This is a genomic window from Caulobacter sp. SRI_014 (assembly GCF_057586315.1).
In genome coordinates this window covers 159,389-265,240 of sequence record NZ_JBYCZQ010000001.1, presented here as the reverse complement: position 1 = coordinate 265,240, position 105,852 = coordinate 159,389, and the positions used below count along the sequence as shown (strand labels likewise).

The 105,852-nt window shown below is 67.4% G+C and carries 131 protein-coding genes and 2 pseudogenes (2 of these 133 only partly in view); 69 read left to right on the top strand and 64 right to left on the bottom strand.

All coding sequences use genetic code 11. The annotated features are described in order from the left end of the window. Positions 1-442, top strand: partial view of a DJ-1/PfpI family protein gene (locus tag AC2YG9_RS01545; protein ID WP_487296161.1) — the 3' portion only. Its footprint begins 242 nt before the window's first position; the window shows 442 of its 684 coding nt (coding positions 243-684); its start codon lies beyond the left edge, outside the window; the stop codon is at positions 440-442. Here the strand turns inward: AC2YG9_RS01545 and AC2YG9_RS01540 are convergent, their stop codons facing one another. The 9 genes from AC2YG9_RS01540 to AC2YG9_RS01500 form a co-directional block, all read right to left on the bottom strand. Continuing rightward, the gene (locus AC2YG9_RS01540) at positions 443-655 is read right to left on the bottom strand and encodes a hypothetical protein (RefSeq protein WP_487296160.1); all 213 of its coding nucleotides are present in this window, start codon (positions 653-655) and stop codon (positions 443-445) included. 71 nt (positions 656-726) lie between these two features. Further along, positions 727-1,515: a 4,5-DOPA-extradiol-dioxygenase gene (gene ygiD, locus AC2YG9_RS01535; protein WP_487296159.1), complete on the bottom strand. Its 789-nt coding sequence runs from the start codon at positions 1,513-1,515 to the stop codon at positions 727-729. Positions 1,516-1,592: 77 nt separating this feature from the next. Then, positions 1,593-2,861, bottom strand: coding sequence for a hypothetical protein (locus AC2YG9_RS01530; protein WP_487296158.1), 1,269 nt, complete (start codon positions 2,859-2,861; stop codon positions 1,593-1,595). A gap of 70 nt (positions 2,862-2,931) precedes the next feature. Beyond that, positions 2,932-3,774: a carboxylating nicotinate-nucleotide diphosphorylase gene (nadC, locus tag AC2YG9_RS01525; protein WP_487296157.1), complete on the bottom strand. Its 843-nt coding sequence runs from the start codon at positions 3,772-3,774 to the stop codon at positions 2,932-2,934. Continuing rightward, positions 3,771-5,306: an L-aspartate oxidase gene (locus tag AC2YG9_RS01520; RefSeq protein ID WP_487296156.1), complete on the bottom strand. Its 1,536-nt coding sequence runs from the start codon at positions 5,304-5,306 to the stop codon at positions 3,771-3,773. The genes nadC and AC2YG9_RS01520 overlap by 4 nt, the downstream gene beginning before the upstream one ends. Next, complete coding sequence (locus tag AC2YG9_RS01515; RefSeq protein WP_487296155.1) at positions 5,306-5,506, bottom strand: hypothetical protein; 201 nt, start codon at positions 5,504-5,506, stop codon at positions 5,306-5,308. The genes AC2YG9_RS01520 and AC2YG9_RS01515 overlap by 1 nt, the downstream gene beginning before the upstream one ends. Positions 5,507-5,525: 19 nt before the next feature. Then, positions 5,526-6,605, bottom strand: coding sequence for a quinolinate synthase NadA (nadA, locus tag AC2YG9_RS01510; RefSeq protein WP_487296154.1), 1,080 nt, complete (start codon positions 6,603-6,605; stop codon positions 5,526-5,528). Between the two features lie 246 nt (positions 6,606-6,851). Further along, positions 6,852-7,112, bottom strand: coding sequence for a hypothetical protein (locus AC2YG9_RS01505; protein ID WP_487296153.1), 261 nt, complete (start codon positions 7,110-7,112; stop codon positions 6,852-6,854). Positions 7,113-7,394: 282 nt separating this feature from the next. Further along, positions 7,395-9,767 (bottom strand): hybrid sensor histidine kinase/response regulator, encoded by a 2,373-nt coding sequence (locus tag AC2YG9_RS01500; protein ID WP_487296152.1) that lies wholly within the window; start codon positions 9,765-9,767, stop codon positions 7,395-7,397. 215 nt (positions 9,768-9,982) lie between these two features. Between AC2YG9_RS01500 and AC2YG9_RS01495 the strand changes: the two genes are divergently transcribed. Then, positions 9,983-11,191: a cell wall hydrolase gene (locus tag AC2YG9_RS01495; protein ID WP_487296151.1), complete on the top strand. Its 1,209-nt coding sequence runs from the start codon at positions 9,983-9,985 to the stop codon at positions 11,189-11,191. A gap of 37 nt (positions 11,192-11,228) precedes the next feature. On the opposite strand, the gene AC2YG9_RS01490 is transcribed toward AC2YG9_RS01495, so the two are convergent. From AC2YG9_RS01490 to trxB, 3 genes are read right to left on the bottom strand one after another with little or no spacing between them, the layout of a single operon-like run. Continuing rightward, positions 11,229-11,714 carry a GNAT family N-acetyltransferase gene (locus tag AC2YG9_RS01490; protein ID WP_487296905.1) on the bottom strand — a complete coding sequence of 162 codons (486 nt, stop codon included), beginning with the start codon at positions 11,712-11,714 and terminating at the stop codon, positions 11,229-11,231. Continuing rightward, on the bottom strand, positions 11,711-12,337 hold the full coding sequence (locus AC2YG9_RS01485; protein ID WP_487296150.1) for a hypothetical protein: 627 nt from the start codon (positions 12,335-12,337) through the stop codon (positions 11,711-11,713). Before AC2YG9_RS01485 ends, AC2YG9_RS01490 begins: the two co-directional genes overlap by 4 nt. Further along, a complete protein-coding gene (gene trxB, locus AC2YG9_RS01480; protein WP_487296149.1) occupies positions 12,334-13,335 on the bottom strand; it encodes a thioredoxin-disulfide reductase in 1,002 nt (333 codons plus the stop codon). Before trxB ends, AC2YG9_RS01485 begins: the two co-directional genes overlap by 4 nt. Before the next feature lie 58 nt (positions 13,336-13,393). On the opposite strand from trxB, the gene AC2YG9_RS01475 reads away from it, so the two are divergent. Both AC2YG9_RS01475 and AC2YG9_RS01470 read left to right on the top strand, forming a co-directional pair. Next, a complete protein-coding gene (locus tag AC2YG9_RS01475) occupies positions 13,394-13,687 on the top strand; it encodes a glycine zipper domain-containing protein (RefSeq protein WP_487296148.1) in 294 nt (97 codons plus the stop codon). Positions 13,688-13,942: 255 nt separating this feature from the next. Beyond that, on the top strand, positions 13,943-14,296 hold the full coding sequence (locus AC2YG9_RS01470) for a hypothetical protein (protein ID WP_487296147.1): 354 nt from the start codon (positions 13,943-13,945) through the stop codon (positions 14,294-14,296). Here AC2YG9_RS01470 and AC2YG9_RS01465 read toward each other — a convergent pair. Beyond that, positions 14,293-14,715, bottom strand: coding sequence for a hypothetical protein (locus AC2YG9_RS01465; protein ID WP_487296146.1), 423 nt, complete (start codon positions 14,713-14,715; stop codon positions 14,293-14,295). The two genes, AC2YG9_RS01470 and AC2YG9_RS01465, sit on opposite strands and share 4 nt — an antisense overlap. A 118-nt stretch (positions 14,716-14,833) precedes the next feature. On the opposite strand from AC2YG9_RS01465, the gene pseI reads away from it, so the two are divergent. From pseI to AC2YG9_RS01450, 3 genes are read left to right on the top strand one after another with little or no spacing between them, the layout of a single operon-like run. After that, complete coding sequence (gene pseI / locus AC2YG9_RS01460; protein WP_487296145.1) at positions 14,834-15,889, top strand: pseudaminic acid synthase; 1,056 nt, start codon at positions 14,834-14,836, stop codon at positions 15,887-15,889. A 5-nt stretch (positions 15,890-15,894) separates the two neighbouring features. Next, positions 15,895-16,527, top strand: coding sequence for a DNA alkylation repair protein (locus AC2YG9_RS01455; RefSeq protein ID WP_487296904.1), 633 nt, complete (start codon positions 15,895-15,897; stop codon positions 16,525-16,527). Positions 16,528-16,559: 32 nt separating this feature from the next. Continuing rightward, complete coding sequence (locus AC2YG9_RS01450; protein ID WP_487296144.1) at positions 16,560-18,614, top strand: hybrid sensor histidine kinase/response regulator; 2,055 nt, start codon at positions 16,560-16,562, stop codon at positions 18,612-18,614. On the opposite strand, the gene pseG is transcribed toward AC2YG9_RS01450, so the two are convergent. From pseG to AC2YG9_RS01415, 7 genes are all read right to left on the bottom strand, one after another. Then, positions 18,611-19,633 carry a UDP-2,4-diacetamido-2,4,6-trideoxy-beta-L-altropyranose hydrolase gene (pseG, locus tag AC2YG9_RS01445; RefSeq protein WP_487296143.1) on the bottom strand — a complete coding sequence of 341 codons (1,023 nt, stop codon included), beginning with the start codon at positions 19,631-19,633 and terminating at the stop codon, positions 18,611-18,613. The genes AC2YG9_RS01450 and pseG overlap by 4 nt on opposite strands. Then, the gene (locus AC2YG9_RS01440; protein ID WP_487296142.1) at positions 19,630-20,346 is read right to left on the bottom strand and encodes a cytidylyltransferase domain-containing protein; all 717 of its coding nucleotides are present in this window, start codon (positions 20,344-20,346) and stop codon (positions 19,630-19,632) included. The genes pseG and AC2YG9_RS01440 overlap by 4 nt, the downstream gene beginning before the upstream one ends. An 11-nt stretch (positions 20,347-20,357) precedes the next feature. Beyond that, positions 20,358-21,116, bottom strand: a complete 759-nt coding sequence (locus AC2YG9_RS01435; RefSeq protein WP_487296141.1) for a hypothetical protein — start codon at positions 21,114-21,116, stop codon at positions 20,358-20,360. A 56-nt stretch (positions 21,117-21,172) separates the two neighbouring features. Next, positions 21,173-22,177: a mitochondrial fission ELM1 family protein gene (locus AC2YG9_RS01430; RefSeq protein WP_487296140.1), complete on the bottom strand. Its 1,005-nt coding sequence runs from the start codon at positions 22,175-22,177 to the stop codon at positions 21,173-21,175. A 129-nt stretch (positions 22,178-22,306) separates the two neighbouring features. Next, on the bottom strand, positions 22,307-22,780 hold the full coding sequence (greA, locus tag AC2YG9_RS01425) for a transcription elongation factor GreA (protein ID WP_487296139.1): 474 nt from the start codon (positions 22,778-22,780) through the stop codon (positions 22,307-22,309). A 168-nt stretch (positions 22,781-22,948) separates the two neighbouring features. After that, positions 22,949-24,796, bottom strand: a complete 1,848-nt coding sequence (locus AC2YG9_RS01420; RefSeq protein ID WP_487296138.1) for an acyltransferase family protein — start codon at positions 24,794-24,796, stop codon at positions 22,949-22,951. Positions 24,797-24,852: 56 nt separating this feature from the next. After that, complete coding sequence (locus AC2YG9_RS01415) at positions 24,853-25,440, bottom strand: hypothetical protein (RefSeq protein WP_487296137.1); 588 nt, start codon at positions 25,438-25,440, stop codon at positions 24,853-24,855. Positions 25,441-25,539: 99 nt separating this feature from the next. Between AC2YG9_RS01415 and AC2YG9_RS01410 the strand changes: the two genes are divergently transcribed. Then, positions 25,540-26,376, top strand: a complete 837-nt coding sequence (locus AC2YG9_RS01410) for an EamA family transporter (protein WP_487296136.1) — start codon at positions 25,540-25,542, stop codon at positions 26,374-26,376. Positions 26,377-26,407: 31 nt separating this feature from the next. After that, positions 26,408-26,926: an N-acetyltransferase family protein gene (locus AC2YG9_RS01405; protein ID WP_487296135.1), complete on the top strand. Its 519-nt coding sequence runs from the start codon at positions 26,408-26,410 to the stop codon at positions 26,924-26,926. Here the strand turns inward: AC2YG9_RS01405 and AC2YG9_RS01400 are convergent. The 6 genes from AC2YG9_RS01400 to carB form a co-directional block, all read right to left on the bottom strand. Further along, positions 26,923-27,588, bottom strand: a complete 666-nt coding sequence (locus AC2YG9_RS01400; RefSeq protein WP_487296134.1) for a glutathione S-transferase — start codon at positions 27,586-27,588, stop codon at positions 26,923-26,925. The genes AC2YG9_RS01405 and AC2YG9_RS01400 overlap by 4 nt on opposite strands. Before the next feature lie 59 nt (positions 27,589-27,647). Further along, the gene (locus AC2YG9_RS01395; RefSeq protein ID WP_487296133.1) at positions 27,648-27,998 is read right to left on the bottom strand and encodes a nuclear transport factor 2 family protein; all 351 of its coding nucleotides are present in this window, start codon (positions 27,996-27,998) and stop codon (positions 27,648-27,650) included. Positions 27,999-28,011: 13 nt separating this feature from the next. Then, positions 28,012-28,995 carry a hypothetical protein gene (locus AC2YG9_RS01390; protein WP_487296132.1) on the bottom strand — a complete coding sequence of 328 codons (984 nt, stop codon included), beginning with the start codon at positions 28,993-28,995 and terminating at the stop codon, positions 28,012-28,014. Between the two features lie 65 nt (positions 28,996-29,060). Further along, the gene (locus AC2YG9_RS01385) at positions 29,061-30,803 is read right to left on the bottom strand and encodes a methyl-accepting chemotaxis protein (RefSeq protein ID WP_487296131.1); all 1,743 of its coding nucleotides are present in this window, start codon (positions 30,801-30,803) and stop codon (positions 29,061-29,063) included. Next, on the bottom strand, positions 30,800-31,156 hold the full coding sequence (locus AC2YG9_RS01380) for a hypothetical protein (protein WP_487296130.1): 357 nt from the start codon (positions 31,154-31,156) through the stop codon (positions 30,800-30,802). The genes AC2YG9_RS01385 and AC2YG9_RS01380 overlap by 4 nt, the downstream gene beginning before the upstream one ends. An 89-nt stretch (positions 31,157-31,245) precedes the next feature. Beyond that, positions 31,246-34,536, bottom strand: coding sequence for a carbamoyl-phosphate synthase large subunit (carB, locus tag AC2YG9_RS01375; RefSeq protein WP_487296129.1), 3,291 nt, complete (start codon positions 34,534-34,536; stop codon positions 31,246-31,248). A 163-nt stretch (positions 34,537-34,699) separates the two neighbouring features. On the opposite strand from carB, the gene AC2YG9_RS01370 reads away from it, so the two are divergent. Both AC2YG9_RS01370 and AC2YG9_RS01365 read left to right on the top strand, forming a co-directional pair. Next, complete coding sequence (locus AC2YG9_RS01370; RefSeq protein WP_487296128.1) at positions 34,700-35,113, top strand: cupin domain-containing protein; 414 nt, start codon at positions 34,700-34,702, stop codon at positions 35,111-35,113. Further along, positions 35,110-35,583, top strand: a complete 474-nt coding sequence (locus tag AC2YG9_RS01365) for a hypothetical protein (RefSeq protein WP_487296127.1) — start codon at positions 35,110-35,112, stop codon at positions 35,581-35,583. Before AC2YG9_RS01370 ends, AC2YG9_RS01365 begins: the two co-directional genes overlap by 4 nt. Before the next feature lie 49 nt (positions 35,584-35,632). Here AC2YG9_RS01365 and AC2YG9_RS01360 read toward each other — a convergent pair whose 3' ends face one another. Continuing rightward, positions 35,633-36,460, bottom strand: a complete 828-nt coding sequence (locus AC2YG9_RS01360) for a DUF2306 domain-containing protein (protein WP_487296126.1) — start codon at positions 36,458-36,460, stop codon at positions 35,633-35,635. A gap of 72 nt (positions 36,461-36,532) precedes the next feature. On the opposite strand from AC2YG9_RS01360, the gene AC2YG9_RS01355 reads away from it, so the two are divergent. After that, on the top strand, positions 36,533-37,546 hold the full coding sequence (locus AC2YG9_RS01355; RefSeq protein WP_487296125.1) for an AraC family transcriptional regulator: 1,014 nt from the start codon (positions 36,533-36,535) through the stop codon (positions 37,544-37,546). Here the strand turns inward: AC2YG9_RS01355 and AC2YG9_RS01350 are convergent. Further along, positions 37,533-38,714, bottom strand: coding sequence for an acetyltransferase domain-containing protein (locus tag AC2YG9_RS01350; protein ID WP_487296124.1), 1,182 nt, complete (start codon positions 38,712-38,714; stop codon positions 37,533-37,535). The two genes, AC2YG9_RS01355 and AC2YG9_RS01350, sit on opposite strands and share 14 nt — an antisense overlap. A 161-nt stretch (positions 38,715-38,875) precedes the next feature. Here AC2YG9_RS01350 and AC2YG9_RS01345 point away from each other — a divergent pair, with 161 nt between their 5' ends. Both AC2YG9_RS01345 and AC2YG9_RS01340 read left to right on the top strand, forming a co-directional pair. Beyond that, a complete protein-coding gene (locus AC2YG9_RS01345) occupies positions 38,876-39,799 on the top strand; it encodes a hypothetical protein (RefSeq protein WP_487296123.1) in 924 nt (307 codons plus the stop codon). Positions 39,800-39,804: 5 nt separating this feature from the next. Beyond that, on the top strand, positions 39,805-42,438 hold the full coding sequence (locus tag AC2YG9_RS01340; protein WP_487296122.1) for an SH3 domain-containing protein: 2,634 nt from the start codon (positions 39,805-39,807) through the stop codon (positions 42,436-42,438). Between the two features lie 3 nt (positions 42,439-42,441). Here the strand turns inward: AC2YG9_RS01340 and carA are convergent, their stop codons facing one another. Beyond that, entirely contained in the window at positions 42,442-43,605 is a 1,164-nt protein-coding gene (gene carA / locus AC2YG9_RS01335; RefSeq protein ID WP_487296121.1) for a glutamine-hydrolyzing carbamoyl-phosphate synthase small subunit, read from the bottom strand. A 97-nt stretch (positions 43,606-43,702) separates the two neighbouring features. Here carA and AC2YG9_RS01330 point away from each other — a divergent pair, with 97 nt between their 5' ends. Continuing rightward, positions 43,703-43,945 carry a DUF1272 domain-containing protein gene (locus AC2YG9_RS01330; protein ID WP_487296120.1) on the top strand — a complete coding sequence of 81 codons (243 nt, stop codon included), beginning with the start codon at positions 43,703-43,705 and terminating at the stop codon, positions 43,943-43,945. Next, complete coding sequence (locus tag AC2YG9_RS01325; RefSeq protein ID WP_487296119.1) at positions 43,936-44,268, top strand: hypothetical protein; 333 nt, start codon at positions 43,936-43,938, stop codon at positions 44,266-44,268. Before AC2YG9_RS01330 ends, AC2YG9_RS01325 begins: the two co-directional genes overlap by 10 nt. Positions 44,269-44,474: 206 nt before the next feature. On the opposite strand, the gene AC2YG9_RS01320 is transcribed toward AC2YG9_RS01325, so the two are convergent. The 21 genes and pseudogenes from AC2YG9_RS01320 to AC2YG9_RS01220 form a co-directional block, all read right to left on the bottom strand. Continuing rightward, entirely contained in the window at positions 44,475-45,476 is a 1,002-nt protein-coding gene (locus AC2YG9_RS01320) for a tyrosine-type recombinase/integrase (protein ID WP_487296118.1), read from the bottom strand. 14 nt (positions 45,477-45,490) lie between these two features. After that, positions 45,491-45,643, bottom strand: a pseudogene (locus AC2YG9_RS01315) (helix-turn-helix transcriptional regulator); the annotation flags it as partial. A gap of 82 nt (positions 45,644-45,725) precedes the next feature. After that, complete coding sequence (locus tag AC2YG9_RS01310; protein ID WP_487296117.1) at positions 45,726-45,905, bottom strand: hypothetical protein; 180 nt, start codon at positions 45,903-45,905, stop codon at positions 45,726-45,728. After that, positions 45,902-46,306, bottom strand: coding sequence for a hypothetical protein (locus AC2YG9_RS01305; RefSeq protein ID WP_487296116.1), 405 nt, complete (start codon positions 46,304-46,306; stop codon positions 45,902-45,904). The genes AC2YG9_RS01310 and AC2YG9_RS01305 overlap by 4 nt, the downstream gene beginning before the upstream one ends. After that, positions 46,303-46,854 carry a hypothetical protein gene (locus AC2YG9_RS01300; protein ID WP_487296115.1) on the bottom strand — a complete coding sequence of 184 codons (552 nt, stop codon included), beginning with the start codon at positions 46,852-46,854 and terminating at the stop codon, positions 46,303-46,305. Before AC2YG9_RS01300 ends, AC2YG9_RS01305 begins: the two co-directional genes overlap by 4 nt. Positions 46,855-46,999: 145 nt before the next feature. Next, the gene (locus AC2YG9_RS01295) at positions 47,000-47,380 is read right to left on the bottom strand and encodes a hypothetical protein (protein ID WP_487296114.1); all 381 of its coding nucleotides are present in this window, start codon (positions 47,378-47,380) and stop codon (positions 47,000-47,002) included. Positions 47,381-47,430: 50 nt separating this feature from the next. Continuing rightward, the gene (locus AC2YG9_RS01290; protein ID WP_487296113.1) at positions 47,431-48,099 is read right to left on the bottom strand and encodes a hypothetical protein; all 669 of its coding nucleotides are present in this window, start codon (positions 48,097-48,099) and stop codon (positions 47,431-47,433) included. Continuing rightward, the gene (locus tag AC2YG9_RS01285; RefSeq protein WP_487296112.1) at positions 48,092-48,313 is read right to left on the bottom strand and encodes a hypothetical protein; all 222 of its coding nucleotides are present in this window, start codon (positions 48,311-48,313) and stop codon (positions 48,092-48,094) included. The genes AC2YG9_RS01290 and AC2YG9_RS01285 overlap by 8 nt, the downstream gene beginning before the upstream one ends. Further along, on the bottom strand, positions 48,310-49,047 hold the full coding sequence (locus AC2YG9_RS01280) for a Lar family restriction alleviation protein (protein WP_487296111.1): 738 nt from the start codon (positions 49,045-49,047) through the stop codon (positions 48,310-48,312). The genes AC2YG9_RS01285 and AC2YG9_RS01280 overlap by 4 nt, the downstream gene beginning before the upstream one ends. After that, positions 49,044-49,370, bottom strand: a complete 327-nt coding sequence (locus tag AC2YG9_RS01275) for a hypothetical protein (RefSeq protein WP_487296110.1) — start codon at positions 49,368-49,370, stop codon at positions 49,044-49,046. The genes AC2YG9_RS01280 and AC2YG9_RS01275 overlap by 4 nt, the downstream gene beginning before the upstream one ends. After that, positions 49,370-50,110 (bottom strand): hypothetical protein, encoded by a 741-nt coding sequence (locus AC2YG9_RS01270; RefSeq protein ID WP_487296109.1) that lies wholly within the window; start codon positions 50,108-50,110, stop codon positions 49,370-49,372. The genes AC2YG9_RS01275 and AC2YG9_RS01270 overlap by 1 nt, the downstream gene beginning before the upstream one ends. Beyond that, positions 50,110-50,805 (bottom strand): Rad52/Rad22 family DNA repair protein, encoded by a 696-nt coding sequence (locus tag AC2YG9_RS01265; RefSeq protein ID WP_487296108.1) that lies wholly within the window; start codon positions 50,803-50,805, stop codon positions 50,110-50,112. Before AC2YG9_RS01265 ends, AC2YG9_RS01270 begins: the two co-directional genes overlap by 1 nt. After that, positions 50,802-51,071: a hypothetical protein gene (locus AC2YG9_RS01260; RefSeq protein ID WP_487296107.1), complete on the bottom strand. Its 270-nt coding sequence runs from the start codon at positions 51,069-51,071 to the stop codon at positions 50,802-50,804. Before AC2YG9_RS01260 ends, AC2YG9_RS01265 begins: the two co-directional genes overlap by 4 nt. Continuing rightward, positions 51,071-51,253, bottom strand: coding sequence for a hypothetical protein (locus AC2YG9_RS01255; RefSeq protein WP_487296106.1), 183 nt, complete (start codon positions 51,251-51,253; stop codon positions 51,071-51,073). Before AC2YG9_RS01255 ends, AC2YG9_RS01260 begins: the two co-directional genes overlap by 1 nt. Beyond that, positions 51,250-51,474 (bottom strand): hypothetical protein, encoded by a 225-nt coding sequence (locus AC2YG9_RS01250; protein WP_487296105.1) that lies wholly within the window; start codon positions 51,472-51,474, stop codon positions 51,250-51,252. Before AC2YG9_RS01250 ends, AC2YG9_RS01255 begins: the two co-directional genes overlap by 4 nt. Continuing rightward, entirely contained in the window at positions 51,471-51,800 is a 330-nt protein-coding gene (locus AC2YG9_RS01245; RefSeq protein WP_487296104.1) for a hypothetical protein, read from the bottom strand. The genes AC2YG9_RS01250 and AC2YG9_RS01245 overlap by 4 nt, the downstream gene beginning before the upstream one ends. Beyond that, entirely contained in the window at positions 51,781-52,248 is a 468-nt protein-coding gene (locus tag AC2YG9_RS01240; RefSeq protein ID WP_487296103.1) for a hypothetical protein, read from the bottom strand. Before AC2YG9_RS01240 ends, AC2YG9_RS01245 begins: the two co-directional genes overlap by 20 nt. After that, complete coding sequence (locus AC2YG9_RS01235) at positions 52,245-52,568, bottom strand: hypothetical protein (protein WP_487296102.1); 324 nt, start codon at positions 52,566-52,568, stop codon at positions 52,245-52,247. The genes AC2YG9_RS01240 and AC2YG9_RS01235 overlap by 4 nt, the downstream gene beginning before the upstream one ends. Next, the gene (locus tag AC2YG9_RS01230) at positions 52,565-52,888 is read right to left on the bottom strand and encodes a hypothetical protein (protein WP_487296101.1); all 324 of its coding nucleotides are present in this window, start codon (positions 52,886-52,888) and stop codon (positions 52,565-52,567) included. Before AC2YG9_RS01230 ends, AC2YG9_RS01235 begins: the two co-directional genes overlap by 4 nt. A gap of 190 nt (positions 52,889-53,078) precedes the next feature. Beyond that, positions 53,079-53,444, bottom strand: coding sequence for a hypothetical protein (locus AC2YG9_RS01225; RefSeq protein ID WP_487296100.1), 366 nt, complete (start codon positions 53,442-53,444; stop codon positions 53,079-53,081). A gap of 77 nt (positions 53,445-53,521) precedes the next feature. Further along, positions 53,522-54,148: an XRE family transcriptional regulator gene (locus tag AC2YG9_RS01220; RefSeq protein ID WP_487296099.1), complete on the bottom strand. Its 627-nt coding sequence runs from the start codon at positions 54,146-54,148 to the stop codon at positions 53,522-53,524. 21 nt (positions 54,149-54,169) lie between these two features. On the opposite strand from AC2YG9_RS01220, the gene AC2YG9_RS01215 reads away from it, so the two are divergent. The 40 genes and pseudogenes from AC2YG9_RS01215 to AC2YG9_RS01020 all read left to right on the top strand — a co-directional run bounded on the left by AC2YG9_RS01215 (position 54,170) and on the right by AC2YG9_RS01020 (position 83,295). Next, complete coding sequence (locus tag AC2YG9_RS01215) at positions 54,170-54,430, top strand: helix-turn-helix transcriptional regulator (RefSeq protein ID WP_487296098.1); 261 nt, start codon at positions 54,170-54,172, stop codon at positions 54,428-54,430. 287 nt (positions 54,431-54,717) lie between these two features. Next, positions 54,718-55,194, top strand: coding sequence for a hypothetical protein (locus tag AC2YG9_RS01210; protein WP_487296097.1), 477 nt, complete (start codon positions 54,718-54,720; stop codon positions 55,192-55,194). Beyond that, positions 55,191-55,700, top strand: a complete 510-nt coding sequence (locus AC2YG9_RS01205; RefSeq protein ID WP_487296096.1) for a GcrA family cell cycle regulator — start codon at positions 55,191-55,193, stop codon at positions 55,698-55,700. The genes AC2YG9_RS01210 and AC2YG9_RS01205 overlap by 4 nt, the downstream gene beginning before the upstream one ends. Further along, positions 55,697-55,948 (top strand): hypothetical protein, encoded by a 252-nt coding sequence (locus AC2YG9_RS01200; RefSeq protein WP_487296095.1) that lies wholly within the window; start codon positions 55,697-55,699, stop codon positions 55,946-55,948. The genes AC2YG9_RS01205 and AC2YG9_RS01200 overlap by 4 nt, the downstream gene beginning before the upstream one ends. After that, a complete protein-coding gene (locus AC2YG9_RS01195; RefSeq protein ID WP_487296094.1) occupies positions 55,945-56,310 on the top strand; it encodes a VRR-NUC domain-containing protein in 366 nt (121 codons plus the stop codon). The genes AC2YG9_RS01200 and AC2YG9_RS01195 overlap by 4 nt, the downstream gene beginning before the upstream one ends. Next, positions 56,310-56,687, top strand: coding sequence for a hypothetical protein (locus AC2YG9_RS01190; RefSeq protein ID WP_487296093.1), 378 nt, complete (start codon positions 56,310-56,312; stop codon positions 56,685-56,687). Before AC2YG9_RS01195 ends, AC2YG9_RS01190 begins: the two co-directional genes overlap by 1 nt. A 250-nt stretch (positions 56,688-56,937) precedes the next feature. Then, positions 56,938-57,162 carry a hypothetical protein gene (locus AC2YG9_RS01185; protein ID WP_487296092.1) on the top strand — a complete coding sequence of 75 codons (225 nt, stop codon included), beginning with the start codon at positions 56,938-56,940 and terminating at the stop codon, positions 57,160-57,162. Then, the gene (locus AC2YG9_RS01180) at positions 57,159-57,818 is read left to right on the top strand and encodes a YdaU family protein (RefSeq protein WP_487296091.1); all 660 of its coding nucleotides are present in this window, start codon (positions 57,159-57,161) and stop codon (positions 57,816-57,818) included. Before AC2YG9_RS01185 ends, AC2YG9_RS01180 begins: the two co-directional genes overlap by 4 nt. Further along, positions 57,815-58,363 carry an HNH endonuclease gene (locus AC2YG9_RS01175; protein ID WP_487296090.1) on the top strand — a complete coding sequence of 183 codons (549 nt, stop codon included), beginning with the start codon at positions 57,815-57,817 and terminating at the stop codon, positions 58,361-58,363. Before AC2YG9_RS01180 ends, AC2YG9_RS01175 begins: the two co-directional genes overlap by 4 nt. Beyond that, the gene (locus AC2YG9_RS01170; RefSeq protein ID WP_487296089.1) at positions 58,360-58,656 is read left to right on the top strand and encodes a hypothetical protein; all 297 of its coding nucleotides are present in this window, start codon (positions 58,360-58,362) and stop codon (positions 58,654-58,656) included. Before AC2YG9_RS01175 ends, AC2YG9_RS01170 begins: the two co-directional genes overlap by 4 nt. Continuing rightward, positions 58,656-58,904 (top strand): hypothetical protein, encoded by a 249-nt coding sequence (locus tag AC2YG9_RS01165; RefSeq protein WP_487296088.1) that lies wholly within the window; start codon positions 58,656-58,658, stop codon positions 58,902-58,904. The genes AC2YG9_RS01170 and AC2YG9_RS01165 overlap by 1 nt, the downstream gene beginning before the upstream one ends. After that, a complete protein-coding gene (locus AC2YG9_RS01160; RefSeq protein WP_487296087.1) occupies positions 58,901-59,053 on the top strand; it encodes a hypothetical protein in 153 nt (50 codons plus the stop codon). Before AC2YG9_RS01165 ends, AC2YG9_RS01160 begins: the two co-directional genes overlap by 4 nt. Then, positions 59,050-59,388 (top strand): DUF5681 domain-containing protein, encoded by a 339-nt coding sequence (locus tag AC2YG9_RS01155; RefSeq protein WP_487296086.1) that lies wholly within the window; start codon positions 59,050-59,052, stop codon positions 59,386-59,388. Before AC2YG9_RS01160 ends, AC2YG9_RS01155 begins: the two co-directional genes overlap by 4 nt. A 16-nt stretch (positions 59,389-59,404) precedes the next feature. Next, positions 59,405-60,916, top strand: coding sequence for a terminase large subunit domain-containing protein (locus tag AC2YG9_RS01150; protein ID WP_487296085.1), 1,512 nt, complete (start codon positions 59,405-59,407; stop codon positions 60,914-60,916). Positions 60,917-61,006: 90 nt separating this feature from the next. Next, positions 61,007-61,489 carry an HNH endonuclease signature motif containing protein gene (locus AC2YG9_RS01145; RefSeq protein WP_487296084.1) on the top strand — a complete coding sequence of 161 codons (483 nt, stop codon included), beginning with the start codon at positions 61,007-61,009 and terminating at the stop codon, positions 61,487-61,489. Between the two features lie 39 nt (positions 61,490-61,528). Beyond that, a complete protein-coding gene (locus AC2YG9_RS01140) occupies positions 61,529-61,717 on the top strand; it encodes a hypothetical protein (RefSeq protein ID WP_487296083.1) in 189 nt (62 codons plus the stop codon). Between the two features lie 3 nt (positions 61,718-61,720). After that, positions 61,721-62,122, top strand: a complete 402-nt coding sequence (locus tag AC2YG9_RS01135; RefSeq protein WP_487296082.1) for a hypothetical protein — start codon at positions 61,721-61,723, stop codon at positions 62,120-62,122. Further along, entirely contained in the window at positions 62,119-63,777 is a 1,659-nt protein-coding gene (locus AC2YG9_RS01130; RefSeq protein ID WP_487296081.1) for a portal protein, read from the top strand. Before AC2YG9_RS01135 ends, AC2YG9_RS01130 begins: the two co-directional genes overlap by 4 nt. Further along, positions 63,774-64,049, top strand: a complete 276-nt coding sequence (locus tag AC2YG9_RS01125) for a Bbp19 family protein (RefSeq protein ID WP_487296080.1) — start codon at positions 63,774-63,776, stop codon at positions 64,047-64,049. Before AC2YG9_RS01130 ends, AC2YG9_RS01125 begins: the two co-directional genes overlap by 4 nt. Further along, complete coding sequence (locus AC2YG9_RS01120; RefSeq protein ID WP_487296079.1) at positions 64,042-64,980, top strand: hypothetical protein; 939 nt, start codon at positions 64,042-64,044, stop codon at positions 64,978-64,980. Before AC2YG9_RS01125 ends, AC2YG9_RS01120 begins: the two co-directional genes overlap by 8 nt. Before the next feature lie 111 nt (positions 64,981-65,091). Then, positions 65,092-65,979: a phage capsid protein gene (locus AC2YG9_RS01115; protein ID WP_487296078.1), complete on the top strand. Its 888-nt coding sequence runs from the start codon at positions 65,092-65,094 to the stop codon at positions 65,977-65,979. Positions 65,980-66,003: 24 nt separating this feature from the next. Then, entirely contained in the window at positions 66,004-66,510 is a 507-nt protein-coding gene (locus AC2YG9_RS01110; RefSeq protein ID WP_487296077.1) for a hypothetical protein, read from the top strand. Between the two features lie 69 nt (positions 66,511-66,579). Continuing rightward, complete coding sequence (locus AC2YG9_RS01105) at positions 66,580-66,780, top strand: hypothetical protein (protein ID WP_487296076.1); 201 nt, start codon at positions 66,580-66,582, stop codon at positions 66,778-66,780. Between the two features lies 1 nt (position 66,781). After that, a complete protein-coding gene (locus tag AC2YG9_RS01100) occupies positions 66,782-67,033 on the top strand; it encodes a spike base protein, RCAP_Rcc01079 family (protein ID WP_487296075.1) in 252 nt (83 codons plus the stop codon). Next, positions 67,033-67,221: pseudogene (locus AC2YG9_RS01095) on the top strand (hypothetical protein); the annotation flags it as partial. The gene AC2YG9_RS01100 and the pseudogene AC2YG9_RS01095, both read left to right, overlap by 1 nt. A 27-nt stretch (positions 67,222-67,248) precedes the next feature. Further along, the gene (locus tag AC2YG9_RS01090; protein WP_487296923.1) at positions 67,249-67,374 is read left to right on the top strand and encodes a hypothetical protein; all 126 of its coding nucleotides are present in this window, start codon (positions 67,249-67,251) and stop codon (positions 67,372-67,374) included. Positions 67,375-67,383: 9 nt separating this feature from the next. Beyond that, positions 67,384-67,590: a hypothetical protein gene (locus AC2YG9_RS01085; RefSeq protein ID WP_487296074.1), complete on the top strand. Its 207-nt coding sequence runs from the start codon at positions 67,384-67,386 to the stop codon at positions 67,588-67,590. A 3-nt stretch (positions 67,591-67,593) separates the two neighbouring features. After that, positions 67,594-68,196, top strand: a complete 603-nt coding sequence (locus AC2YG9_RS01080) for a phage connector family protein (RefSeq protein ID WP_487296073.1) — start codon at positions 67,594-67,596, stop codon at positions 68,194-68,196. Then, the gene (locus tag AC2YG9_RS01075) at positions 68,193-70,439 is read left to right on the top strand and encodes a phage tail protein (RefSeq protein ID WP_487296072.1); all 2,247 of its coding nucleotides are present in this window, start codon (positions 68,193-68,195) and stop codon (positions 70,437-70,439) included. Before AC2YG9_RS01080 ends, AC2YG9_RS01075 begins: the two co-directional genes overlap by 4 nt. Continuing rightward, on the top strand, positions 70,432-70,857 hold the full coding sequence (locus AC2YG9_RS01070; protein ID WP_487296071.1) for a hypothetical protein: 426 nt from the start codon (positions 70,432-70,434) through the stop codon (positions 70,855-70,857). Before AC2YG9_RS01075 ends, AC2YG9_RS01070 begins: the two co-directional genes overlap by 8 nt. Positions 70,858-70,877: 20 nt before the next feature. After that, the gene (locus AC2YG9_RS01065; protein ID WP_487296070.1) at positions 70,878-71,309 is read left to right on the top strand and encodes a hypothetical protein; all 432 of its coding nucleotides are present in this window, start codon (positions 70,878-70,880) and stop codon (positions 71,307-71,309) included. Between the two features lie 4 nt (positions 71,310-71,313). Beyond that, positions 71,314-73,992 (top strand): phage tail tip lysozyme, encoded by a 2,679-nt coding sequence (locus tag AC2YG9_RS01060; protein WP_487296903.1) that lies wholly within the window; start codon positions 71,314-71,316, stop codon positions 73,990-73,992. Beyond that, on the top strand, positions 73,992-77,021 hold the full coding sequence (locus AC2YG9_RS01055; protein ID WP_487296069.1) for a hypothetical protein: 3,030 nt from the start codon (positions 73,992-73,994) through the stop codon (positions 77,019-77,021). The genes AC2YG9_RS01060 and AC2YG9_RS01055 overlap by 1 nt, the downstream gene beginning before the upstream one ends. Before the next feature lie 214 nt (positions 77,022-77,235). Next, on the top strand, positions 77,236-77,565 hold the full coding sequence (locus AC2YG9_RS01050) for a hypothetical protein (protein ID WP_487296068.1): 330 nt from the start codon (positions 77,236-77,238) through the stop codon (positions 77,563-77,565). Between the two features lie 224 nt (positions 77,566-77,789). Further along, complete coding sequence (locus tag AC2YG9_RS01045; RefSeq protein ID WP_487296067.1) at positions 77,790-81,299, top strand: hypothetical protein; 3,510 nt, start codon at positions 77,790-77,792, stop codon at positions 81,297-81,299. Beyond that, a complete protein-coding gene (locus AC2YG9_RS01040; protein WP_487296066.1) occupies positions 81,296-81,610 on the top strand; it encodes a hypothetical protein in 315 nt (104 codons plus the stop codon). The genes AC2YG9_RS01045 and AC2YG9_RS01040 overlap by 4 nt, the downstream gene beginning before the upstream one ends. Positions 81,611-81,749: 139 nt before the next feature. Further along, positions 81,750-82,007, top strand: coding sequence for a hypothetical protein (locus AC2YG9_RS01035; protein WP_487296065.1), 258 nt, complete (start codon positions 81,750-81,752; stop codon positions 82,005-82,007). Next, on the top strand, positions 82,004-82,384 hold the full coding sequence (locus AC2YG9_RS01030; RefSeq protein ID WP_487296064.1) for a tlde1 domain-containing protein: 381 nt from the start codon (positions 82,004-82,006) through the stop codon (positions 82,382-82,384). Before AC2YG9_RS01035 ends, AC2YG9_RS01030 begins: the two co-directional genes overlap by 4 nt. After that, complete coding sequence (locus tag AC2YG9_RS01025) at positions 82,384-82,794, top strand: hypothetical protein (RefSeq protein WP_487296063.1); 411 nt, start codon at positions 82,384-82,386, stop codon at positions 82,792-82,794. Before AC2YG9_RS01030 ends, AC2YG9_RS01025 begins: the two co-directional genes overlap by 1 nt. A gap of 237 nt (positions 82,795-83,031) precedes the next feature. After that, positions 83,032-83,295: a hypothetical protein gene (locus AC2YG9_RS01020; RefSeq protein ID WP_487296062.1), complete on the top strand. Its 264-nt coding sequence runs from the start codon at positions 83,032-83,034 to the stop codon at positions 83,293-83,295. On the opposite strand, the gene AC2YG9_RS01015 is transcribed toward AC2YG9_RS01020, so the two are convergent. The 5 genes from AC2YG9_RS01015 to AC2YG9_RS00995 form a co-directional block, all read right to left on the bottom strand. Next, on the bottom strand, positions 83,292-83,558 hold the full coding sequence (locus AC2YG9_RS01015) for a hypothetical protein (RefSeq protein ID WP_487296061.1): 267 nt from the start codon (positions 83,556-83,558) through the stop codon (positions 83,292-83,294). The two genes, AC2YG9_RS01020 and AC2YG9_RS01015, sit on opposite strands and share 4 nt — an antisense overlap. Before the next feature lie 525 nt (positions 83,559-84,083). Further along, the gene (locus AC2YG9_RS01010) at positions 84,084-84,326 is read right to left on the bottom strand and encodes a hypothetical protein (protein ID WP_487296060.1); all 243 of its coding nucleotides are present in this window, start codon (positions 84,324-84,326) and stop codon (positions 84,084-84,086) included. A 366-nt stretch (positions 84,327-84,692) separates the two neighbouring features. Further along, a complete protein-coding gene (locus tag AC2YG9_RS01005) occupies positions 84,693-84,914 on the bottom strand; it encodes a hypothetical protein (RefSeq protein WP_487296059.1) in 222 nt (73 codons plus the stop codon). A gap of 57 nt (positions 84,915-84,971) precedes the next feature. Then, complete coding sequence (locus AC2YG9_RS01000; protein ID WP_487296058.1) at positions 84,972-85,271, bottom strand: hypothetical protein; 300 nt, start codon at positions 85,269-85,271, stop codon at positions 84,972-84,974. Between the two features lie 188 nt (positions 85,272-85,459). Further along, a complete protein-coding gene (locus AC2YG9_RS00995; RefSeq protein ID WP_487296057.1) occupies positions 85,460-85,615 on the bottom strand; it encodes a hypothetical protein in 156 nt (51 codons plus the stop codon). Positions 85,616-85,745: 130 nt separating this feature from the next. Between AC2YG9_RS00995 and AC2YG9_RS00990 the strand changes: the two genes are divergently transcribed. Then, positions 85,746-86,444: an HAD family hydrolase gene (locus AC2YG9_RS00990; protein WP_487296056.1), complete on the top strand. Its 699-nt coding sequence runs from the start codon at positions 85,746-85,748 to the stop codon at positions 86,442-86,444. A 35-nt stretch (positions 86,445-86,479) separates the two neighbouring features. Then, complete coding sequence (locus tag AC2YG9_RS00985) at positions 86,480-88,219, top strand: N-acyl-D-amino-acid deacylase family protein (protein WP_487296055.1); 1,740 nt, start codon at positions 86,480-86,482, stop codon at positions 88,217-88,219. Positions 88,220-88,247: 28 nt separating this feature from the next. Here the strand turns inward: AC2YG9_RS00985 and AC2YG9_RS00980 are convergent, their stop codons facing one another. Then, the gene (locus AC2YG9_RS00980) at positions 88,248-89,477 is read right to left on the bottom strand and encodes an amino acid permease (RefSeq protein WP_487296054.1); all 1,230 of its coding nucleotides are present in this window, start codon (positions 89,475-89,477) and stop codon (positions 88,248-88,250) included. A gap of 434 nt (positions 89,478-89,911) precedes the next feature. Between AC2YG9_RS00980 and AC2YG9_RS00975 the strand changes: the two genes are divergently transcribed. Genes AC2YG9_RS00975 through AC2YG9_RS00965 form a run of 3 tightly spaced genes read left to right on the top strand, consistent with a single transcriptional unit; the run spans position 89,912 to position 91,710 of the window. Further along, a complete protein-coding gene (locus tag AC2YG9_RS00975) occupies positions 89,912-90,295 on the top strand; it encodes a hypothetical protein (RefSeq protein WP_487296053.1) in 384 nt (127 codons plus the stop codon). 3 nt (positions 90,296-90,298) lie between these two features. Continuing rightward, positions 90,299-90,853 (top strand): carboxymuconolactone decarboxylase family protein, encoded by a 555-nt coding sequence (locus AC2YG9_RS00970; protein WP_487296052.1) that lies wholly within the window; start codon positions 90,299-90,301, stop codon positions 90,851-90,853. Beyond that, the gene (locus AC2YG9_RS00965; RefSeq protein WP_487296051.1) at positions 90,850-91,710 is read left to right on the top strand and encodes a sigma-70 family RNA polymerase sigma factor; all 861 of its coding nucleotides are present in this window, start codon (positions 90,850-90,852) and stop codon (positions 91,708-91,710) included. The genes AC2YG9_RS00970 and AC2YG9_RS00965 overlap by 4 nt, the downstream gene beginning before the upstream one ends. Here AC2YG9_RS00965 and AC2YG9_RS00960 read toward each other — a convergent pair. Next, positions 91,670-92,809, bottom strand: coding sequence for a hypothetical protein (locus AC2YG9_RS00960; RefSeq protein ID WP_487296050.1), 1,140 nt, complete (start codon positions 92,807-92,809; stop codon positions 91,670-91,672). The genes AC2YG9_RS00965 and AC2YG9_RS00960 overlap by 41 nt on opposite strands. Positions 92,810-92,952: 143 nt before the next feature. On the opposite strand from AC2YG9_RS00960, the gene AC2YG9_RS00955 reads away from it, so the two are divergent. Both AC2YG9_RS00955 and AC2YG9_RS00950 read left to right on the top strand, forming a co-directional pair. Continuing rightward, positions 92,953-93,990: a bifunctional nicotinamide-nucleotide adenylyltransferase/Nudix hydroxylase gene (locus tag AC2YG9_RS00955; protein ID WP_487296049.1), complete on the top strand. Its 1,038-nt coding sequence runs from the start codon at positions 92,953-92,955 to the stop codon at positions 93,988-93,990. Positions 93,991-94,052: 62 nt separating this feature from the next. Beyond that, positions 94,053-95,441: a nicotinate phosphoribosyltransferase gene (locus AC2YG9_RS00950; protein WP_487296048.1), complete on the top strand. Its 1,389-nt coding sequence runs from the start codon at positions 94,053-94,055 to the stop codon at positions 95,439-95,441. Between the two features lie 27 nt (positions 95,442-95,468). Here AC2YG9_RS00950 and AC2YG9_RS00945 read toward each other — a convergent pair whose 3' ends face one another. Continuing rightward, positions 95,469-95,684, bottom strand: coding sequence for an alkylphosphonate utilization protein (locus tag AC2YG9_RS00945; protein ID WP_487296047.1), 216 nt, complete (start codon positions 95,682-95,684; stop codon positions 95,469-95,471). Positions 95,685-95,716: 32 nt separating this feature from the next. Next, the gene (locus tag AC2YG9_RS00940; protein WP_487296046.1) at positions 95,717-96,397 is read right to left on the bottom strand and encodes a hypothetical protein; all 681 of its coding nucleotides are present in this window, start codon (positions 96,395-96,397) and stop codon (positions 95,717-95,719) included. Positions 96,398-96,569: 172 nt separating this feature from the next. Between AC2YG9_RS00940 and dnaG the strand changes: the two genes are divergently transcribed. Continuing rightward, on the top strand, positions 96,570-98,474 hold the full coding sequence (gene dnaG / locus AC2YG9_RS00935) for a DNA primase (protein WP_487296045.1): 1,905 nt from the start codon (positions 96,570-96,572) through the stop codon (positions 98,472-98,474). Here the strand turns inward: dnaG and AC2YG9_RS00930 are convergent. After that, positions 98,467-98,625, bottom strand: a complete 159-nt coding sequence (locus tag AC2YG9_RS00930; RefSeq protein ID WP_487296044.1) for a hypothetical protein — start codon at positions 98,623-98,625, stop codon at positions 98,467-98,469. The two genes, dnaG and AC2YG9_RS00930, sit on opposite strands and share 8 nt — an antisense overlap. A 174-nt stretch (positions 98,626-98,799) precedes the next feature. After that, positions 98,800-99,891, bottom strand: coding sequence for a Zn-dependent alcohol dehydrogenase (locus tag AC2YG9_RS00925; protein ID WP_487296043.1), 1,092 nt, complete (start codon positions 99,889-99,891; stop codon positions 98,800-98,802). 133 nt (positions 99,892-100,024) lie between these two features. Between AC2YG9_RS00925 and AC2YG9_RS00920 the strand changes: the two genes are divergently transcribed. The 4 genes from AC2YG9_RS00920 (at position 100,025) to AC2YG9_RS00905 (ending at position 103,955) form a co-directional block, all read left to right on the top strand. Beyond that, positions 100,025-101,632 carry a carboxylesterase/lipase family protein gene (locus tag AC2YG9_RS00920; protein WP_487296042.1) on the top strand — a complete coding sequence of 536 codons (1,608 nt, stop codon included), beginning with the start codon at positions 100,025-100,027 and terminating at the stop codon, positions 101,630-101,632. Positions 101,633-101,745: 113 nt separating this feature from the next. Continuing rightward, positions 101,746-102,468: a hypothetical protein gene (locus tag AC2YG9_RS00915; protein WP_487296041.1), complete on the top strand. Its 723-nt coding sequence runs from the start codon at positions 101,746-101,748 to the stop codon at positions 102,466-102,468. Positions 102,469-102,511: 43 nt separating this feature from the next. Continuing rightward, the gene (locus AC2YG9_RS00910; RefSeq protein WP_487296040.1) at positions 102,512-103,132 is read left to right on the top strand and encodes a TIGR02466 family protein; all 621 of its coding nucleotides are present in this window, start codon (positions 102,512-102,514) and stop codon (positions 103,130-103,132) included. Positions 103,133-103,238: 106 nt separating this feature from the next. After that, a complete protein-coding gene (locus AC2YG9_RS00905) occupies positions 103,239-103,955 on the top strand; it encodes a hypothetical protein (protein ID WP_487296039.1) in 717 nt (238 codons plus the stop codon). A 33-nt stretch (positions 103,956-103,988) separates the two neighbouring features. On the opposite strand, the gene AC2YG9_RS00900 is transcribed toward AC2YG9_RS00905, so the two are convergent. Both AC2YG9_RS00900 and AC2YG9_RS00895 read right to left on the bottom strand, forming a co-directional pair. Then, the gene (locus AC2YG9_RS00900; protein WP_487296038.1) at positions 103,989-104,339 is read right to left on the bottom strand and encodes a hypothetical protein; all 351 of its coding nucleotides are present in this window, start codon (positions 104,337-104,339) and stop codon (positions 103,989-103,991) included. A 60-nt stretch (positions 104,340-104,399) separates the two neighbouring features. Then, positions 104,400-104,717, bottom strand: a complete 318-nt coding sequence (locus AC2YG9_RS00895; RefSeq protein WP_487296037.1) for an Mpo1-like protein — start codon at positions 104,715-104,717, stop codon at positions 104,400-104,402. A gap of 144 nt (positions 104,718-104,861) precedes the next feature. Between AC2YG9_RS00895 and AC2YG9_RS00890 the strand changes: the two genes are divergently transcribed. After that, entirely contained in the window at positions 104,862-105,068 is a 207-nt protein-coding gene (locus AC2YG9_RS00890) for a hypothetical protein (protein WP_487296036.1), read from the top strand. A 158-nt stretch (positions 105,069-105,226) separates the two neighbouring features. Here AC2YG9_RS00890 and rpoD read toward each other — a convergent pair whose 3' ends face one another. Then, a protein-coding gene (gene rpoD / locus AC2YG9_RS00885; protein WP_487296035.1) for an RNA polymerase sigma factor RpoD crosses the window boundary here: on the bottom strand, positions 105,227-105,852 show its 3' portion. Its footprint extends 1,327 nt past the window's final position; the window shows 626 of its 1,953 coding nt (coding positions 1,328-1,953); the start codon falls outside the window, past its right edge — the gene reads right to left on this strand; the stop codon is at positions 105,227-105,229.

The window sequence follows — 105,852 nt, the reverse complement described above, 5'->3', positions numbered from 1 at the left end:
GGACGAAGCGTTCCTGGACGAGATCCGTCGGCTGGCCGGGCTGTCGCGCTATGTCACCAGTGTCTGCACGGGCTCGCTGATCCTGGCGGCGGCGGGGCTGCTGGCCGGCAAGCGGGCGGCCTGTCACTGGGCCTGGCGCGATCAGCTGAGCCTGTTCGGAGCCATCCCCGATCCGGCCCGGGTGGTGCGGGACGGCAATGTCTTCACCGGCGGCGGGGTGACGGCGGGCATCGATTTTGCCCTGACCCTGGCGGCCGAGGTGGCCGGCGACGACTTCGCCCAGGCCCTGCAGCTGGGGCTGGAATACGCCCCGGCCCCGCCGTTCAACGCAGGCCGGCCGGAAACCGCGCCGCCGGAAATCCTGGCGCGGGTGACGGCCATGTACGGCGCGGCCATGCCCGAACGGCTGGCGGCCGCCGAGAAGGCGGCGGCCGCCGTTTGATCAACGGTCCTGCGTCCGGGCGTGCACGGTCTCGACGTTCTGGTGCAGATTGCCGTAGCGGCCCTGCTCCTTGAGGTTGGCGTCGGCATCGCCCTCCTGGGCCGACTGCAGGCCGGTCTCGGCGTCGCGGCGGCCCTGGGTGTCGCCGGCGAGGTCGGGGCGCTGGCCCCGGAAGCTGCGCTGTTCCTTGGGGATGGGCGGGGCTTTGGACATGGGGCGCTCCTGTGTTGTGGCCCCCGACGCAACGATAACGGCCCCGGACGGTCCTTGTTGCAGGACGGCGTTCAGCCAGACGCCAGCGTCGGGGCGCCGTAGGCCACCGAGGTCATCGAGATGGCGGCGAAGACATCGTCGTTGAAGAAGCCGACCGGCTCATCCGCGTGGCTGGCGCCCAGCACATAGAGCAAGGGCAGGTAGTGTTCGGCGCTGTTGATGGCGAGGTCGGCGTCGGCGCCGAGGCTTTGCCAGTCGATCAGCGGGTCGTGGTTGCGCTCGATGATCAGGCGCTTGGCGGTCTCGTTGAAGCGCGGCGACCAGTCGGGGGTCGTCCCGCTGCGGAAGTTCACGGCCCGCAGGTTGTGGACGATGTCGCCGCTGCCGACGATCATCGCGCCTTCGTCGCGCAGGGACGCCAGGCGTTGGCCGGCCTCGTAGTGCCAGCGGTCCGGTTTGCTGCGGTCGATGGACAGGGCGACGATGGGGATGTCGGCCTCGGGGTACATCGGGGCCAGCACGCTCCAGACGCCATGGTCGAAGCCGCGCTCGGTATCGAGGGCGACCGGGTCGGGGCCGAGCAACTCGACCACCCGCCGGGCCAGGGCGAGGTCGCCGGGAGCGTTGTAGCGGACGTCAAACAGGGCCTGGGGGAAGCCGAAGAAGTCGTGGATAGTTTCGGGCCGTTCGCCGGCGGTGACGGCGACGCCGTGCGTTTCCCAGTGGGCCGAGATGATCAGGATGGCCTTGGGGCGCGGCAGGGCCTGGCCGGCGTGGGCCCAGCCCTGGGTCCAGGCGTTGTTCTCGATGGCGTTCATCGGCGAGCCGTGGCCCAGGAACAGGGCGGGCATGCGGGTCATGGGGTCGTTCCGTAACAAGATGAGATACAGATAGGAGATCGTCAGGACGTTGCAACCCCGCCCGTCGGCTCCGCCGCCTAGAGCCCCTTCGAGGCCACCGAGTCCCGGACCAACAGGATGGCGTCGTAGCCGTGGACCACGCGCGCCAGCCGCGGATCGGCCTTGGCCGTCACCGAGCCCGACATGAAGCGGCGCAGGGGGCGCAGGTCGACCAGGGTCGAGCCGGTCGGCAGGGCCAGTTCGGCCAGAGGTTCGAGGCCCATCTCCTCGATGGTCGAGACCGGGACGTCCTCATAGGTCCAGGTCGCCGGGTTGAACGCCGCCTGGCGGCCGCCGGCCAGGGGCACGACCAGCAGGTGGAAGCTGCTGTCACCCTCGAGGGTGGCGGCCTCGGCCAGCAGGTTTCCGATGTCGTAGACCTCGGTCATGCTGCGGCCACGGACCATGTGTCCGGCGCCGAACTTGAACAGGATGCGTGGCTTGGGGGCGGCGGCGCGCCACTGGCGGGCGAAGCTGGCCTTCATGAAGTCGGCGCGGATGGCGTTGGACTGGAAGTAGCGCTCCTCGAGGTAGGCGCGGTTGGTGCGCAAGGTCTGGAGCAGGGTTTCCAGGATGTCGGCGCTGGCCCTGTCGGGTTTGGGCCAGGCGGCGATCAGGGCCTCGACCAGGGCCGGGTCACCGGCGAAGGTGAACACCTTGCTGATGTCTTTGGTGGCGGCGTAGGCGGCCCAGCCGGCCTGTGAGGCGGCTTCGACGGCGGCCAGGGCGGCCTCGGCCGAGGCGGGGGCCTTGGGCTTGAGGCGGGCGATCAGCCGGCGGTCCATGGTCACCTCGTAGTCGAGGCCCCAGATCAGCTGCTTCTTGCCGGGCAGGGCGGCGCGGACGGCGGCCAGCATGCGGGCCTCCTCGGCCATGGTGTAGAAGGCGGGTCCCGGCGGGTGGTCGCGGTAGTAGGCCTTGAGACCCTCAAGGCCGCCACGGGCGGCCTGGTCGATGTCCTCGGCGATGGGTGGGGAGATTTCGAGGACCAGCCGGTCGGGTTTCAGGGCCATGGCCAGTTCGCGGACCAGAACCGGGACCTGGGCCAGGCCGTGCTCCTCGCCGAAGGCGAAGAACCGGGCCTTGGCGCCCTCGGCCTTGAGCCAGTCCCAGCCGGCCCCGCTGACGCCGCCATTCAGGTCGATGGCGACCGGCAGGCGGCTGTCCCTGAAGCCGCTCTTGAGGCGGTCGAGCCAGGTCGGCTTGGGCGCTGGCGGCGGGGCCTCCTGGGCGATGGCGGGTGCGGCGGCGGCGGCGATCGCGCTCCCGGCCAGGGTGGCGAACAGGCTGCGTCGGTCAAGTTTCATGATGGCCCCTCTTTGTGAGGCAGAGGCCGGCCGGCCAGCCTATGGATGCGGATGACGCAAACTTAATGCGTCAGGCGTCGAGGCCTATGTCCAGCACCGGCGCGGAGTGGGTCAAGGCGCCGACGCTGATGACGTTGACCCCGGTTGCGGCGATGGCGGCGACCGTGTCGAGGTTGACGCCGCCCGAGGCCTCGAGGACCAGGGCGCCGGCGTTGCGGGCGACGGCTTCGCGAAGGTCGGCGAGGGCGAAGTTGTCGAGCATGATGACGTCCGGACCGGCGGCCAGGGCCTCGTCGAACTGGGTCAGGCTGTCGACCTCGCACTCGACCTTGACCAGGTGGCCGGCGAAGGCGCGGGCGCGCTCGATGGCGGGCTTGACCCCGCCGCAGGCGGCGACGTGGTTGTCCTTGATCAGGATGGCGTCGTCGAGGCCGAAGCGGTGATTGACCCCGCCGCCGCAGCGAACGGCGTACTTCTCCAGGGCGCGCAGGCCAGGGGTGGTCTTGCGGGTGTCGGTGATGCTCGCCCCCGTACCCAAGACCGCGTCGACATAGGCGCGGGTCAGGGTGGCGATGCCGCTGAGGCGGCCCAGCAGGTTGAGGGCGGTGCGTTCGGCCGAGAGCAGGGCGCGGGCGTTGGCCTCCACGCGGGCGAGGACCGTGCCGGCCGGGACCTGGTCGCCGTCGTTGACGAGCGTTTCAAAGGTGGCGGTCGGGTCGAGGGCCAGGATGGCCAGGCGGGCGCAGGCGAGGCCGGCGATGGTCCCGGACTTGCGGGCGCCGAAGCTGGCGGTGAGGCGTGCGTCGGCGTCGATGCAGGCCAGCGCGGTGATGTCGCCGGCCCGGCCCAGGTCCTCGTCGAGGCTGGCGCGGACGACGGGCTCGATCAGCAGGTCGGGCAGGGGAGCGATCATTCAGCGGCGACCTTGCGGGCTTCGAGGCTGGCCAGGGTGACAAAGGTGCGCATGGCCGGGCGCTGGCAGGGGAAGTCGCGGCGGAAGTGGCCGCCCCGGCTTTCGCGCCGCTCGAGGGCGCAGGTGGCGACCAGCCGGGCGGCCGCGAGGATCGGGCCCTCGCCGTAGAGGTCGCGCAGGGTCTCGATGCGGCCGAGCAGCCGGGTCAGGCCCTCGCCGTCGCGCACGACGCCGGCGTCGTGGCTCATGGTCTGGCGCAGGCCCATGAGGGCGCCGTCCGGCAGGTCGGGCCAGGGGGCTGCGGGCAGGGGATCGGTCGCCGGATCGGTGGCCTGCCGCAGGACGGCGCCGGCCCTCGTGCCGAAGACGGCGGCTTCGAGCAGCGAGTTGCTGGCCAGGCGGTTGGCGCCGTGGACGCCGGTGCTGGCGCACTCGCCGGCGGCCAGGAGGCCGGGCAGGCTGGTGCGGCCGTCGAGGTCCGTGGCCACGCCGCCCATGTGGTAGTGGCAGGCCGGGGCGACGGGCAGGGGCTGGACGCGGGGGTCGAGGCCGGCGGCCTGGGCGGCGGCGAAGACGGCCGGGAACTCGTGCGGGAAGGCGTCGCCCACCGCCGCCGTGGCGTCGAGAAACGCGCCGTGGCCGGCGACCAGTTCCGACTGGATGGCGCGGGCCACCACGTCGCGCGGGGCCAGTTCGGCGGCCGGGTGGTAGCTCTTCATGAAGGCGCGGCCGTCTGCGTTGCGCAGGATGGCGCCCTCGCCGCGCAGGGCTTCGGTGGCCAGCGGGGCGGGGTCGGCGCCGACGTCGAGGGCCGTGGGGTGGAACTGGACGAACTCGGGATCGGCGATGACGGCGCCGGCCAGGGCGGCGAGGCCCAGGCCCTCGCCGCGCACTTCGCGGGGCGTGGTGGTGACGGCGTAGAGGCCGCCGAGACCGCCGGTGGCCAGCAGGGTGGCGGCGGCGACGATCTCGGTGAGGGCGCCGTCGTCGTCTTGTACGAGCGCGCCGCGCACGCGGCCGGCGGCGTCCTGCAGCAGGCTGCGGGCGCGAAGACCGGTGCGGACCTCGATGTGCGGGGCGGCCAGGACGGCTGCGATCACCGCGTTGTGGATGGCCCGGCCGGCGCCGTCGCCGCCGACCTTGGCGACGCGGGCGCGGCCGTGGGCGGCCTCCAGGCCTTGCTCGAAGTCGCCGTCGGCGTCGCGGTCGAAGGGAGCGCCGAGGGCGGCCAGCGCGCGGACGGCGTCCGGGCCTTCCTCGGTCAGCACCTCGACGGCGTCGGGATCGCAGAGGCCGGCGCCGGCGGCGATGGTGTCCTGGGCGTGCAGGGCGGGGCTGTCGTCATCGCCGAGGGCCGCGGCCATGCCGCCCTGGGCCCAGGCGCTCGAGCAGCCTTCGCCGAGCGGGGTCGGGCTGAGCAGCAGCACCTTGCGCGGGGCGGCGGCGAGGGCGGCGGTGAGGCCGGCCAGGCCGGCGCCGAGGATCAGGACGCCGTCGAACTGTTCACGCCCATTTTGCTTTTGGGGGGTCATCACCGGAGCTCCTGGGCCGCCCTCAGGGGGTCGGCTTCGAACATGGCGTCGTAGGCGTCGTGGAGGCTGGCGCCGTGGCGGATCAGTTCCTCGACGACCTCGCGGGCGCCGAGGGGCATCAGGCTCGACCAGTCCTTGGGAACGTCCGGCCGGGTGGCCTTGACGCGGTAGACGGGTCCGAACTGGGTGATCTTGATCATGGCGAGCCCTCCTGGTGGCTCAGATCATCTCGACATCGACGTGGTGGCCCCGAGCCTTGACGAGGTCGTAACGCGCGGGAATGGCGGGCGGCGGCAGGTCGATCATCCGCTGCACCGCCAGGCGGGCGCGGTCGGCGATGGCCGGGTCGACGGTGACCTCGAACTGTTCCTTCTGCAGGGCGTCGAGGATGTTGCGAAGGCTGATCCGCTTCATGTGCGGGCACATGTTGCAGGGGCCGATGAACTTCACCCCGGGCACGTCGCCGGCGACGTTGGCGGCCATGCTGCATTCGGTGATCAGCACCACCTGCTTGGGCCGGCGCTTCTCGACATAGTCGCTCATGGCGGCGGTCGAGCCGGCGAAGTCGGCGGCGTTCAGCACGTCGGCGGGGCATTCGGGGTGGGCGAGGATCTCGGCGCCGGGGTAGGCGACGCGCATCTCGGCGATGTCGTCGACGGTGAAGCGCTGGTGCACCTCGCAGCTGCCGGCCCAGGCGATGATCTTGATGTCGGTCTGGGCGGCGACGTTGCGGGCCAGGTATTCGTCGGGGATCAGGATGACCTTGTCGACGCCCCATTCGCGGGCCGCCCATTCGACCACCTGCACGGCGTTGGCGCTGGTGCAGCAGATGTCGGTCTCGGCCTTCACGTCGGCCGTGGTGTTGACGTAGGTGACGACGGGCAGGCCGGGGTAGCGCTGCTTGATCAGCCGCACATCGGCGCCGGTGATCGAGCTCGCCAGGCTGCAGCCGGCGCGCAGGTCGGGGATCAGCACGGTCTTGTCGGGGCAGAGCACCTTGCTGGTCTCGGCCATGAAGTGGACGCCGGCCTGGACGATGATCTTCGCGTCCGAGCGGGCCGCCTCGCGGGCCAGGCCCAGGCTGTCGCCGACATAGTCGCCGACCCCGTGGAAGATCTCGGGCGTCATGTAGTTGTGGGCCAGGATGACCGCGTTCTTCTCGCGCTTCAGCTTGTTGATCTGCGCGATCAGCGGGGCGTGGACGCGCCATTCCAGGGCTGTGACCTGGTCCTTGACCTTGTCCCACGCGGGGGCGGTCAGGGCTTCCACCTCGGGGGTGAACTCGACGTCGTAGGCCATCCGCGCACTCCTTTTGCTCAACATGAGCATTACTGGCGCCTGTAAAAAGCCGGGCTGTAGCAGCGCCGGCCATTCCGCTCCGTCACCTTTTGCTAAAAGTGAGCATAAGTGACGGATCACATATAGGCCGCTGTTATCCGGGGCACAAGGGGAATCGTCAGGGGACGGGCGACTCCGTGTGCGAGGAGCTCGGCACGACCCTGGTCAGCAGGGGCAGGACGGGCGGATATGCGAGGCGGAGTGACGCTAGTCGCGCCGGCGCTCTTCGCGTTCGCGGCGCTTCTCGGCCTCGCGGGCCTTCTTCTCGGCCTTGCGGCGGGCCTTGTCCTCGCGGTCGAGGCGGGCGAGGCGCTGTTTCTTGCTTTCGCCGGGGATGACGGCGCTGGCCACGGCGCCGGTGGTCTTGACCGCGGCCCCGGCGACGCCGCCGACCACGGAGCCGACGACGCAGCCGGAGAGGAGGACGGCGCAGGCCATGAAGACCAGGGGCAGGGCGAGGCGAGTCATCGAGGTCTCCGGGGTGGGCCGCTATCGAAGCGGCCAACGATTATACCGCGTTGCCGGGCGGCAAGCGTGCGATGGCCGCCAAGCTGCTGATCCTGTGTGACTTTTGTGTTGACGCTGTGGCGGCGATTGTAGGCGCCAGCGTAGCTGGGCCGTAGGCGCCGGCGCGGGAGATGTAGGCGGCTTTGTGCGGGCCGGCGCCTACACTGGACCGGACGCCGGATGGGCGCCGCGCGGACTGTCTGAATTTTACCCGGAGAATATTATGGCCGGTGCGCTGCGCGCTCAGGCCTCCGTCTCCGTCACCGTTTGGGCCGGCCGGGCGTGGGTCGCCAGGGTGTGGGCCAGGACGTCGAGGGTGTAGGGCTTGCGCAGCAGGGGCCAGGGGGCCTCCTCGGCGTCGTCGAGGGCCTCGCCGGTGTAGCCGCTGGTCAGCAGGATGGGCAGGCCGGGCTTGAGGGCGCTGGCTTCGCGGGCCAGGTCGACGCCGTTGCGGGGGCCCGGCATGACCACGTCGGTCAGCATCAGGTCGAGGTCGGGTGTGGCCTTCAGGGCGGCCAGGGCCGTCTCGACGGTGTCGGCAAAGGTGATGCGGTGACCGAGCTCGCGCAGCATGGCCTGGGCGAGGTCGGCCACCTCCGGATCGTCCTCGACCAGCAGGATGTGGAGCGGCCGGGCCTCCGCCGGAAGCCTGGCCGGCTCAGCCCTGGTCTCGGCGTCGTCGGTCAGGGGCAGGAAGATGGAAACGGTCGTGCCGGCCCCGACCTGGCTTTCAATCTCGGCCCCGCCGCCGCTCTGGCTGGCGAAACCATAGACCTGGCTGAGGCCAAGGCCGGTGCCCTTGCCGACCGGCTTGGTGCTGAAGAAGGGCTCGAACACCCGGGCCACGGTGGCGGGGTCCATGCCGACGCCCTGGTCGCGGACGCTGATGCAGAGGCAGGGGCCGGGCACGGTCTCGCCGATACAGTATTCGGCGATGCGGCTGGCCAGGGTGATGACGCCGCCGCCGTCCATGGCGTCACGGGCGTTGACCAGCAGGTTCATCAGCGCCGCGTCGAGCTGGGCCGGATCGATCAGCACCTTGGCGGCGGGCGCGTTCAGGTCGAGGTCGAGCATGTAGCGCTCGCCGAGCGCGCGGCTGTAGAGCTGGGCGCTGTCCTTGATGGCCGCGTCAATGACCAGCACCTCGGTGCGCAGCGGCTGGCGGCGGGAGAAGGCCAGCAATTGACGGGTCAGGCGCTCGCCGCGCTGAGCCGCATCGAGGGCGGCCTTGGCCAGGCGTTCGGTGCGGACCTCGTCGCCCGGATGGCGCTGGACGATGTCGAGGGCGCCGATGATCACCGTCAGCAGGTTGTTGAAGTCGTGGGCGACGCCGCCGGTCAGCTGGCCCAGCGCCTCCAGCTTCTGGGACTGGATGAGGGCGGCCTGGGCCAGGTCGCGCTGGCTCATGGCTTCCTCGACCCGTTCGGTGAGCAGGTCGTTCAGCCGCTGCAGGTCGGCCTCGACCTGCTTGGCCTCGGTGACGTCGAAGGCGATGCCGGCGAACCCGGCGAAATCGCCGGTGGGCGAGAGGCGGGGCTGGGAGAAGCTGCGCAGCCAGCGCCATTCGTTGTCGGCGCGGCGATAGCGGGCCTCGAGCTCGAAGGGTTTGCGGCTGGCCTCGCCGGCCATCTGCTCGCGCAGCACCCGGTTGAGGTCTTCGGGGTGCAGCCGGGTGCGCCAGTCGAGGCGAAGGGCGGCGTCGTAGCCTTCGCCGACGAAGTCGACATAGGCGACGTTGACGAACTCGCGCGCCCCGCCGGGCATCGAGACCCAGAGCAGGGCCGGGGCGCTGTCGGCCAGGGCGCGGAAGCGGGCTTCGCTTTCGGCGATCTGCTGGGCGGCGCGGTGGCGTTCGGTGACATCGAGGTTGTAGCCGACGACCCGTTTGGCCTTGCCCGAGGGATCGCGGTGGATCTGGCCCCTGGAGTGGATCCAGCGCTCCTGGCCGTCGTCGCCGATCGAGCGGTAGTCGACCTGATAGACCTGGGCGTTCCTGAAGGCGGCCTGGTTGGCGGCGGTCAGCCGATCACGGTCGTCGGGGTGCACGGCGGCCAGCAGGTCCTTGTAGCCGAGCGGGCCGGCGCGGGGGGCGATGCCGAGGTTGTGGTAGACGCCGCTGGACCAGGTCCCGGCGTTGGTTTCCAGGTCCCAGTCCCAGAGGCCGAGACCGCCGGCCGCCTCGGCCAGTTTCAGCCGGCCTTCGGCCTCGGCGCGGGCTTGCGTCTCGGCGCGCATGCGCACCAGGGCGGCGCGGGCGGCGGCGCTGACCAGGATGGTCACCGCGCCCGACAGGCCGAACAGGATCAGCGTACCGTCGCTCACCCGGGTGGCCCCGAACGGCGCCCAGAAGCCCATGATCAGGGCCAGGACCAGCGCCCCCCAGCCCCAGCGCTGGCCGGCGTAGAGGGTGGCGATGATGAAGACCGGGAAATAGGAGGACGAGGTGTTGAAGGCGTTGTGGGGACCGACCAGCACCAGCCGCAGCCCGAAGGCGACCAGGAACGCAAGCGCGGTGACGGCCGTTGCGCTCGGGATCGAGGGCGGCCTCTGCGGGATGACCCGCCACAGGATCGGCTCGGCGTCAGGGCCGAACAGGTTGAGGGCGAACCGGCCCATGCAGCTCCGTCCGCCCTCGCAAAACGCCCGACACGCCGCGACGGCTTGTCACAATGATGGACGACCATAACTATGGGGCGCAAGAGAGGTTCCTGATGGCCGTTCCGTTCGACCCTTGCGCACAGCGCCGGACCCCTGGTCCGCGCCGCCTTCGACGGGGCTGCTGACTCCCCTTGAGATTCGCCAACCCCCAAACCTTGAGGCCTCTGGTCCTGGTGGCTCTTTCCGTCGTGGCGATGGTCGCGGCGGCCTGCGCCAGCGACTATCGGGTGCGCGAGGGGACGGGGCGTGAGCGCGGCCTGTCGGCCCTGACGCGCGGCTATGGCGAGGTCGCCTTCCGCCGGCTGACCGCCGACATGGATCCGGCCATGATGGCGCTCGCCAAGCGGCACGACGGGGTGGCCAGCAAGGACCACTGGGGCCGGGTGCCCGGCTGGGAGAGCTACAACCTGGCCCGGCTGCCGGTGCTGGGCGTCGGGACCATGACCGAGGACGAGGCGCGGCTGATCAACGCCATGCAGCTGGCGGGCGCCGAGCCGCCACCGCCGGCCAAGCCCTTCATCCTCAAGGCTTCGGCGGAAGACCGCGCCGCGGCCATCAAATGCCTGACCCAGGCCATCTACTATGAGGCCGCCGTCGAGCCGCTGGAGGGCCAGCGGGCCGTGGCCCAGACGGTGCTCAACCGGGTGCGCCACCCGGGCTATCCCAAGAGTGTCTGTGGCGTGGTCTATCAGGGCGCCCTGCGGGTCACCGGCTGCCAGTTCAGCTTTACCTGCGACGGCTCCCTGGCCCGCGTGCCCAACCCGGCGATCTGGAGCCGGGCCGAGCGGTTGGCCATCGATGCCCTCGGCGGATACGTCGAGAAGTCGGTGGGCACCGCCACCCACTACCACGCCGACTACGTGGCGCCGTACTGGGCGCCGACCCTCTACAAGATCGTCCAGATCGGGCGGCATATCTTCTACCGCTGGACCGGTCCCTGGGGTCTGCCGCCGGCCTTCAACGGCAAGTACGCGGGTGGTGAGGCCCATCTGACGGCCGCCATCCTGCAGGGCCTCGACAGCCGCATCCAGGGGGAGGGCCTGACCCCGGACAGCATTGCCGGGGCGGTGACCTTGATCAGCACCGGCACCAAGACAGTGACCCTGACGGTGGATGGCGTCGACCAGACCTACACCATGGCGGCGCCCGCGGCGCCGGGCCAGGAGACGTTGCATACGCCCGGCGTCCTGACGCCGACGCGCCGGCCGCCGACGCCGGAGGAGATCGCCGACATCAACGCCAAGCTGAAGGCGCTGGAAGACGACCCCAACGACCCCGACGCGCCGATCAGCACGGCCCCGAGGCCGACGCCGCCGCCGAAGTCGGACCCGGGCGACTCGCAGCCGGGCGACCTGCCGATCGGGCGGCGGAAGCAGGAGTAATTCATCCTCCCCCGTTAACGGGGGAGGATGAGGAAGGTCAGAGACCGAAGGCTTTGGCGTAGGTGATGGTCACCGGTTCGGCCAGCGCGCCCGGAACCAGCTCCAGGGCCATGAAGCTCGGCCCCTTGAACGGTGAGGCCACCGTCTTCGCCAGCTCGGCGCTGTAGCCGACGCGGGGGTAGTAGGCCGGGTGGCCGAGTACGATCACCGCCTCGATCCCGGCCGTCGCCAGCCGCCGGTGGCCCTCTTCCATCAAGGCCGTGCCGAGGCCGTCCTTCTGGCGTCCCGGCTGGACCGACAGCGGGGCCAGGGCCGCCAGGCGTCGGCCGTTGTCGGTGGCCAGCGGGCTGAACAGGATGTGGCCGACGAGTATGCCATCCTCGACTGCCACCATCTCCAGCAGGGCGTCACCGTCGGCGCGCAGGGCGTTCACCAGGTTGGCCTCGTCCGGCTGCCGGAAGGCGGCGGCGACCACCGCGTGGATTGCGGCGTGATCGGTGGGCTCGGCCGGGCGGAGGGTCAGGAGCGCGATTGGCCATCTCCGGGCGCACCGCAGTCGACGGAGTCGGAGGCGGCCAATCCCATCATGCCAAAGAGCCAGGCGGTATTTGACAGAGACACCCAGGTTGATCGGGTGTCGGTGCAGGCGACTCTGCCTTCTTCCAGAGCCTTCCGCCCCTCGGCGAGAATCCGCTGGGCTTCGGGTAGGGCGGTGCAAAGGACGTTGGGGGTGGGTTTGCCGCCCGAAAGGAAATCTCCGAGCATTTTGGTTGTCCGCGTCATCGGCTCCAGGCAGTCGAGCCCGTCGGCCGGGGCCTTGGGAAGGGCCGGCAGTCGGCTGGTCGGGTCGATGGCCGCGCACCGCTCGGCCTCAGCCTTGGCGAAAGCCGGGTCGGCCCGCATGTCGACCGCCAGCAGCGCTGCCCGTGTCATTCCGTCCTTTTCGTGGAAGTTCAGGGCCTGCCAGATTTCCACCCGCTCGTAGCGGTCGGGATCGAAGTTGCCGGAGCCGTCCATGGCTATCATCTCGGCCACCACACAGGTCGAGGCGAGGATTTCAGTCTGGGTCGCGCCGGGCGTCGGGGCCAGCAGGGCGACGGCCAGCAAGGGCGAGAGCAGCGCCGCGATCCCCCCGGTCCGCATCACCAGGCGCCGATCTTCTGGGCGTCGGTGTGGCTGATCGGCGCGTGAGCCGTCTCATGGTCCTGTTCGGCCAGGAAGCGCACGGCCTCCAGGGCGGCCATGCAGCCCATGCCGGCGGCGGTGACGGCCTGGCGGTAGATGTCGTCGGTGACGTCGCCGGCCGCGTAGACGCCGGGGATGGCGGTCGAGGCCGTGCCCGGCTGGACCTTCAGGTAGCTGCCCGAATGCATCTCCAGCTGGCCGGCGAACAGTTCGGACGAGGGGGCGTGGCCGATGGCGATGAAGACGCCGTCGCAGGCGAGGTTGCGGGTCTCCCCGGTCTTCACCGATTTCAGCCGCACGCCGGTGACGCCCATGGGGTCCGTTTCGCCGGTGACCTCGTCGATGACATGGTCCCAGATCACCTCGATCTTCGGGTGGGCGAACAGGCGTTCCTGCAGGATCTTCTCGGCCCGCAGCTCATCCTTGCGGTGGACCAGGGTGACCTTGGAGGCGAAGTTGGTCAGGAACAGCGCCTCCTCGACGGCGGTGTTGCCGCCGCCGACCACCACCACTTCCTTGCCCCGATAGAAGAAGCCGTCGCAGGTGGCGCAGGCGCTGACCCCGAAGCCCTGGAATTTCGCCTCGCTGTCGATGCCGAGCCACTTGGCCTGGGCGCCGGTGGCGATGATCAGGGTCTCGGCCAGCCATTCCTCGCCGCTGTCGCACTTGATGTGGAAGGGGCGCTTGGAGAGGTCGGCGGACAGGACGATGTCGCTGACGAACTCGGTGCCGACATGCTCGGCCTGGGCCTTCATCTGGTCCATCAGCCAGGGGCCCTGGATGACATCGGCGAAGCCCGGATAGTTCTCGACGTCCGTCGTGATGGTCAGCTGGCCGCCTGGCTGGATGCCGGCGATCAGCACGGGCTTGAGCAGCGCGCGGGCGGCGTAGATGGCGGCGGTGTAGCCGGCGGGGCCTGAACCGATGATCAGGCAGCGGGTGGTGCGGGGCGTAGACATGGCGGCAGATATAGGGTCGATTCCGTATCAGCGCGATGGGGTCAGGAGCGGGACCGGGATGAGCGACAAGGACAACAAGGTCAGCAAGTCCGCGGCCTACCTGCCGATCGGCATGGGGCTGGGCCTTGCGCTCGGCGTGGCGCTGGGCGTGGCGACCGACAACCTGGCGCTGGGGCTGGGTCTCGGCGTGGCGCTGGGGGCAGGTTTGGGCGGGGCGATGACCATCAGCCAGAACGCCAAGGACAAAAGGAACGGCTCGGCCGACGGTGGCGGTTCGGCGACCTACGATGACGACGATAGCAGCGGCGGCGATGGCGGCGGCGATGGCGGCGGCGGCGGCGGCGGCGACTAGCGCCTCGCGTCCCTGACCGGACCCAGGCCGTCATCGAACCGTCGCATCAGGGTCATATACACTGCCGGTGATGACGCTGCGCGTGATCTTCCGGCACTTCGATCCGGGCCAGGCCCCGGACAGGCGGAAGCGTAGCATTGCCGGCGCATCGGATTGTCGGCGGCAATGGCCGCCCGGTCCATCTCCTCAACCTTTGTACGACTGGCGGCGGGCAAGCCGCGTTCGCGTCCGATGGGCGGGCGCAAGGGAGACTTCATGCATTCTGAAAACACCAAGACCGGCCTTGGGGCCGGCGACCTGCTGGCGGGCGCGCCTGTCGGCCTGGTGGCCGGCATCCTCGTCGGTGTGCAGACGAGCCTGACCATCGGTCTCATCACCGGCGGCCTCATCGGCGGCCTGATCACCCTCTTTCACCTCAGCCATGGCAAGACCCGGCGGCCCCGCAAGGATGACGGCGGGGGCGATGGCGGCGGCGCTTCCGGCGGCGACTCCGGCGACTGGGCCCACACGGCCAGCCAGCGCTGCTTCGACAGCAATCACAAGAGCGACAGCGGCGACTGGAGCGGCGGTGACGGCGACGGTGGCGGGGGTGACGGCGGCGGCGACTAGCCCTTCACCTGGTAGGGCTGGAACTGGCAGCCGACCGGCTCGTGGAGGGCGTAGAGGACGTCGATGTCAGTGACGCCCTTCTCGCTGTAGAAGGGCACGCCCTCGAACATCCCGTAGGGTTTGGGGTCCAGGTCAGCGGCGCCGATCACACGCGGCAGGCCATACTTTTCGAACGTCTTGCCCTTGAGCTTCACCGGCAGGTTGTTGATCGAGTAGGGCTTGTTGCTCCCCTTGATCAGCGTCCTGGCGTCGAAGGGCGTGTAGGCGTCGGGGGTCACCCGCCAGGTGTTGTCGTTGTTGTAGCTCTCCAGGATGACCGACTGGCTGAGCACGCCCTTGGCCGGATCGTGGGCGCAAAGCTCCGAGCGGAAGGTATCGGCGGGCTGGGTGGCGAGCAGGGCGAAGAGCAGAAGCGACATGGGGCGGGTCCTGGAATGAGGTCTGCGGCATCATGACCGCCGCGAGAGCCGGCCGCCTGCCCCATTCGGGGGGCGGCCTACTGGACTTGTTAAGCGGTGCATCCGAGACTCCGGCGCCATGAGCAAGGCTCCCACCATCGAGATCGCGGGTCGGCCCATCGGGCCGGATCATCCGCCGTTCGTCATCTGCGAGCTGTCGGGCAACCACAACGGCAGCCTGGACCGGGCCCTGACCATGATCGACGCCGCCGCCGACACCGGCGCCGACGCCATCAAGATCCAGACCTACACCGCCGACACCATCACCCTCGACGTCGACCGGCCGGAGTTCAAGATCAAGGGTGGGCTGTGGGACGGCCGGTCGCTGCATGAGCTCTATCGCGAGGCCCAGACGCCCTACGAATGGCATGGCGCCCTGTTCGAGCGGGCCAGGAAGCGGGGCGTCATCCTGTTCTCCAGCCCGTTCGACGAGACGGCGGTGGACCTGCTTTCGGGCCTCGATGCGCCCGCCTACAAGATCGCCAGTTTCGAGGCTGTCGACCTGCCGCTGATCCGTTATGCGGCGGCGAAGGGAAAGCCGCTGATCATCTCCACCGGCATGGCCAATGCCGCCGAGATGGCGGCGGCGCGGGATGCGGCGCTGGAGGCCGGGGCGGCGGGGGTGGTGCTGCTGCATTGCGTGTCCAGCTATCCGGCCACCTTCGCCGACGCCAATGTGCGGACGGTGGCGGACATGGCGCAAAAGTTCGACTGCCCCATCGGCCTGTCCGATCACACGCCGGGTTCGGCGGCCAGCGTGGCGGCCGTGGCCATGGGGGCCTGCGTCATCGAAAAGCACTTCACCCTGGCCCGCGCCGACGGCGGGCCGGACGCCGCCTTCAGCCTGGAGCCGGCCGAGTTCGCCGCCCTGGTGCGCGACTGCAAGGACGGCTGGGCGGCGCTGGGGCGGGCCCATTACGACGTGCTGGGCTCGGAGAAGGCCAACATCCAGTTCCGCCGCTCGCTCTATGTCACCGCCGATGTGGCGGCGGGCGAGGTGCTGAGCCGCGCCAACATCCGCTCGGTCCGGCCCGGCGCCGGCCTGCCGCCGGCCGAGCTGGACAGCGTGCTGGGCCGGCCCGCGAGCCGGGCGCTGAAGCGCGGGGAGCCGCTCAGCCGGGACATGGTCGGGTGAAGCTGATGGTCGACGGCCTGCTGGCCGATATCGCCCGGCTGGGCCCGGCGGCGACGCCGAGCCTTCGCGAACTGCGCCGGGGCTGGTCGGCGATGCTCAAGGGCTCGTCGGCGGCGGAGGTGATCGCCCTGGCCAATGTGTTCCACGACCGCCTGCCGCAGGAGACCCGCTGGCTGGCGCATGAACTGATCCGCTTCCACCGGGAGGCCTTCGCGGCCTTCGGGACCGTCCAGGCCGAGCGCCTGTCCGGCGGCCTGTCGAGCTGGTACGCGGTCGATGCCTTCGGGACCATTCTGTCGGGGCCGGCCTGGGCGGCGGGCCGGATCGAGGATGGGCTGATCGACGCCTGGTCCCGGTCGGAGGATCGCTGGCTGCGTCGCCTGGCGTTGGTGTCCACGGTCAAGGCGGGCGGGACGACGCGGACCCTGGCCCTGTGCGAACGGTTGGTCGCCGACCGCGACGACATCGTGGTCAAGGCCATGTCCTGGGCCCTGCGCGCGCTCAGCAGGTCAGACCGGGCGGCCGTTGAGGCCTTTCTGAGGGACCACGCGGTCGCCGCCCGGGTGCGCAGGGAGGTCACCGCCAAGCTGTCCACCGGCCTAAAGTCGGGCGTCCGACGCAGGGCGCCGGTTCTTTAACGGATCGCCGTTACCCTGGGGTCATGGTCGGTATGGCAAAGCGGGGGGCGAAGGCCCCGTCTGGGGATCAGCGCGCCAGCGCGAACCGCCTCGGAATCCTGCCTCTGGCCATCATCACCGCCGTGGTCATCCTGCTCTGCGCCGCCTTCGTCTTCCGCCAGGGGGCGACGACCATCACCGAGGTCATCGAGGCCCGGGAGCAAAAGGTCCTGAGCCAGGGTATCGCCCGTCGGGTGGCGCAGCTGAACGCGGACGTCGCCTACGTCAGCGTCTGGAACGACGCCTATGAGCATGGCGCGCTGCGTTACGACCGGGCCTGGATCCATGAGAACCTCGGCGAGTATTTCGCTGAGCATATGCGCCATAGCCTGACCCTCATGATCGGAACTGACGGCCAGGTGGTCTACGCCTCCGAGGCGGGCAAGATCGTGCCGGCCGCGCAACTGGAGGCCTTCACCCGCGCGGCCGAGCCGCTGTTCGATCAGGTCTGGGGGCAGACCGGTCGCCAGGGGGCGGCGCTGGACATGGACCGTTATCGCCACGCCGAGGGGGTGGTTTCAGTCGGCGACAAGACCTGGCTGGTCGCCGCCGGCTCGGTGGCCCCGCAGAAGGACTGGCGCGGCAAGCTGCTGACCGGCCGCGAGCCGGTGGTGGTCTCGGCCATCCTGATGGACGCCGCCTATCTGCAGAGGCTGCAGGAAGACTTTGACCTTCAGGGCCTGCGGCTGCTGCGGGCGGGCGAGACGGCGCAGACCGGCATCCTCTTGAAGGACATCAACGGCGAGCCGGCGGCGGCGCTGGGGTGGACGCCGCTGGCGCCGCGCCAGGCGGTGCTGGGCAAGGCCGGCGGGGCTTTCACGGCGGTCGGGCTGATGCTGGCCCTGCTGATCACCCTTCTGATGCTGCGCATCCGCGCCGTGGCCGAGGACCTCAAGACCTCGGCCCGGGCCGCCCGCGCCGCGGACCACGCCAAGAGCGTCTTCCTGGCCAACATGAGCCACGAAATCCGCACGCCGCTGAACGCCGTGCTCGGCATGGCCCAGGTGATGGACGGCGACGCGCTGGAACCGCGCCAGCGCGAGCGGCTGGGCATGATCCGCGACGCCGGCCACACCCTGTTGGGCGTGCTCAACGACGTGCTTGACCTCTCCCGCATCGAGGCCGGCCAGCTGGCCATCACCGAGGCGCCGTTCGAGCTGGATGCCCTGGCCAAGGGGGTGCTCGGCGGTTTCGACGGCCAGGCGGCGACCAAGGGTCTGGCGCTGGAGCTCGAGCTCGAGGCCCACGGCTGGTGGAAGGGCGACGCCCAGCGCATTCGCCAGATCGTCAGCAACCTGATCTCCAACGCTGTCAAGTTCACCGAAGCGGGCGGGGTTCGGCTGATCATCGGGGCGACGGACGAGGGCCTGAGGTTCACCGTCGAGGACAGCGGGCCGGGCATCGCGCCGGACACGCTCGCCGGCCTCTTCGCCCGCTTCGCCCAGGCCGACGCCTCGATCACCCGGCGCCACGGCGGCACCGGCCTGGGGCTGTCGATCAGCCGCGAGCTGGCTGAGTTGATGGGAGGGCGGCTGACCGCGACCAGCCAGTTGGGCGAGGGCAGCCGCTTTGTCCTCGACGTGCCTCTGACCCGGGTGGCGGCCGAGGCGCCGGTCGTCGAGACCGCCCAGGCGCCGCTGGAGGGCGCCGTGCGCATCCTGGCGGCCGAGGACAACGCCGCCAACCGCCGGGTGCTGGCCGCCCTGCTGGAGCCGCTCGGCGCGCACCTGACCCTGGTCGAGGACGGCCGCCAGCTGGTCGAGGCCTGGCAGATGGGCGAGGCCGATGTCATCCTGGCCGACATCCAGATGCCGGTGATGAGCGGGCTGGAGGCGGCGCGGGCGATCCGCGCCGCGGAGGCCCGGGGTGGTCTGCCGCGCACGCCGATCATCGCCCTGACCGCCAATGTCATGGGCGACCAGGTCGCCCAGTATCTGGCGGCCGGCATGGACGGCCATGTCGCCAAGCCGATCCAGATGGCCCAGCTGTTCGCGGCCCTGCAGGCGGCCCTCGAGCCGGCTGACCAGACGGAGGTCCTGGCCAGCTAGGCCCGCAACAGCCCGATCACCGCCTCGGCCACGCGGGCCGCGCCTTCGCCGTCGCAGACATCGGCCGCCGCCAAGGCCATGCCGGTGCGCAGGCGGCCGTCGGCCAGCAGGCGGGTCAGGTCCTCTTCGAAGGCGCCCTCGAAGCCGGGCGCGTCGGCCTCCAGGGCCATCACGGCGCCGACGTTCTCCAGGGCCCGCGCCGCCGGCCTCTGGTTGTCGGCCAGGATCAGCAACAGGGTCGGCAGGGCCAGCACGCAGCGCTCCCAGCTGCTCGAGCCCCCGCCGCCGACGGCGAGGTCGGCGGCCGCGGTCAGGGCGGCCATGTCGCGGCTGTCGATGTGCAGGGTGAGCTGGGGGTAGACCAGGGCCAGGGCCTGGACCTTGGACAGGCTGGGGGCGGCGGCGCCCATGACCACGTCGACGCCGAGCTCGCCGGTCATCGGGGCCAGCATTTCCAGCACACGGCCGGTGATGCCGTTCAGATCGCCCAGGCCCAGCGAGACCAGCAGGCGACGGGGCGGCTCGGCGGCCAATCGGCGGGCCAGGGCGGCAGGGCGCCGGGCGGCGAACTCAGGCCGCACCGGGGCGTTGGCGGGGCCGAGCAGCAGCCTGGCATGGCCGGGCAGCAGGCCGACGTAGTCCTCCGCCTCCCGGGAGGGTCCGCTGTCGAGCACCAGGTCGGCCCCCAGCGGCCGGTCGGCCAGGTCGTCTATGACCAGCACGGGCCGAGCCCCGGCGGCGGCGCGGTGGTCGTCGGCGTCGAGGCCGTAGTGGTCGAAGACGACAAGGTCGGCGCGCGCCGCGCGGACGGCGGCGACGATGCGGGCGGGCTCCGTGGAGGCCGCCCAGACGCGATGGATGTCGGGGGCGAAGGCCTCCAGCACGGCGGTCACCGCCGGCGGGCAGAGGAAGCTGACCGCCACCCCCCTGGCCTCCAGCGCCCGCGCCAGGGTCAGGGACCGCATGACATGGCCGCCGCCGACCGCGCCTCCGGCGTTGCAGACGAAGAGGACGCTCATGCCCGCCGGTCGCCGCCGTAGGTCATCAGGTCCGGCCGCGAGCGCACGAAGGCGCGGACGGCGTCGGAGGTGAAGGCGCGGTCCTTCGGGTAGAGGGCGTCATAGACGGCGGCCGTGAAGGCGTAGTCATCGGGCCGGTCGACCGTCCAGCGCACCTCGCCCTCATCGACCGGCTGGCTGTGATAGGCGATGCGGAATTCATCAGGCCGGTTGTAGATGCCCCAGGTGACGTGCTCGCGCTCCTCCGGCGCGGCGGCCAGCTCGCCGGCCCGGCGCAGGGCGGCGGCGGTCATCACCTCGACGTCGAGGCCCTTGGGAAAGGTGCGGTGGGGCGGGGTGTTGCTGGCGTAGTCGGCGCCGCTTTCCTGGAAGACGGCGATGGTCTCGTCGATGACGTCCGGATCGGCGAACGGGCAGTCGGCGGTCAGCCGCACCACGGTCTCGGCCGGGTAGGCCGCCAGCGCGCCCAGGAACCGCGCCAGGACGTCGTCCAGCGGCCCGCGATGGCAATCGATGCCTTCACGCCGGGCGCATTTTTCGATGACGTCGTCGGTCGGGTTGGCGCTGGTCGCCACCACGATGCGGTCGATCCGGCGTGACCGCGACAGCCGCTCGATCTGCCGCACCATCATCGGCGCCCCGGCCAGCGGCATCAGCACCTTGCCCGGCAGGCGGGAGGAACTCATGCGGGCCTGGAGGATGGCGAGGATCATCGCGGCAAAGGCTACTCGGTCATCAGAATCTTGGCGGCGATCGCGGGCGGCTGCTTCAGGACGGCGCCGAACCAGAGCAGGTTATAGCGGCAGCGTTCATCGTCGGTGAAGCGCTCGACCTCGGCCGGCTCCAGCGCCGTAATCCAGTCTTCGTCGCCCTTGGCGGCGCGGTAAATCTTCAGCACGGGCTGGAGCTCGGCCAGCACGGCGGGCGACCGCTGGACCGGCGTGCGGCGGCCGGCGCGGGCCGCCTCGAGGCTGGCGTTGATGAACTGGGTCACCGCGTCCTTGCTCCGGGGATCGGCCTTGAGGGGGCCGTAGAGATCGTCGGAGGTCTCACCCTCCATGATCCGCCGGCAGGCCGTGGTGTCGTAGGTGGACAGGATCCTGGCCAGGGCGACCTGCGACTGGGACCAGGCCACCAGGTCCTTGTCGGGGGCGTTTTCGATGCCGGTATAGAGCTTGGCGTTCACCCCGGTGATGAAGGTGACGATCCGGGGCCTGAGGCTTTCGATATTGGCGCCGCTCAGGACCGCCGTGATGATCTCGGTTTCGAAGGGCAGGTAGTCTTCAGGAAAGTCCTCGACCAGATAGCGCATCATGCCGCCGCTGCCCTTGATGAAGCCCTGACGGAACTCCTGGCGCATCTGGTCGGTGATCACCGGCGCCTTGGCGGCGGCCTGACCCGCCGGCTGGGCAAGGGCCGCAGGTGCGGCCCCGGCGAGAACGGCGGCGACCAGCAGGCCGGCCAGGATACGGACGATAGACATGAGACACTCCCCCGAAACGCTAATCTGGCGACCATAGCCGCAGACGCGGGCAAGCGTCACCCGTTCAGGCGGGCATCCACGCGGCTGAGGATTTCCCCGGCCAGCCGGTCGGTCTCGCGCAACGGCTCATAGGTCCAGCCATGGAAGGCGCCGCCCCAGGGGCGGGCCGCGCCCTTGGCCTCGAGTTCCTCGTGCAGCAGGCGGAACTTCAGGCTCTGGCCGTCCATCTTGACGATGAACACCGGCTTGCCGGTGCTGGCCGCCTCGGTGGCCATGTTGGCGCTGTCCTCGGTGACGAGGATGTAGTCGGCGGCTTCCAGGAAGGCGAAATAGGGGTTCGGGCCCTCGCCGTCCCAGATGATCCCGGGCCGATCGCCCAGGCGCGCGGCCAGCAGGTCGCGCGCCTTCTGCGGCGTGCGCCGGGAGAAGGTCATCAGCAGGCTGCCCCCCTCCTGCTCCAGCGGCAAAACGAGACTGTTGGCGATGGCGGCGGCGCGTTCCTGCGAAAGATCGAAGGCCTTCGACTTGCCGCCGACCAGCACGGCGACGCGCGGATGGGGCAGGGGGTCGATCTGATCGGCGAAGGCGGCGTAGTCGGCCTTCAGGCGCTCGGGGCTCAGCCGGTGCGGCGAGCCGGTGATCGAGACGACGTTGTCGCCCTTGACCCGGTCATGGTTGGGCGGGGCGACCAGGTCGAAGAAATGCAGCGGGGTGCGCGGGTCCTGGATCTGGACGACGAAGGTCTTGCCCGAGGTCCAGCGGCGCATGCGGATCGACAGGGGCAGGGTGGCGCGGCCGGCGGCGATCATGATGTCCGGCCAGGGCGGGGCGAAGTCGTTGCCGCGCAGCCAGCGCCGGGGCATCAGGTTCAGCCACCAGGGCAGGCGGCCGGTCTGGCCGGTCCAGGAAATGCGTTTGACGACAACCTGGGCCTTGCGCTGGCGGGCCACGGCGTCGGCCAGACCCACGGCCTGGGCCTCGATGCCGGCGCGGCCGTCCGACACCGCCCAGATCGTGATGGGCGGCGGCTCGGCCTTCTTCGCACGCGGCGCTTTGCTCATGGCGGGACCTTCAAGACCTGATCGGGTCTTTAGGCAAGCAGAAGGGCGGCCTTGCGACCGCCCATTCTTCTTTTTCTTGAGTTTGGGTGGCGGACGCCACCCGGCCAACTTCCGTGCAGACCAGCGGCTTTAGAGCCACTCGACCTTGAGGATTTCGTAGGCCTTGACGCCGCCGGGGGTGTTGACCTCGACCACGTCGCCCATTTCCTTGCCGATCATCGCGCGGGCGATGGGCGAGGCGATGGAGATGCGGCCACCCTTCACGTCGGCTTCGTGTTCGCCGACGATCTGGTAGCGGGCCTCTTCCTCGGTGTCCTCGTCGACCACGCTGACCGTGGCGCCGAACTTCACCTGCGCCCCCGACAGCTTGGACACGTCGATGACCTGGGCGCGGGCGATCTTGTCCTCGATCTCGGCGATGCGGCCTTCGATCCAGCCCTGACGCTCCTTGGCGGCATGGTATTCGGCGTTTTCGCTGAGGTCGCCGTGCGCACGGGCTTCGGCGATCGCGGCGATTACGGCCGGTCGCTCCAGCGTCTTCAAACGCTTCAGTTCCTCGTCGAGGGCGCTATAGCCCCCGGCGGTCATCGGTACCTTTTCCATATGGGAAAGTTCGCTCGGTTCGCCCTGGGAGGAATGTAGAAACTGGTAAAAAGCCGGCCGCGGGCGGAGGCGTCCGGGGGCGTCGAAACTAGTCGCGCGGGGTTTGAAAAGCAAGGGGAATGCTGCGGCGCCGCATTTGCCGCCCGATGTTCGGTGTTTTGGGTTCGCCTAACGGCGGCTTTCCTGGAGCGCCAGACGCTGTCCGACGATGACCGAGCCAGGCTTGGACAGATGTCCTGAATCCCACTGCATCGGCTTGCCGTCCGCCGTGCGGGTCTCGCAGATGTCACCCGGGCAGATAGCCTGCCAGATCGACAGGTAGGGAACCCCGGCGGCCCTGGCCTTGTCGGCCATGATGCCTTCGACGGCGTCGCGATAGTGCTTGCGGCGGCGGACCGCCAGATCGGGCTGGCCCAGGTGTTCGCCCAGGGCAAGCAGCCGGGGAAGGCTCTGTTCGTACTGCGGGCCCGGGCCGATCAGAACGACCGCAATCCCGTGGGCCTTGAACCAGGCAAGCGTGTCGGCGACCGCCTGGGCGTCGGCCTCGAACCACAGGCCAGCCAGGTAGACGCGGTCGGGCGGCTGTCTTTCCAGGCGTTCGTAGAGGGCGCGCGAAAGGCGGCGGCACTGGGCGGTGGCGTCATGGGCCGGCTCGCGGGTCATGCGGCAGCTGGAGACGGTGCCCTGCAGCAGCTCGGCCTCGGGGTGGGCCTGTTGCAGGCCGTACCAGAGGTGGCTGGCGTGGCTGTCGCCGATCAGCAGGTAGTTGGGCTTGCCGGGGACCGGGTCGATACAGCCGGCCGGCCAGGCGGTCAGGGCGCCGTCGGGCATCGGCAGGCAGGCCTCCAGCCGGCGCGGCGTGCGCTCGGCGCTCTTGGCGATGGCGTGGACCTCGGGGCTGAAGCGGCCCGGCAGGCCCTTGGTCGCCAGGATGACCAGGCTGGGCGCGGCGACGACCAGGGTGGCGAGCAGGGCGACAAGGTAGAACTTCCCGGTCGACAGCCCGTCGCGGCGGTCGCGGATCGGCGTCTCGATCAGCTTCCAGCTCAGGGTCGCCAGCACCACGGCGATGGCCAGCACGACGTAAGGCGCGACCGGCCCGGCCTGCTCGCCAAACAGCATCCGCTGGAAGGAGATCAGCGGCCAGTGCCACAGGTAGAGGCTGTAGGAGATGAAGCCGTAGAACCGCATCGGCGGGATCGACAGCAGGGCGCCCGTCGGCGTGTCCTCGCCGGCCGCCAGCAGCATCAGGGTCCCGAGGCAGGGGGCGAGCGCGGCGATGCCGGGCATGGCGGTGTGCGGCTGGTAGGTGGCGATGGCCCACAGGATCAGGCCCAGGCCCACCAGGCCGAAGACGGAGCGGATGCGCCGGCCGCTCGGCGTCGGGATCGCGCCCTTGGCTAACAGCACGCCCAGCAGCAGCTCCCAGGCCCGGGTCAGCGGCAGGTAGAAGGCGTCGGACGGATGGTCGGCCATCCAGTAGAGGCCAAGCGCGAACGAGGCGATGGCGATGGCGCCCAGCACCGGCTTGATGGCCCGGGGCGCCCAGCGCCACAGACCCATCATCAGCAGCGGGAAGACGATGTAGAACTGCTCCTCGACCCCCAGCGACCAGGCGTGCAGCAGCGGGTGCATGTCCGGCGGGGCGGAGAAGTAGTCGATCGTCTGCCAGAACCAGATGTTGGCCGCGAAGCCGAGTGTCGACAGGCTGGAGCCGGCATATTTCACCAGCTCGTCCGGGAACATGTGGAAACAGGCCATCGCGGTCGTCCCGGCGATCATCGCCAGCACGGCCGGCAGCAGGCGCCGCGTGCGCCGCTCCCAGAAGTCGATCAGCGAGAACTTGCCGGCCGCCTGGCGCCGCGTGACCACCCCGGCGATGACGAAGCCGGAAATGACAAAGAAGACGTCGACGCCGACAAAGCCGCCTTGCGCCATGGGCAGGCCCAGGTGTCCGGCGAACACCGCCAGAACGGCCAGGCCCCGCAGGCCGTCGATGTCGGTACGATATTGCAAGGCTGATCCCGAGAAGGGCGCGGTTTCAGCATTGTCGGGGCTTCAGAGCAACCCCTTCAGGTTTGCGGCGCGTCCGTCGCGATGTCTTCGGCCGGCGCGGTCATCTCCTCGACGAACTCATCGACCGAGTTGGCGGCGAACAGCCGGCGCAGGAAGGCGATGACCTGCAGTAGCGACGACAGGAAGCCGATGAAGGAGGCGACCAGCTGGAAGGCCTGCCAGGCCAGCTCGAAGGCGGCGCCGGAACTGACGGCCTGGGCCATCGGATAGAGCAGCTGGCTGATGGTAATGCGGAACTGGGCGTAGGCGCTGGAGTACTCGATGGAGCGGTCGGCGACCCAGGCGGCGGCGACGGTGGCCGCCACCGGCGACCACAGCAGGGGCAGGAACAGCAGGGCGGCCAGCAGCAGGATGGCCACCCGCGTGCCGATGGTCTGGCGGGCGAAGAGGTCGCGCAGCACCACGCCGACCAGGGCCAGGGTCAGAACGCCCAGGCCGACGGGGATCAGGATGTCGGCCAGATCGACGACGTCGGCTCCGAACAGGAAGAAGCCGGCCAGCACGATCAACAGCACCAGCAGGAAGCCGCCCATCCAGGCCAGGCCGTACCAGCCGAGCCGGCGCTTGATCAGGTCGAGATTCATGGCGGGCCCCCAAGCCGGCGATTGGTTAACAACCATGCCAATCGGCCGGGGCGGCGTCCACCTTGCTTGACGGCAGGGAACGGGGTCAGGGTCCCTGCCATGACCGCGCTTCCCCTCGCCGCCCTGATGATGCTGGCCAGCGGAGCGATCCATGCGGTGGTCAACGCCAACCTCAAGTCCGGCCAGGACAAGATGTCGAGCCGGGCGCTGATCGACGGCTTCTCCGGCTTCCTGATCCTGCCGGCCGCCTTCTTCGTGCCCCTGCCGCATGGGGCCTGGGGATGGCTGGCCGGCAGCTGGATCACCCACCTCGTCTACCTGGTCTGCCTGATCAAGGCCTTCGAGCGGGCCGACATGACGGTCGCCTATCCGATTCTGCGGGGTGTGGCGCCGTTGCTGGCGGCGATCGTGGCGGTGGCGCTGTTCGACGAGCCGGTCGGCTGGCTGACGGCGGGCGGCATCGGGCTGGTTTCCGCCGGGGTGCTGACCGTGGGCCTGGGCAAGCAGGTCGACCGCCGGGCCCTCGGCTGGGCGCTGGCGACGGGGGCGACTATCGCCCTCTACACGGTCATCGACGCGCAAGGCGTGCGGGCGGCGCCGAGCGCGCCCAGCTACATCGTCTGGGTGTTTCTCTCGCTCGGCTTCGGCATCGCCGCCATCTTCGCCCTCTGGCGCGGGCCGGCCTTCATCGTCTCGGCGCGGGCCGAGTGGAAGGCGGGGCTGACGGCCGGGGCCCTGTCGATCCTCACCTACGGCCTGGCGCTCTGGGCCCTGCGGCTGGGGGATACGCCCCGGCTGGCGGCCCTGCGCGAGACCTCGATCCTGTTCGCCGTGCTGATCGCCGTGGTCTTCCTGAAAGAGCGGCTGACGCGGGGCCGGATGGTCGGGGTGGCGGCCATCGCGCTGGGGGCGGGGTTGCTGATCGCCGGGGGCTAGACAAGGTCCGTTCGGCGCGGTCCAAGGCGGCATGGAGATCAGCATCCGCCCCGCCGTCGCCGGCGACGAAAAACGCCTGTCGATGGTGGCCCGCGCCACCTTCCTGGAGACCTACGCCGGCATCGTCGCGGGCGGCGACATGCTGCTGTTCGGCGAAGGCACGCATGATCCAGGCAGCTATGCGGCGCTGCTGGCCGACCCCGGGGTGGACCTGTTCCTGGCGACCATGGAGCCGGGCGCGGCGCCCATCGGCTATGCCATGGTCTGCAAGCCCGACCTGCCGGTGGCGCTGGGCGAGGGCGACCTGGAGCTGAAGCGCATCTACAGCCTGCATCGGTTCCACGGCACGGGGCTCGGGCTTCGGCTGATGGACGCCGCCAAGGCCGCGGCGCGGGCCCGGGGCGCCAGGCGGTTGCTGCTCGGCGCCTATGGCGAGAACCACCGCGCCATCGCCTTCTATTCGAAGCATGGATTCAGCCAGGTCGGCACCCGGGTCTTCCACGTCGGCGAGAACTATTACGACGACGTGGTGCTGGCGGCTGATCTCTAGTCCGCGAAGGCGTACGGGCCGCCCTTCTCGAGCGCCACGCGATAGGCCGGGCGGGCGTGGATGGTCTCCAGGAACTTGGCGATCCGGGGCCGGCCGACCCTGACGTCGCCGCGCTGGGCGCCGGCTTCCAGGGGGAAGCTCATCATGATGTCGGCGGCGCTGAACTCCTGGCCGGCGAACCAGGGAACCTGGGCCAGCACGCTTTCCCAGTAGTCGAAGTGGGTCTTCAGCTGAGGGTCGACGAAGCTTTTCAGAGCCTGGTTGGCGATGCCCTTGACCAGCGGCTTCATCAAACCGGGGGCGCGGTCCGGCAGGCTGCCGAAGATCAGCTTGAGCAGCAAGGGCGACATGGCCGAGCCCTCGGCGTAGTGCAGCCAGTAGGTCCAGGCCAAGCGCTCGGGCGTGCCCGCCGCGGGGCGCAGTTTGCCGCCGGCCTTTTCGCACAGGTACTCGATGATCGCCCCGGTCTCGGCCAGCACATAGTCGCCGTCGACGACCACCGGCGACTTGCCGAGCGGATGAACCGCCTTCAGCGACGGCGGGGCCAGCATGGTCTTGGCGTCCCGCTGGTGGTGGACGATCTCGTAGGGCAGGGCGAGCTCTTCCAGCAGCCACAGCACGCGCTGGGAGCGGGAGTTGTTGAGGTGGTGGACGATCAGCATGGCGGCTTTTCCTGTGTCTTCGCCAAGCTAAGGCGCGGGGCGGGCAAGTCCAGCCGGGTTCAGCCGGTCATCTGCGCCGGATCGTAGTAGAACCGTTCCTCGACGATGCGGTCGCCCTCCCAGCGCTGCCAGGCGATCTCGTCCAGCATCCTGCCGCCGCCGATGTCGAAGACCCAGCGGATGGCCGCGTAATCGCCGCCGATCGTGAAGATGGACCCCTTGGCGGTGGCGATGGGACCGCGGGCCAGGGCGGCCTCTTCCTTGGCCACCAGGGCGGCGCGGCCGACGGTGATGCGGCCGAGGTTCTCCTGGCCGGTGGCGTGCTCGGCGTAGAAGTCCTCGATGGCTTTCACATAATCGCCGGCCTCGACCAGGGCGATGAAGGCGGCGAGGCGGGCGGGGCTGGGCATGGGCGGTTCCGGGTCAGGGCCTGGGGGCGGCGGGTTCGCGGATGGTGCGGTTGTCTTCACTCATCCAGAGGCTCCAGGACTTGCGATCCGGCCAGCCTCGTTTGATCTCCGTGCAGACATAGGGATGCCGGGGGTTCAGCGCCGCATCCCACCCGGTGATCGGCCAGCGGCCGGTGCAGTCGGCCTCCCTGCAGAGGCAGGCATAGTAGTCCCAGGAGGGATACTTTTCCTCCGGGTAGTTCTCGCCGAAGACGCGCAGCGGAATCGCCCGGGCCGGGTCGCGCACCGACTGCCACTCCGGGTCGGTGAACAGCTTCTCCTGCGGCCCCGGATGGGTGTTGCCCAGCTTGGCGATGGCCAGGAAGCGAGCGAGGTCGCCGCCTTGCAGCGCCGCGACCCAGCGACCCGCCAGGGCTCGCACCTCGGCGGCCTCCGGATTGTCATCGCGCAGGTCGAGCAGGGCGGCGAAGCGGGCGCGTTCGGCTTCCGAGCCCATGCGTTCGAGGGTGAAGGGCTTGCCCTTGCGCGCGTCCTTGACGATCAGGACCCGCCCGGTGGTTTCGTCACAGTAGCGGCCGCGCGGGCCCGCCCAAGGGTAGTAGCTGCCGGTGCAGTGGGCGACGACACCGGTCAGCTCGACCCATGTCGCCTTCGGCGACGTGGCCTTGAGAAGTTCGGGATGATCGTCGGCGATCAGGCCCCAGACCTCACCGAGCGGCGAGTTGGTTCCGCCGGACCGGTGGTAGTCGTCCAGGCTGGCGAAGAGCAGGCCGTCGACGAGCAGACCGCGCACCCGCACGCACTCCGGCTGGATGAAGGAGGGCAGGTCGCGGAAGGCTGCAAGGGTGGTCTTGCGCGCCGACTGGGGCCGGCAGTTGGCCACGCCCTTGGTCATGGTCGTGACCGCGAGATAGCTGATCGCGCCGGACGGCGGGCCGCCGCCGAGGCTGAACAGGCCGACCAGCGACAGCAGCAGGACCAACAGACGCACGGACACTGGCGATACACTCCCCCGAAGGGCGCGAGAGTGTCCTGCCCGCCCGGCGCCGTCCAGTCAGGCGATCAGAACTCTTCCCACCCGTCGGAGCTGACGGTCGGCTGGCCACCGCCGGCGAAGGCCTGGATGCGGGCGCGCGCCTGCCTGAGGGTCTGGTTCGGCGCGGCGCGGTGGCCGGCGCCGGCCAGGGAGGGCGGCGCGGCAGGCCGGGCAGCGGGGCGGGGCGCGGCCATGGCGCTTCCCCCGCCGCCAAGGCCGAAGCGGCGGACGGCGGCGGTCATGGCCCCGGACTCCTCGCGCAGGCTGTGGGCGGCGGCGGTGCTCTGCTCGACCATCGCGGCGTTCTGCTGGGTCAGCTGGTCCATCTCGTTGACGGCGCTGTTGACCTCGGAGAGGCCGGTGGCCTGTTCCTGGGCAGAGGAGGCCATCTCGCTGACCAACCCGGCGATGCGGCCGACCTGTTCGGCGATGCCGTGCAAGGCCGCTTCGGTGGCCCCGACCAGCCGCACCCCTTCGCCGACATGGCCGGTGGACGCGCTGATCAGGACCTTGATCTCCTTGGCGGCGTCGGCGGAGCGCTGGGCGAGGGCCCGCACTTCGGAGGCGACGACGGCGAAGCCGCGACCCGCCTCGCCGGCCCGGGCCGCTTCGACGCCGGCGTTGAGGGCCAGCAGGTTGGTCTGGAAGGCGATCTCGTCGATGACACCGATGATCTGGCCGATCTGGCGCGAGCTTTCCTCGATGGCGCTCATGGCGGCGGTAGCCTGCTGCACCACCTCGGCCGAGCTCTCGGCCGAGCCACGGGCGGTGGCGACCAGACCGGCGGCCTCGCGCGAGCCCTCGGCGCTGCGGCGGACCGAGGCGGTCAGCTGGTCCATGGCGGCGGCGGTTTGCTCCAGGCCGGCGGCCTGGTTCTCGGTGCGGCGCGACAGATCATCGGAGGCGTGGGCGATCTGGTCGGCATTGGCGTTGAGGGCTTCGGCGGCGCGCAGGACGGTGGTCAGGGTCTCGCCGAGCGCCTCGACGGCGCCGTTGAAGTGGCCGCGCAACTGCTCGTACTCGGGCGGGAAGGCTGCCTGGATGCGGACCGACAGGTCGCGGGCGGCCAGACGTTCGAGGGCCTCGCCGAGGGCGGTGACCACAGCCTGCTGGCTGGCCTGGGCGGCGGCCCGCTCTTCGGCCCCCTGGGTCTCGATCCGGGCGCGGGCGGCCTGGGCTGCGGCGGCTTCCTGGCCGGCGGTTTCGGCGGCGGCGAGGGCTTGGCGGGCCTCGACGGCGCGCAGTTCAAGGCCGGCGAACAGGGCGTCGAGGTTGCGGGTGGAGACCAGCAGGACGCCGGCCTCGGCGACCAGAATCACGGCATGGACGATGACCCGGCTGAGGCTGCCCTCACCCGGGAAGACAGCGGCGGGCAGGGCGAAATTGAGCAGCAGGTGGTGGATGGCGACCGTAGCCGTACCGACGGCGATGGTCCGCCAGTCGCAGAAGCCGGCCAGCACGGCCAGGGCGGCGAAGTAGGCCATGTGCATGTCGGCCTGCCAGGCATGGCCCTGGAAGGCGGCGACCAGCAGCGAGACCTGGGCCATCAGCAGAACCCCCAGGGTGGCCCGCGCCGGCGGGGCCTCGGCCAGGCCGCGCCAGGCGGCGGTGGCGGCGGCGGCGGCGGCCAGGCTGGCCAGGCCCAGGGTCACCCAATCCGCGCCGAGCACGACCCGCGACAGCAGGATGACCGGCATCAGCAGCCACATCAGGCCGACAACGACGACGGCGGTCTGGCGGCGCTGGCCCTGGATGTCGAGGAAGGTCATGCGGGGTCTCTGGGTTGGGGGGCGAGGCAGAGCGACGCCAGACGGGAATCGATGAGCAGCAGCGCCCCGGAGGCGCGCAGGCGGCGGTGAAGGCCGGGCTGGTCAGAGGCGACCACCAGGATGTTGCCGGCCCCGACGGCCTGCAGCCGGCCTTCACCGGCGGCCGAGGCCGCGGCGCGGGCGGGCGTCCACCAGGGCGGATAGACGGCGGCCATGGCGTCGGCGCGCGAGGGGGCGGCGGCCAGGACGACGACCGCGACCGTGCTCAGGGCCATCACCGCGAAGGGCAGGGCCCAGCTGGCGCGGCCCCGAGGGGCGCAGCCGGCGTCGGAGGCGGGCGCGGAAACAGTCATGCTTCCGCGTTCACATGGGAGGGTTACCAAAGTCCGAACGACGTTCTTTTAGCGCCCAAACTTCGTCAAATGCCCTGAATTTTCAGACCCTACGCGTAGCTTTGCAGGGGGCGAACCTCGAGTTGTTCGGTCCCCGCCGTGGCGATGGCCTGGGCCGCCGCGGCCGCTCCGGCGGCCGTGGTGTAGTAGGGGATTTTCATCATCAGGGCCGTGCGGCGGATTTCAAAGCTGTCGGCCAGGGACTGCTTGCCCTCGGTCGTGTTGATGACCAGCTGGACCTCGCCGTTCTTCATGGCGTCGACGATGTGGGGGCGGCCCTCCAGCACCTTGCGGACGAACTCGACCTCCACGCCCTGCTCCTTGAGCCAGGCGCAGGTGCCGCTGGTCGCCAGCACTCGGAAGCCGGCGGCCAGCAGGGTCTTCACCGGCTCAAGGATCAGGCCCTTGTCGGCGTCGCGCACCGAGACGAAAGCGCAGCCCGAGCGCGGTAGCTCGACGCCGCCGCCCAGCTGGCTCTTGGAGAAGGCGCGGGCGAAGGCTGGGGCGAGGTCGGTCTCGCCCTCGCGCTTCCAGTCGAGGCCCATGACCTCGCCGGTCGAGCGCATCTCGGGACCGAGGATGGTGTCGACGCCCGGGAAGCGGGCGAAGGGGAAGACCGCTTCCTTGACGGCGATGTGGTCGGGCTCGCCCTGCACGAGGCCGAAGGAGGCCAGCGGCACGCCGGCCATCAGCTTGGCGGCGATGGCGGCAACCGGGAAGCCGACGGCCTTGGCGACGAACGGCACGGTGCGGCTGGCGCGGGGGTTCACTTCGAGGACGTAGATGCGCGGATTGTCGCCCAGCGGCTCCTCGATGGCGAACTGCACGTTCATCAGGCCGCGCACGTTGAGGGCCAGGGCCATCTCGGTGGTCTGGCGCTTGAGCTCCTCGATGGTCTCGGGACGCAGGGAGAAGGGAGGCAGGGAACAGGCGCTGTCGCCCGAGTGCACGCCGGCCTCCTCGATATGCTCCATGACACCGGCGACGAAGACGTCCTTGCCGTCGCAGAGGGCGTCGACGTCCACCTCGGTGGCGCGGCTCAGGTACTGGTCGATGAGGACGGGAGAGTCTCCGCTGACCTGCACGGCGGTGGCGATGTAGCGCTCCAGCTGGGCGTGGTCGTGGACGATCTCCATGCCCCGGCCGCCCAGCACGTAGGACGGACGGATGACCACCGGGAAGCCGACCTCGTCGGCGGCGGCGATGGCCTGTTCGGCGCTGCGGGCCAGGGAGTTGCGCGGCTGGGCGATGTTCAGGCGGTGGAGCAGTTGCTGGAAGCGCTCGCGGTCTTCGGCGAGATCGATGGCGTCGGGGCTGGTGCCGAGGATCGGCACGCCGGCCTGTTCCAGCGGATGGGCCAGCTTCAGCGGGGTCTGGCCGCCGAACTGGACGATGACGCCGAGTAGCGTGCCCTTGCTCTGCTCGACGGCGATGAGTTCCAGCACGTCCTCGGCCGTCAGGGGCTCGAAGTAGAGGCGGTCGGAGGTGTCGTAGTCGGTCGAGACAGTCTCGGGGTTGCAGTTGACCATGATCGACTCGACGCCGATCTCGGCCAGCGCGAAGGCCGCGTGGCAGCAGCAGTAGTCGAATTCAATGCCCTGGCCGATGCGGTTGGGACCGCCGCCGAGGATGATGGCCTTCTTCTTGTCCGAAGGGTCGGATTCGCAATCGGGCGCCTGGCCGAGCGCGCCGGTCTCGTAGGTCGAGTACATGTAGGGCGTGGTGGCGGCGAACTCGCCGGCGCAGGTGTCGATGCGCTTGAACACGGGGCGGACGTTGAGGGCATGGCGGCGGGCGCGCACCTCCATCTCGGTCAGGTCGGTCAGCTTGGCCAGGCGGGCGTCGGAGAAGCCCTTGGCCTTCAGCCGGCGCAGGCCCTGCGCGGCGGGCAGCCCGGCGGCGCGGACCAGGCCCTCTTCGCGGACCAGGTCCTGGATCTGGCGCAGGAACCAGGGCTCGTAGGAACAGGCCTGGTTCACTTCCTCGACGGTCAGGCCGTGACGGAAGGCCTGGGCGATGACCAGCAGGCGTTCGGGGGTCGGGTTGCCCAACGCCCGCAGCACGGCGGCGTGGGCGTTGTCCGGATCATCGGCGCCGGGGATGGCGATCTCGTCGAGGCCGGTGAGGCCGGTCTCCAGGCCGCGCAGGGCCTTCTGCAGGCTCTCGGCGAAGGTGCGGCCGATGGCCATGACCTCGCCGACCGACTTCATGCTGGTGGTCAGGTAGGGCTCGCTGCCCGGGTATTTCTCGAAGGCGAAGCGCGGGATCTTGGTGACGACGTAGTCGATGCTGGGTTCGAAGCTGGCCGGCATGGCGCCGCCGGTGATGTCGTTGTCCAGTTCGTCGAGGGTGTAGCCGACCGCCAACTTTGCCGCGATTTTCGCGATCGGGAAGCCGGTGGCCTTTGACGCCAGGGCCGAGGACCGCGACACGCGCGGGTTCATCTCGATGACGACCATGCGGCCGTCGGCCGGGTTCACGGCGAACTGCACGTTCGAGCCGCCGGTCTCGACCCCGATCTCGCGCAGCACGGCGATGCTGGCCGCCCGCATGCGCTGGTATTCCTTGTCGGTCAGGGTCAGCGCCGGGGCGACGGTGATGGAATCGCCGGTATGGACGCCCATCGGGTCGATGTTCTCGATGGAGCAGACGATGATGCAGTTGTCCGCCTTGTCGCGGACGACCTCCATCTCATACTCCTTCCAGCCCAGCACGCTCTCCTCGATGAGGACCTCGGTGGTGGGGGAGAGGTCGAGGCCACGTTCAACGATCTCGCGGAATTCCTCGACGTTGTAGGCGATGCCGCCGCCGGTGCCGGCCAGGGTGAAGCTCGGCCGGATGATGGCCGGCAGGCCGACGAAGTCGAGGCCTTCGAGGGCCTCGTCCATGGTGTGGGCTGCCCGCGACTTGGGGCTTTCGAGGCCCAGCTTGTCCATGGCGTCACGGAATTTCTGGCGGTCTTCGGCCTTGTCGATGACCTCGGCCTTGGCGCCGATCATCTCGACCCCGAACTTTTCCAGCACCCCCATGGATTCGAGGGCCAGGGCGGTGTTCAGCGCCGTCTGGCCGCCCATGGTCGGCAACAGGGCGTCGGGCCGCTCCTTCTCGATGATCTTGGCGACCATCTGCGGCGTGATGGGTTCGATGTAGGTTGCGTCCGCCACGTCCGGATCGGTCATGATGGTGGCGGGGTTGGAGTTGACCAGGATGATGCGGAAGCCCTCGGCGCGAAGGGCCTTGCAGGCCTGGACGCCGGAGTAGTCGAACTCGCAGGCCTGGCCGATGACGATGGGGCCGGCGCCGATGATCAGGATGGACTTGATGTCGGTGCGTTTGGGCATTCGTCGTTCCGGTGCGCGAACAGGGGCGGTCGCGCAGCAGCGCGCCCGTCCCCCTGTGTATTCTCATTCAGGCTAAGGCGCCCGTTTAGAGGGGGGAGGGGGGTAGGGCAAGCGTTGATCGGGCCCCTTTGTTCGCTCACTCTGCCTGAAGGGAGACAAGACCATGAAATCCGCCGCCTTCATCGCCATCCTGACGCTCGCGGCGGCCTTGCCCGCGGTCGCCCAGGCCCCTGAAGCCCACGTCCTGGGTACGTATGAGGCGACCAACTCCGGTCAACCGATTCTCGCCCCTGAGGGTCCCCTGACCCTGACCATCAGCCGCGTCACCATCGCCGCCGGGACCAGCCTGCCGATCCACAAGCATCCCTACCAGCGCTACGCCTATGTCGAGTCCGGGTCGATCACCGTGCGCAACCTCGACACCGGGACCTCGGCCGAGTTCAAGCCCGGCGCCACCATCGTCGAGGCCCGCGACCAGTGGCACACCGGCACGGCGATGGGGACCCAGCCGGTGGTCCTGCTGGTCATCGACCAGACGCCACCCGGAAAGGCGAACACGGAGCGGAAAGCGCCTTGAGCAGCACCCGGCGGACCCTTCTCGCCGCCCTGGGCGCCCTGCCGCTGGCCGGCTGTACGCGCGGATGCGGTGTTCGCCTTTCGGGAACACCTGACGCGCTGGACATTACCTTCGTGGACCCATCGCCGCTCGCCTTCGGGCGGTTGCTCGAGTTTCCGGGAAGCCTGAACGTCTACGATCTGGCGAACGGCAAAAGCCTGTGGACGATCAACGTGCGTCATGTCGGAGAGGCTGCGTCGTCGGGGCAGCGTCTGCGCTATGGCCAGGCGCCGGTTGGGGCTTGGGAAAAGGCGCCGCCGACGGCTCTGGAACGTGGTGTCGGATATGCCGTGCAGGTCAGCGGGGATGGACGGTACGGCGGGGTCTGCTTCGCCTTTCTCAAGGAAGGCTTGGTGCAGATCGAGGGGACGGGCGATGCGCCGGTCGCCGCCCTGCTCGAACGAGTCAAGCGAGACCATTCGAAATTCTGACCTCTAGCCGGTTCTGACAGATGCGGGCGGGGACCATGCCAGCTGCCAGCTACATCGTCCCGCCGTTGGCGATACGGATCGAGACGAAGGAGAAGATCACCGCGCCGATGGCCATCAGCAGGGTGAAGGCGCCCAGCACCCAGGCCGCCGTCAGCTTGAAAGCGCCGCTGTTGCTGTCTCTGGCCCGCAGGTAGAGTTCCAGCACCGCCAGCGGCAGCAGGTAACAGCCGAAGGTCCAGACCAGAAAGGCCGTGCCGTTGACGCCCTTCAGACCGATGCCGCGGCTGAACATCATCCAGACCACGAAGCCGACCCGCGTGAACCACTGGGCGTTGGAGACGAGGTACAGCCGCAGGGCCCAACGCCGATGGCTGACGAAGTCCCGGGCGCGCGCGGTTTTGTAGGCAAGGCCCGCGAAGGTCAGGATCAGCACCGCGTTGCCGGTGATCGCCCAGCTGCTCACCTTCGCCGGCTCCGGAGAGCGCAACCAGATCAGCCCCAGGCCGGTCAGGCTCAACGACACCGCCGTGATCAGGAAGACCCGCCCGTTCCAGCGGTGGAACCTCGGCCAGCGCGCCCGGACCTGCGGCATCACCTGCAGGCCGCCGCCAAAGGCGATGATCCCGGCCAGCAGGGCGTGGGCCCCGAAGGTCAGGTTGCCGATCAGGTCGCCCGGGCGGTAGGCGTTGTCGAGCATCCTGTTGCGGGTCCAGGCCTCGAAATCGCCACTGAGCGTGGTCGGCCCGTAGAAGCCGGCGATGTAGGTCAGGAAGGCCCACTGGCCGATCAGGGCGACGACCAGCCAGACGGCGGCGGTCCTGACGAGCAGCTGGTCGGGCGTGGCACGCGGACGCGGAACAGGTACTGAGATGGTCAAGGCTATGGTCCCCTACTCGCCTTGAGGCTATCCATCGGGCCGGACTTGGACATGACGCCGGGCATCAAAACCATGACCGCAGAGTTCACCGTCGGCGCCGGCTTCGCGCGCGGCCTGCTCGACTTCGCGGTCCGCAAGGGGGGCGACCGGGGCGCCCTGCTGGCCGCCGCCGGGATCGCGGCGGCGGCGCTGGAGGATGTGACCAGCCGCGTGCCGTTCAACGCCTATGTCGCCCTGATGCGCGCCGCCAAGGCCGCGACCGGCGATCCGGCCCTGGCCCTGCACTACGGCGAGCAGGTCGACATCTCGAAGGTTTCCATCGTCGGGCTGATCAGCCAGGCGGCTCCGGACATGATCGGCGGCTTCACCATGCTGAACCGCTTCGTGCGGCTGATCGTCGAGACGCGCAACGGCGGCAACGGCGAGCGTTTCCAACTGGTCCGCGACCGCAAGGGCGTCTGGGTGATCGACCGCCGGCTCAATCCCGATGTCTTCCCGGAGCTGACCGAGTCGGCCTTGGCCCAACTGGTCTGCGGCCCGCGCCGCCACGGCCAGCCGGACACCCTGAAGGAGGTCCACTTCACCTTCCCGACCCCGGCCTATGCCGGCGAGTTCGAGCGCATCTTCGCCGTGCCGGTGGTGTTCGGCAGCGACCGCAACGGCTTCCTGGTCGATGACCGCATGTTGGGCCAGCCTGTCGGCCTGCTGCCGGACTACGCCGGCGACCTGCTGACGGAACGGGCGCAGGCCCAGCTGGCCGACCTCGACGGGTCCAAGTCGGCGCGGGGCCGAGTCGAGGCGGTGCTCACGCCCATGGTGCGCGGCGGCCAGCCGAGCATGGACGGCGTCGCCGCCGCCCTGAAGATCAGCCGCCAGCGGCTTTACCGCCAGCTCCGGGCCGAGGGGACGAGGTTCGACCAGGTGCTGGATGGCCTGCGCCACCGGCTGGCGTTGGAATACCTGGGCGAGCAGAACGCCTCGGTCAACGAGACGGCCTACCTGCTGGGCTTCTCCGACCCGGCGGCGTTTTCACGGGCCTTCAAGCGCTGGACCGGCGCCAGTCCCAGATCGGTCAGAGGTAGCTGAGCCACCAGTCGCGGCGCCGCCGCTTGAGGTCGCCCCACCATCGGCAGACCGGATAGAGCAGCACCAGCACGATGGCCCAGACCAGATAGACCACCCACAGGGGATGGCCCCAGCCGCTGTCGATCAGCGGTCCCGGGTTGGCCATGAAGCCCAGGAAGACATTGAGCGGATAGCCGGTCGCCAGGCCGACGCCGACCATCAGGGCGTGCCCCAGGAAGATGTGCAGGATGTAGAAGGCCAGGGGTGCGCGGCCGTAGACCAGCAGCACTTCGGCGAACCAGCCTCTGGCCTTTTCCAGGTGGGGCAGCAGCATCAGCGCCGGGCCGAGCGTGATCAGCAGGTAGGACAGCGACGGCGGATATTTGGCGACGTTGAACAGCGAGAAACCGTCGCGCAGCACGCCCGGCTGGTCTCTCCAGGGGCGCGGATCGCCGTAGAGGTTGAAGGTCCGCAGCAGCAGGAAGGCGACGATCATGCCCAGGCCAAGCCGGGTCAGCAGGCGGGCCCGGGCGGCCGGCTCCATCTGGAACACGGGCCCAAGGCCATAGCCCAAGGCCATGACCCCGATCCATGGGATCAGCGGGTAGGAGATGAAGACAAAGCCGTTCCACCCCGGCTGGTGCAGGATCATCCACCAGGGGCCGAGGTCGCCGAGCTGCTGGGCGGTGATGCCGTCGAGCAGGTTGTGCAACACGATGATGCCTGTGCCGAAGGCCAGCACCGCCCGGCTCGGCAGCCAGACGAGGCCGGCCAGCACGATCATCGAAATGCCGATGGCCCAGATGACGATCAGGGCGAAGCCTGGAATGTTGAAGTTCCAGCCGAAGTTGATCAGCGTCAGCTCGAGCAGGATCAACCACAGCCCGCGCGAGGCCAGGAACCAGGACAGCGATCTGGTGTCCTTGCCGTTGTAGCCCTGCAGAAAGGCGCTGATCCCGGCCAGCAGGATGAAGGTCGGGGCGCAGAAATGCGTCACCCAGCGGGTAAGATAGAGGGCCAGATCGGTCCTGGCCGGATCCAGCGGATCCATGATCCAGGCCTTGTCGTGGAAGTAGTCCCGCACATGGTCCAGCGCCATCAGCACGATGACGAGGCCGCGCAGCATGTCGATCGAGGCCAGGCGCTGCTTGGCCGGCGGCGTGTCGGCGGTGGTCGCTGCTTCGGTCATGATCGGCCCTCTCCCCGGCGGGGATTTTGGCCATGCGTCGTTCAGCGCAGCAAGCACCGTCGGGCGGGCAAGCTATGGAAGCAAAGGGTGCAACACCCTTTCTAATTGCATAACGTCGATATCGGAGTAACCTTTCCCCGACCGACATGGGGGATTGGGTCATGCCCAGACGAGTATCGGACAGATCGGTTTTCCGGACGCTGAACAAGCATCCGGCCTTCGCCATTCTTCTGCTCATCGTGCTGATCGCGGCGATCGCCACGCTCAACGGTTTCGTTGAGGTCAAGGGCGGCCACTGGATCAACCAGCCTCCCGTGGTCTGGGCCTGCACGGCGATCCTGCTGACCATGGCGATCATGGTCATGGGGGGATCGGTCAATGGCCGGCTGGCAGGGGTTCTGATCGACAATCGCAACCGTGTCAGCCTGTCGAAGTTTCAGGCGGCGCTGTGGACCATCGTCGTTGTCTCGGCGCTGGTCACCGGGGCGGCGGTCAACATCAGTGACTGGGCCAACATTCCGGAGGCCCTGGCGAAACTGGTCCTGAAGCCGGATCCGATGCCGACGGGACCGCTGGACATCCACATTCCACCCGAGCTCCTGTTCGCCATGGGGATATCGGCGGCGTCGTTTGTCGCCACCCCCTCGCTGCTCAGCCTCAAGACCGACGGCGCGGCGACGGCCGGCCAACTCGACAGGACCCAGCAGAAGCTCGGGCTTTCGGGTGATCAGGTGCAGGCGAACGGCCGTGTCCTGTCGTTGTCGTCGCCGGACCTGGCGTCCTGGTCCGACATGTTCCTCGGCGACGAGGTCTCGAACGGCGGCTCGGCGGACCTCGGCAAGGTACAGCAGTTCGCCATCACCTTGCTGCTGATCGGCGTCTACAGCGCGGCGCTCTGGGCCGCTTTCGCCAAGGCCGGCTCGGGCCCAGGCTTCCCGTCCATGCCGGAGCTTTCGCAGGGCTTCGTGATCCTGATGGGGATCAGCCACGCCTCCTATCTCGCCTACAAGGTCGCGCCGCACGGCAAGGCGACGCCGGACGGCGCCGGCGACGCCGCCGATCCTCGCCTGAACTCGGTGGGCTGACGGCCATGAGCGATCTCCGCTATCAGGTGACGGCCAATCGTCTGAATCTGCGCTCGGGTCCGGCGCTCGAAGCCGGCGTGGTCTCGGTGCTGGCCAAGGGGCAGCTGGTCGAGCCCCTGGACTCGCTGGGCGACAGCTGGTGGAAGGTGAAGGTTCTGCCGGGCGGGCCCGAAGGGCATGTGGCGCGACGCTATCTGGCCCCGCTGAGCGCTTCGACCATCCCCGTCCCGGCGGCGGCCAATGCCGTGCTGTGGAGCCGGACGGTCGCGGCTGCCGGCGTGGTGACCTACAAGCTGGGCGGCAAGCACAGCAGTCAGGGCTCCATCGACTGTTCCGGCTGGGTGGCCGAGATCACCGCGGCCGCCTTCGCGACGGTCAACGCCAACGCCGCGCCCGAGGTCATTTTCGACAAGGCTGATACCGGCGCGCTCAACACCCATTCCGACGGCATCGTCAGCGGCATCGAGGCCCGGACAGGGCAGGTGCTGCACGGGGCAGCCATCACGGCCGAAACCCTGCGCGAGGGCATGCTTATCGGCCTCAATTTCGGGGAGCACAGCTGGGAGCAGAATACGCCGCCCCGGGTCTACGGCATCGATCACATCGTCCAGGTCGTGCGTAGTCCGGCCGATGGGCAGCTGTGGATCACCCAGAGCTCGTCCAGCGGCGGCGGGGTCAACCGGCAACTGCTGAGCGCCTGGCTGCAGAGCGTCCAGAAGGTGCGCGACGACAACAAGATGCACGCGGTCGACCCCTTCCTCATGGCCGACCGGCAGAGCGATTTCGCCCGTAGCGCCGCCGAGAGCGCCCTGTTGTCGGCCAGCCTGCCCGCCGCCCCGCCGCCGGCGCCCGGCGCACCGCATATTTCCGAGGCGGCGTTCGAGCTGATCAAGGAATTCGAGATCTCGAGCCAGGCCGAATACAACAAGCGCCTGATCCATCCGATCTGGCCCGAGGGCGCTTCCGGCGTGACCATCGGGATCGGCCACGATCTGGGCCACACGACGCCCGAGGCGCTGGACCGTAACTGGCCGATGTTGTCGGCGGAGGTTCGGACCCGTCTCAAGGCCGTCATCGGCCTGACCGGAACGGCGGCCCGGAACGCCCTGCCCGGCGTCAAGGACATCGTCGTCCCCTGGTCGGCCGCCGAACAGGTCTACCGCGCGATCGATGTGCCGGATTCCGAGAAAAAGACCACGGCGGCCGTCCCCAACTGCAACCTGTTGCCTGCCGACTGCTTCGGCGTGCTGGTGTCCCTGACCTTCAATCGCGGCGCCAGCTACAACGCCGCCAAGACCGCGAAGGACACCAAGGACCGCTACCGTGAGATGCGCGCCATCCGGGCGGCGATGGCGGAGCAGCGCTTCGCGGACATTCCCGATCAGATCCGCGCCATGAAGCGGCTGTGGATGGGGACGGTGAACGAGAAGGGCCTGTCCCGCCGGCGCGAGGCCGAGGCGGTCCTGTTCGCCAAGGGCCTGAAGGCGGCGGCTCCGCCGCCGAAACTGCTGGCCCCGGTGGGCGTGCCGCCCGAAGTCGTTTCCGAGGCGACCGAGGACGAGGCCTTTGGCGTCACCGATCCGGATGCGGTCGCCGCCGCCGCCCGGGCGCCCACCCCCGACGAGGCGGCAGAGGCCGCCCGCGTCGCCCGGTCTCGGGTCGTCTGGGCCAGCGACGACCTGACGATCGACTATGCGCACCTGGAAGCGCGCCGCGCTCCCGGCGGGGCCTTCTCCCTGACCGCCGAAGACCTGGAGCAGCTCTGCGCCGTCAACGACTTCCCGATCCAGGGTGTGAAGACCCCGATCCTGTTCGGTCTGCGGGGCTGCGGAATTCTCGACGCCTCGGACGACTGGGAAGCCGACGTGGTGCTCGTGGACCGGCGGCCCGATCACCACTCGGCCCGCTGCGTGTTGGGGGTCTGGGACCGGGCGGCGGGCAAGATCGCCGTGTTCCCCGGTTCGACGGTGCCGAACGCCAAGGCGGTGGCCGAATGGCGCCGCGACCGCAAGCAGGGCAACATGTTGCCGACCGGCATGTACCGCTACATTTCCGGCGTGCACAACAAACGGCCGGGGTGCTTCCTTCTGCGCAAGACCCCGACCGCGCCGCGCACGGTGGTCGTCCGCCGATCGTCCGACGACCTGCGCTACGACCGGGGCGACACTGTCGATGTCTGCGCGCCCGGCGACAACATTCATCCGACCTTCTACAGGACCACCGAAGGCTTCAGCTCGCTGGGCTGTCAGACCGTGGTGGGAAACGCGACCGAGGGCGGCGTGCATACCGGGCCCTGGGCGAAGTTTCGCGCCCTTGCCGGGAATGCCAACAACGGCGCGGAATACCGCTATGTCCTGCTCACCGGGGCCGAGGCGGCGATCGCCTCTGGACTGCGCCGCGACGGCAAGGCGCCTGGCACGGAAGACTGGATCAATCTGCGCCGGCTGCGCTTCGGCTCGAAGAGCGACGCGGTCGGCCGGCTGCAGGCTCAGCTGGGGATTCCGGGTCCCGACAACGATTTCGGGCCGGCGACCGCCGAACGCCTGTGCAGCGAACAGCAGAAGCGGCTCGAAGGACGCAGCGACGGCATCTACTCCCCTGACCTGGACGAAACCTGGTCCTGGCAAGTGATCGGCTGAGGCCTACTTCGCCTTGTCCATCAGGCCGGCGAAGCGCTCGAACAGATAGAGGCTGTCCATCGGGCCCGGCGAGGCTTCCGGGTGGTGCTGAACGCTGAACACCGGCTTGTCGGTCAGGGCCAGACCGGCGTTGGTGCCGTCGAACAGGGAGACGTGGGTCTCGGTGACGGCGGCCGGCAGGCTGTCGCGGTCGACGGTGAAGCCGTGGTTCATCGAGACGATCTCGACCTTGCCGGTGGTCAGGTCCTTGACCGGGTGATTGGCGCCGTGGTGGCCCTGTTCCATCTTCACCGTCTGGGCGCCCAGAGCCCGGGCCAGCATCTGGTGGCCCAGGCAGATGCCGAACACCGGCGTGCCGCTCTCGACCAGTTCCTTGATCACCGGCACGGCGTACTCGCCGGTCGCGGCCGGATCGCCCGGACCGTTGGACAGCAGGACGCCGTCCGGCTTGCGTGCCAGGATGTCCGCAGCGCTGGTGTCGGCCGGCACGACGGTGGCGCGGGCCCCGATGGAGGCCAGGCTGCGCAGGATGTTGCGCTTGACCCCGTAGTCGATGACCACGACCTCATACTTCGGCGCGTCCAGCTTTCCGTAGCCCTCGCCCCATTCCCAGCTGGTCTCGTCCCAGGTGAAGGTCTGGCGGGTGGTGGCGTCCTTGGCCAGGTCCAGGCCGACCAGGCCCGACCAGGCGGCGGCCTTGGCCTGCAGGGCGGGGATGTCGAACTCGCCGGTCGGGCTGTGGGCGATGACCGCGTGCGGCATGCCCTTTTCGCGGATCAGCTTGGTCAGGCTGCGGGTATCGACGCCGGCCAGGCCGATGACGCCGCGCCGGCTCATCCAGTCATTCAGCGTGGCATTGGCGCGCCAGTTGGCCGGCTCGGTCGGGGCGTCGCGGAAGATGGCCCCGCGGGCGGCGGTCTCGGAGCCGCCGCTCATCTGTTCCAGGTCTTCGCTGTTGGTCCCGGTGTTGCCCATGTGCGGGAAGGTGAAGGCGACGATCTGGGCCATGTAGGAGGGGTCGGTGAGGATCTCCTGGTAGCCGGTCATGGCGGTGTTGAAGCAGACCTCGCCGACCGCATCGCCCGTGGCGCCGACCCCGATCCCCTGCAGGACCGTGCCGTCGGCGAGAACCAGAACGCCGGTGACGCCGGGAAGAAGGTCGGTCATGGCGTGGGCTCCGGAATTCAGATGTGGGGGCGGCTGGACAAACGGGCGCGTTGGTAGTGAGTCGAACCCCTCGGGTCAAACGCTATCGGAGGGCGGTATGCTCCAACTTCGGCCAAACTGCGAATGCTGTGATCGTGATCTGGCCCCCGACGCGGCCGGCGCGATGATCTGCACCTTTGAATGCACCTTCTGCGAAACCTGCGCGGATCAGAGATTCGGCGGGGTCTGTCCCAACTGCGGGGGTGGTCTGGTCGCGCGGCCGGCCAGGCCGACGGCGCTGCTGGCCAAGGCGCCGGGGTCGACCGAGCGGGTGCTCAAGGGACATCCTGCGTGCGCCTGAGGATTGCTCTGGCCATGGCAGGGCTTCTGGCAGCGACGGGTTGCGCCGGGATCACCGAAACCCAGGGCAAGCTGGAGACCGGCGAACGATGGGACGTCCGTATAGGCATGCCGGCGGCCGAGTCCCGGGGCGCGCTGGAGCGGCATGGCTTCACCTACCTCGAGACCACGGGCGAAGGCCGCTGCCTGGGGCCGGCGCTCAAGCCGGGCGAGAAGGCGGATGTCTACGAGATGCAGAAGTGGCGGCGCGGGACGGCTTGCGTGATCTATCGCGACAACGCAGTCGTCCGGCTGGAATGGTTCGCCAGCATGTTTCTGCCCTGAAGCCGGTTGGCGGCGCACAACCGGATCGCTAAACCCCGACCCATGCGCATCACCACGGTCGGCCTCGATGCCGATGACACCCTCTGGCACAAGAACGGTGTCTTTGCTATAGCTATTTGTATTCGCTGATCTTTCTTATCGTTGAAGACCGCAAAAGAGCGCGCAAATACCGTGAACACCGCAGGAACACGGCGCAACTTGACGCGCTAGACCGCCTTGCGCCTGATCCCCCGCGAAACCTGCCTCAGCGCCTCGGGTGAATGCTTGGCGTATCGGGCCGTCGTCGCCTGCACCGTCTGGCCCAGCAAGCCCCCGATCAGGAACATGCTGACCCCGTTCTGCGCCGCCCATGTGGCCGCCGTATGCCGCAGGACGTGGGGCGAAACATCCTTAATCCCCGACAACTCGGCTTGGCTGATGAAGGCCTTGGCTATCCGGGTGATCTGCTTTCCCGCCCAGCAGATGACGTACTCGGAGCGGCGGTGCTTGTACTCGTGCTTGAGCATCCGCACCACGATGGGGTCGATGGGCGCGAGGGCGCGGCGCTTATTCGTCTGCCGGCGACCGGGGACGTTGAGGTCCACCGTTCCCCTGACCAGATCAACCCGGTCCCAGGTCAATTCGAGAAGGGCTGTGGTTCGCGCTCCGGTGGCTATGGCGAGGCGGGTGAAGACCAGCACATGCCGCTGCCGCTTCCCTCGCAGAGCCCTGTACAGCCGGGCCACCTCATCGCGGGTCAGGTAGCGTTCTCTGGGGGCGTTGGGGGGCAGGGTGAGGGCCGGCGGGGCCGTGGGGATGCGTTCGTACTTGGCGGCCCTTCTGAGGGCTGCTGAAAGGACGGAGAGGTCACGGCGGATGCTCTCATGCCCGGCGCCCTCGGATCGCCTGTGATCGACGAAGGCCTGCTGATGGGAGAGGCGAACCGCCGTCGCCTGAGTGGATCCGAAGAAGGCCTTGAGGGCTCTTATCCCGAGGTCGATGTTGTCGGGCCGGGCGACGTGCTGGCCATGGGTGTTCCAGTACCAGTCAAGGATCTCGGGGAGCGTCGGGTCAAAGGTCGGGCGCTCCGCATGTTCTAGGCGGAATGCTGCAAGGAACGCCTCAGCCTCGCGGCGATGCTCCGTGCCCGTTGAGACGCGGCGCGATCTGCCTCCGTCGCGGAACTGGACGTACCAGCGCGGGGAGTTTCTGATCTGGACGAGATGCACCGGCGCTTCTTGTAGGCTTCAAGTTCCGAGCGCTCAAACCGGACCAGCCTGATCCCCGCTCGAAAGGCGGTAATCAAGCCAGCGGCGCGGAGGCGGTCAAGGGTGTCCGTGGAAATATCCAGATACTCAGCCGCCGCCGCACGCGAAAGGGTCGGGCGCTCACTCATCACCGCTCCTTTCCAGCGTGTCAGGCGAAAGGCCGATCCGCTCGGCCAGCTCTGCCGGGGTCAGGTGACGGGTGGTCATTGATCAGCACTCCGCATCGAAGTCGGCCCATTCCTGGGCTTCGTCGGGCTGGCCGTCGTCGAAGTCGCCGGAGTACATATCCTCGGCGCAGTCATCGCAGACCAGCACGCCGAAGGTCTCAAAGGCCTCGACGTTGGGCGTGAAGTCGAACTCGCCGCATCGACAGTGCGGGACGCTGCTCATCGCTTCTCCTCCCCACCAGGAAGGGGAAGGGGCGGGGAGGCGGCGAGCATGGTTTGATAGATCGACTTGGCGAGTAGCGCGTGTCGGTCCAGACTGTTCGTCGTGCCCTCGTAAGGCGGCGCTTCGGCGACCATGCCGGCCCTGATCATCTCTTGCGTCGGCTCCTCAGGAACCGCTCTCCACCCCCCTGTAAGTCTGTTCTGATCTGAAAGGGCTCGGCGGTTCCACTGGATGCGAGCCGACGCCTCGCCGGGGGTTTCCTCGTCGTCGTCTTCTTGACAGGCGTTAGGGCCTCTCGCGCAGCAGTCGTTGCAGACGACGTAGGCCGACGAGAAATCGGAAGGCTCAACAAACTGATCAGTGCCGCCGCAAAAAGGGCAAGCCGCCATAAGATCGCTCATGCCTGTTTCTCCACGTTAGAGGGGTTTTTTGGCATCCCGGGCTCGGCATCCGAGGTCTGCGGCGACGCGCTCAAGGGCGCGACCCGAGAGGTCGGCGTGTTCGCAAGGGCGCGGAGAGTGGCGATCAGTAATGCGAGGGCGGGGGTGGCGGCGTTCGCCTTGTAAGTGGCGGTCCCAGCGACAAAGGTGACGATGCCGATGCATTGCACCCCGCCGTTCGCGCGAACCACGGTAACGCTGGTGATCACGTTGTCCGGCAGCTTCTCAGCTATCAGGACGAGAACCTCGTCGGTGGAGGCGGTGAGCTTGGGCGCAGCGTCTATGGTGCCGAGCGAGCGCCGCTCCCTCCACAGGCCGTCTCCGAGGGCGACAGGGTGCTTCACCAGCCCCTTGTCGTCGCACCACATGATGCGTCGGGACGACACGCCATGATGACCGTTGTGCTCGATATAGCCACCGTGGACAGCGACCCAGACCAGCGCGTCAGTCTCCCGATCCGCGCCCGTCAGTTTCTCCACCCGTTCAGCAAGTTCGATGAGGTTGCTCATGACTTCACCTGCCCGAAGGTGGCCGGGGCAACGGCACCCGGTCCACTCTGAGGCGGCTGCTTCCCCTCCGGGAGAGCCCCATATCCCTTCCCCTCAGGAGCGGTAATGTGGGCCAACCTCTCGCTCAGGCTCATTCCAGGGGCGCTCATGACTGGGTATCCGAAAGGGCTTGGCGGGCGCGGTCCCGGCTCCACATGTGGCCCATTGCTGAGCAGCCGGTGAAGGTCTGGCCTTCGACGTCGCCGTGGGTGGCGATTTCCTTCAGCGCAGCTTCAAGGGAGGCCCGCTTTGCCGTCAGATCGGAGATCATGAACGCGTCTGCATCAGCTCCGGCGAGCAAGGTCGAAACCTCCCCTTCAAGGGAGGAGATGCGATCAAGGAGGGTGGGGATCGTCTCGGCGGCCTTCTTGACGGCGGCGCGGTCTGAGTAGGCCAGCACCCTGTTGCCATCGGCTTCGTAGAGGATCAGGGCGCCATCACCGCCGATCCGATGCAGTTCTTCGATCAGCTTCTCGGTGTCTGTCACGGCGTGTTCCTCTACCTTGTTGGAAGATTTTGGGGGGTAGCCCGGGCTCGTCATCGGGCGTCTGTGGTGGACGCGGTGCCGTTGCCCGCGCCATCACCGGCGGTCGGCGTGTTCGTAGGGGCTCCAGCGATGGCTTCAACGATCACACGACAGCCACGGATTGCGTTCGCCATGCTCTCCCGCCGGCGCGCGTCTTCCGGCTCGCCGTCGAAAAGCATCCGAATGTGCTTCTCTTCCAGTTCGACAAGGGCAGCGATTGCTAAGTCTAGCTGCGCTTTAGGGACGGGTGGCAAACCGGGCTCGGCGTCTGGCTCCACCGTCTTGAGGAAGGCCACGGCCCACGCGAGCGGCGCTGTTGCGGCATAGACCGGCTCGGGAATGTCCGACCATCCGTTGATGATCGGGGTTGCCATTGAGGCCCGATACATCCCGCTCGGGTACGGCCCGCCGATGCTCCACTGGCGGCCCGGAAGCTTCCAGCCGCACAGCCACGCCATCGCGTCGAGTTCGGCGGTCAGGCGCGGGACCTTGTGCCAGTAGCTACCGCCCACGCCTTTGTACTCGCTGCGATAGTTCCACTGGTCGCCGACACGCAGGCAGTCATGCCCCAGCGCCTCCATGATCCGCACGTCGTAGGCCTCGCAGCCGCCATAGGCTGACAGGAGGGTCTTCAGGAGAGGGTCTGGGTGAATTTTGTCGATGGGCGCTGGGCTATTCATGGCCGCACTCCCGGCACCGATCCGGCGCTTCGTAGTCCTCATCGATGTTCCATGGCGCGGCGATGTGGTGGCCGCAGTTGGGGCACCACAGGCCATGTTCGTTGGCGTCCCACGGCGTGCCGTCGCACTTCTCGTAGATCAGGCTTTCAAAGATTATGTTCTCGTCGCCATCGCGACTGCTCAGGTCTTCGTATCCGAACGGTTCGGCCATCATCTTTTCTCCTGCGAAGACTGGTCGTCAGTGTCGGTGCGGGCCACGGCACCGCATCCGCTCTGAGGCGGTTGATCCGTGGTCTGGGATGCACTAAGCCCTTGTTTTCCAACAACTACGGGAGGGGCAGAGACGGACAGGGCGGCGTCAGTGATGCACGGGTGAAAAGCGACGATCCCGAACGCCTCGTCATCCTCTAGCTTGCTGTCCATGAGCTGCCGGGCCAGCCATCGCCGCATCTCGCCGGGCTTGTGCTGGCCATCATTGGCGACCGCCTCGAACACCGCTTCACCACCCTGTACGTTGAGGGTGGCTAGGGCGGCGCGGACCCCGTTGATCAGTTCGGTCAGATAGACGTTCGCCTCGGTGCAGTCGGCTTGAACAGCAGACCATGCGAACTGATTGACGAGCTTGTCCGCCGCTTCCCGCAGAGCCTCTTCCCCTCCCCCATTAAGGGGTACGCGGGTGTTCCATTTCTCGATCAGCTCGTCGTGCACTTCGCTCGACATGTCTGCGCCGTCGCAATCGAGGCAGGCGATAGACAGGTATTCAACCTGGTTGTGAGACCACAGGCTCTCGGTCATGAAGCGGGAAACGCGGGGCTCCGATCCGCAAAACGGACAGGGCCTCAGAGCTATGGTCTCCGCTCTTTGGTTGGGAAGGGGTTTGGGGTTATCCCGGACTTCGTCACTGGTCGCCGATGCGGCGTCTGGTTGCTTCGCAACGTCGCTGGTCATCGAACACGCTCCTGCGCTCTGACGTTGGCGTTCTGCGTGCGCCAGACTTCCATCTTGGCGTTCGCGGCGGCGTAGCGTTGGCGCCAGACGTAATCGAGTTCGGCGGCCTCTTTCACGGCGATCAGGTGCCGGCGGTAGTCGGGATTGGCGCGGGCTTCCGTGTCCTTCGCGGTCGCGGAACTGGCCTCGCTTTCGCTCATCAGCTTGGCGAGAACGACCTTGGACAGATCGTCCAGGTACTCGTGCTGAGCCCGTGCCGCCGCCCCGGTTTCGTCGCCGATGACCTCAAGGACGTGGTGCATGTCGTCGTCGGTGACAAGCATCAGAACGCCCTCCGATCTTCGATCACATCGAACCCCGGAATAGTGCGCTTCCCGGCCTGCACATCGGCGCGGGCCAGCGCCATGAGGGCGGCCTCCATGCCTTCGCGGTTCGTGGTCCAATAGTGGCGCGCTGCAACCACGCCATCGGTTAGGGTGGGGCTCCAGTAGGAACGGAGACCCGTTCCCGTGGAAGCGGCCTTGTCGGCCTTCGCAGCCACCTTGTGGGCTTGTTCGGCGGTACGCAGGGCAGCGTCAGCCACCTCGCGCGCAGCCAGGTCGTCAGCAGCCGCAGCGCGGGCGGCAACAGCAGCGGCTTGCGCGGCCTCGTCAGCGACCCGGCGAGCCTCGGCGGCGGCTTCCTGCTTGATCCGCTCCTGCTCCTGTCGCCACGGCGCGAGGGCCGCCTTGCAGGCTTCGGAGGCCAGCACGGTCTTGCCGCGAACGGCCTTGGTGTCGGCGATGAGCGGGGCGAACTTGGCTTGCACCGCCGCCTTCCCCTCATCGAAGGGCTTGTTCATCTCCTTCCGAACTTCGTCGGCGGCCTTCTCGGCCTCGCGGATCATGTCCAGCAGCTTGCCGACCTCATCGGCCTGGGCCTGCGTGGTGATGGGCTCGCCGTCCAGCCAGTTCTTGGCTTCGAGGTACAGGTCTTCGATGTGGACCTTGATCGCCTCGAAGGGGTCGGCGGGCGGGTTGTTGGCGCCTTCGAAGATGCGCGGGTTGGGGGCGTCGTCGGCCATCAGGCAAACACCTCTTCGGCGGGGGTCTGTTGGGCAGGAGCGGCGCGAACGGCGCGCTGGCGGGTGGCGTAGTGCTTGCGGACGATGTTCTTGTCGTCTTCGCTCATCGCATCGAGCGCCGCGCCGTTGTTTTCCGTCCACTTGCTGAGGTCGGCGGGCGTCATGCAGAGATCGATGCTGGCCTTGGCCGCGAGGACCGCGCCAGAGACAACCCCGGCAGGGCGGGGCGCACTGGCTCGGACGTTGGGCAGGGTGGCCCGCAGCTTCGGCAGTTCGGACTTCTTGATCTTGAAGGACTTGGCCCCGGCGGGTTCGATTTCCACCCAGGTATTGCCGAGCCCGTAGAGATAGCGGCCAATGCCCCAGCGAACGGCGCTGCGCTTGAAGGCGTCACTGAGGGCGCCCTTCTCGGCTTCGTAGTCGGTGTCGCCAGCACCGTCCGCCTTCCACACCCACTCGTCACCGCACTTGATGCCGAGGTCACAGACCGTCTTGCCGTTGGCGTGGCTGTAGCGGTTCTGCCAGCCACCCGGGCCGCAGATCAGATCCAGTCGGTCCATGACGTCTCGCGCGTCGATGAAGGCCAGCGCCATGCCCTTGGACTTGTCGCCAGTGGTGGAGCCCACCCGCCACGACACGGCGTCAGCGGGAAAGGGTTCGGCGAGGCGGGCGAAAAGTTCTGCGGTGTCAGTCACTTGGATTGCTCCAGTTCGGCGATGACCCTGTCTGCGTAGTCCACGACCATCAGGGCTTCGGGGGTGTTGAACAGCGCGTGGAAATCACGGCTGCGACGGATGAGGGGGAGGCTTTCGACCGTCGCCGGCTCTCGGTTGTAGAGGGGCGTTCCGTCCACGAGGCGGAAGATGGGGAGCCTGCAAAATGGCAGCGCCGAGCGCTCCTCGGCGTCGCCGCAGAGACCGACAGGGCGTGGTCCCGGGCGGACCATTGATCCATCGGCCATCACCACCACCCCATGAGACGGAGGAAGGTGAAGACCGGAAGACCAACAACCAGGCCGACGACAAACCCGGCGACTGCGACATGAGCCACAGCTTCACCGAATGACAGTTGCTTCGGATGATGAGCAGCAGCCGGGCTGTCGTTCTCAAACCGGAAGGCGGTAAGGTCTAGGGACTTGGTCATTGGGCACCCCGCAGGGCACGACGAATGTCCTCAACGTCTTCGGCTGCCACGGTCTCGCTATTCGCGATGACGTCCAGCAAGCCCTTGACGCTTTCGGCTTCGAAGATGCGGCGCCCGTCGTCCAGAACGTGAACCACGACGGGCAGGCCCATGATGGTCAGCGTTTCGCAGGCGATGCTCTGTGGCAGTTCACCCTCTGGTATCTGGTCTGAGGGGGTCATTGGGACACGCGCTCCAGCTCGTTGAGAAGCACCGTCGAAGGCTCTTCGAGGTCCCAGACGACCCACACGAACTTGTCGTGGAGGCCCTTGATCGTGCCGGTGTCGGGCTCGGTGACGTTGGTCATCTGAACCCGATCCCCAACCTCCAAGGGGCGGGGTGCGGGGACGACGGTAGCGGCGGACATTTCGCCCTTGTCGAACCGCGTAGTTCCGCAGGTTCCACCGTCGATGCGAACGTCACAGCCTCCGTCGAGCGTCTTGCTTTCAAGCACGCCTCGGAACGTGAACAGGTAGGTCTCGCCGGACTTAAGCGCCTCGGTCGTCATGTGTTTCTTCCTTAGCTTGAGGGGGGAGGGGCTCGGGCCAGTCGAGTTCGACTTCTTCCCGGCTGCTTTCGAGGTGTGCGGTTCTCGACCCGTGCAGCCAGTTGACGAGCGCGCGAGAGGAGATCACCCGCAGGTTCGTCCTGCCGAAAACCTTGCCGTCAGGGTCGCGCCACTGGCGGGTGTAGAAGGCGCGCTCAGGGTAGGTCGGGCCGGGCTTGTGCAGGCTGACAACGGTCAAAATCATTGCGCCGTTACCGTGCCAGTTGTAGGTTTGGCCGTACTCCCAGGCCTCGCTTTCCCAGCCCGGCGCCCAAGTCTGGACCGCTGGCTGGTCGATGTACTTGCTGATCCATGCGCCGGGGTTTTCGAGTACGGGCGGCGGCTGATAGGTCTCCCGCTTGAAGGGGTACCAAACCTCGTAGGTCTGGCCCTCGATCAGGCCACTCACGACGCCACCTCCAAGCTGGTGATAACGGCGTTGAGGTGAGCGACAGCCCCGGTGACGGTGGCGCGGTAGGTTTCCCGGCGGCGCTTGGCGAAGGCCAAAACGGGCTCGCCAGTGGGTGCCCCACAGCGGTACGCGGCTGACCTCAGAGCATCGTACAGGGCCATGTGCTGCGGCCCGGTGGTGCTCCACGCCTCGTAGGCATCCAGAGCCTCACACAGCCGGTCGTAGTCAGCGATTGAACCCGTCCCTGCTACTTGCTCTGAGAGGGCGGTAAGCTGGCGCTCGGCTGCTTCCAGGTGGAGTTGCGTGATCGGGCTCATGGGGCCACCTTCCCGGCGCCGTAGCACTTCGGGCATTGGCTGCGGCTGACGTGAGACGAACCGACTGCGACAGCCTCGACACCGGTCCCGCCGCAGGGCCGGCAGACGACCTTGTCCCGTTCGCGCTGAAGTTCAGCCTTCAGATCGGCGACCGGATCGCGCCCGCCGCCGCTCGGCTCGGCAAAGCACATGCCGACCGTTTCGGCTGCGCCCGCCACATGCTGGGCAAGCAGGTCAGCTTGTGCGTCGGTCATCGCCAGCCCGCACTCGTCGGCGGCTTCGATGATGCACTCGCGGAAATAGGCTTCGCGGTCGGTCATTACCCTTCTCCCCCTGAAAGAGGTTGGATGGTGGGGCGAGCAGGGCGGGGCGTCGGGTTCTTGACCCAAGAGCCTTTCGCCACGTCGCACAGGCGGTCCCACGAGGGGCGCTTGCCGCCGTCGTGGTAGAGGGGGCTGCGACGGCAATCCTCGTCGTAAGCCTCGCGCGGGGTGTATGTGCGGGCGCTCATCAGAACGGGTCCGTCGCGCCAGCGATCTCGAAGGCCCGACCCTGAATGATCAGTTGGCCCTCACGGTCTCCACCCATCATCCAGAGGGCAAAGTCGTTGCCCTTGCGGTCGAAATAGTAGGCCGTCGAACCGGGAGCGGTGGGGGTCCAGAACACCTTCCCGTAGTCGGCGCGCTCGCTGCCGTCGCGGTTGAACCGACCGCCGCAGTGGAACCACGCCGGGTCAGCCTGGGTCACTGGACGCAGACCGGTCTTAACCTGCTCAGTGGCAGCGACCAAGAGGAGCGCCGCATCGGCGTTCGGGGCGTAGTCCCGGGATGAACTAATTCCTACCGATCCGGTCTGGGTAGTGGTGTCGAAGGGCATGGCGTCCTCTCTGCGTTGAGAGGACGTTCGCACAATGCGAACCGTGTTGCAACAGGAAAGTTCGCGGTGTGCGAACCTTAAAGGTCGAGGATGTTCATCCTGACCCTACCGATGACGGTCCACTCCTCCTCGTCGCGCGGGAAGAATGTTTCCTGATCGGGGTCGGTACTTTCTGGAACCAGCCGCAGGGGGTTTGTCTCGAAGCGCTTGTAAGTGGTGCGCCCCCGGCGCGCGAAGATGTACCGCCGGCCCTTGATCGGCTCGCGGTCGGCGCGGTTCACCAAGATGGTGGAGCCGTTGGGAGAGATGCGGTTCATGCTCTCGCCATCAACTTTAGTGGCGAAGTAGTCGCCCGCTTCTAGGCCTGCAATCTCGATTGTCTGGGTATCCTGCGGAAGCTGGGTATCAGGGTCGCTAAGGGCGCCAGCGGCCACCATCGAGATCAAGGGCACAGAGCGGAACTGCTCGGCCAGGCTGGGTTGCCCGGGATCCACGCCGAGCAATTCCGCCGGGCTGACCCTCAAGATGCGCGCAAAGCCCGCGATGTGGTCCCAGTTGAACCGGCGGGAGCCGCTTTCCAGCTCGCTCACGTAGCCCTTCGATGTGCCATAGGCCTCAGCCAGCGCTTGCTGTGACAGCTTCCGCGCCTTCCGCCATTCGCGCAGGAACCACTTGTCGCTCGGGTCGGTCGTCTCTTTCCCCATGTTCGCACTATGCGAAGCGGCTTGGCCGAAGTCGTCACGCAGGAAGCGAACCTTCCTCTTGAATTATGGTTCGCACTGTGCGAACCATATGGAATGAGCAAGCGCGCCAAGCCGATTTTGACCGCCAAAGCGCTCCGTGAACTCGGGGTGAGCAAGGGCTACGCCAGCGACCTGATCAATGGGAAGCGGAAGCCCTCGCTCGAGCTGGCTGTGAAAATCGAAGCGACGTTCGGAGTTCCGGCCGCCCGTTGGGTGGAGCCGCAGAGCGACAAGGCCGCCTGAGCCATGACCGGGGGCCATCATCAGACACCGCAGACCGCCACCCCCCCGGCGGAATGCGATGAGGGCCCGGCGCTTCCCCTCGGCGCCGGGCCCGTCCCCCATTCAGTGCAGCGTTGGCGGTTTCGCCCGCTCTCTGAAACTCCGCGCCAGTCGGCGCAATTTCTCTTCGGTCTCAGGATCGCCGCGCCAAGCCTCCAAGCGTTTCGCGGCGTCCAGGTAGTCGGTCGGTCCCGGCCCTTTCATCAGCTGTCCCCTGTGTTGCGAGGCACACAATGGGGATAGCTCTGGTGACTGTACCGACCGAATTTGTCTCAAGATCATCCGAGCGGATGACGACGAAGCGGGCCTGGGCCTTCTACGTCCGCCGTCGTTGGCCGGCGAACGGCGTGAAGTCGGCGATGGCCGAGTGGGGTCTGACCGAAGGCGAGGCCAAGGGGCTGGTCTACGGTCAGGCCAGCCAGACCACCATAGACAAGATCATCGACCACAAGCGCGGCGGCATGGGGTTGGCGCTGCACATTCTCGAAATCCGGCTGCGCACGCGGTTGAGCGATTTCATCACCCAAGAACGCGAGAGGCTGGCCGATGAGCGCCGCCGACAAGACCAAGCCGATGCCGCCCTGGCTGCGATGGATCGCGATTGGGCTGCTGCTCTGCATCTGGGCTCCCGCGCGCCTGTGGGCCGCGCTGGCGAGCCTCCTTCGTTTGCCCGGCCTGAAACTGGCCGAATGGGCGACCGCTCGGATGCGGGACCTCTCGAATGATGGCCGCCCGCATCCCTGACGAGCCGACGACACCCCCGCCCGCAAAGACGCTGGGCGGTGTCGTCGTGCCGTTGGTGCTGATCACCGATGATTGGCCGGATGCGAAGATCGTTCAACTGCGCCTGCTGTTCGAAGCGGGCCTGACCCATCAGCTCATTGCCGAGACGATGCAGATCGGCAAGGGCGCTGTATCTGCGAAGATCGGTCGCCTCGGCTGGACGCGGATCGAAAACCGCGCGCCGCAGCCCAAGCGCCCTAAGCCGCCCCTCATTGACGCCCGCAAAGCTATGCGTCTGGAGGCCCTTGGGGCTGAGGACTGCCGCTGGCCCCTAACGGAAGACGCACAAGGTGTGCAGCTGTTCTGCGGCGCTCGGCAGGCACCGGACACGTCCTACTGCGCCGACCACGACGCTCACGCGCACCGCAAACCTTGGGGCTGGGAAGTCAGAACGTTGCGCGACCTCCCCGAGCCCCCGCCTTACGCCTTCGAAGGGGAAGACGAATGACCCTCGACCAACTCGACAAGTTCGCCGCTTACGGCCTGTTCGCCTTCGCCCTGGCCATGGCGATCTGGGCCCTGATCATGGACGGCGTTCACCGTTCGGAGGCTCGCCAGCTTCGCAACAGGCAGGAAGTCGCCGCTCGCCGCTTCCGTGACGCTCGCCGCCGGGGAGACACCCGGGGCCAACATGAGGCCGCCAACGACGCCCGCGAAATCCAGACCGCTCGCCTGCGCCGGGAGGTGGGTCGGTGATCCGAGCCGAGGAAATTCTGCACCGGCAGGTCGCCGACTATCTCAACACCATCCCCGGCCTGCTGTGGTGGCATGTGCCCAATGGCGGCTGGCGGTCCAAGGCCGAGGCCGGGCTCATGAAGGCGCTTGGGGTTCGCCCCGGCGTGCCCGACATTTGCCTGATCGCCCCGCAAGGCAAGGCCGCCTTTCTTGAGCTGAAGGCCCCCGGCGGCAAGGTCACGTCCAGCCAACGCGAGTTCATGGAAGCCGCGCTCGAGAAGGGCGCCCTGGTCGGCGTCTGCTACTCGCTCGCCGACGTTGCCGCGCACCTGAACACCTGGCTGACCCCGTTCGGCTACCGCATCCCGAGGATTGCCGCCTGATGGCCCGCGATCCCCTCCGCAGGGCCATGACGCCCGCCCGCAAGCGCCGCATCTGGGAACGCGACATCGGCCTGTGCTGGCTCTGTGGCGAGCCCTGCGACATCGAAGGCCCTGACGTTCGCTATGATCACCGGAACCCCCTGTGGATCACCCGAGACGACAGCGACGAGGGCATAAGCCCGGCTCACACGGCCTGCGACAAGCCCAAGACTGCGATCGATCAGAAGACCATCGCCAAGGTGAAGCGCATCATCCGCAAGGCCGACCCGGAGACCCGGAAGCCTGCCCGGATGAAGTCTAGGGGCTTCCAGAAGGACGGCCCGAAGGCCCGCATTCAATCACGACCCTTCCCCAAGCGACCGGAGGCCCGGCCATGAACCTGCGAATGCCTTCAGATCTAGTCGCCGCCCGCTGTGTTGCTCGTGCGTGGCCGGCGGTTGAGGAGTGCTTGCTCGCCCCCATTCCCCGGGTGCGGGTGGAGTTCTACCCGGACAATCATCGTTGCCCGTGGTCTGTCGAAGACCGCGAGCATGCCAGGGACATGGCGAGGGCGGGGGTTCCCGATCACGTCGCCGCTGACTGCCTTGGCCGCACCGTGCGCGGTCTGCTGGAGGCTCGTAAGCGCTGATGGCCGCAACCTATACCCAGCCAATCGCCAAAGAGGCCTACCTCATGGCCGTTGACGAGCTTGTCTCTCGCCTTGGCAAAAAGGCGGCTGCCCACTTCATGCGACAGGCAGTGACGGCGGTGGAGGGCCGGCCCACGCCCGTTACGCAGGCCCGTACTCGTGACCTGACCACCCGTCAGCGGTCAGACGTGTTTGCGGTGGCCTTAGAGGCCGCGCAGTCGTGACGTCCGCCCCCTACATTCGCCTGTACGTCGCTGACTACCTGGCCGACACCACGCACCTCAACCGGAGCGAACACGGCGCCTATCTGCTGCTGCTCATGGCCATGTGGCGGGCCGGTGGAAAGCTGCCGGCAACGGACGCTAAACTGGCCAAGATCGCCAAGTGCAGCCCGAAGGAATGGGAGGGGATGCGCGAAACCATCCTGGCCTTCTTCACCCGTCGCGGGGGCACGCTGACCCAGAAGCGCATGACACGGGAACTGGCGATTTACACGGACAAGATTGTTAGGGCCTCAAAGGGCGGAAAAGCGAGTGCGGTCCAAAAGGCCAAGGAAAACAGTCCTAAAACCGGAAATCAGCTTCAAGCTAAATCCAACCAATCAAAACCAGAACCAGATAGTAGAACAGAGCCCCTACAGGGCTCTAGTTCTACATCTGACGCGAGCGAGCCCGCGCGCCATGAAGGCGCGGTCTCGACGCGTCCGAAGCCGGAACTTCGCCTTGTCGAAAAGCCAAAGACGGCTGCTGAGCGCCGAGCCGAAATCGCGGCTATCCTCGCCAAGCCGAAACCTGACGTTCCTTTGCCAGCGCCGGCTGAGACCCAAGCGCAGATGGTTGAGCGTCTTCGTAAGTCCATCGTGCCGGGAGGGGCCGCATGACCTGCACTGTCTACATCGAAGATGTCGAGTTCTCGGCCAACAACGGCATTTTCGCTTTCGGTATCGACCTGACTGCGCTGCTTGCTTTCAGCCGCTGGAAGGAAATCGCTCACGTCATCGCTGCCGATACGGGCCGCGACCCTGACGAGTTGATCAGTTGGCTCGAAGACGCCATGGATTTCTGGAAGCATCCCTTGCTGACCGACGCTTGCTGTGGCGGCGTGGGGCCGCTAGCGAACGCCGGCCGCATCCACATCGACACGTTCCTCTCTGTCATCTACGCCGAAGAGCAGCGACGAAAGGACCGTGAGGCCAAGCGCGGACTGACAAAAGTCCGGCGCGGTGAGTTCAACGCAGCGCGTCCACACCTCGCCTTGGCGCTCCTGAACGCAGGCCATTCGTATCGTTGCGCCGAAAGCGGCTGTCCGGTGACGACCGACCTGACGATCGACCACATCGTTCCCCTAAGCCGGGGTGGAACGGACGACCTGGAGAACCTGCGCTTCCTCTGTCGCCCGCACAATTCGGCAAAGGGGGACCGGTGACCCGCGAAGAACGCCTCACCGCCATCAAGGCCAGCGCCAGTGATCTAGCCGGCTTCCTCGACAGCATGACCCGTCAGCTTCTCGCCCTGGCCAACGCCGCGACGCCAGAGGCCGAAGTCCTGGACCGTCTGGAGCGCGCATTCCGCGCAGAGCCCATGATCCTTCCCCGCCTCGCCGCCCTTGCCGAGCTTGCCCCGAAGACTGCCAGAGCAGGCAGGGACTACGGCGCCATGGTCAGGGAGGTTGCTGCCTCAACCGGGTATAATACCCAGCCGCTTCGCGAGCCCGCCTAATGCCCCTGTCCCAAGCCGAACTAGAAGCCCTCGACCCGAGCGACCCCGCTGACGCCGCGATCCTTCAGGATGAAGCGCTCGCCTATCTCGCCTCCACGGAAAGCCTGACCACGGACGTGACCGAACTCCAGGCTGAAGTCGAAACCGTTGAGCAGGAAGTGCAGGACACCAGCCGCCGCTTCTTCGCTGCTACGGCCTATCCGAAGCGCGAGAGCCGGGGGCTGAAGCTGGCGAGGTTCGCGCGATGAAACGCTGGCTGTACGACCTGACCGACGAGATGGCGTGGCAGTTCTGCGAGCTGGGCTTGTGGAACCGCTGGGGATGGGCAAGCGACTTTGGCGACTGGCTGTATCGCGTGGCCGAATGTCTCGCCCCTGCTGAGGAGTGGCCGCAATGACCGCTCAAGTCGTCAACCTGAGATCAGGCGGGGGCAGGTTCGCGCCCGGCCAGTCCGGCAACCCCGGCGGAAGGCCCGCTGAGGAGCGCGAAGTTCTGCGGCTGGCCCGCGCCAAGGGCATCGAGGCTATAGAACGCCTCGCCTACTGGATGGCCTCTGACAACCCCAAGGCAAGCATCTCCGCCGCGAATGCCCTGCTTGATCGGGCGTTCGGCAAACCCAACCAGCCGACGAGCAACGACGACAGCGCGCCCCCCATCGACGCCGACGAGGTGAGCGGGCTTCCGAAGGCCGTTCGCGACAAGCTGCGCGAGGCACTGGGCGCGGGTGACTGACCTCGTTGATCGCATCATGGCGCACCCCGACGCAGCGTGGCGGGCCCTGGACCTCGCCGACGCCCGCGACAGCCTGGCTGACTTCTGCGGCATGGTGGAGATACCCGGGGTCGAGATCGACGAGGTTGAGGGCCGCTTCCTCCCCATCCCTGACGCTCACCTGGGCGACCACCACCGCTATCTCATCGAACGCCTCGAGGCCGTAGAGCGTGGCGAGGTCCGCCGGCTCATGATCTTCATGCCGCCCGGCGCGGCCAAGTCCACCTACAGCGTCCACCTGTTCACGCCTTGGTATCTGGGCCGCAAGCCCAACCGCTCGGTCATCGTCGCCACCTACGCCGGGAGCCTTGCCGAGAAGCATGGTCGCAAGGCCCGGGCTGTCATGCGCCAGCCGGTGTACGCCGAGATATTCAACAGCGGTCTAGATCCCCAACGCAAGGCCGTCGCCGAGTGGGGCACGACCAACGGCGGCGAGTGGATGGGTGTCGGCATCCTCGGCGGCGTCACCGGCAACCGCGCCGACCTCATCATCATCGATGACCCCGTGAAGGGCCGTCAGGAGGCAGACAGCGAGGTCACGCGCGCCACCACCCGCCAAGCCTACGACGACGACGTGCTGACCCGCCAGAAGTCCGGTGCGGCCATCATCATCATTCAGACCCGCTGGCACGAAGCCGACCTGTCCGGCTCGCTCCTGCCTGAAGGCTATGACGGCGAGAGCGGCCCGATCCTCTGCCGTGACGGTGAGGTCTGGGAGGTCGTGAACATCCCGGCCCAAGCCGAGCGCGACGATGACCCGCTTGGCCGGCGCAAGGGTGACTATCTCTGGCCTGAGTACTGGCCTGTCGAGCATTGGAACCAGTTCAAGGTCAACCCGCGCACATGGTCGGCGCTGTATCAGCAGCGGCCCCGGCCCGACGAGGGGACCTACTTCCAGCGCGCCAGCTTCAACCGCTTCACTGACGCTCAGCTTCCCAAGAGCCTGCGGTACTACGGAACGAGCGACTATGCCGTGACCGACAAGGGCGGGGACTTCACCCGCATGACCGTCTGGGGTGTGGACAGCAACCTCAACGTCTACCGCATCGCATCCTGGGGCGGACAGACCTCCTCGGATATCTGGATCGAAAGCCAGTGCGACCTCATCGCCGAGTTTCGATCCAAGGGCGGCATCCGCAAGTTCATCGGGGAAAGCGGGGTGATCCAGCGCGCCGTTGAGCCTGCCCTGCGTGCGAAGATGCGAGAGCGCCGTCTGTCCTGTCAGCTCGAATGGCTGGCATCCTCCTCCGACAAGGTGAGCCGCGCCCGCTCTGCTCAAGCCCTCGTGCAGGCTGGCCGGGTGTTCGTCCGCGATGACAGCGACGGCGACTGCTTCATTGACGAGTGCGTGGGCTTCCCTGCTGGGCGCCATGACGACGACGTGGACAACCTGTCGCTCATGGGCCGGATCATGGACACGATCACCCGCCCCGCCGCCAACCCGAACCGCGCTGAATATGCCGATGGCATGGCGGGAATTGACGACTAGCCAAGCCGGCATCTGCGGTAAAATACCCCGCTTGCACAGGTAAAGAACGGTATAATGGGGCTTCGCTTCGCGAGAAACGGGAGCCCTGAAGTGGACGTTGAGACATTCTGGAAGACGATTGACCAATCCGGCGGGCCGGATGCCTGTTGGCCGTGGCAGGCTTACTGTGAACCAAAGGGGTATGGCCGCCTGCGTTTCAAGGGTAAGACAGAGCGGGCGTCTCGCATTGCTTACATTCTCACCACCGGAGAGCGCCCGGTCTGCGTCTGCCATAGGTGTGACAACCCGGTCTGCTGCAACCCTGCCCACCTGTTCGGCGGGACCCACGCCGACAACGCCGCCGACAAGATCGCGAAGGGCCGCCAACGCACCGGCTGCGGCCCTGATGGTCGATACAGCAAGCAGAAGTTGACGGCTGAGCAGGCGGCGCTCATCGCTTCCATCTATCGAGCGGGCGGCGTCACGCTGCGCGAACTGGCCGAAGAGTACGGCGTGACCTCGATGAACATCAGCTACATCGTGCGGGGGAAGACGTGGCGACAAGCCAACGATCAACCCGCCTTGGCAGCGTGAAAAGTGGGATAATACCCCGTCGCTTCGCGAGGAAATCCAGTGGAACCGAAGACCCAACGGGCCGCCCCCGCGCCGCCTCCTCCGACCATCAACACCGCCCGCATCAGCGCTGAGCAGAACGACACTCGCCGCAAGGCTCAGGGTCGGGCCAGCACGTTCCTCTCGACGGGAGAGGGCCGCATGGGCGGCTCCGTCGCGATGAAAAATCTCATGGGCCAGGGAGGCTAGACCATGGCCCGCAAGTCGCCGTCCGCCGCCGACAAGGCCAAGGTTCTGGATGCGCTGCCCAAGAACCCGATGAACCCGCCAGTGATCTCGCTCGAAGACCTCGGCATCAACCCCCCCGACCTAGACGGGGACGGCAAGCCCGGTGGCTCGCTGTCTCAACTTGCGTGGGACTGTGCTGAAACCGCGTGGGCTTCCGTGTTTCGCTGGGCCAAGATCAAGCAGGTGCCCGACCACTTGCCTTGGGCGGACCTGAGTGACGACTACCGCCTCATGCTCGCCATCGACGCCGAGCGTTGCATGAACCTGCCCGACCTCACGCCGACGTTCCCACCCGAGGACGACCGCTGGGAAAGCACGGTCCGAGGTAAAATCTTCGCCGCCGTGGTGCGGAGCATCGCCCTGTGACCGACAGCCGCGCGGAAGACGCCCTCCGCATCCAATCCACCATGGAAGCCCAGCGTTCCAACCTCGACAGCCATTGTCAGGAGGTGGCTGATCGCGTCCTCACGCGTCAGCGCGACTTCACCACCAAGGGCCGCATCGGCGGCGAGAAGTTGAACGAGAAGGTGTTCGACAGCACCGCCCCGCTTGCCCTCGACAAGTTCGCTGCGGCTATCGAGGGGATGCTCACCCCCCGCACCCAGCAATGGCACGAGCTGCGCCTTCAGGGTCAGCAGAACACCGACGACGCCGCCAAGCAGTGGCTCAGCCAGGTCAACGATACCCTCTTCGCCGCCCGATACGCCCCGTCCGCCAACTTCGCCAGTCAGGCCCATGAGACCTACATCGGCCTCGGGGCCTTCGGAAACGGCGCCATGTTCGTTGACGAAGGCCCGAACGGTGTCGGCCTGCGCTATCGATCGATCCCCTTTGCTGAGGTGTTCTGGGCCGAGAACTTCCAGGGCATGGTGGACACCGTTCACCGCAAGTTCGAACTGACCGCGCGCCAGATGGCCCAGCAGTTCACCGAGGATGAGCTTCCCGAGAGCATCAAGCGCTGCCTCAAGGACGAGCCCCTTCGCAAGTTCGAGCTGATCCACTGCGTTCGCCCCCGCGAAGACGCCTCCTGGGACCGCATGGACTACCGGGGCATGGCGTATGCCTCCTACTACGTCTCCTTCGAAGGCCGGAAACTGCTCAAGGAGAGCGGCTATCGCACGATGCGGTACGCCACCGCCCGCTATGTCACCGCGCCCCGCGAGACCTACGGACGCGGCCCGGCGATGACGGTGCTGGCGACCATCAAGACCGCCAACGAGATGCAGAAGACCATGCTGCGGACGGGACAGCTCAACGCTGAGCCCCCGATGCTGGTCACCGATGACGGCGGCATCAACCCCAAGCTCCAACCCCGGGCGATCATCCGGGGCGGTATCGATCAGGACGGACGCGCCACGGTCCAGCCGCTTGTGGTCGGCGCGAACATGCCCCTGACCTTCGAGATGCTGAGCCAGGAGCGCGCCACGATCAATGAGGCGTTCCTCGTCACGCTGTTCCAGATCCTCGTCGAGACGCCGCAGATGACGGCCACCGAGGCCATGCTGCGCGCTCAGGAGAAGGGCCAGCTTCTCGCCCCCACCATGGGCCGGCTTCAGTCGGAACTGCTCGGCCCGATCATTCAGGCCGAACTCGATATCCTCTCTCAGCAGGGTTGGCTCGACGATCTGCCCGAAGAGGCCTTCGGTGATGACGGGATCAAGATCGAGTACACCTCGCCCCTCGCTCGCGCCCAGATGGCTGACGAGGGCATCGGCATCCTGCGCACTATCGAGAGCGCCGGGCCGATCATGGAGATTGACCCTGACGCGCGGTCGGTCTTCTCGGGCAAGGGCGCCGACATCATCCGCCGCCTGGGCGAGATCAACGGCATGACGCCGACGCTGATGAACACCAAGGATGAGGTCGCCGCCATCAGCGAGCAGATGCAGCAGCGGGCGCAGGGGGCTGACGTTCTGGCTGCGGCTGAGAGTGCCAGCGGTTCGGCGGCCAACTTCGCCAAGGCGCAATCGCTCATTGCCGGATCGCCCGGTCAGGTGGCCCCGGAGATCGTGCCCGCGTGATCCTCACCCCCCAAGCCCGCCGCAAGAAGGCGTATCAAGGCCTGTTCGGCGACGGGTCTCACGGCGAGGGCAAGGCTGTCCTGGCCGACCTCAAGCGCTTCGCCCAACACCCCGACGCCCCGATCATCCGCGACCTCAACGGCGCTGTGGACCCCATCGCTTCCGCCCGCCTCGTTGGCAGGCAGGAGATGTTCAACCGCATCCTCGCCTTCATCCACCTTGACGACCGCACCCTGTTCAACCTGAGAGAAGAGACCGACCCCGATGAGTGACGCTGCACAAGCCGCAGGCGCGGACGCTGCCGAACAGACCGCCGCCGAAACCACGGGCACGACCGTTGCCCAACTGCTCGGCGAAGGCCAGGCGGGAGCCGCGCAGGCCGAAGTTGACGCCGCCAACCTCAAGGCCTTCCTGCGCGGTGAGGAACCCGGCGACGCCGCTGCCGGTGAGCCTAACCCCTTCCTCGACAGCATCACCGATCCCGACATCAGGGCGTACATGGAGCGCAAGGGCGTCAAGGATGCGGAAGGGCTCGCCAAGTCCTACGCCAACCTCGAGCGCCTGATGAGCGGCGACAAGGCGGGGCGTGTGGTCCTGCCGGTCGATGAGAACGACACCGAGGGCTTCGAGCGCGTCGCCAAGGCGCTGGGCCGCCCTGACACCCCCGAGGGCTACGGCCTGACCCAACTGGCTGGCGCTGATGCGGAGTTCGCCGGCAACGCCGCCAAGTGGCTGCACGAGGCCGGGGTTCCGGCTGGTCGCGCCGCCAAGCTGGCCGAAAGCTGGAACGCCTACGTGTCCGAGCGCGCCACCGCCGAAGCCCAGGCCGCTGAGCAACGCGACAACGCCGAGCTGGCCGGTCTCCGCACCGAGTGGGGCGCCGACTTCGACAAGAACCGCGAGATCGCCCGGCGCGGCATGAAGGTGATGGGTCTGGAGCAGGCCGACCTGGACGCCGTCACCGCCAGCCTTGGCCTCGGCAAGACGATGCGGCTGCTCAACGGCATCGGCAAGGGCCTCGGCGAGGACACCTTCGTTGAGGGCGATGGCAAGTCGGGCTTCGGCGTCTCGGTTGAGCAAGCCGCTGCCCGCATGGAAGCGCTCAAGCGTGACCGTGAATGGCAGGCCCGGTGGATGAGCGGCGGCACGACTGAGAAAGAAGAGTGGTCGCGCCTCGCCAGCATCGTCGCGAAGGCAGCCTAGAAAACTGTTGCGCGGCGCTGTGGCGGGTTAGAATACCTCGTCGCTTCGCCGACAGCGGACCCGCCTCGCGGACAAGCCGATTGGATTTAAAACCCCAACCGGAGATCCGCGATGACGGACCTGAGCGGTCACTATCGGATTGAGTTCGCGAAGACCGCGAGCCTTCTGCTGCAACAACGCGGCTCCAAGCTGCGCAACCACGTCATGATCGGCTCCCACAAGGGTGAGGGCGCCAGCCCGGTCGATCAGTACGGCGTGACCGAGGCCCGCGAACGCACGGGCCGCGCGGTCCCGAAGGAAGCGGCCAACACGCCGACCGACCGGCGCTGGGTGTACCCCCGCTTCTTCGACTGGTCGGACATCATCGACAACATCGACCTGCTCCAGACCATCAGCGACCCGCAGAACCCGCTGGTCATGGCCGGCACTGCCTCGCTGGGCCGCAAGATGGATGACGCCATCATCGCCGCCTTCTGGGCCGACGCGAAGACCGGCAAGCAGGGCGGCACGACCACCACGTTCCTTTCGACCAATCAGGTCGGCAACGACGTCGGCGGCACCAACACCGGCCTCAACGTCAAGAAGCTGCGCGAAGCCAAGCGCCTGCTGATGTCGCATGAGGTCGATCTGGAAACCGATCCGATCATCTGCGTGGTCAACTCCACCCAGCACGACAACCTGCTGGGCGAAGTGCAGATCACCAGCGCCGACTACAACGGCCAGGACAAGCCGGTCCTCAAGGACGGCAAGGTCATGCGCTTCCTCGGCATCGACTTCGTGCACAGCGAGCGCCTGACCATCACCTCGGGCAGCGACCGCCGGGTTCCGATCTACGCCAAGTCGGGCATGCACCTCGGCATCTGGTCGGATGTGACGTCCGACATCGGCCCGCGCCGCGATCTGGAGGGCAACCCCCAGGAAATCACCGCCTCCCTGACCTGCGGCGCCACGCGCACCGAGGAAAAGAAGGTCGTCGAAGTCCTCTGCTACGAGGGCTGATCGCCCTAGATCTGGAGCACTACAATGGCTGTTGCCAACACCAAATCCACGGCGATCACCAACCGTGACGCCACGCCCCGAGTTGCCTGCGCCGCGCATCTGGTGCGAGGCCCTTTGTTCGAAGCGGTCGGGACCGTCGAAACCCTGGCCGCCGACGACGATGGCTCGGTCTACCGCATGGCCCGTGTCCGCAGCTCGGATCGCATCTCCGCGATCCTGCTCGCCAACGACGCGATCACCAGCGGCACCGACTACGACGTGGGGATCTACCAGACCGCCGAGAACGGCGGCGCGGTGGTGACCAAGGACGTCTTCGCCGATGGCCTGGACCTGTCCAGCGCCGCGGCCTTCCGTGACGTGCTGTACCACGACCAGGCGACCGACATCGCTGAGGTCGAGCAAACGGTCTGGCAGCGCCTCGGCCTGACCAGCGATCCCCAGCGCGAGTACGACGTCTGCCTGACCGGCAACACGGTCGGCTCCGCCGCTGTGACCATCGCCATGCGCGTCCAGTACACCGGCGGCTACTAGTTCCTCCCTGAGTAACCCCTGGCCCCGCTGTAATGGCGGGGCCGCCCTTTCCCAGTCTGGAGCCACATCATGGCCGACAAGTTTCTCGGGGTGGCAATCGGCGGCAAGCTTCCCTCCGACGTGGTCGTGGGCGACAGCACGGGCAGCCAGACGGTTGAGCTGAGGGTCACCCTCGGCACGTCCAACCCGGCCCTGACCCGCCAGGACCTTCTGAACGCCGTGGAGGCGATCAAGGGCTACATCGTCAAGACCACCTTCCCGGTGACCTGAGATGACGATCACCAAGGGCGCCCAGAACAGCGATCTGCCGGCGAGCCGCTTCTTCGCCATCACGCCGCACGACAGCAACGACCTGGCTGTGACCACCCGCGCCCTGATCGTCTCGGTTGGCGGCACGCTGAAGGTCAACGACGAAGCTGGTGTCACCCACGCCCTGACCGTTCCGGCGGGCGTCATCCCCATCCGCGTCTCCCGTGTGTTCGATACCGACACCGAAGCCACGGGCATCACGGGGCTGGTCTGATGATCGGCGTGGGGCTGAGCCTCACCACAGCGAACACGCCAGCGGCGGAGGACGCTCCTGAGCCCCTGTCGGTTGTGGCGGCCCCGTCTACGCTGACATGGGGAGCCGGGTCGTCATACGACTTTGAAACGGGCGAATGCACGGCGACGGCGACGGGCGGGACCGGTCCCTACACGTACACCTGGAACGCCGTCTCTGGAAGCATCGGTGAAGCAATGGAAGTCGATGGAGCCCGCGTCGTCATCTTTGGTGGAGACACCAACGACCCCGCCGTCATGCAGTGCGAAGTCACCGACGCCACCATGGCGACCGCGCTAAGCAACACCGTCAGCATCAGTTAGGAGCCTGCCATGCTCGTTAGCGTCGTTCGAATGGACACCACGGGTGAGGGCCCCATCGAGGTGGGGGTCGCAACCCTGCTGGATACCGAGACGCAAGCCGAAGAGGTCGGCGCGCAATTCGCCCTGACGCTCAACGCCGGGGAGCGCGACTGGAACGAGGTCTGGCTGCTCGATGAAGACGGTAACCCCATCGCCAAAGCAGTCTGCACAGGTTGACCCATGGCCGAAAGCGAAACCGTCGTCGGCAACAGCGCCCTCCACAAGCTGGGCGCCGGATCGATCCTCACCTTTGATGATGAGGACGACCGCGCTCGTGCGCTGAAGCAACGGTTCGCGCCCGTCCGCGATCTGCTGCTGAGGGGCGCGCGCTGGACCTTCGCCATGACCCGCGCCCGCCTGTCGGCTGAGGTGACGGCCCCGGCCTTTGACTACAGCCTGTCCTACGTTCTGCCGGCCGACTGTCTCCAGCTTGCCCAGATCAACGGCGCGGAGTGGACACCGGGCCTGGCTGACGCGGTGGGCCGCTTCCTGCCGACCTACCAGCTTGAAGGCGGCAAGATCCTCACCGATATCGCCGCGCCGCTCGATATCCGGTACGTCTTTCGCCAGACGAACACGACCCTGTGGGACCCGCTGTTTGACGAGGCGCTGGCCTGCCGGCTGGCCTTCGACCTGTGCGAGAAGGTCACGGGCTCAACGTCCAAGAAGCAGGTCGCCTGGCAGGAGTACCGGGAGGCCCTGAAGGAGGCGTTCAAGCTCAACGCTATCGAGCAGCCCGCCGAGGAAGCGCCGGATGGTAGCTGGCTGGTGAGCCGCGCGTGAAGTGGAACGGCGCCATAACCTCGTTCAACGCGGGCGAGCTGTCCCCGCTCCTTGGCGGTCGCCCTGACCTCGAGAAGTGGCAGGCGGGGCTGTCCTACTGCAAGGGCCTGATCCCCCAGGTACAGGGCGCCCTCATGCGGGCTGCGGGGACGGTCTACGTCTCGGAGGCCAACGGCGAAAAGGTCTGGCTGTGCCCGTTCGTCTTCTCCCGCTCGGATGCTTTCATTCTGGAGTTCGGGCCTGAGTACGTCCGGTTCTACCGCAACCGGGGCGTTCTGATGGATGGCTCTGACCCTTACGAGGTCGCCACCCCGTACCTGGCCGCCGATCTGACCCGCGATGATGGGACGTTCGGCATCCGCTTTGAGCAGTCGGGCGACATCCTCTATCTCGCCTGCGCCGGCCATGCGCCCCGCACCCTGACGCGCAATGCCAACGACGATTGGACGCTTGCGCTGTTCGTCCCCGAGGGTGGACCGTTTCAGGACCAGAACACGGTGGATATCAGCGCGACCACCGTCACCGTCGCCGGGACCTACACCGTTGGTGGAACGGTCACTGTCACCGCCTCGGCTGACCTGTTCGAAGCGGGTCATGTCGGCGGGCTGCTGGAGATCGAGCTTGAGGACGGGGCCGACACCAGGTCGTGGCAAGTTCGCACCAAGACTGACGTGAACGACCAGCGCCGGGCGGATTTCAAATTCTACAAGTGCACGCAGGTTGGCCCGGTCGATACGACGGACAAGCCCGCCATCTGCGGTGAAGAGGTCCCCGTCCACACGAAGGGCAAGTACTGGGACGGCACCGGGGCCGAGCAGAAGGGCGACGGCGCCGTTGGATCGATCGGCGTTGAATGGGAATACCTGCACTCCGGCTACGGCTGGATCGAGATCACCGACGTCAACAGCGCCACGGAGGCTGAGGGCACGGTCAAATCGCGCCTGCCCGCCGAGCTGGCGACTGCTGCGACCCACCGCTGGGCCCTGCCGGCGTGGTCGGACGTGGACGGCTGGCCCGACAACGTCTGCTTCTTCCGCGAGCGGCTGACGTGGTTCCGGGGTCAACAGCAATGGGCCTCGGTCGCGGGCGACTTCAAGAACTTCCGGGCCCGCACCCATGGCGAAGTCCTGCCGGACAGCGCCGTGGTCATCTCGATCCAGAGCGCGCAGGGGAACGCCGTCGAATGGGTCGCCCCCACGAAAAACGTCCTCTTCGTCGGAACGGGCGGGGCGGAACACACGATCAAGCAGCAGACCAGCCAGCAGCCCTTCGGCCCGGGTAACACCCAGCAGGACCCGGAAACCCCTTGGGGCGGGACGGGCCTGAAGCCGGTTGCGGTTGGGCCAGGCGTCGTCTTCGCCGAGAAGTCGGGTCGCCGGCTGCGCCTCCTCATCGGCGGGCAGGACGGCTACGAGGCCCTGGACCTCAACAAGTACCACGGGCTGCTCCCCAGCCCCATCGTCAGCGCCGCATGGCAGCAGGCGCCGCATGAGGCGCTGTGGTGCGCCATGGCGAACGGGGACATGAGGGCGGTCACTCTCCAGCTTGAAGACAAGGTGATCGGCTGGCATCGCCATCTGGAGGGCGTCGAGAGCGTGGCCGTGATCCCGTCCCCCGATGGAACGCGCGATGATGTCTGGATGGTCGTTTCCCGCTCGATCAACGGCGAGACCAGGCGCTATATCGAGTACCGCGCGGCTGAGTACGGCGAGGGCGATGATCAAGCCCTGACCGTCTACAGCCAGTCGGCGCTTGTCTACGACGGCGCCAGCACCACGACCCTTTCGGGCCTCGATCACCTCGAAGGCGAGACGGTCAACGTGAAGACCAACGGGGCTGCACACCCCCAGCGCACGGTAAGCGCCGGGGCCATCACCCTTCAGTCTGCCTGCACGAAAGCCGTGGTCGGCCTGCCGAACCCCTACAGCGCCAAACTCATGCCTCTGGAGGGCGGGGGGAACGCGGGCACCTCACAGGGCCAGAAGAAGCGCGTCCACGCCCTCACCGTCCGCCTTCTCGACAGCCTGGGCGGCAAGTTCGGCCCGGCCTTCGGATCGACCGATGCGCTCCAGTACCGCACGCCCGGCCTCGCGATGGACGAGGCCCCCCCGCTGTTCACGGGTGACAAGGTGCTGACCTTCCCCGGAACCTTCAGTGGCGCGGCCACCATCGCTCTGGAAGGGGATGACGATTTCCCGTTCACCCTGATCGCCCTGTTCCCAGAGATGGAAACCCATGGCTAGCGTCGAGCCCTTCAAGGCTTCCGACCTCGCCGAGCTGATCCTTCAACCGGCTCAACGGGCTTGGCAGGAGCGGATTACCCCGCAGGAAGCCACCCACCTTGAGCAGACCGGCAATGCCTGGACGCTGAGGACTGACCGCGTCATCGGCTGCGGTGGGGTTCTCGACAGGGGCGGGGGCAGGGGCGAGGCCTGGGCCCTGATCGCTCAGGACGCGGGCCGCGACATGATCGCCGCGACCAAGGCTGTCCGGCGGTATTTCGAGACGGCGCCCTTTCGGCGGATTGAGGCGGTGACGGCGGCAGATTTCAAGGCTGGCGAGCGCTGGGTTGGTATAATGGGCGCGCGCTTCGAGGGCCTGATGGAAGGGTACTGCGAAGACGGAACGGCTGCAAAGCGCTGGGCTTGGGTGAAACGCTGATGGCATGGGCTGGGGCAATCATGGGTATCGCCAGCTCGGCCCTGAGCATCGGCGGCCAGGTGGCGGACGGGCAGGCGGCCAACGCGCAGGCGTCCTTCTCGGAAAGCCATGCGCGAGAGCAGGCCCGTCAGGTCGGTGATCAGGCTGCGGCGCGCGAACTGTCGCTTCGCCGTCAGACCAACGAACAGCTCGGCGCCCAGAGTGCGGCCATTGCCGAAAGCGGCACCGGCTACGGTGGGTCGAACAAGCTGATCATGGATCAGGACAGCACCAACGCCGAACTCGCGGCCCTGTGGACCCGCTATGAGGGCAAGCTGGCGATCCAGCGGTATGACGAAGAGGCGAAGGCCCTGGAGCCCCAGCCCTCGGCGATGCAGCGCATGTTCGGGAAGCGGGGTCTGGGCAAGCTGTCCAGCTTGAACCGGCCATGGCAAGGCAACAGGGGTTGGTGACTTGGTGACAATCCCTCGCATCGGCCCGCCGACCAACATCCCGCTCGGTGGCTCGCAAGCCCCGCAACTCAACCTGCCCGGCGGGCGGGATTTCCGCATGGCTGCGGCGGGCCTGCAAATGGCGGGGCAGGTCGTAGGCGCTGCCAACCAGATCGGGCAGGGTCAGGCGGACGAGGCGGTCCGCATGTATCGGGACGAACTCGCCAACCGTAAGCTTGACGCCAACGGTATGCCGGTCGTCTCGGCCAAGGAGCTTGAGGACAGCATCGCCCTTCGCGTTGGCAGGCTGGGACGGGCCAAGTTCCGCGAGGGTGTGCAGGGCTACCGCCTTTCCGCAGAGGAAAAGGACAAGTCCCTCGGCTCCTTTCAGACCGAGGCCAACCTGCAAGCCTACGCCGCCCAACGCGGCAGTCAGGCGCAGGAGTGGTCGCGCACCATCGACGGCACTGACCCGGCGGCCATTGAGGCCTTTATGGACAAGGCCGACGAGGAGGATGAGGCTTTTATCCAAGCCCAGCGCCCCGAGGATCGCCCCGCCCTGAAGGTCCGCCTGGCCGACATGCGGGGCCGGGTTCTCAGTGGCGCGGAGGGAACGTTCTACAAGGCCCGTGACGGCTTCCAATCGCAGGAGATCGACAAGGTCGCGGACCTGTCCATGTCGGCGGTCGAAGGCGACATGAGCCTGCTTGCGCCCAAGAAGGCCGAGGTCTTCGCGCTGATCGACAAGTCGAGCCTCCCCGCCACGGTGAAGGCCGAGCGCAAGGAGGCTTACGACAAGCGGCTGACCTTCGCGGCGGCCCGGGGGCTGGGGATGCGCGACCCGGCGGCCCTCCTGCGCGCTCTCGGCGGTCCTCAGAGCAAATCTGGTGACTATGACCTGTCGGGCGCCAAGGGCGACGAGGCGGATAGCGCCGCCTTCTGGCGCTCGGAAGGCTTCAACGGTGCGGCGGTTGCCGGCATTCTCGGGACCTTCAGCCATGAGGGCGGGCCGAAGGGCTCGCGCGGGGTCAATCCGGGTGACGGCAAGGACGGCTCCGACAGCATCGGCAAGGGGCAATGGAACGCCAGTCGCGCTGCTGAACTGAGGAAATTCGCCGCCGCCCGTGGCAAGCCCTGGACCGACAACCGGGTGCAGGACGAGTTCGCGCTGATGGAGATGAAGCGCGACCACCCGGATGTGTACCGCAAGCTGAAGGCGGCCAAGACCCCGGCGGAAGCTGTGGCGGCCATGAACGACTATGAGAAGCCGCGTGGCTGGAAGCCGGGAGGCAAGCCCGAGGATGTTGACGGCTGGTCCAACCGCGTCAAGCAGGCCGAGCGCATTGCCGGCAAGGTGCTGACCGAGAAGGAAGACGGCAAGGCGGACATCGATCCGACGTTTGCGAGCCTCGACTACGACGACCGGATCAAGTTGCAGGACGGAGCCGAGCGCAAGCAGGCCCAGGATGACGCCGAAGACGAGAAGAACGAGGCCGAGGCCGAGCGCGCCACCTTCGATAGCCTGATGCGGAAAATTCAGGACGGCGAGGCCGGTCAGGCCGATATCGACGCCGCCAAGAAAAGCGGTCAGATCAAGGACTGGCGCTATATCGATCAGGCGGAAACGGCGGTCGCCCAGAGGGACAAGGCAACGAACGACGCTGGGGCGTTCGCCCTGGCCATGAACACGGGTCAGCAGCTCAACCCCTTCGATGACGCGTCTCAGAAGGGCGCTGACGCCTACTACAAGAGCCTCGGGGCCAAGGCGGGCCCAGCCGCAGCCTTCTCTATCTGGGAGCGCACCGGCATTCTCCCGAAAGCGGGGGCGGCCACGCTGCGCGGCGGCATTATCTCGACCGACCCTCAATCCGTGGCGGCTACCGCTTCAATCGCGGCCCAGATGATGATCCGCAACCCCAACGCTTTCGCCAGCGTCGAGGGCCGGGAGGATATCGAGCGCGCGGCCATCGCCTACCGCCACTATACGGAAGGCCTTGGCTACAGCGCCCAACAGGCCGCCGAGCGCGTGGCGAAGGAGAACAATCCCGAGTACCGCTCGAAACTGGCGCCGACCGCTGAGTTGGACGCCTTCGAGAAGAAGCTGAAGAAGGCCGATCAGGGCGGCGACATCATCGGTGCGCTCTATCCGGGCAAGCTGTTCCCGGGCAACGTTACGCTTGGTGGGCCTGAGCAGCGCGCCGAGGTGGTCGCCACCTACCGAGAACTCGCCCTCGACGGCTTCAAAAAGTACGGCAACGAAGATCAGGCCTTCGCCTACGCCAAGCAGAAGATCCAGCAGATGTACGCCCCCAGCCAGGGGCCGAACGGTCGCACGGTCGTCAAGTACGGGCTGGAGCGCACCTATCAGCCGGTCAAGGGGAACTGGAACTACGCCTACGAGCAGGGCGCCGGGATCATCACCGCCAAGACCGGCAAGAAGACCGCGCGGGAGGATGTGTTCTTCGTCCCGGTTCCCGGGGTCACCTCCGAGGAATGGCGCACCGGAGGCAAGCCGCCGTATCAGGTCCTCTGGTGGGATCGCTCGGGCGACGAGCCTGTTCTGCGGAAGCTGGACAAGTGGTTCGTGCCCGACATGAAGCCGGCGGAAGACCTGCGCAAGGGCGACGAGAAGGCGTTCCGTGAGCAGCGCTCGCGCATCAAGCCTAACGGCGATGTCGAGTTCTACATGCCGGGCGGCGCATAATGCCCCTGGTCGATCCCTACCGACGCAATCTCTTCTCCGGTCCGGTCGGCGCTTTGCCGGAACCGGTTGTTGAGGACGAGGTCGATAACCCCTGGGAATGGGCCAAGCAGCAGGCGAGCGTCTGGGGCGCGGCCTTTCGCACTGAGAACCCGATCGTATCGACGCTGATCAACAGCGGCCAATGGGGCATTGCGCCGACCGAGGACTATGACCCGTGGCAGGACATCGCGGGGACGCAGTACGAGGCCGACTGGAAAGAGTTCATCCGGGCCGACAGTGCGGCTTTCGTGGAGGCCAAGAAGCGCCAGATCGACCGGGAGCGCGAGGACCGGGCCGTTATGGCCGCCTCGCCCTTCACCGGCTTTGTGGCCGGGACTGCGGCCACGCTGCTTGATCCAACCATCCTGCTCCCGGGCGGTGCGTTGGTGAAGGGCGCGAACGGTTCTTACAAGGTGCTGCGGACAGCGGGGACGGTGGCGGCGCTGAGCGGCGTGGGCGCGGCTGTGCAGGAGGGCGTCCTACAGGCGACGCAGGCCACCCGCACCGCCGAAGAGGCGTACATGAACGTCGGCTCGGCCATCGTCCTGGGCGGGCTGTTCGGGGCCGTGGGCGGGGCGCTTCTGTCCCGTGCGGGGGCGAAGGACGCCAAGCTGCTGGACCGCTTCGAAAGCGAGTTCAACGAAGCCTTCGCCCGGGGTGAGGTCGTTGACGCCGGGAGCCTGTCGGCTGCCGCTGTCCGCACCGGTTCCAATGCCCAGATCAGGCCCGCGTCTGCTCTTGGGTTGGAGAAGTTCGAAGGCGCGAACCCGGTCTCCGACAACCCCCTGCTGCGGGCCCTCAACAGCCCGTCGCCGGAAACCGCTCGCCTCGCTTCCGAACTGGCCGAAACGCCCTACTACCTGAAGGGCAACGCCGAGGACGTGGCGTCCCCCATCGCCGCAGAAAGCCTGATCAAGGGCTGGCAGGGCCCGCTCGCCGCCTCGATCCAGCAGATGGACGACCAGTTCGCCCGCTATCGCTTCGGCAGGGCGAAGAAGACTGGCGACATGCTGCGGGCTGGTGTCGGTGACCTGGCTGGTGAGCAGAAGCTTTCGTATGCCGCCTTCAAGGAGGAGGTCGCCAAGGCCATGCGCCGGGGTGACCAGTCCGCCATCCCGGAAGCCGCCGCCGCTGCCAAGCAGTATCGCAAGGCCATCGTCGATCCGCTGAAGGATGCGGCGATCCGGCTTGGCCTTCTGCCCGAGGGTGTGGAGCCGACGGGCGCCGCGTCCTACCTGACCCGCGTCTACGATATCCCGAAGATCCTCGAGCGCCGCAACGCTTTCACCGAACACCTCACCGACTGGTTTGAGCTGAGCCAGCGGGGCGACGACAAGCTGACCCGCGCCGAGCTGCGCGCCGAGGCGGAAGAGGTCGTCTCGCAAATCCTGGGACAGTCGCCGGGCCGTACGGGATACGATCTGGTCGCCAATCTCCGGGGCCCATTGAAGGAACGCACGCTTCAAGTCCCTGACGAGGTTCTGGAGCCGTGGCTTGAGAACGACGTTGAGCGCGTCCTGCGGGTCTACACCCGCACCATGAGCGCTGACGTGGAACTGGCCCGGCGGTTCGGTCGCGCCGACATGAAGGATCAGGTTGACGCCATCACGGCCTCTTATGAGCGTCTGTTCCGCCGCACGCCAGACGGCCCCGAGCAGAAGGCGTTGAGCGCGAGGCTCAAGCGCGACGTGACCGACATCGAAGCGATGCGCGACCGCATCCGGGGGCAATACGCAGTTCCAACTGATCCGAACGCGTTGGGCTGGCGGGTGCTGCGGTCCATGCGCACGCTCAACTATCTGCGCCTGCTGGGTGGCATGACGGTTTCTGCCGTGCCCGATCTGGCGCGCGTTGTGCTGGCCGGCGGCGGCCTCGGGAAGACCATGACGCGCGGTCTAATGCCGATGGTGGCCAACCTGCGCTCCTTCAAGATGGCGGCTTCAGAGGTCCGCATGGCCGGGACCGCGCTGGATATGGTGCTGGACACCCGGGCACAGCAGATGGCCGACGTGTTCGAGGACTTCGGGCGAACCTCGAAACTAGAGCGCGGCCTCCAGTACGCGGGGGAAAAGTTTGGCGTCGTCTCGGGCATGAGCCTCTGGAACGCCACGATGAAATCGTTCAGCGGCGTCATGATCCAGGCGCGCATGTTGAAGGCCATCACCGAGGCCGGGGCGAGCCCCGCCGAGATCAAGCGTCTGCGGTTCCTCGGGCTTGATGGGGAGATGGCCCAGCGGATCGGCAAGGAGTTCCGCAAGCACGGCGAGAAGGGCGGGGGCGTCTGGGTCGCCAACACTGCCGACTGGACCGACAAGGAAGCGGGAGCCGCTTTCCGCGCCGCTCTGGTCAAGGAGGTCGATAGCCACGTCGTTTCCCCCGGTCAAGAAAAGCCGCTGTGGATGAGCACCGAACTTGGCAAGACCATCGGCCAGTTCAAGTCATTCAGTTTCGCCGCGATGAACCGCCAACTCATCCGGGGGCTTCAGGAGCGAGACGGAGCAGTTGCACAATCCGTCGTATTGGGCGTCGCCCTGGGTATGCTTACCTACCACCTCAAGACGACGCTGGCCGGAAAGAAGACCAGCGACGAGCCGCAAAAGTGGATCATCGAAGGCCTAGACCGTTCGGGCACGCTGGGCTGGTTGATGGAGGGCAACAACATGCTGGAGAAGCTGAGCCGCAATAGGCTCGGTATCAATCCGGCGGCTGGTGTTGATCCTGCTGGTCGGTATGTCTCTCGCTCACCCCTCGAAGCTTTGCTTGGCCCGTCCGCCGGTCTGGTCAACGACGCATGGACGGTCGGCGGCGCCACTTCGGCGGCTCTGGTCCCCGATGAGAATGGCGAAACGAAGCCTATGGGCCGGGCAGACATCCACAAGGCCCGCCGGCTGCTGCCTTTGCAGAACCTGTTTTTCATGGCATGGCTTTTCGATGGGGTCGAGGACGCGACCGGCGATGCGGCCGGGCTGCCCGAGAGGGCCGAAGACTAAGGGGGACGCGATCTGTTTGGGGGCTGGCTTTCCTCAATTGTCCTGGCCGCTTGTGGTCTGTTCATGGTCTTCTATCTGAGAAGCGCCCATGACGTTCGCCTGAAGCTAGTGGTAGTGATTGCTGCGATTGGGCTGGTGGTGGCGTCCTGCGTGATCGACCCGCAGCCCCATCGCCCAAACTATGACGACGAATGCGGGTCGGGGAGCTTGGACTATGATTGTTAGCTTCGTAATTTCGCTTCTTGCCGGACCTGACCTTATGCCGGTGACCGCAGAGCGCGGAGCCTACGAATGCGTGGTGAAGGGCGTTCTAATCCATGAAGGCCTCATGGTCGTGCGCTGCGACGGGGCCGCACCTGACGGGGTCAGGTTGTTCGCGGTTGAGCGCGAGCAAAAGCGCTACGAGAACCTGCGAGAAGCGGCAGAGTGGGCATTGGAAAAGGGGAGGCCGCTAGGGCTCCTGTACGCCATCAGCCCTGATAAGAACATGCGTGGTTGTGATGTCGAGAACTGCCGTGTCCTGCTCGGCGCGGAGCGCCGATAATGACGGCGGACGCTCTCGCCGCCCTTGATCGCTGGATAGCCGAACAGGCTCAACGCATCCCCCCGGTCATTCTCTCTCGAGAGCAGGCGAAGGAGCTTCTTGCGGTTGAGTACCTGAAGACGATGGGTCTTCTCAAGCCCTGATCATGGCATAATACCCCGTCGCTTCGCGCGACGCGGACCCCGCCGGGACAAGCCGCCGATCTCCAAGAGAGCCCGGCGAGCATGACGGTTTCAGCGCAAATCACCTTCGTTGAGTACGCTGGCGCTGGCCTGACCGGCCCTTACACCATCCCGTTCAGCTTCACGTCAGACGCGGATGTGGTGGTCAAAAAGACGGTTTCCGGCACGACCACGACCCTGACCGGCAACACCATCACCGGAGCGGGCGAGGCGACAGGCGGTTCGCTGACCACGGCCGCTGTGGTGGCCGTTGGTGAAACCCTCCTGATCTACCGCGCAACGCCCTGGACGCAGCCCGCGGACTACACCGCCAGCGACAGCTTCCCCGCCGAGACGCATGAGGGCGCGCTGGACCGGCTGACCCGGATTGCCCAGGATCAGGCGCGAGACATCGGTCGCACCATCCGGGTTCCGATGGGTGACGCGGGCCTTGAGCTTGACCCCGGCTCCGATGGCGTTCTGACCCTCGAGGACGGCGCGCTGGTCCTGACCCCGCTGGAGGACATCGCGGGGGAGAAGGGCGACAAGGGCGACCCGGGGGCCGGGGGCACTGCTGTCGGGGCGTTCCTCGACATTTCCGCCCTGAGCATCCCCGCCGGCACGAACCGCATTCTGGCGACCGGCTACACCGAAGAACACGACTGCCCGTCGTTCTGGCTGATCGACGTGACAGGCGATGCTGTGACCCTTGCCAGTGACACGACCTCCAACGACGGCGACCGCGACTGGCGCATTGCTGGCGATCAAATCCTGCGCCCCGAGTTCTGCGGGGCTGTCGGCGATGCGGTGCTTGAGCCCAACACCTACGAGGCCTTCGACGGACGCATCTTCACGACCAACGACGTGACGGGCACCCCGACCGACGACACAGCGGCCTTCGTCAAGTTCTACGACCTCCTGAACTACTGGCACAGCTTCGACGCCGCGTTGAGCCGCAACTACTGGCTCGATCACGTCACCCGCGTGAGCATCGGCTACACCACCAAGAACGTTACCCTGCACGATGGCCGCACCTGCTCGGGCAAGTTCATCAACACCGTTGAGACGGTCCCTCTGGCTGTCTGCTGGGATGGGTTCACCTTCGACTGCACGGGCGCGAAGATCATCCTGAACGGGGATTTCAACCTTCAGGCGGCTGACTACCTCGCGGGTACGATCTACCGCCTGAAGGATACCCTGCTCCCCTTCAATCTGTGGAAGTGCCGCAATGGTCGGTTCATCAACGTCAGCGTTGACGGCGGCTGGCGCTTCCAGACGACCGACACCGCCGCCGCCGGGGAGTGCCTGTCCTACGCGGTCAACATTTCGGCGGGTGCAAACCTGACGTTTGAGAACCTGATCGCCTTCGACATGGCGCAGGACGGCGTCGCCATTGGTCACCGAAACCTCAACGTCAACCCGATCACCGGGGCCGTGCTGGTCAATACCGAAGGCTATCCCGAGCCTGATCAATCGACGGCCAGCGTCTATGACCCTGACGGGCGATCGCAGAACATCACCTTCATCAACCCCGTCATCGGCCCCTGCCGGCGTCAGGGCATGAGCCCCATCGGGGTCGGTGGGCGCGACCTGGCGCAACGTTACCCGGGCCTCACCGTGATCGGCGGCCTGACCTTCGACATCGGCCGATACATGGGCGCCGCCCCCAAGTGGCTGGTCGGCGATGTTACGGACGGCTCGATCAAGTGGCAGTATCGCGGCTTCCCGCCGCGCCTCGCCTTCGACTTTGAACCGCAGCGGGCGGGCCCCTATCAAGCCGATGGCGTGAAGATCATCGGCCACCGGATGGAAGGCTGCGTCGGCGGCTTCGTCGGCTCTCCGGGGGACTGGGGTCTGAACCGCGTGGAGCAGTCCGTCGCGGCGGCTGATGTGAATGCGGCCACAAACGTCTTCACCAAGACCGCCCTGACCCTGCCCGGCTGCTATCTGGGCCAGATCCCCTGCAAGGTCCGCATCTGGTCTGACGGCACGCTTCCTGGTGGCCTGGCGGCCTATACCGATTACTTCCTCGCCAAGCTTTCGGCGACGACCTTCTACGTCTGCCGCACCTACGAAGACGCGGTTGCTGTTCCCCCCGTACCGATCGATATCAGCTCGGCCGGATCGGGCACGCATTGGTTTGTCTACTTCGACAGCCACCCAAACGTGGGCACTATCGACCTGATCGACTGCACCGGCGTGCATCCTGCGGATGGTTCCCTTGCGCCTTTCCAGGTGACGAGCGAGCGCTTCACGATATCGGGCGGGGTCTATGAGAACCGCGCCGGCACGGGCTATTTTGGCCCCTCGCAATCGAACCGAGAGTACACGGTCTGGCAAGGCGTCGAGTTCCGATCTGTCCGCTACCTCGTGGATATTGACAGCTATCAGCCCAAGTCCGGCGCCACCTTCGAAAGCGCAGGGGAGGATGTCACCTACGCCGACCATGGGATAGGGAAATACGAATACACCCCCGTCCGCTTCAAGAGCACCGGGACGCTTCCGGTGGAGGTCGTGCGCAACCGCACCTACTACGCCGCTCGCGTCTCGGATAATGTCTTCCAGATCGCCGCCAGCATCCCCGACGCGGAGGCTGGAACCTTCGTCACCTTCTCCTCTGCGGGAACGGGCACCCATAGCTGGTGGAAGTTCAACAAGTCCAAGTTCTCGATCACTGGCAACCGCTTCATCCACGCGCCGCGCGACATGTCGTTCCACGCCATTGACGACGTGGACACGACCAACAACCGCATCCGCATCCCCTCGTTCAAGGTCACCCAGGACAGCATGAGCTTGGCTGAGCCTTTCCGCCTGCGCTACGCGAATGAGAACGTTACCGGCGCTGTACCCGGTGGCCTGACGGCTGAGAGCACGACCTACTACGCGATCACCGATCCGAACGAACCGGAGTGGGTGCAGTTTGCGTCGTCCAGTGCAAATGCAAACACCCGCACGGCGATTGACCTGACTTCGGTGGGCGATGACCTGCGCCTTGTCTGGGCTCCGACCAACAGCATCAAGGCCGGCGACATCGCCGATGTTGATTGCGATTTCGAAGGCAACAAAATCCTCATCGGCCGCGAGGCGATGCAGGGGTTTGGGGATACGCAAACCGTCTGGTCGATCATCGGAGCGTCCAGCGTCGGGGGCAACAGCTTCGAGACGGATCTTCGGGATACCGAGGGCTTCATGCGGGCCTATTACGCCGACAACCGCACCATCGTTCGGCCCGACCACTTCTGGCCGCCGGAGGTCTTTGCCGCGACCAACGTCTCGAGTTCGGTCAATTTCGCCAGCCCGCAAATCTTCACCTTCACCGGCACGCTGAACCCGACCTCCATCGCTGCCGGCGTCGTGGAGAATTTCACGGTGAGCGTTCCCGGCCTTCTGACGACGGATCGCTGCATTGTCGAAATGCAGATCAGCGGGAGTTTTCCGTCTGTGGTGGTGCAGCGCGCCTTCTGCGCGACGAACGGCACCCTGACCATCGCCCTCGCCAACGTGGACAGCAGCGGCGCGGCGGCGGACCTGGCTTCAACCGCCTTCACCCTGCTCGGAGTTCGCATCGGATGAGCGGCCTTTATCTGACCTATGAGACCGAGGCTGAAGCGCAGACGCGATCTGCCTTGGCCTCGACCGACATGACCCGGCGCACGGGTGACACGCATGAAACCTACCTCTGGCCGATTGAGGAGGTGCCCGACAACGGCACGCTGTTCGACTGGCGGGTTGAGGTGCTGCACACCTTCCTGCTGAGCGATGTCGAAGCGCGGCTTTTCGCGTCCTTGCCCAGCGAGACCGGCGGTTCCGTGCCATCGGCCCCCGGCTTCGGAGGCATCGGCAGCGGCGTGGTCGGCTACCCGTCCAAAGCGGAGGCCGGCTGATGATCGCCCTCACCTTTGCCCTGGTCCTCTACAGCACACCGTATCCGCCCCCGAAGGGCGACTGCTACTATGTGGGCACGAAGCTCGTCTGCCTCGAGCGGCCCCGGCCAAGGCCGCCGTTCCGTCCGAGGGCGTGGCGATGACGCCGCCCAAGATCATCACCGACCTCTTCACGGGCTTGGACGGGCGCACCTGGGCGATTGGCCGGGTCTACAGCCTGCCTATGCTGGCGGCTGGGCTGAGCCTGCCGTTCGTCGCGATGTTCCGGGGACAGTCGGTAGACCTGATGGCGGCTGGTGGCCTCTACGGCGGATTGGGCGCCGGCATCTGGGCGCTCATTCGCGGGACCAACGCCACCGAGCCCGAACCCCCGCCTGAAAAGGGAGACCCCGCATGACCTGGCGTTACGATCAATCGAGCGGCGAGCTGACCCACGATGGTCATTTCGTCTCCAAGGGCTACAGCGGCAAGGGCAGGGGGAAGAACAACCCGGCCCTTCAGGGTGAGCGCGGCGTTGGCCCGCTCCCCGCCGGCAAGTGGAAGATCGTCGGCAAGTACGACAGCAAGAGCGTCGGGCCCTATGCCCTGACCCTCTACGCTGACGATGGGCGACTGGACGACACGCACGCGGGCACCGGACGCGGGGCCTTCCGTATCCACGGCGACAGCATCGCTCGCCCGGGTGACGCCTCCAACGGCTGCATCATCCTGCCCCGGTTCGTCCGCGAGAAGATCTGGCTGAGCGGCGACCGCGACCTCGAGGTGGTCGCGTGATGCTCGCCTTCGCCCGCGACTGGCTCCGCAAGAACTGGCTTGGGCTGGCCACCATTCTTGGCTGCTTCCTGCTGGTCTTTGCCGCTGTGAACGGTGTCGCTCGCTGGCAGGCCGAAAAGCGGGCCGTGGAGGCCGCGAAGGTCAAGGCCGCCGTCACCATCACCGATGCGGGCGAACGGGCCTCAGCGGCGTCCACAGAGGCCGTGGCGGGCCTTGGCGAGCGAGACGCCGTCCGAACCTCAGAAACTCAGGAGAACCGCGATGCGATCCTCAAGGCTCCGAATGCTCGTGATGACGCTGGCGCTGCCGGCGATGCTGGTCTTGCCGGCATGTGCAAGCGTGCCGTCTACCGTGACAGTGCCCGTTGCGCTGGACTGCGCGGGCCGCATCCCGCCGCAGCTCCGCGCTGATGTTCAAGCCGCGCCCCTTCCGGCTGACAACTCCATCGGGGAGTGGGTTGCTTTCGGGGATGCGCAAACCGGTCGGCTGGAGGCTGCGAATGACCGCAAGTCCACCGCCCTCTGGATCATCGATCGATGTGAGGCCGAAGAGAGGGCCGCTGTTGAGAAGCTGAAGCCCCGGCCCTGGTGGAAGGTCTGGGGTTGAACGAAGGCCGTTCGCCGGCCGTTTGAGTATGGAGACCGGCGATGGCCGTAGAGGAAAGACAGTCCGTGGCAGGCGCGTACGCCAAGATCAATGAGCATGAGGCCCTTTGCGCCGAACGCTATGAGGGCATACACGCTGCGATTGGGGATTTGCGGGGAACAATCAGGGGCGCGGCTCGAGTTGGGCTGGGCATTCTACTGGCCCTGACGGCCTGGCTGGCGAAGGAACTGTACGATGAGAAGTTCCGCCCGCCGGCTGCTGTTGCGTCGGTGTCGGTCAGCGCGGCGCCCGTGAAGGCGCCCTAGACGCGGAAACCCCGGATAGCGGTGCTGATGCGTCCGATGTTGGTCCCGAACATATGGGCCATGTCGTTGAGGCCGAGCGCGGGGTTTGCTTCGAAGGTCTTCCGCACCTGGGCTTGCTCCTCCTCAGTCAAACGCGGGTAGCGCGGGGCGGCACGACGTAGGGGCGCTCGCCGCTTGGTGGCCTCGGCCAGGCGCGCCAGCTCTTCGCAGTTAAGCTCTTTCGCAAGCTGATGCAGCCGGTCGCGGATCTCGGGAATGCGCATATCTATCCTTGGGCTAGTCCGACCCTCCGACCGTCGTTATCTCATATTTAACGCTTCCGCCCAAGGCCCGCGGCGGGTTTGTCCACATCGGTTCGCAGTTTGTTCGAGCGCCGGTTTGTGCTACTGTGTGGATGTTCCCTTCTGGGACTTGGCCCCTGCCGCTGCGAGTTCCAACGCTTGCGTCGGCGCGCTTGAACGGCGGCGGGGGCGGCATTCAACCAGTGGCAGCTGGTCGGAGCGGCGCCCCGCCATAATGGGCCGCTCCACTTACCCCGGCATTCCCCAGTCTACCTTGATCTGCGTCCCCCTGGTTCCGCACTTAGGACAGGTCGTTACGTTCCTAACGTTCGCCAGCTTTACGAAGGGTCCGTATCGATCAAAGGCTTCGGATGGATCCAGTATTTCCTCATACCGACAGCAGTTGCCGCAGTTGAGAAACAGGCTGTAGCCTAGCCGTTTGAGGTCGCTGATCGTCTCCATGGTCCGAACTAATGGACGGTAATGGAAGCTAATGGAAGGAAGGGGCTAGGCGAGGGGTGCTGTGGGCGCGTGTTCTCGGGCCTGCTCCAGCTTGTTCCACGCACGGCGCTGTCGAACCATCTCCTTGTGGATGGCCTTGTAGCGCTTCTTCACCTCAGGGTCGGGCGCGGCGAGGGCACAATCCAGCATCCGGGCTTCGGCGTTGGCCATGGCAACGCGCGCCTTCTCAAAGCTGCTCAAAAAGGCGTCGGCCTTGGCCGTTTCGGGCACGTTGCAGATGATGCACATGGGTTATCTCCAAGACTGAATATCCCACATTTCCCCAAGAAAAACAACCGTCTCCCCGCTTCACAGAGCGTCGGTTTGTGCTATTGTGGGGGTGTTGCGGCAAAGGCCAAAGTAATCGCCGAGCGCCTGATCAACGCGCCTTCCCCGCCCGGTTCGCCGGTTTAGGTCTGGGGGCCGCAACATTGATGTGCCTCTCCCTTGGCTGGGTCTGGCCCGACCGACACATGAGGAAAGCGCGCCTCAGGCGGTCTACGGTTGGTGGTCGTTCGATGCGGCCATGCAGGCAGACTTCACGGCGAGCGTTTGGGCTGGGGTTTCTCGGCTGGCGCTCGCCGCTTCCCCGATCCCCGCCAAGCCTCTTCCTTCTCAAAGACGAGGAACAGGAGACAGGGTGACCTCCCCATCTTCACCGACCACTCCCTGAGCTACAGGCTGAAGGCGGAACTCTCGGAGGATGGCGTCGGCCAGTTCAGCGGCGTGCGCTTCGATCTCGAACGAACCCGTCTCATGGTCGGCAATCACGGCGATGTGGCTGCTCAGAACCGCAATCAACCGCTCCCTCATCCTCTCCCTTAGCGTTTCAGTCATTATGGCCTCCCGGGCTTGAATTATCGGTCTGCTAGCGGACGCCCTCAAGAGGCGCCGTCACTGGGGAGGCGCTCGTTCGAAGTAGCGGTCGTTGCTGGCTGACAGGCTCTGGCGCTGAGCGCCGGGACGAACATGGAATTGCAGGACAAAGGGATGCTGCGCGGGACCGCTGCCAACGTGAAGCGTGGCGAGCCTTCCTTTGAGCGCGAACCCCTTGAACGGCTGGCGCCAACCATCGGCTTCCTCGGCCTTCAGGCGCACCAGATCGCCAGTCTTCCACCCTTGGGGCAGCGGCTCTTTCGCCGTCGCCGCATCGGCGTTGGGTGCGAGGTCCCGGGCTGCACTATGACCTTCCATTTCTCAGGTTCCCTTCGGGGTTAGGCGGGAGAGGCGAAGCTCGAACTCCGGAAGGATCGGCCGGTGGCCCGATCGGCTAGGGTCCATTTTCATGCGTCTGACATGCTGGACAGAGCACCAGAGCTTGTCGGCCAGTTCCGCGTCTGACAGGCCGGCGGCTTTCTGGATACGGCGGAGGTCGTCAGGGGTCATTCGTAAGGGTACTTTCCCGTCAGCGCCTTGAACTCTTCCTCAAGGGCGCCGGCCTGCTGGTTGAGCCAGGCTTCGCGGGTGAGACTGTCGCACTCTTCGAGGTCGCGGTTGATCTCGCGCAGCTCGTAACGGATTTCTTGAGGTCGGGTCATATCGCTATCTCCAAGAGCGAGCCCCTATGGCTCTGCGATGGGGTGTAGACTACACCTCTGGTCAGCCGACGCAAGCGCAAGTCGGCGCAAGTGGCGCAAATCGAGCAACTGTCAACAGGCCGAAAGTTCAATGAATAGAATAACTACCGTTGGCCTAGACGCTGACGATACACTCTGGCACAACGAAACCCTGTTCCGCCTGACCCACGCGCGGTTCGTGGCCCTGCTCGAGCCGCACGCCGACGAGGCGACGCTGCAGACCCGGCTGGCCGAGGCCGAGCAGCGGAACCTGCGGCTCTATGGCTACGGGGTGAAGGGCTTCACCCTGTCGATGATCGAGACGGCCATCGAGATCACCGACGGCGACGTGCCGACCCGAGTCATCCGCGAGATCCTCGCTGCCGGGCGCGAGATGCTGACCGAGCCGGTCGAGCCGCTGCCGGGCGTCGAGACCGCCCTGGCCCAGCTGTCGGAGAAATACCGGCTGGTGCTGATCACCAAGGGCGACCTGTTGCACCAGGAACAGAAGCTGGCGGCGTCGGGTCTCGGCGACCTGTTCGCCGCCGTCGAGATCGTCAGCGAGAAGGATCGCGGCACCTATGAGCGGGTGTTCGCACGCCACGGCACCGGCGCGGAACAGGCGGTGATGGCCGGCAATTCGGTGAAGTCCGACATCATTCCGGCGCTGGAGGCGGGCGCCTGGGCGGCGCTGATTCCCTATCCGCTGGTCTGGGCCCATGAGGCGGCGACGGCGCCGAAGGCGCATCCGCGCTATCGCGAACTGGCCAGCCTGGCCGAGCTGCCGGCCTGGCTGGCGGAGATCGGCTAGGGCTGTAAGCTGACCGCCATTCCCTGGAGGTCGCCGTGAAACGCCTGGTCCCCTTTGCCGCCCTGCTGCTGCTGTCCTGTTCGGGGATTTCGTCGGACCTGCCGCCCCCGCCGGCGACCAGCACGGCCTATGACATCGTGGTGCGCGGGGGGACCATCTACGACGGCTCCGGCGGCAAGCCCTACAAGGGCGATGTCGCCATCCTGCGCGGCTACATCGTCAATGTCGGCAAGTTCGCCGGGCGCGGGGCCAAGGAAATCGACGCCACGGGCAAGGCCGTAGCGCCCGGCTTTATCAACATGCTCAGCTGGGCCAACGAGAGCCTGATCGCCGATGGCCGGGGCCTGTCGGACCTCAAGCAGGGGGTGACGCTGGAGGTCATGGGCGAGGGCTCGTCGATGGGGCCCTGGAACGCGGAGATGATCGCGCAGGAGACGGCGCGGCAGGGCGACGTGAAGTACCCGATCACCTGGACGACGCTCGGCGGCTATCTGGAGGCGATGGAAAAAAAGGGGGTCGGGCCCAACGTCGCCTCGATGATCGGGGCCGAGACGGCGCGGACCTATGTGCTGGGCGAGGGCGACGTTGATCCCACGCCCCAGCAGTTGATCGCCATGCGGGGCCTGGTTGTCCAGGCCATGGAGGAAGGGGCGCTCGGCGTCGGGTCCTCCCTCATCTACGCCCCGGGCAGCTATGCCGAGACCGACGAGCTGGTCGCCCTGGCAAGCGAGGCCGGCCGCTGCGGCGGCATCTACGTCAGCCACATGCGCTACGAGAGCGACCGGCTGCTCGACGGCATCGACGAGCTGATCGAGATCTCGCGCCGTTCGGGAGCGCCGGGCGAGATCTGGCACCTGAAGGCGGCCGGCAAGACCAACTGGAACAAGCTGGATCCGGCCATCGCCCGGATCGAGGCGGCGCGGGCGTCGGGCCTGCGGATCAGCGCCAACATGTACACCTACACCGCCGGCTCGACCGGCTTCGACGCCGCCATGCCACCCTGGGTCCAGGCCGGCGGGCGCGAGGCCTGGGTCGCCCGGCTGAAGGACCCCGCCACCCGGGCGAAGGTGATCGCCGAGATCCGCGATCCCAACGGCTCCTACGAGAACCTCTATCGGCACGCCGGGGCGGAGGGAACGATCATGGTCGGGTTCCGCACCGAGGCGCTGAAGCCCCTCACGGGGCGGACCCTGGCGGACTACGCGAAGGAGAAGGGTGTCTCGCCCGAGGACGCCATGATCGACCTGGTCATCGCCGACGGCAGCCGGGTGCAGGTGGTCTACTTCCTGATGAGCGAGGAGAACGTCAAACGCCAGACGGCCCTGCCGTGGATGAGCTTCGGCTCCGACGCCGCCGCCCTGGCGCCGGAGGGAGTGTTCCTGAAGTCGTCGACCCATCCCCGCGCCTACGGCAACTTCACGCGGGTGCTGGGCAAGTACGTCCGCGACGAGAAGGCCCTGACCCTGCCCGACGCCATCCGCCGGCTAAGCGCCATGCCGGCCCACAACCTGGGCCTCAAGGACCGGGGGAGGCTGGCGAAGACCTTCCGCGCCGACGTGGTGGTGTTCGACCCGGCCACGGTCGGCGACCGCGCCACCTATGACAACCCGCGCCAGTACGCGACGGGGGTCAGCGAGGTGATCGTCAACGGCGTGCTGTCGCTGGAGAAGGGCGAGCCGACCGGCCGGCTGGGCGGCCAGTTCGTGCGCGGCCGGGCCTGGACCGGCTGGACGGAGGGCGGGTGCCGCAAGTCGGCGAAGGACTGGCGCTGGTAGCCTTCAGGGTCCCCGGTCCGCGTCGGCGCTAGAAACTCATTGCCCAGGCCCAGACGACCCAGGCGCTGAACAGCAGGGTGCCGACGGCCAGGACCTGGGTCCCGATGCGCCGTTTGGCGTCCTGGATGAGCCGGGCGTCGCGGACCAGGGCGGCGCAGCAGAGCACGTAGGCCAGCATGGTCGTCGCCACGGTCGCGCCGATCAGGATGTTGAGCTGCTTGGCCAGGGTCGGGGAGGCGGTCAGCAGGGCGATCACCGACATGATCACACCGGTGACGATCAGGCCGCGTCTGGGAATGGCGGCCGGGTCGGTCTCGGTCAACAGCTTGGGGAAATAGCCCACCGCCGCGCCGGCTCTCGCCGTTTCGGCGGTGACCAGGATCCAGCCGGCCAGGGTGCCGCTGGTCTTCACCACGGCGAACACCGCCACCAGAACCCCTGCCAAAGGTCCGGCCAGCCGGGAGACGACATCGGCAAAGGGGGCCGTGGATTTGGCTAGCTCGGCGGGCGGAATGACGCCCTGCACGGCCACGCAGGCGGCGACATAGACGAGGGTGGCGATGGCGATGCCGCCCATGGCGGCGATGGGGATGTCACGGGCCGGGTTCTGCACCTTGGCGGCGATGGCGTTTGCACACTCCATGCCGAGGAAGGCCCAGAAGATCAGCAGGACCATGCCGGGGATCTTCTGCGCCACCGGCTCGCCGCCCGGGTTCCAGCTGGCCGCGAACAGGGCGGGATTGAAGGCGAAGAGCCCAAGCCCGATGGCCGCCAGGATCGGCAGCAGGCCGAGCACCAGCGCCACCCCGCCGAGCCGTGTCACCGTCCGGGGGCCGGCGAGATTCAGGAGGGTGAAGATCCAGATCACGGTGACCAACGCCAGAAGCGTCGGCAGCGGACCGCCGAGGCCGGGAATCAGGGAGGTCAGATAGCCCACCGCCGTCAGCCCGATGGCGACGTTGCTGAGCGGATTGCCCACCCAATAGGAGATCCAGGCGATGAAGCCGAGGAAGGGATTGAGGGCGGTGCGGGCATAGGCGTGAATGCCGTCGGCCTCCGGTCGTAACCGCCCCAGGATGGCGAACACCGCCGCAAGACCGACGCCGCCGATCGCCGAGACCAGCCAGCCGATCAGGCTGGAGGTTCCAAACGGGGCGATGGAGGCGGGCAGGATGTAGATCCCCGCCCCGATCATGTTGCCGGCCACCAGGAAGATCGCGAGCAGGGGGCCGATGCGGCGGGGTTCAGCTGAGCTCATGGAGGAAGTTCCGCACGCCGGGTAACGGCGGTCAATGTCACCAGACTGGGGAGGGGCGGGATGGGTTGGGCGCCGGTGGCGGCGAGACCGTCCTGAAAGGATGATCATAGCAGTTTGGTGGGGAAAAATCTCCTGTTATTTCAAGACGCTATGAACCAATCGGTGGGCGACTTCCGTCCTATCGGGAAGCCACTTTTCACCCCTCCGGATGCCGCCAGAGACCACCCTGTAACCACCTTGAAGAGGCGAGCGCCGGGCACCGTCGTGGACGGCCGGGATTTGGCTTCCAGGATTATGTCTAGACATATTCATCGTGGATTCGGCCACCCAAACTCTCCCACTCCGCATCGCGGGGAGACAGCTTGAAGCCTGAATCTCGCCCGTGGTGTCACAGCGGCTCCGGGCGCTTCGTCTTCATCGAAACGGAGCGACTTATGACCCGCTGGATCGCCGCAATTCTTGCCCTGGGCATGGCCGCCAATGGCCTCTTCATGCTGGCCGCGCCTCAGGCCTGGTACGACGCCGTGCCCGGCGTGCCGCTGACCGGGCTGTTCAATCCGCACTTCGTCCGCGACATCGGCATGGCTTATTTGACTGTGGCCGGTGGGCTGGCCTGGTTTGCCTGGCGGCCGGTTCAGGGCTGGCCGGCGCTGGTGTTCGCGGCTGCCTTCCTCACGCTGCACGCCGCGATCCATGTTGTCGACAGCGCCTGCGGGCCGGGCCCGCTGCAGACCGTCCTGCGCGACTTTCCGGGGGTCTACCTGCCGCCGCTGATCGCCGGGACCATCGCCTTCCTCAACCGTCCGAAAGGAGCCTGATCCATGCTCAAGGCCTTGCTCGCCCGTTCCATTTCTCGCTTCGAGAAGCAGTGGGGCTATGACGCCAGCTACATGCGCGACCTGCTGGACGCCGGGGCCTGGCGGTTCATGCGGTTCGGCTTCGTGGCCAGCCTGGGCCACGGCGACGCCGCGCCGCGCGACGCCCTGGCCGCCGCCGGCATCCTGGCCACTCTGCGCGAGGACTGCGGGCCCTGCACCCAGATCGGCGTCGACATCGCCGAGAAGAGCGGTGTCAAACCCGCCGTGCTGCGGGCCATCCTGGCCGGCGACTGCGCGGGCATGAGCGAGCCAGCGGCGCTGGGGTACCGCTTCGCCCGGGCCGTGCTCGACCACGACGGCCCCGCCGCCGACGAGGCGCGGGAGACGATCGCGGCGCTGTGGGGCACGAGCGCTGTTGTCGACCTGTCGCTGGCCATCACCGTGGGCCGCATCTATCCGACCGTGAAGTTCGGCCTGGGACATGCGAAAACCTGTTCGCGGGTCACCGTCTCCGGGACGCCCGCGCCTTTCCACCGGCCGGAGCCTTTGGCCGCATGAGTGATGTCGCCGTCTTCGAAGCCCAGCGTCCGCGCCTCAAGCGGCTGGCCTACCGCATGCTGGGCTCGGTCAGCGAGGCGGAGGATGTGGTCCAGGACGCCTGGCTGCGCTGGGACCGGGCGGGCGAGGCGGCGGTCGACCCTGCCGCCTGGCTGGCCCAGACCACGACACGGCTGTGCCTGGACCGGCTGAAGTCGGCGCGGGCGCGGCGGGAGACCTATGTCGGCCCGTGGTTGCCGGAGCCGCTGATCGAGGAGGAGCCGGTCGATCCGCTGGAGCGGGCCGAGGATGTCTCGGTCGCCTTCCTGCTGGCCCTGGAGCGGCTCTCGCCCCTCGAGCGGGCGGTGTTCCTGCTGCATGACGTCTTCGACCAGGACTACGCCCAGGTGGCCAAGGCGCTGGGCCGCGACGAGGCCGCCTGCCGCCAGCTGGCGTCGCGGGCGCGGGGACATCTGAAGGACGCCCGGCCGCGCTATGCGGTGCCGAAGGATGAGGCGTTGCAGCTGGCGGCGGCCTTCATGACCGCCTCGGCCAGCCATGATTTCGAGGCGCTCGAACGGCTGCTGGCCAAGGATGCGGTGCTGATCAGCGACGGCGGCGGCAAGCGCAAGGCGGCGCTGCGGCCCCTGGTCGGGCGGGAGGATGTCATCGCCCTGCTGCGCGGTCTGGCCTGGCGCGGGCCGTGGATGACCGACCTGAAGGATATGCGGCCGGCGCGGATCAACGGCCTGCCGGGGGTGGTGCTGATGGGCGCCGACGGCGTGACCACCATGGCCTTCGAACCGAATGACGAGGGGCGGATCGCCGCCATCTATGTCATGCGCAATCCGGAGAAGCTGGGCCATCTCGAAGGCTGAGATGGGCGCAGACCAGGGCGGCCAGAGCCAGGGCCGGGCTGAGGATCAGAACCCCTGACAGCCCGGTGAGGTTGACCACGGCGACCGCCGCCAGGGGCCCAAGCGCCGCTGCCAGGAACTGCGCCACCGGGCTGACCGCGCCGGCCCGGCGGCTGGGATCGGCGCCGTGCAGCACTCCGAACAGGCTGGCCCCCAGCAGCAGGGCGGCGAAGGCCAGCAGGCCGAAGGCGGCGACGAACAGGGCTGCCGGCGGACGGAGGGCCAGCGCCCCGCAGCCGAGGATCAGGAAGAGGACGACAAGGCCGAACAGGGTGGTGAGCTTCATTCGCCCGGCCAGGGACACGGCCGCCATGGCGCCGAGCATCTGGGCGCCGAGCGTGGTCAGGACGACGAGGCCGCTGATCGCCTCCAGGCCCTGGGCGGCGGCCAGTTCACGCATCTTGAACCACAGCGCCGAATTGGCCGCAAAGTAGAGGAAGAGGGCGGCGAGGCCGAACAGGCCCCGCCGGTCCGGCATGCGGCGGCCGGCCTGGGCGAGGTCGTCCATGGTTGGGCTGAGAAGGGGCGCGACCAGAAGGCAGAGGCCTGACAGGCCGGCGGTGAAGGCCAGTCCGCCGGCTGGTCCGAGCGCCGAGGCGAAGGCGGCGGCGAACACCTGGCCCGCCGACTGGATGAGAAAGAAGGCGGCCGCCCAGGGCTCTGGCCGGGGCTGGCGGGCGATCATGCCGACGGTGATCCAGATCAGCACCCCGCCGCTGAGCCCCCCGAAGGCGCGCAGGAGCAGGAACTGGCTGTCCCGGGCGATGAGGGCGGTCAGGGCGGCGGCGACGCAGGCCGCCGCGGCGCCGGCGGCCCACAGATTCAGGCGCCGGGGCTTGAGGAAGAGGGCGCAGACGGCGACACCCAGCGCCATGGCCAGGAGGTCGGCAATGGCGGCGGGATGGACGAGGTCCCTGGACAGCCGGCCGGCGTCGGCTAGTTCGCTGAGCAACAGCGGCTGCAGGCCGGTGACGATCATCGCCAGCGAGCCCAACGCCAGGCTGGCGAGGGCCTTGTGGCGCTCGCCAGCCTGGCTTGCGAGAACGTCCGGGGCGGTCATGGCCGCCAGACTAGCAATCAATCCTTCCCAAGCCGCCAACGCGGGATTTTTTGCGCCGCCATCCATTGTTCGTTCACCGTGGAGGATCTAGCCTCCGTGCGTCCGGGGAGACCGGACGCTCACATCAGCGCTGAGGGAGCCTCATGCCGCGCCACGATTTCATCGCCTACATCGGGCGGTTCGAACCCTTCCATCTTGGTCACTATGCGGTCCTGCGCCGGGCGCTGGAGCTTGGCAGGCGGGCCATTGTGCTGATCGGCTCGGCCGACGCGCCACGCAGCGCGCGCAATCCCTGGACCTATCAGGAGCGGGCCGTGATGATCCGCGCCGCCATGGGAGAAGACGCCGCCCGGCTGACCATCCGGCCGCTGATCGACCACCTGTACAACGAGACCGCCTGGGTCGGTGAGGTGCAGGCCCAGGTCGCCGCCGCGATCGCCGAGACGGGGCATGAGGGCGCCGCTTCGGTCGGGCTGATCGGGCATGAGAAGGACGCCTCGAGCTACTACCTGCACGCCTTTCCGCAGTGGGATCTGGTCGATGTCGACCAGGTGGCCATGCTGTCGGCGACCGAGCTTCGCCAACATGTGTTCGCCGACGACGCCGGGGGCCAACGGCTTCTGGAGGCCAATGTGCCGCCGGCGGTGTTCGAGACCCTGCAGGCCTTCCGCCGGACCAGCGCCTTCGGCCAGATCGCCGACGAGTGGCGCCATGTCATCGACTACAAGAAGATCTGGGCGGCGGCGCCCTATCCGCCGACCTTCGTCACCGCCGATGCGGTGGTGGTGCATTCGGGCCATGTGCTGCTGATCAAGCGCCGCTCGCAGCCGGGCAAGGGGCTGTGGGCGCTGCCGGGCGGTTTTGTGAACCAGGACGAGACCCTGCTGGCCGCCGCCATCCGCGAGCTGCGTGAGGAGACGCGGCTGAAACTGCCCGAGCCGGTGCTGCGCGGCGGCCTCAAGGGCCAGGCGGTGTTCGACTATCCCGACCGTTCGATGCGCGGCCGCACCATTACCCACGCCTTCCATTTCGACTTCCCCACCGGGCCGTTGCCCGCCGTGCGCGGTTCGGACGACGCGGCCCGGGCCAGGTGGCTGCCCGTCGCCGAGGTCATGGGGATGCGCGGCCACCTCTTCGAGGACCACTACTTCATCCTCGAACGCTTCCTCGGCGCCAGCTGAGGTTCACTAGCCGAAGGGACAGACCCTGAAGGCTTACACCCGACGCGAAGGAGCTTCCCGTCATGATCAATCCGATCCTCAACACCGACAGCTACAAGACCAGCCACTTCCTGCAGTACCCGCCGGGGACCGAGCGCGTGTTCAGCTATGTCGAGAGCCGCGGCGGCGACTATCCGAGCACCGTCTTCTTCGGCCTGCAGGCGATCCTGAAGGCTGAATTCCAGACGCCGATTACGCCCGCCGATATCGACGAGGCCGAGGAACTGCTTGGCGCCCACGGCATGCCGTTCAACCGGGCCGGCTGGGAGCGGATCGTGCAGGTCCACGGCGGCTACCTGCCGCTGGAGGTGCGGGCCGTGGCCGAGGGCTCGGTCGTGCCGGTGCATCAGCCGCTGATGACCGTGGTCAACACCGATCCCGAGCTTCCGTGGGTGACGAGCTATGCCGAGACCGCCCTGCTGCGGGTCTGGTACCCGATCACGGTGGCCACCATCAGCTACCACGTGCGCCAGATCATCAAGGCGGCGCTGGAGCGGACGGCCGACGATCTCAGCGAGTTGCCGTTCAAGCTGCACGACTTCGGGGCGCGTGGCGTGTCGAGCGAGCAGTCGGCGGCGCTGGGGGGTCTGGCCCATCTGGTCAGCTTCCAGGGCAGCGACACCCTGTCGGCCATCGTCGGGGCCCGGCGCTGGTACCACGAGCCGATGGCCGGCTTCTCGATCCCGGCCGCCGAGCACAGCACCATCACCAGCTGGGGCCGCGAGCATGAGGCCGACGCCTACGCCAACATGGTGGCGTCGTTCGGCAAGCCCGGTGGAATATACGCCGTCGTATCGGACAGCTACGATCTCTACGCTGCGATCGAAAAGCTGTGGGGCGAGGCCCTCAAACAGCAGGTCATCGACAGCGGCGCCACCCTGGTGGTGCGGCCCGACAGCGGCGATCCGGTGACGGTGGTGGCGAAGACGCTGCAGCTGTTGGCTCAGCGGTTCGGGACGACGGTGAATTCGAAGGGGTTCAAGGTGCTGAACACCGTGCGGGTGATCCAGGGTGACGGCGTCAATCCGGTCAGCATCGCGGCGATCCTGGAGCGGATCACGGGGGATGGCTTCAGCGCCAGCAACATCGCCTTCGGCATGGGTGGCGCCCTGCTGCAGCAGCTCAACCGCGACACCCAGAAGTTCGCCTACAAGACCTCGGCGGCGCAGGTCGGCGGGGTCTGGCGGGATGTGTTCAAGGATCCGGTGACCGACACCGGCAAGCGCTCGAAGAAGGGGCTGCTGGGGTTGGCGCGGGATGACGCCGGGTGGAAGACGGTGGCCGTCGATGGCGAGCGGTTCGCGCCGCTGGAGGGCGGCGAGAACCTGCTGGTTCCGGTGTTCCGGGATGGCGAGCTGTTGCGCGACGTCAGCCTGGCGGAGATCAGGGAGACGTTGGCGAGCGCGGAGTAACATCCCTCCCCGAATGGGGAGGGCAGGCTAAGCCTTCTTCACGAACTCGGTGCGCAGCACCAGGTCGCGGACCTTCTCGGCGCGGCATTCGATCTCGGCCGGGTCATCCGTCAGGCGGATGCCCTTGATCAGCGTGCCGCGCTTGAGCGTCACCCCGCCCGAGCCCTTCACCTTCAGGTCCTTGACCAGGATGACGTTGTCCCCGTCGGCGAGGAGGGTGCCGTTGCTGTCTTTGACGTCCATGATCCGCCTGTAGAGCGGCCGGGCCGACTTGCCTAGCGCCAACCTTCGCCGCCGGCCTCCAGCGCCGCCGGGTTCATCGGCCGGGCGACCAGACCGGTCTGGGTCAGCCACACCTCGTACTTGGCCCCGTTGGCCATCGGCATGAAGGCGCCGCCGCCATAGAAGCTGTCGACCATCGGGGCGTAGCGCTTGGACTTGCGGGCCATGGTCCACATGTCGATGTTGCCGGGCTCGGGGCCGAGGTCATAGACGCTGCGCGGGGCGTTGAGCTCGTCGGCGGTGCTTTCGTAGCGGCCGGACAGGCGGTCGAGCCGGTATTGGGTGTCGAGGCCCAGGACGTTGGCCCAGGGTTTCCATTTCAGCAGCCGCGCCTCGATCCGCCACTGGTCGCCATGGATCTGGTAGCGCTTGACCGAACCGGCCGGCTCGGTGGCCGAGGGCGGGGTGGTCAGGCTGGCCTCGAACAGCTGGGGACCCAGCTGGCGGGTCTCGATGGTGGCCACGGGGCGTTCGTAGGTCAGGCGCTGGTAGGTCTGCACATCGAGGCCTGCCAGGGCCACGACGGCGCCGGCCGCCAGCAGACCGCCGCCGACCGCTGTGCCGAACAGGCCGCCGACGATGCGGCCGCCGAACAGCCCGCCCAGCCCGCGCAACAGCACGATCGAGCCAAGCAGGGCCGAGGCCGCCGGCAGAATCCACCACCACCAAACCATGATCCGAACTCCCTTGCCCCCGGACGGGACGCCCGAAGGTTAATATGATCACGGGTATGCAACGGGCGCCAGCGGGTATGGCTCCACGGGCGAGTGGCTGTGGATTGCGGGGACAAAGGCTGCGGCGGCGTCGAATGTTTACCTTTCGGTCCGCGATACCGATATTTGGACCATGCGTTTCGACGACCGCTTCCTGGAAGAGATCAAGTCGCGCGTCCGCCTGTCGGACGTGATCGGCAAGACCGTGAAGCTGAAGCGCCAGGGCCGCGAGTTCGTCGGCCTCTCGCCGTTCACCAAGGAGCGGTCACCCAGCTTCTTCGTCAACGACGACAAGGGCTTCTACCACGACTTCTCCAGCGGCAAGCACGGCGACCTGATCAGCTTCTTCCAGGAGACCGAGCGGCTCAGCTTCATGGAGGCGGTCGAGCGGCTGGCCTCCGAAGCCGGGGTGCCGCTGCCGGCGCCGGATCCGCAGTCGGCGGAGCAGGAGAAGAAGCGACAGGGCCTGAGCGACTGGATGGACCTGGCTGCCGCCTGGTTCGAGGGCGAACTGCGCCGCCCGCCGGGGCGTGAGGCGCGGGCCTATCTCGAGCGCCGGGGCCTGCCGGACACCGAGTGGAAGCGGTTCGGTCTGGGATACGCGCCGGAGAGCCGCACGGCGCTGAAGGACTATCTGATCGCCAAGGGCGCGAAGCCGGGGGAACTGGTCGAAGCCGGTCTCTTGATCGCGCCGGAGGAGGGCGGGGCGCCCTACGACCGGTTCCGCAACCGGATCATCTTCCCCATCGCCGATGCGCGCGGGCGGGTGGTGTCGTTCGGCGGCCGGGCGCTCGACCCCAATGCGCGGGCCAAGTACCTGAACGGGCCGGAGACCAGCCTCTTCCACAAGGGCCGGCTGCTGTACGGCCTGCCCGAGGCCCGCAAGCTGATGCACAGCGGCGGCGCCGACGCGCCGCTGGTGGTGGTCGAGGGCTATATGGACGCCATCGCCTGTCAGCGGGCCGGGATCGCGGCGGTGGCGCCGCTGGGCACGGCGCTGACCGAGGACCAGATGGAGGTGCTGTGGCGGCTGCACCCCGAGCCGACGCTCAGCTTCGACGGTGACGCCGCCGGGCGCCGGGCGGCGAACAGCGCCATCGATCGGGCCCTGCCGCTGATCAAGCCAGGGAAGAGCTTCCGGTTCGCCATCGTCGTCGGGGGCAAGGACCCCGACGACGTGCTGCGCGAGCAGGGGCCGGCGGCGCTTAAAAGCCAGCTGACTGATACGACGCCGTTCGTGGAGCAGCTGTTCCATCGCGAACGCGACCTGGAGCCGCTGGATACGCCGGAGCGTCGGGCCGGGCTAAAGGTGCGGCTGCGCAAGCTGGCGGCGACGATCGCCGACGGCGACCTTGCGCAGGCCTATCGCGAAGACCTGCTGGGCCGCTACGAGCAGCTTTGGCCGACGTCCAACCCGGTCTTCACGGTCGGGGCGGCGGCGCGCGAGATGTCGCGGCGGCGCTGGGACGGCAAGCGCGGCAAGCTGGCCGGGCCGATCGGTCCCAACGCCGAGACCACCGAACAGGTCCGGCGCATGCGCAATCAGCCCCGTCCCCTGTCCGCGGCCCTCGCCGAGGCGGCATTGCAGGACCCGCATGTGCTGGACGACAAGGTCGAGCAGCTGAGCCGGTGGGGTTTTGTCGACGAGCGGCTGAGCGCCCTGGCCGACGAACTGGTCGAGTACAGGTTCGAAAGCGAGGCGGTCGATGCGGTGTCCGTGCGCCGCCGCCTGGAGTCGCGCGGCTTCGGCGAGGACATCTTCCGCCAGCTGGCCCACACGGCCCGGGCCGCCGGCGCGGCCTTCCTCAAGGCCGACACCGACCCGGCCACGGCGCGGCGGCTGTGGTCGATGGCCTTCGACCTGCTGGTCAAACTGGAAACCCTCGAGCGCGCCGTCGAGGGCGCCAAGCAGGACCTCGAACGCGACAACGACAGTTCGACCCTGATGCGGTTGAAGACCGAGCGCGACCTGCTCAAGCGGCTGGTCGACAGCGGGGCCTGGAGCGACGAGGCCGAAGCGGCGCCCTGGCTCAACTAGCCACCTTACCTGGCGCCGACGCGGACTTGCGTTCGTCCGCCTCGAGAATTCGCAGCATCAGGTCGGGGTCGGTGCGCAGGCTGGGCGGTTCGCCGAAACGGTCCCGCCAGCGGCGCTCGATCATGGCGATCTTTCGAAGGCGACGGGACATGGGGCGGGCTCCTGGGGACTTCGAACAAGCCTACCCAACGACGATGCGGCCGCGCCGGTTTCTCCCCGGCTGGGGAGAAGTTTAGAATTAACAATAACTTGGCGTTGTAGTTGTTTGTTTTGAAGCGGTTGCGCCGGCGAAAAATCGCTCCGCCGGCGCCGCCGTTCACCCTGATCAGTCGAAGACGATGACCGAGCGGGCCAGTTCGCCGCGCTTGAGTTCCTCGAAGGCGTCGTTGACCTGGTCGAGGCGGATGCGTTGGCTGATCATCTGGTCGAGCTTCAGCTTGCCTGACATGTAGAAGTCGACGAAGCGGGGCATATCGACCGGGAAGCGGTTGGAGCCCATCAGGCTGCCCTGGATGCGCTTTTCGGCCAGGAAGTCGGCGCCGTGCAGCTCGATGTGCACCCCGACCGGGATCATGCCGATGACGTTGGCGGTGCCGCCGCGGGCCAGCATCTTGAAGGCCTGTTCGGTGGTCGCCTTCAGGCCGATGGCCTCGAAGCTGTGCTGCACGCCGCCGCCGGTCATTTCCATCACCTGGGCCACGGGGTCGCCCTGGCTGGCGTCGACCACGTCGGTGGCGCCGAATTCCTTGGCCAGGTTCAGTTTGGAGCCATGCATGTCGATGGCGATGATGCGGCCCGCGCCAGCGATGGCCGCGCCGTTGACCGCCGCCAGGCCGACGCCGCCGCAGCCGATGACGGCCACGGTCTCGCCCGGACGGACGTTCGAGGTGTGGATCACGGCGCCGACGCCGGTTGTGACGCTGCAGCCGATCAGGGCGGCGACGTCGAACGGCATGTCCTTGCGGATGGCGACGCAGGCGTGTTCGTGAATCAGCATCTGTTCGGCGAACGAACTGAGGTTCAGGAACTGGTTCATGGTCGGCGCGTCGGCGTCCTCGCGGAACAGGCGCGGCTCGTCGCCCTTTTCACGGCGCACGTCGCCGCTGATGCAGCGCGACAGGTGGCCCGTGACGCAGTGGTTGCAGTGGCCGCAAAAGGCCGACAGGCAGGTGATGACGTGATCGCCCGGCTTGACCGTGCGCACTTCGCTGCCGACCGCCTCGACGATGCCGGCGCTCTCATGGCCCAGAACGGCGGGGGCGGGGTGGGGGTACTTGCCTTCGACGAAATGAAGGTCGGAGTGGCAGACGCCGGCGGCCTTGGTGCGGATCAGCACCTCATGCGGGCCCGGCTTGTTGATGGACACGTCCTCGATCAACAGGGGTTTGCCGACCTCGCGAAATACCGCCGCCTTCATGATGCTCTCCCGAACGATTGTTTGAGTGACGTTATCGCTGTTCACCCTGTGAGCGGAAGGGGCGTTGTTGGAAATCTCGACGAAGGCGCTCAGCGAGGATACCGTAGTTTCGAAAAACCAGAGAGAGAGCGCCATGGCCGTCGTCCAATCCAGCCTGAATCGTCGAGGCCTGCTGGCTCTGGGGGCGTCCGTCGCGGCGCTGACCGGGGCCGGGACCGCGGCGGCCAAGGTCAATCTGATCGCCGAGACGACCGAGGGTCCGGTTCAGGGCGGTTATTCGGAAGGGTGTCTCTGGTTCAAGGGCATTCCCTACGCCAGCCCGCCGGTCGGCCCGTTGCGGTTTGCGCCTCCCGCGCCGCCGGCCAGGCGCGGGGCGCTGCTGACGGCTCGCGACTATGGCCACGCCGCGATCCAGGCCTCGACCCCGGCCTCCTCCGACACCGAACTGGGCCGGGCCCTGCAGGCGGTGTTCCCGTCGAAGAAGGATGTCGGGAACCAGAGCGAGGACTGCCTCTATCTCAACATCTGGACGCGGGAAGCGGACAGGAAGAAGCGCCCGGTGATGGTCTGGCTGCATGGCGGCGGCTTCGCGTACGGCTCGGCGGCCTGGCCGATGTATGACGGCAGCCATCTGGCCAGGGACGGCGATGTGGTGGTGGTCGGCATCAACCACCGGCTCAATGTCTTCGGCTACACCCACCTTCCCGAAGTCGAGGGCAGCGGCAACGCCGGCATGCTGGACATCGTCCAGGCGCTGAAATGGGTGAAGGCCAATATCGCGGCCTTCGGCGGCGACCCGGGCAACGTCACCATCTTCGGCGAGAGCGGCGGCGGGGCCAAGGTCAGCTACCTGATGGCCATGCCGTCGGCCAAGGGCCTGTTCCACCGGGCCGTGGTGCAGAGCGGGCCAGGCGTGCGGGCCGTCCCCGCCGAGCGGGCCGACGCCTTGCGCAAGGCGCTCTATGCCGAGCTGGGGCTTGCGGACGGCGACATCGCGGGCCTGCGGGCCACGGCGCCGGACCAGCTGCTGAAAGCCTCCGCCGCCGCCGAGAAGACGATGCCCGGCGTCGGCTTTGACCGGGCCGGTTTCGCGCCCGTTGTCGATGGCAAGGTGCTGCCGCATCAGCCCTGGGATCCCAAGGCGCCGGAACTGTCGGCCGACGTGCCCTTGATGATCGGCATCAACAAGGACGAGATGACCCTGTTCATGGCCAGCCAGCCGTGGTTCGGCCGGCTGGACGAGGCGGGCCTCAAGACCATGGCCGGCCTGATCTTCAAGGAGAAGGCCGACAGCGTGCTGGCCGCCCTGAAGGCCGACTTCCCGAACGAGACGCCGACCTACCTGGCCTGTCACCTGACCACCTATGGCCGGATGTTCTCCGGCAGCGTTCAGATCGCCGAGCGCAAGGCGGCGCAGGGGAAGGGCAAGGCCTGGTTCTACCTCCTGGAATGGGGCACGCCGGTCGGGCCGTTCCGCAGCGCCCACACCCTGGAAATCCCGCTGGTCTTCGACAATGTCGAGAACAGCCGGCCCTTCGTCGGTCCCGGGCCCGAGCCGCAGGTGATGGCCAGGCAGATGAGCGCCGCCTGGCTGGCCTTTGCCAGGACAGGCGATCCCAACACCCCGGTGCTGCCCAAATGGCCGGCCTATGAGGCGGGCAAGCGCTCGACCATGGTCTTTAACCAGACGAGCCGTGTGGTGGAGGATCCCTACGCCGCGACCCGCAAGGCTGTGACCTGAAAAGCGCTGAAGGCCGGATTCACCCTGGGCGCGACAGCGTGATCCCTTGACGGGCGAGCAGCCTCGGCAGCTACTGCCCGCGAGGGACAAGCGTTTGTAATGTCGGGGTTTTCATGAACGGCTCGTTGACGATGCTGGCCTTTGCCATGGCCAGCCTGGGGGGCGCGACGCCGCCCGAGCAGATTCCACCCACGGCGGCGCCGGCCGCTGCCTACCAGGGTCTTGATTGCGTCGATCTGATGCGCGCGGCCGAGGTCGTCGACGAGGACCTGGCCGATGCCTGGGACCGCCAGGAAACCCTGGTCCGCCATCGCTTTGGTGCGCCGCCGCCGATCGTGCGCCGCTCGGAAATGCGGGTCTCGCAGCTGAAGGGCGAGCTGGAAGCCATCTGGCAGGTCGCCGACCGCAAGGGCTGCGGCGAGGCTCCGCAGGCGACGGACCTGGCATGGGCGCCGGGCCGCGAGCCTGGGCCGATGCTGGGCGATCCGCGCGACCGGCAGGGTTCCGAAGCTTTCGGGCCGGAAGAGGATCAGCCCGGTCTTGAAGCGGAAGCCGCCTACGCCGACGAACCGGCCTTCGAGGAAGAACCTCAGCCGACCGATATGGCCGCCGTCGACGACGGCCTGGCCGGGGGTCCTGTCGCTGAGGAGCCGAGCGAGGTCGAAGGTTACGGCGAGCCTGAACCCGACGCCGACCCGCGCGCCGCCCCGCCGCCCGCCGCGACCCAGCGGCGCGACGCCGGTCCGGCGCGTTGGCCTTCCGCGGGGGATCGTCCCGCCGACCCGGTCGACAGTGGGCGGTCGCTGGACGACGTCGACTGGCCTCGCGGCGACTGACGAGGCTTTTGACTTGAGGCGCGGCCGGGCCTAACCCGGCCGCATGCCCATCCAGAGCCTGTTCGCCACCCGTCTGTACCGCGCCGAGCTCGGCGAGGAACGCGGCTTCGAGGCCTTCCTCGAGGACCTCTCCGACGCCTGCGCCATGATGGCCGCCGAAGACCAGGCCGGACGTGCCTGGTCGAAGGCCAACCGCTATCCGGGCTACACCTCCTATTCCTCGCCGGGGCCGCTGTGGACGCGGGCCAGCGCCTTCAGCGACCTGAAGACCCGGCTGGACCGCCACGCCCGGGCCTTCGCGCAGGATCTCGGCCTCGATCTGGCCGGCGGCAAGCTGCGCCTCGACAGCCTGTGGGTGAACGTCCTCAAGCCCGGCGGCGGCCACAGCGGCCACATCCATCCCCACAGCGTCATCAGCGGCACCACCTATGTGGATGTCCCGCCCGGCGCCGCGGGCCTGAAGCTGGAAGACCCGCGTCTGGCGATGATGATGGCCGCGCCGATGCGCCTGGCCGATGCGCCGCAGGACCAGCAGCCCTTCGTCTATGTGACGCCCCAGGCGGGCACCGTGCTGATGTGGGAAAGCTGGCTGCGCCACGAGGTGCCGGTCAATCTGGGCAAGACCGAGCGGGTGTCGATCAGCTTCAACTACGGCTGGCGCTGACCGGCGTTTTCTGAACGACGGATAACGCCGTCGTCCGAGATGGCGTTCAGATGCGCTGATTCATGGTGGGCCCATGGAGCAACAACGCTCCGTTTGGGAGGCTACCATGACCAAGACGAAGACCATCACCTACCTCGCCGGGTCCGCCATCGCGGCCCTCGTCTGCGCCGCCGCCGGCAGCGCGTCCGCCGCCGACATCGACTGTCCCCTCAGTCAGGCCAAGCGCACCATCGTCAACCCGTTGCCGGGTGGTTGGTGGACCACGCCGCAGGTCAACAGCCTGTCGGACACCCGCATCGTCACCATCGGCGGCCAGCGGGCCCTGCAGTGCGTCTACGGCGACAGCGGTTCGATCCAGCGCAACGCTCCGGTCGGCATGCTGTGCACCACGCGGCCGACCGGCTTCCGCTGCACCCCGCCGGTCATCATCATTCCCCCGACGCCGTTCCCGCCGTCGGCGCCGGTGACCTTCTCAACCGACGTCGTGGTGATCCCGCAGACCTATGAGGTCAACTTCGACAACGGCAACGTCGGCGGCGGCCCTGGGGCCGACCTGTGGTTCCAGGCAGTGACCTCGTTCGAGCGCTACCTGACGCCGGTCAACGGCGCGAAGATCGCGGTCGGCGACCGCTCCAACCGGGGCCGCGACGGCTGCCGCGTGGCCAGCTACACGACCGCCCGGGTGCCCCTCAGCGCCGTGCCGGTCGGCAGCTACATCTGCATGAAGACCAACCAGGGCCGGACCAGCCAATTCCGGATGAACGCCATCACCGGCTCGACGGTGAAGAACCTGGAGATCGGCTACACCACCTGGGCCAACTGACCGTGGGGGGTGTCGATGCGGCCTCGCGACGGATCAGCCGTTGCGGGGCCGCACGCACATCTGGCGGCCTTCATAGCGGTCGCCAGCCAGGCTGCCATCACGGGCGGCGTCCTTGCGGGCCAGCTCGTAGGAGCGGTTCTCGGTGATCGGCCGCTCGCCCTTGCCACAGACAGGAACCTCGACGCGCTGGGCGCCCTCACACAGGCAGATGTCGTAGCCCTGGTCGATGCGGCTGGAGGAGCCCCGGCAGACCGGTGCGCGGGACTCGCCGCCGACATCCAGGCACATGATCCCCATCTTCGGATGGGTCGCCGAGTCCGGCGAGGCGTTGGCGGCGGCGCCGAAGGCCAGCAGGGCGATGGCGGATATCAACAGGGTGCGCATGAGGCGTTCCTCCACTTCTTGAGGAGAATAACACCGGACGGGCGAGTTTCGCTCCGGCCGTCAGAACTTCCGCTTGCCGCTGACCGTCTCGAAGAACAGCCGGAAGTCGCCCATCAGGCTGAACAGCGGATACTGGAAGGTGGCCGGGCGGTTCTTCTCGAACACGAAATGCCCGACCCAGGCAAAGCCATAGCCGACCAGCGGCGCGGCGGCGAAGAACCAGGGATTGACCAGCGTTCCCGCGACCAGGGCCGCGATCACCAGCCCCGTGCCGATGACATGCAGCCGCCGGCTGACCGGGTTGGCGTGCTCGGTCATGTAGAAGGGGTAGAAGTCGTGGAAGGTGCGATAGCGCTCGCCGGCGGGAAGTCTGGCCATGGCGGAATCATCTCCCGGGCGAGGCCGGTGGTCAAGAAATGGCCCCGACCCTTACGCTGATCCTGCACCGCTTGCTCAGCCCACGTTCAGATTTGGTCTGTAAGGATGGCGCCATCAGAGGAAACAAGAAGAAGCGTTAGTCTCATGACCGCGTCCGTCACCGAACTGCACATGATGAACACCTGGGTCTTCCGGCTGGCTGAGGCCGCCGCCGCCCGGGCCCTGTTCGAAGAACTCCCCGAACCCCTGAAAGCCGGCGCCGAACTGCGCTGCGCCCTAACCGGCGCGGAAATCCGCACGCCGTCTGACGAGGCGGCGGACTGGGTGCGGGGGCATGTGAAGGCAGCGTGAGCTAGCGCTTCAGCCGTTCGGCCCGCACGGCCGCATCCACCTTCTGTCGATGAGAAATTGAAAGAGGCGCGAAGCCGTCAGCAACATCGAGAGGGCGATCCCGTGCGCCTGACCCGTCAAGAAAAACGCCCCGGAGGTCATCCGGGGCGTCTTCGGTTCTAGCTGTCCAGGAAGCTGCGCAGCTTCCGCGACCGGCTCGGATGCTTCAGCTTGCGGAGCGCCTTGGCTTCGATCTGGCGGATCCGCTCACGCGTCACGCTGAACTGCTGACCGACTTCCTCAAGGGTGTGGTCGGTGTTCATGCCGATGCCGAAGCGCATGCGCAGGACGCGTTCCTCGCGCGGCGTCAGGGACGCCAGCACGCGGGTGGTGGTTTCGCGCAGGTTCGACTGGATGGCCGCGTCGATGGGCAGGACGGCGTTCTTGTCCTCGATGAAGTCGCCCAGGTGGCTGTCTTCCTCGTCGCCGATCGGGGTTTCGAGGCTGATCGGCTCCTTGGCGATCTTCAGGACCTTGCGCACCTTCTCCAGCGGCATGGCCAGCTTTTCGGCCAGCTCTTCCGGGGTCGGCTCGCGGCCGATCTCGTGCAGCATCTGGCGGCTGGTGCGGACGATCTTGTTGATCGTCTCGATCATGTGGACCGGGATGCGGATGGTCCGCGCCTGGTCGGCGATCGAGCGGGTGATGGCCTGGCGGATCCACCAGGTGGCGTAGGTCGAGAACTTGTAGCCGCGGCGGTACTCGAACTTGTCGACCGCCTTCATCAGGCCGATGTTGCCCTCCT

Bases quoted from the DNA above. Each gene is read 5' to 3' on its own strand.
- AC2YG9_RS01540 (WP_487296160.1), bottom strand. From the start codon at position 655: ATGTCCAAAGCCCCGCCCATCCCCAAGGAACAGCGCAGCTTCCGGGGC.
- ygiD (WP_487296159.1), bottom strand. From the start codon at position 1,515: ATGACCCGCATGCCCGCCCTGTTCCTGGGCCACGGCTCGCCGATGAAC.
- AC2YG9_RS01530 (WP_487296158.1), bottom strand. From the start codon at position 2,861: ATGAAACTTGACCGACGCAGCCTGTTCGCCACCCTGGCCGGGAGCGCG.
- nadC (WP_487296157.1), bottom strand. From the start codon at position 3,774: ATGATCGCTCCCCTGCCCGACCTGCTGATCGAGCCCGTCGTCCGCGCC.
- AC2YG9_RS01520 (WP_487296156.1), bottom strand. From the start codon at position 5,306: ATGACCCCCCAAAAGCAAAATGGGCGTGAACAGTTCGACGGCGTCCTG.
- AC2YG9_RS01515 (WP_487296155.1), bottom strand. From the start codon at position 5,506: ATGATCAAGATCACCCAGTTCGGACCCGTCTACCGCGTCAAGGCCACC.
- nadA (WP_487296154.1), bottom strand. From the start codon at position 6,605: ATGGCCTACGACGTCGAGTTCACCCCCGAGGTGGAAGCCCTGACCGCC.
- AC2YG9_RS01505 (WP_487296153.1), bottom strand. From the start codon at position 7,112: ATGACTCGCCTCGCCCTGCCCCTGGTCTTCATGGCCTGCGCCGTCCTC.
- AC2YG9_RS01500 (WP_487296152.1), bottom strand. From the start codon at position 9,767: ATGGGCCGGTTCGCCCTCAACCTGTTCGGCCCTGACGCCGAGCCGATC.
- trxB (WP_487296149.1), bottom strand. From the start codon at position 13,335: ATGTCTACGCCCCGCACCACCCGCTGCCTGATCATCGGTTCAGGCCCC.
- AC2YG9_RS01475 (WP_487296148.1), top strand. From the start codon at position 13,394: ATGAGCGACAAGGACAACAAGGTCAGCAAGTCCGCGGCCTACCTGCCG.
- AC2YG9_RS01470 (WP_487296147.1), top strand. From the start codon at position 13,943: ATGCATTCTGAAAACACCAAGACCGGCCTTGGGGCCGGCGACCTGCTG.
- AC2YG9_RS01465 (WP_487296146.1), bottom strand. From the start codon at position 14,715: ATGTCGCTTCTGCTCTTCGCCCTGCTCGCCACCCAGCCCGCCGATACC.
- pseI (WP_487296145.1), top strand. From the start codon at position 14,834: ATGAGCAAGGCTCCCACCATCGAGATCGCGGGTCGGCCCATCGGGCCG.
- AC2YG9_RS01455 (WP_487296904.1), top strand. From the start codon at position 15,895: ATGGTCGACGGCCTGCTGGCCGATATCGCCCGGCTGGGCCCGGCGGCG.
- AC2YG9_RS01450 (WP_487296144.1), top strand. From the start codon at position 16,560: ATGGCAAAGCGGGGGGCGAAGGCCCCGTCTGGGGATCAGCGCGCCAGC.
- pseG (WP_487296143.1), bottom strand. From the start codon at position 19,633: ATGAGCGTCCTCTTCGTCTGCAACGCCGGAGGCGCGGTCGGCGGCGGC.
- AC2YG9_RS01440 (WP_487296142.1), bottom strand. From the start codon at position 20,346: ATGATCCTCGCCATCCTCCAGGCCCGCATGAGTTCCTCCCGCCTGCCG.
- AC2YG9_RS01435 (WP_487296141.1), bottom strand. From the start codon at position 21,116: ATGTCTATCGTCCGTATCCTGGCCGGCCTGCTGGTCGCCGCCGTTCTC.
- AC2YG9_RS01430 (WP_487296140.1), bottom strand. From the start codon at position 22,177: ATGAGCAAAGCGCCGCGTGCGAAGAAGGCCGAGCCGCCGCCCATCACG.
- greA (WP_487296139.1), bottom strand. From the start codon at position 22,780: ATGGAAAAGGTACCGATGACCGCCGGGGGCTATAGCGCCCTCGACGAG.
- AC2YG9_RS01415 (WP_487296137.1), bottom strand. From the start codon at position 25,440: ATGAATCTCGACCTGATCAAGCGCCGGCTCGGCTGGTACGGCCTGGCC.
- AC2YG9_RS01410 (WP_487296136.1), top strand. From the start codon at position 25,540: ATGACCGCGCTTCCCCTCGCCGCCCTGATGATGCTGGCCAGCGGAGCG.
- AC2YG9_RS01405 (WP_487296135.1), top strand. From the start codon at position 26,408: ATGGAGATCAGCATCCGCCCCGCCGTCGCCGGCGACGAAAAACGCCTG.
- AC2YG9_RS01400 (WP_487296134.1), bottom strand. From the start codon at position 27,588: ATGCTGATCGTCCACCACCTCAACAACTCCCGCTCCCAGCGCGTGCTG.
- AC2YG9_RS01395 (WP_487296133.1), bottom strand. From the start codon at position 27,998: ATGCCCAGCCCCGCCCGCCTCGCCGCCTTCATCGCCCTGGTCGAGGCC.
- AC2YG9_RS01385 (WP_487296131.1), bottom strand. From the start codon at position 30,803: ATGACCTTCCTCGACATCCAGGGCCAGCGCCGCCAGACCGCCGTCGTC.
- AC2YG9_RS01380 (WP_487296130.1), bottom strand. From the start codon at position 31,156: ATGACTGTTTCCGCGCCCGCCTCCGACGCCGGCTGCGCCCCTCGGGGC.
- carB (WP_487296129.1), bottom strand. From the start codon at position 34,536: ATGCCCAAACGCACCGACATCAAGTCCATCCTGATCATCGGCGCCGGC.
- AC2YG9_RS01370 (WP_487296128.1), top strand. From the start codon at position 34,700: ATGAAATCCGCCGCCTTCATCGCCATCCTGACGCTCGCGGCGGCCTTG.
- AC2YG9_RS01355 (WP_487296125.1), top strand. From the start codon at position 36,533: ATGACCGCAGAGTTCACCGTCGGCGCCGGCTTCGCGCGCGGCCTGCTC.
- AC2YG9_RS01350 (WP_487296124.1), bottom strand. From the start codon at position 38,714: ATGACCGAAGCAGCGACCACCGCCGACACGCCGCCGGCCAAGCAGCGC.
- AC2YG9_RS01345 (WP_487296123.1), top strand. From the start codon at position 38,876: ATGCCCAGACGAGTATCGGACAGATCGGTTTTCCGGACGCTGAACAAG.
- AC2YG9_RS01340 (WP_487296122.1), top strand. From the start codon at position 39,805: ATGAGCGATCTCCGCTATCAGGTGACGGCCAATCGTCTGAATCTGCGC.
- carA (WP_487296121.1), bottom strand. From the start codon at position 43,605: ATGACCGACCTTCTTCCCGGCGTCACCGGCGTTCTGGTTCTCGCCGAC.
- AC2YG9_RS01330 (WP_487296120.1), top strand. From the start codon at position 43,703: ATGCTCCAACTTCGGCCAAACTGCGAATGCTGTGATCGTGATCTGGCC.
- AC2YG9_RS01310 (WP_487296117.1), bottom strand. From the start codon at position 45,905: ATGAGCAGCGTCCCGCACTGTCGATGCGGCGAGTTCGACTTCACGCCC.
- AC2YG9_RS01305 (WP_487296116.1), bottom strand. From the start codon at position 46,306: ATGAGCGATCTTATGGCGGCTTGCCCTTTTTGCGGCGGCACTGATCAG.
- AC2YG9_RS01300 (WP_487296115.1), bottom strand. From the start codon at position 46,854: ATGAGCAACCTCATCGAACTTGCTGAACGGGTGGAGAAACTGACGGGC.
- AC2YG9_RS01290 (WP_487296113.1), bottom strand. From the start codon at position 48,099: ATGAATAGCCCAGCGCCCATCGACAAAATTCACCCAGACCCTCTCCTG.
- AC2YG9_RS01285 (WP_487296112.1), bottom strand. From the start codon at position 48,313: ATGATGGCCGAACCGTTCGGATACGAAGACCTGAGCAGTCGCGATGGC.
- AC2YG9_RS01280 (WP_487296111.1), bottom strand. From the start codon at position 49,047: ATGACCAGCGACGTTGCGAAGCAACCAGACGCCGCATCGGCGACCAGT.
- AC2YG9_RS01275 (WP_487296110.1), bottom strand. From the start codon at position 49,370: ATGCTTGTCACCGACGACGACATGCACCACGTCCTTGAGGTCATCGGC.
- AC2YG9_RS01270 (WP_487296109.1), bottom strand. From the start codon at position 50,110: ATGGCCGACGACGCCCCCAACCCGCGCATCTTCGAAGGCGCCAACAAC.
- AC2YG9_RS01260 (WP_487296107.1), bottom strand. From the start codon at position 51,071: ATGGCCGATGGATCAATGGTCCGCCCGGGACCACGCCCTGTCGGTCTC.
- AC2YG9_RS01255 (WP_487296106.1), bottom strand. From the start codon at position 51,253: ATGACCAAGTCCCTAGACCTTACCGCCTTCCGGTTTGAGAACGACAGC.
- AC2YG9_RS01250 (WP_487296105.1), bottom strand. From the start codon at position 51,474: ATGACCCCCTCAGACCAGATACCAGAGGGTGAACTGCCACAGAGCATC.
- AC2YG9_RS01245 (WP_487296104.1), bottom strand. From the start codon at position 51,800: ATGACGACCGAGGCGCTTAAGTCCGGCGAGACCTACCTGTTCACGTTC.
- AC2YG9_RS01235 (WP_487296102.1), bottom strand. From the start codon at position 52,568: ATGAGCCCGATCACGCAACTCCACCTGGAAGCAGCCGAGCGCCAGCTT.
- AC2YG9_RS01230 (WP_487296101.1), bottom strand. From the start codon at position 52,888: ATGACCGACCGCGAAGCCTATTTCCGCGAGTGCATCATCGAAGCCGCC.
- AC2YG9_RS01225 (WP_487296100.1), bottom strand. From the start codon at position 53,444: ATGCCCTTCGACACCACTACCCAGACCGGATCGGTAGGAATTAGTTCA.
- AC2YG9_RS01220 (WP_487296099.1), bottom strand. From the start codon at position 54,148: ATGGGGAAAGAGACGACCGACCCGAGCGACAAGTGGTTCCTGCGCGAA.
- AC2YG9_RS01205 (WP_487296096.1), top strand. From the start codon at position 55,191: ATGATGGCCGCCCGCATCCCTGACGAGCCGACGACACCCCCGCCCGCA.
- AC2YG9_RS01200 (WP_487296095.1), top strand. From the start codon at position 55,697: ATGACCCTCGACCAACTCGACAAGTTCGCCGCTTACGGCCTGTTCGCC.
- AC2YG9_RS01190 (WP_487296093.1), top strand. From the start codon at position 56,310: ATGGCCCGCGATCCCCTCCGCAGGGCCATGACGCCCGCCCGCAAGCGC.
- AC2YG9_RS01185 (WP_487296092.1), top strand. From the start codon at position 56,938: ATGGCCGCAACCTATACCCAGCCAATCGCCAAAGAGGCCTACCTCATG.
- AC2YG9_RS01175 (WP_487296090.1), top strand. From the start codon at position 57,815: ATGACCTGCACTGTCTACATCGAAGATGTCGAGTTCTCGGCCAACAAC.
- AC2YG9_RS01165 (WP_487296088.1), top strand. From the start codon at position 58,656: ATGCCCCTGTCCCAAGCCGAACTAGAAGCCCTCGACCCGAGCGACCCC.
- AC2YG9_RS01160 (WP_487296087.1), top strand. From the start codon at position 58,901: ATGAAACGCTGGCTGTACGACCTGACCGACGAGATGGCGTGGCAGTTC.
- AC2YG9_RS01155 (WP_487296086.1), top strand. From the start codon at position 59,050: ATGACCGCTCAAGTCGTCAACCTGAGATCAGGCGGGGGCAGGTTCGCG.
- AC2YG9_RS01150 (WP_487296085.1), top strand. From the start codon at position 59,405: ATGGCGCACCCCGACGCAGCGTGGCGGGCCCTGGACCTCGCCGACGCC.
- AC2YG9_RS01135 (WP_487296082.1), top strand. From the start codon at position 61,721: ATGGCCCGCAAGTCGCCGTCCGCCGCCGACAAGGCCAAGGTTCTGGAT.
- AC2YG9_RS01120 (WP_487296079.1), top strand. From the start codon at position 64,042: ATGAGTGACGCTGCACAAGCCGCAGGCGCGGACGCTGCCGAACAGACC.
- AC2YG9_RS01115 (WP_487296078.1), top strand. From the start codon at position 65,092: ATGACGGACCTGAGCGGTCACTATCGGATTGAGTTCGCGAAGACCGCG.
- AC2YG9_RS01110 (WP_487296077.1), top strand. From the start codon at position 66,004: ATGGCTGTTGCCAACACCAAATCCACGGCGATCACCAACCGTGACGCC.
- AC2YG9_RS01105 (WP_487296076.1), top strand. From the start codon at position 66,580: ATGGCCGACAAGTTTCTCGGGGTGGCAATCGGCGGCAAGCTTCCCTCC.
- AC2YG9_RS01100 (WP_487296075.1), top strand. From the start codon at position 66,782: ATGACGATCACCAAGGGCGCCCAGAACAGCGATCTGCCGGCGAGCCGC.
- AC2YG9_RS01090 (WP_487296923.1), top strand. From the start codon at position 67,249: ATGGAAGTCGATGGAGCCCGCGTCGTCATCTTTGGTGGAGACACCAAC.
- AC2YG9_RS01085 (WP_487296074.1), top strand. From the start codon at position 67,384: ATGCTCGTTAGCGTCGTTCGAATGGACACCACGGGTGAGGGCCCCATC.
- AC2YG9_RS01080 (WP_487296073.1), top strand. From the start codon at position 67,594: ATGGCCGAAAGCGAAACCGTCGTCGGCAACAGCGCCCTCCACAAGCTG.
- AC2YG9_RS01070 (WP_487296071.1), top strand. From the start codon at position 70,432: ATGGCTAGCGTCGAGCCCTTCAAGGCTTCCGACCTCGCCGAGCTGATC.
- AC2YG9_RS01065 (WP_487296070.1), top strand. From the start codon at position 70,878: ATGGGTATCGCCAGCTCGGCCCTGAGCATCGGCGGCCAGGTGGCGGAC.
- AC2YG9_RS01055 (WP_487296069.1), top strand. From the start codon at position 73,992: ATGCCCCTGGTCGATCCCTACCGACGCAATCTCTTCTCCGGTCCGGTC.
- AC2YG9_RS01050 (WP_487296068.1), top strand. From the start codon at position 77,236: ATGATTGTTAGCTTCGTAATTTCGCTTCTTGCCGGACCTGACCTTATG.
- AC2YG9_RS01045 (WP_487296067.1), top strand. From the start codon at position 77,790: ATGACGGTTTCAGCGCAAATCACCTTCGTTGAGTACGCTGGCGCTGGC.
- AC2YG9_RS01040 (WP_487296066.1), top strand. From the start codon at position 81,296: ATGAGCGGCCTTTATCTGACCTATGAGACCGAGGCTGAAGCGCAGACG.
- AC2YG9_RS01035 (WP_487296065.1), top strand. From the start codon at position 81,750: ATGACGCCGCCCAAGATCATCACCGACCTCTTCACGGGCTTGGACGGG.
- AC2YG9_RS01030 (WP_487296064.1), top strand. From the start codon at position 82,004: ATGACCTGGCGTTACGATCAATCGAGCGGCGAGCTGACCCACGATGGT.
- AC2YG9_RS01025 (WP_487296063.1), top strand. From the start codon at position 82,384: ATGCTCGCCTTCGCCCGCGACTGGCTCCGCAAGAACTGGCTTGGGCTG.
- AC2YG9_RS01020 (WP_487296062.1), top strand. From the start codon at position 83,032: ATGGCCGTAGAGGAAAGACAGTCCGTGGCAGGCGCGTACGCCAAGATC.
- AC2YG9_RS01015 (WP_487296061.1), bottom strand. From the start codon at position 83,558: ATGCGCATTCCCGAGATCCGCGACCGGCTGCATCAGCTTGCGAAAGAG.
- AC2YG9_RS01010 (WP_487296060.1), bottom strand. From the start codon at position 84,326: ATGTGCATCATCTGCAACGTGCCCGAAACGGCCAAGGCCGACGCCTTT.
- AC2YG9_RS01005 (WP_487296059.1), bottom strand. From the start codon at position 84,914: ATGACTGAAACGCTAAGGGAGAGGATGAGGGAGCGGTTGATTGCGGTT.
- AC2YG9_RS01000 (WP_487296058.1), bottom strand. From the start codon at position 85,271: ATGGAAGGTCATAGTGCAGCCCGGGACCTCGCACCCAACGCCGATGCG.
- AC2YG9_RS00995 (WP_487296057.1), bottom strand. From the start codon at position 85,615: ATGACCCGACCTCAAGAAATCCGTTACGAGCTGCGCGAGATCAACCGC.
- AC2YG9_RS00990 (WP_487296056.1), top strand. From the start codon at position 85,746: ATGAATAGAATAACTACCGTTGGCCTAGACGCTGACGATACACTCTGG.
- AC2YG9_RS00980 (WP_487296054.1), bottom strand. From the start codon at position 89,477: ATGAGCTCAGCTGAACCCCGCCGCATCGGCCCCCTGCTCGCGATCTTC.
- AC2YG9_RS00975 (WP_487296053.1), top strand. From the start codon at position 89,912: ATGACCCGCTGGATCGCCGCAATTCTTGCCCTGGGCATGGCCGCCAAT.
- AC2YG9_RS00970 (WP_487296052.1), top strand. From the start codon at position 90,299: ATGCTCAAGGCCTTGCTCGCCCGTTCCATTTCTCGCTTCGAGAAGCAG.
- AC2YG9_RS00965 (WP_487296051.1), top strand. From the start codon at position 90,850: ATGAGTGATGTCGCCGTCTTCGAAGCCCAGCGTCCGCGCCTCAAGCGG.
- AC2YG9_RS00960 (WP_487296050.1), bottom strand. From the start codon at position 92,809: ATGACCGCCCCGGACGTTCTCGCAAGCCAGGCTGGCGAGCGCCACAAG.
- AC2YG9_RS00955 (WP_487296049.1), top strand. From the start codon at position 92,953: ATGCCGCGCCACGATTTCATCGCCTACATCGGGCGGTTCGAACCCTTC.
- AC2YG9_RS00950 (WP_487296048.1), top strand. From the start codon at position 94,053: ATGATCAATCCGATCCTCAACACCGACAGCTACAAGACCAGCCACTTC.
- AC2YG9_RS00945 (WP_487296047.1), bottom strand. From the start codon at position 95,684: ATGGACGTCAAAGACAGCAACGGCACCCTCCTCGCCGACGGGGACAAC.
- AC2YG9_RS00940 (WP_487296046.1), bottom strand. From the start codon at position 96,397: ATGGTTTGGTGGTGGTGGATTCTGCCGGCGGCCTCGGCCCTGCTTGGC.
- dnaG (WP_487296045.1), top strand. From the start codon at position 96,570: ATGCGTTTCGACGACCGCTTCCTGGAAGAGATCAAGTCGCGCGTCCGC.
- AC2YG9_RS00930 (WP_487296044.1), bottom strand. From the start codon at position 98,625: ATGTCCCGTCGCCTTCGAAAGATCGCCATGATCGAGCGCCGCTGGCGG.
- AC2YG9_RS00925 (WP_487296043.1), bottom strand. From the start codon at position 99,891: ATGAAGGCGGCGGTATTTCGCGAGGTCGGCAAACCCCTGTTGATCGAG.
- AC2YG9_RS00920 (WP_487296042.1), top strand. From the start codon at position 100,025: ATGGCCGTCGTCCAATCCAGCCTGAATCGTCGAGGCCTGCTGGCTCTG.
- AC2YG9_RS00915 (WP_487296041.1), top strand. From the start codon at position 101,746: ATGAACGGCTCGTTGACGATGCTGGCCTTTGCCATGGCCAGCCTGGGG.
- AC2YG9_RS00910 (WP_487296040.1), top strand. From the start codon at position 102,512: ATGCCCATCCAGAGCCTGTTCGCCACCCGTCTGTACCGCGCCGAGCTC.
- AC2YG9_RS00905 (WP_487296039.1), top strand. From the start codon at position 103,239: ATGACCAAGACGAAGACCATCACCTACCTCGCCGGGTCCGCCATCGCG.
- AC2YG9_RS00900 (WP_487296038.1), bottom strand. From the start codon at position 104,339: ATGCGCACCCTGTTGATATCCGCCATCGCCCTGCTGGCCTTCGGCGCC.
- AC2YG9_RS00895 (WP_487296037.1), bottom strand. From the start codon at position 104,717: ATGGCCAGACTTCCCGCCGGCGAGCGCTATCGCACCTTCCACGACTTC.
- AC2YG9_RS00890 (WP_487296036.1), top strand. From the start codon at position 104,862: ATGACCGCGTCCGTCACCGAACTGCACATGATGAACACCTGGGTCTTC.